This window comes from Sutterella massiliensis, assembly GCF_016899755.1.
GTDB classification, from domain to species: Bacteria; Pseudomonadota; Gammaproteobacteria; order Burkholderiales; family Burkholderiaceae_F; genus Sutterella; species Sutterella massiliensis.
Map to the genome: position 1 here is coordinate 1 of NZ_JACJJC010000003.1, position 115,343 is coordinate 115,343.

The window sequence follows — 115,343 nt, forward strand, 5'->3', positions numbered from 1 at the left end:
GTCAACAAGAAGTCGGCGCTCGACTGGGTGGTGGAACGCGCTTGCGTCAGCATCGACAAAGCTTCCGGCATCGTGAATGACTTCAACGACTATGCGACCGAGATGGGCAGCGAACGCTACCCGTTGGACCTCTTCCTGAAGGTCATCACAGTCAGCCTGGAAACGATGAAGATCGTAAAGACTCTGCCCAAGCTCGAAATCCATCCATTGGATAGATGAACTTAAAGTTCAACCCGAGGCCGCAGGACTCGACCGCCAACGGCGGTGGTTGTGGCGAACTTGGGCGGACGTGTATACGTTTCGCCCCAAGTTCGCGATCCTGCCCTAGTCACCACAACCACCCTCATCCCTCTGAGGACCGTCGAAAAGTTTCCCGGGGAAACTTTTCGGGGCGCTCACGTGTCGCTCACGAAGGTCAACTCCGACGGCGTCTCGTCCGTCACGCATTCTGCGAGCGCTTCGCGCGCCCGGTACACGTACCGCTGCATGCCCCCAAGTAGTTCAAGGAGATTGGCCGCCACGACGCTGCCCTCTTCGAAGGCCTGGTCAGAAATGGCGCGGTGCAGCATGTCGATCGCCGCGTCGTTGAAGGCGATGATATGTCGATCAAGGGTGTCGATTCGCTCTGAAAGCACTTCGAGCTCGTCATTGGTGAGTTCATGGCCGTGCTGCTCGATGAAGGCGTACTCGTCGAACATCGGAAGATTGGTGATTTCAGCTCTCATCATTCAGCACCTCCCTGGCGAATACGATCCCACCGCGCCCTGGCTGCATTGCGCGCTTTAAGGCTGCGGCGGCGTTGCTTTTCCAACTCATCAGCGTCACAAGATTTCTCAAGCGCCTGCTGAAACGCGTTGAGTGCCGCCTGCAGTTGCGGCCCCGACGCAGGCACCTTTTGAATCGTCCCGACGACCTGCAGCACCGTGCCGATGGTCACGAGCTTGTCGCCCACATTCTCCGCGTCAATCTGGCCGGAAAGGCCTCGCAGCACACTTTCCGCAAGCGAATCGGTAGCAAGCACTATTCGCTCAGGTTGCGTTTGAGGAAAAGCCTTGTTCTCGAGAAGGGCTTGCTGTCGATTGAATTCGTCGATGTAGGCCCACTTGAATCTCGCGGCTTTCTCGCCGGTGTAACCCATGACAAGAAACGTGAAACCATCGCGGGTCAGCCGATAAGCCTTGCTCTTTACGGTTCCGCGTCCAAGGTTGCTGGGGCGCTCAATCTGTGTTTCGATGAAATTGTCCTTGCGATTCTCGGGCAGAGCGCGCAGGATCTCTTCGATGTCACGGATGACGTTGTCGTTTCGTTTTTCGAAAACAGCTGCAACGTTCGTTGAAAGTACGGTCGGAATACCGTCGACGATCTCAACGATCGGCGCAACGGTTCCTTTCATGACAGCTTGCATAGCAGTCTCCACTGGGAAAAAACTTCCTCGAGCCACTTTCCTAGGGTGGCGGGCGAGGCATTGCGGGGTAGGAAAACCGTCCAGTGGCACGGCCCAGCACAAGGCTGACCCGCAAGCCTCTCCCATAATGGAGATCTGCACCTTGAAGTGCTTGTGCGCCAACTCCTCAAAAATGAGGAACTAGCAGGCATGAAAAAAGCCGCGGAGAACAACTCCAAAATGCGGCTCACGCCACTGGTTCGGGTTTCCTAGGCCCGGCCTCCGTCGCTTTCACGGAGGACTTGCTTGAAGTATGCCTATCGGCTGCTTGCATTGTCAAGGCCGTTGGCTTGAATTGATGCTCCACAATCATTCAACTCATGCTCCGAGCATCCGCTGCATGCTTGCGAGCATTCTGCGCGTGCTTCGTCCGCGTTCAAGCAATTGTCGGTAGCAGGGAGAAACGTACGCGCACCGTGCTCTTCATCCCCGCCGCAAGCGCGGAAGATGCTTGCGTCCGCTCCCACTGCGTAGGCTCCCGGAACCTCCGTCCCGGGGCGATTCAGCATCCGTTTCCACCCGGTGACCATCCCCTTGTAGATCGTCACGAATCCATGTCCAGCAAGCTTCGGATTGGATTCTCGAAAGCCGGCGGCAAGCGCAAGCAATGCTTCTCTTTTCATGATTGGTTCTCCCTTGTAACTTCGACGAGCTTGCACCGAGCACGGCTTGCTTTGATGAGGCCGCCCACCTTACCGACAACATGCTCCATGCGGTTCGTTAGTGCCGTCGAAAGCTTGAGAAACTGCGCGGCTTCCGTTCCACGCAGACGGCCTGCCTTGGCTTCCTCGTTCAAGCGGCGGGCAATCTGATTGATGTTCACGCCGATCTTGCGCAGCTCCCAGGTCGCCGCATAGAGCGCCTGCGTTTCGTCTTTGGTGAACTGCGCCTCCGACGCAGCTGCCATTCGAATGAAGCCGATCACCAGCTGTTGGCGGCTCACGCCTTGAGCCTCCGCAATGCGCGTGAGAGCGGCGTTCTCGCTTTCTTTGAGCAGCAGCTTGAGCGCGTATGGCTTCGTCAGTTCCTCCTCGTCCACCGCCCGAAAGATCGTTCTCGCCGGGGCGGGAATCGCCAACGCCTTCATGATGAGCTCCCGCGCAAATCGAGAGCGCGTCTTTCCCGCGTACTGCGCGCGCTCGGTCAGTTCCGCCAAGGCAGCACCCTGAAGCCGGAGTGAAAGCACGGCGCTGTCATTCGTCTTGTCCATCTTCCACCCTCAGCAGCCGTACGCGTTCAACCTCCACCTCGACGGTCTCGGCATCGTCCTCATCAAGAAACTGCACCGTCACGAAACCATCGGGTGCGTGCTTGAGAATCAAAGCCGCTTCACGTCCGTCGACCACAACGACAACGCAGGGAAGACGCTTATTCGCGGAACGTGCGTCGACCGTTTCAACAGTCGCTTCGTCAAAGGACACCTCCGCTACACCGTCCTCTTCTTCAGAATCGGTTGGGGGCTCGAAGGACGCCGACTCTTCGTCTTCATCGGCACCAACGTCCCATTGCGCGGCCGTTTCCTCGGTTTCGACGACTCGCGGCTCTTCCGGAGTCTCTCCCTCTTCCTGGTTTTGCACCGCCTCAATAGGCTCTGCAGCCCCGGTGTCGAAGTCCTCGACCTCCGGTGCGTTGCCGATTCTCTTGACCGCCGCCATCGTCCACTCGAAGTCATCCGCCGCCTCCGAAATAGCGACGTCTACAGCCTCCGGCGTTTCTTTCCATTTGCGATAAAGCTCATAGGCGATCTTGATGGAGGGTACCTTCTGCGAACGAACGAGTTCGCGAATACTCTCTGGCATGTCGCCCCAAGCGGCGTAGCGCGTCATCTGCGGCTTGGAAATGCCCAGCTTCTTACCGATCGAAACGGCGGTTTCCCTCGCGCCGATACGGCCGGCAATGAAGTCGGCGATTTCGGCCGTCGTGAGCGCATCACGCTTGATGTTTTCAATCACCTGCAGGTAGCCGAGCTCAGCGTCATCGTGATCGGTCTCCAAGAGCACCGCCTTGATCGTGTGTACCCTGAGCAACTGCGAAGCCCGGTACCGGCGTTCGCCCGCTACGATGATGTAGCGGTCCAGAGCGTTCGGCTTTTTGCGAACGACGATGGGCTGCAGCAGTCCATAGGCTTCAATGGACTCAGCAAGGTCGCGCAACGTGTCCTCGTCAAAGTTCTTTCGCGGCTGCGACTCGTCTCGTTCGATTTTGTCGAGCGCAATCTCCAACACGCTGTTGCCGGGGTGGTGTCCGAGCGAGGAATAACCTTCCGTCATTGCCTTGAGTCTTGAAACGTCCAGTGCCATCACGCTTTCTCCTGCGGTTGTTGTTCGGCTCGGTTTTCAAGCCCCATTTGGTCGGCCATGGCTTCCCACACCTGTCGACAAATGCCCGACACGCGTTCCACTTTCGTGCGCGGGCCTTCCCATAGCGGTCGGCCGTCCCCTTGTGCCTCGGCAATGGCTGCTGCATTGGGAATCGCCGCAGGCTTGCCGCTCGGCAGCATGAAAAGGAATTTCCCGGCTCCGGTGAGAAGTGCATTGAGCCCGGCAATCTGGTAGGGCTTCTTTTCGACCAAGTTCGGCAGCAGTCCCAAAAGCTGCAGCTCCGGGTTCAAGCTCTCCTGCACACCGCGCACTTTGTTGAGGAGCTCAAAAACGCCGTCGAGCGACTCTTGTTTCAGTTCCAACGGGGCAAGAACGTGCGTGGCGTTTGCCATCGCAGCCGTAGCCCGTACGTCGGGCGACGGATTGGTGTCGATGACGCAGAGATCGAACTGGTCGTCGAGCGTCTCCAAGGCGTTGTTGAGGTTCAAAATGAACGTCTGGTGATTTGTTACGCCCGTGCGTTCGAGCTGCACCAAGTAGTTGTCCGCAGGCATCAGCACGAAGGGCGCATCAAGCTCTTCAGCACTCGGTACTTCCGCGTTCACAAGGAGCTTTCCGGTCGAAACCGTGGCGACGCAGCATTTGCCCGAATGCGTGAGCGTGTTGGTCGTGTTCCCCTGTTGGTCGAAGTCGAGCACCAGGACGCGCAGCCCGCGCTTGAGTGCGGCATAAAAGGCAAACTGGCAGGCCACCATGGATTTCCCGACACCGCCTTTCTCATTCATTATCGCGAGTCTCTTCATCTCAACCTCCGATCGCCATCACGGCGGACTTCAAGGCCTGCGTAGCCGCGTCTTCCACGGGCTGCACCGCAGCGGCCAACTTGGCGTTGGCGTCGCTCGCGATAGCGGCCTTACAGCGGGCGAGATTTGCGCTGTGTAGTCGCTGTACGAGTTCCGCCTGTTCCGGGGTCAGAAACGCAATGGTGTACTTGAGCCCGTAGGCCGTGTACTTTCTGCGCCACGATTGCTTGTAGCCGCGGGAGCGTTCGGCGTAGCCGCTCCCCCGCACCATGAATACGAGGCTGCCGTCTTCGGGCGCAGCCTGAATCTGCAGCTCCGCCAAATGGCCCTTTTGGTGGAGCTTGTTCACGGCGATCAGCAGTTCGCTTTCGGAGACCTGGTCATTCGGCATGCTGTGCTGCACGCTGTCGAGCAGCTGCCGCGCGGAAATCGGCGCGAGTTCGTGCTCCAAGTTCGGATGCAGCAATTCGATGGCGACCAAGGTTGCCTTTTCAATGCGGGTCGTGAGGCGTGTGGGTTTTCTGAGGCTATTCGTCATCGTTCACCTTCCTGAAAAAGTCCGTTTTCGTTCTGCTGATGGCGCTCTTGCCAAGGCGTCCAATCAAAGACGACCGTCCGGCTTCTCTCCTCCAATCGACGGCTGAGACGGTCGCTGTAGAGGCTGCAGAGCTCCGTTAAGCTCAGGTTTGAAATCCCGATCGTCGGCAGCAGGTTGCTGTAGCGCGTGTTGATCACCTTGAAAAGCAGTTCGCCGTCCTGGGGCTTGGCAATCGTTCCAATTTCGTCGAACACCAAAAGCGGGGCTCGGTAAACAGCGTTCAAAAGCTGCGCCTCGGTAAAGGGAGCGCTTTCCCCACTCGCACTTCGCCACGTTTGACGCACGCGGTCCCCCAGGTCACTCAGCGTGACGTAACAGCCGACAACGTCCGGAAATAGCGACTTGAGCACTCCGCAGGCGAGCTTGGTCTTTCCGGTACCGGCCGTTCCCGTGAAGAACAAACCCCGTCCTTCGCTTCGATAGCGATGGAAATTGCGCACGTATTCCTCGGCGATGCAGTAGGCGTCCCCCATGGCTGCATCGACCACCTCGAAGCTTTCAAGCGGCAAGTCGAAGGCTTTTGGGAGCCATTCTCCGAAAAGCACCCGATAGCTCCAAGCACGTCCTCGTGCTTCTTCGAGCTTGTCAAGCTCCGCCTGGCGCTTACGTTCCTCCTCCTCACACTTCGCGCAACCGAACCAAATCTCGTGCCCGAAGAGTTTTCGTCCGGCTTCGACGTACTCGCCGTGTTTTTTGCAGTAGCCCGATCGGCTCAGACGATCAGTTGCGGTGGCGTTTTGCAATTCGTGCTTTTGCATCTTCCACTCCGTAGTACTTGATTTGTTTGGCTGCCCTCAGGTCGCGCACAGGCTTCCCGGACGGACTGATGCCTTCCACGGCCTTGCCGGCCAGGAGCCACTCGTCACGAGCGTGTTCGAGCACCCGCTGCACCGCAGACCATTTCTGGTCTGGAAGGCAAAAGGGATTCGCGCCTTGCTGCAGAAACCGCTGTAACGCAGCGACTTCCTCTTCCTCCGTTTTCTTGGGAGCAGCCACCGGCGCAGCTTTGACGAGGCCGACGGGGGCTTTCGCCATGGCGGGAGGACCCGCCTTAGCCGCGGCCAATTCGTTCGTGCAGGCTGCGAGCAGGTAGCGAACGGCATAGGCAAAATCACCGGGCTTGTTGGCGATCACGCGATCGGCCACAACCTGAAGCTGCTCCAAGGACAGTCCTCCCCGGATCAAAGCCTCAAATTCGCCCCGGGCTTTCCGCAGCTGTCCTTCGGCAAAACCTCGCGCGCGCAATGCTTCGATCCACTGATTACTGATCTGATCTGATCCGATCGGATCAGAATCGGATATCGGATAAATCAGATCCGACGCGCGTACGTGCGCGCGCGTGAGTGCTTGTGAAGAAGCTTGGGAGGATGGGCCGGATTCTTGGAAAAGGTGCTCCGAGCTTTTCGCCTTCTCGGAGGAATGCTCGGAAGCTTCGTTGGCTTCAAGCTTTCCTTGTGCATCCTCGTTGTTTTCCTTGGGAGCAATCCTCGGGAGCACGCTTTCATGCGCCGAGCTTGAGCTTGGCGTGCTCGTCGATTCCGGGTGAGCGGGCACGTTTTCCGTCGAAGTTTGTGCTTGCGCATGCTCGGAATGCTCGCGCCATGCTTGCGGCTCCTCCGAATGCTCGGGAGCATGTGCGCTTTGCTCGACAGAAGCTTGGAGGATTGCGTCGTTTTCTTCTTGCGCATCCTTGCGCTGCTCGTGAGAATCAAGCTGTTGCTTGCGGGCTTCCTCGATAAGCCCGTGGGATTGCTCGGAGGAGGGGCGACCATGCTCCGCTGCTTGTTCTATCTGCTGCTGACGTCGCCGTTCTCGCTCGCGCTTCCACCGAGCTTTTGAAGCTTTGGAGGCCTTTTGGCTGCGGCGAATCCGCTTTTCTTCTTCCTCTTGATTGTCCGCTTCGGTTGTCGCGTGCGTTGCATCGCTCGCACCGCTTGAAGCGGTGCCGTTCACCATCTCGTCATGCAGCAACTGCGCTTCGGCTGAAAACAAATGCCCTTCAGGCGACTCCTCAAAGAAGACGGAGAGCACGGCCTCCAAATCACGCGCCGGCATGTCTGCGTACAGCATCGCAACCTGGTCTTTTCGCAATTTCTGGCCCACTGCCAGGCGCAGCGTCAGCGAGTCCAAGATTCCGAGCTGAATCGTTGTGAGTCCCAGCCTGCGGCAAATGAAGGGCAGCAAATCCCGGAGCATAGAGGCGTTCCTGATCTGTGTTTGTAAGTATTCCGCAGTCCAATTTATCACAAAATCAAGAATTTTGTACTTTGACTTACGCAGTTTTCGCTTACAAAATAGAATTCTCGCCCCATCAAAATCCGTTACAAAGTCGATCAGAAGACATGCAAAACCTAGCTTTGCGTACAAAAATGCCGCCCGAAGGCGGCAGAGTGTCAGAGGTCAGAAAAAGCGCGATGACGGTCGATCAGAGCCGGAACCCTTTCCATCCATAGATCGCCTGTCCGACGATGGCGACGCCATCGAGCGAAGGCTTTTCTTCGTGGAGCGAGTCGTCAGCGGAGATCAAGAACTGCCCGTCAATCCCCTGGCGAATTTTCACCAAGAGGTCGTTGCCGTTCACGCGAATGAGGTAGAACCCCGGCTTGGTGAACTGACGGACATTGGTGTCTACGATCAGGATCGTGTCACGAGGAATCTCGGCAAACGCATCGCTGTCGGCCTCATGAAAGCGAAGCCCGGAAGGGTCATGAGTCGCGCCGCCGGGCGCACCGATGATTTTGTCAAAGAAACGATTTCCCATTTCAATAAAGTCCTTTTTAGGGTTAAGCGGTGAAGAACCGCCTGTCCCAACCGGCTTCTCGATCGGGGAAATTTTGATCGTACCGTCATCGTCGTCCTGACCAAAAGGAACGTTGATCACCGCAACGGAGTTGCCGTCCGAGTGTTCAACATCAAACCAGCCTTCCCCCAAACGCAATTGCTTTTCCAGGGATCGCGCAAGGTTCTTTCCCATCCGACGGACGTTGTGGTTCACCGTGTTGACCGTCTGATTGCGAATCTGACTGAGCGAAGAGTCCGTACGCGGACGCCCCGTTAGCTGATTGATTCTTGCGATCGATCCATAGACATCAATCAAGATGTTCAGGTTTTCACGTCGAATGTCATAGATGCTCTTTTCAGTCACAGCCGGCCTCGTGTTTGTCAAGGAATCGGAATTTTCGTAATTCCTTTATATAACAAATTTTGAGAAAACGGCCAAGTTTGTACGTTTCTTGCAGTGTGCAGTGTTAGTAAGACTTACTAATGTGTTGTATGATACGGGAAATTTCTCCCGATACGTAACTTCAAGACACCTTGGTCGTTCTCATTGACGCGTTCGAAAGCGACTTCGATAAGGAGCTCGTGAAGTTACGTTCTTCACCCCGCGTCCGGTAACGGGTCGATCGACCGGTTACCGGAAAGAACCCCTTGAGGCACGTATGGCTGAAACCTCTCTGAGTTCCATCTCCTTTCTGACCGCCAAGCAAGTTGCGCAAATTTTTGGCGTGACGCCCAAGACGATTTATGCCTGGGTTCGTGCCGACCGCGGCTTTCCGAAACCCGTGCGGCAGCGCAAGCGCTACACGCGCTGGGACTCGCGAGACATCCTCGCGGAGCTCAATCGCCGACCGCTTGAACCCCGCACTTCGGAGGGCTGATATGGTCAAAGGCCTTCTAGCGGCGACGCTCCTTTCGTCTCTATTGACCGGCTCCGCTTTCGCAGCTGCAACTGGCCCGGTTTCCACCAACAGCGACGCGCTCTACCCTGCCGATCAACTCATGACGGGCGACGACCGCTGGGGTTGTGAGCTGCTTTTGTGCCTCGCGAACCCCAACGGTTGGAAGTCCGTGAGCGAATGCCATCCCCCCGTAGAGAAATACATCGACTGCTCAACCAAACGCCACAACCCATGCTCGATGCCTGGTTGTCCGCAATCGGGCGAAGGGAACTATGCCCAACGCAACGACGGCCGCTACGACCCGTGCATGTTGCTGGGCGACGGCTACGAGGAAGCGCCGCGCGGATACCTCCTGCAGGGCGTCTTGTCAAGCAGCGAGTTCTCGCGCTCCGGCAACCGGTACTACGCCAAGAAGCCTTCGAAATACAACTACGACGGCGAATACGAAAGCTGCGATAGCGACGGCCATTGCACCACGGTGAGCTCTAAAGCCTGCGTGAGGCCCGCCGACTATCAGGGCATCGCGTATGAGCGCTACAGCTGCAAGGACTCCGACGGCTACTCACGGACGTGCTACCGACAAGTTCTCGTCTATTCAGCCATCTCCTGGCAGAACGCGCAGCCGCCACGGGCCATCGACGTCTACATCGAAGGGAAGCTCTACAACCGCGTGCACTACTAAGCCGAGCTCCCGAAGGAATTCCGGGGAATTGCCACAGGGACGCTTTGGTTGCGTTTCGCAAATCAAAGCGTCCCGCCCGGATCTCCGTTTTCACTTTTCCGGCTGCATCAGCAGCCTCCAACCCTTAGCCGTGAGGACTTCACTATGAAACTCAACCGCTTTCAAAAAATTCTTCCCCTGGCCCTTCTGACTGCCATTGCAACCGAGCCCGCGCTCGCTGCGGCCGGCACGCAGTCGGTCACCAACTTCTTCAACACGATCGAAGGGACGCTGCAGACCGTCTCGCTCGTCGTGGTGACGATTTCGGTCATGTGGGCCGGTTTTCGCGTGCTTTTCATGGGGAACGCCTTCCAGGAAGTCGCAAAGCCCCTCTTGGGCGGCATCATGATCGGCTCGGCCGGTTGGATCGCCTCCCTTTTCGTGGGTTGATTTCAAGATGCGAACCTCACCGATCTTCAAAGGCGCAACACGGCCGGCGTGCGTCATGGGCATTCCTATCAAACCGTTTGTGGCGGTTTGCGGCCTGGGACTCTTGCTGGGCTTTTGGGTGTGGATGCCGCTCATTCTGTTGGTCCCCGTGGCGCTGCGCATCATGTCGCAGATCACCGCCAAGGACGACCAAGCCTTCCGGCAGCTATGGATCAGTTGGCAAACCCGTCATGTCGGGCAGCTCAACAAGCGCCTTTGGGGATCGGTCGCAAGCCTTGCCCCGACCGACTACAAACGTAAGGAGCGCTGATGTTCACCGATAAAGCCGCTCAGATGCGTCGAGAACGAGCCATCGACAAATTCATCACGCTCTCGAGCGTCGTCGATGACGGCATCGTTATGTCCCGAAACGGCTCGCTCATCGCCACGATTCGCGTTGAAGGGATTCCTTTTGAGACAGCCGACGATGAGTTTCTCAACCGGCGCGCCGACCAGCTGAACGTCTTGCTGCGCATGATTGCAACCGACGACACGGCCATTCAGATTCACCGCATTCGGCGCTTCGTTCGGGATCGACTCTCTGAACCTTCCGCACCGGGCTTCGCACGCGACTTTACGCTCGCCTACAACAATCTGGTGGACCAAAAGCCGCTCATAGCGACGGAGCTCTACGTCACGCTTATCGAGCGCGACCTTGCGCCCCGCAGCAAGGCACGTAGCGTCGAGATTGTGGAAGAAGCGCTCATGGAGCGCCTCAAGAACTTTCGCAATCGCGTCGAAACGCTTCTGCAGTCGCTGGGCAAATACGGCCCGCGGCACCTCAAAGAAACGGAGGTGGCGGGCGTTCGATTCTCGGAGCAGCTCTCCTTCTACAACTTTCTGTTGACGGGCTGCTGGCAGCTGGTCCGCATCCCGTCTTCGCCGCTCTATCAGGCGCTCGGAAACGTTCAGGTCTTCGTCGGCAGCGACGTGCTCGAACTGCAGTCGCTGGAAGGCCGCAAGTTCGCGCAAAGCGTCGAAATCAAGGACTACGCCCTCGAAACCTTCTCGGGCATTCTGGACGATCTGCTCTACCAGAAGTCCGCCACGCGATCGCAGTCCGCGCACTACCCCTTCATTGAAACGCAGACCTTCGCCTTTCTCTCCAAGACCAAGGGACTCAAGGCTTTGCAGCTGCAGCAAAAGCAGCTTCTTTCGTCGAAGGACGCAGGGCGCACGCAAATTCTGCAGATGTCGGCCGCCATGGACGGCGTCGCCAACGGCCTCTTTGTCATGGGCGAATACTCGTATTCGCTTCTCGTCATCGGGGACACGGAAGCCGAAGCGCGAAGCTACGCGCAACGTGCCGTCAATTCGCTCGCCGACAGCGGCCTGCTGCCGTTTATCTCCACGCACGCACTCGTTGGGAGTTACTTGAGTCAACAGCCCGACGCCTGGCCGGAACGTCCGCGTCTGGCTACGCTTACGAGCGTCAATTTTGCGCACCTCGCGCCGTTGCACAACTTTCCGCAAGGGAAACGCAACGGCAACCCTTGGGGCGAAGCGTTGGCGCTCCTGCGCACGCCAAGCGGTCAGCCCTTTTACTTCAACTTTCATACCTCAAAGCCCGGCGAAAACGCCTTTGACAAAAAGACGCTTGCCAACACGACGATCATCGGCACGTCGGGCTCGGGCAAAACGGCGACGCTCAATGCGCTCCTTGCCCTGGCGCAAAAGTATCGCGATGTGGACCATCCGCTCACGACCATCTACTTCGACAAGGATCGCGGTGCGGAAATCGCGGTCCGAGCGTTGGACGGCGGCTATCTCACGATCCGCAATGGGGAACCGACGGGGTTCAATCCTTTTCAGTTGGAGCCGACGCCCGCCAACGTGCAGTTTTTGAATAAGTTCATCCGTCTCATCCTCTCGATGGATGGACTGCCCATCACGCCGGAAGACGAAGAGAAGATCGCGGGAGCGGTCGCCGCCGTTATGTCCATGCGAAAGGAACACCGCCTGTTCCGAGTGCTCCTTGAAAACATGACCGAAGGAGCTACGCGAGAGGAAATTGCTCGCTCGGTACCCAAGCGCCTCAAGAAGTGGGTCGCGGGCGGGGAGCTCGCCTGGGTCTTTGACAACGAAACGGACACGCTCGACTTCAACACGCATCCCAACTTCGGCATCGACGGCACGGAATTTCTCGACAACCGCAGCATCCGCTCGCCGATTGCTTTCTACCTGCTGCATCGCTTGGAAGAAGTGATTGACGGCCGCAGGATGTTTTTCATCATGGATGAGTTTTGGAAGTGGCTACTCGACGAAGCCTTCTCCGACTTTGCCTTCAACAAGTTGAAAACCATCCGAAAACAAAACGGCTTCGGAGTCTTTGCCACGCAAAGCCCTTCCGACGTACTCTCGAGCCCCATTGCCAAAGCGGTGATCGAGCAGTCGGCCACGCAGATTTTCCTTCCCAACCCCAAAGCAAGCCGTGAGGACTATGTCGACGGCTTCAAGGTGAGCGACGTCGAATTCGAAATCATCCGCGCCCTGCCGGAAGACTCGCGAACGATGCTCATCAAGCAGGGGACGACTTCCGTTCTCTGTCTGATGGACCTCGGCCCCATCGGATGGTCACTCAAGGTGCTCTCGGGTTCCACAGACGCCATTCACTTCGCGGAAGACCTTCGCCGTGCGGTGGGCGAGTCGCCCTCCGCGTGGCTGCCGTACTTCCTCGGACAAAAACAATTTTCTGCATCGGATTCGCTATGACGCACGCCTTTCGCACCTTCACGTTGACCGCCGGCTGCCTTCTCTTGGCAGCTGGGTCGATCACCACAGCCGCCACGCTGCCGCACAAGTACGACCGTGCGCAGGTGGAAGCGTTCGTCGACGGTCTCGCCGTGGACGAACTCGGTTGCTCCATGAACGCCTCGGCCGACTTTTCCGCGCTCACGGAAGACTGGCTGATGGAGGACTACTTCGAGAAAGACGCGCAAGCCATTTGGGAGAAGTGGGCCGCCTTCCAAGGTCGTTGCAAAGCCAAGTTCGGCAAATCAAACACCGGCTGGAACAAGGCCTATCGCTACCGCTTTCACAAGGAAAGCCGCTGGAATGAGCTGCGCGGCCAATAACCCCCTCAAGGAGGTCGTATGAAAAAGCGCCTTTGCACTCTGGCTACCCTCTTCGTGATCAGCAACGCCATGGCTACCGGCATTCCCGTCTTTGACGGAGCGGCCGCGACGAACTTCATAACGCAGTGGACGCAGATGCTCAAGGACTACCAAATGCTCACGCAGCAGTACAACCAGGCGGTCCAAATCTACGACCAGGCCGTCTCGACGTACGACTCTATGACCGGCAGCCGCGGTTTCGGCATGCTGCACCATTCGCAAAACTGGATTCGCCTGATGCCCGAATCGCTGCAGGAGAACTTCAACCGTACGTTTTCGGACGGCTTCAGTGCTCTCTCCTCGCGAGGCCGCTCGGTCTACGAAAGCATGAATCTAGAAGCCCGGTGCGCAGAGTGGGACGGCGCCGCACTCGAAGGCTGCCGCAACGAACAGGCCGTAGCGGCCGAGTACATGGCGAGTCTTCAAGAAATCGACAACGTGACTTCGCAGATTCTCACGGAAGTGCAGGGGCTCATGGGAGAGATCAACCGCACGTCGGACATGAAGGGCGCAAGCGAACTGCAGGCGCAGATTCAAGCGAAGATGGCGTCGCTTTCCGCAGCCCGCGCACAAGCATCCGTTCAGCTCGCGCAAATGCAGTCGATGCAACGCGAAGCAGCACGCCGCGAAACCGAACGACTTCACCGGTCGTCCTTCAGCGAGGTCAGTGAAGACGAAATCGAAGCGCTCTGCCGCTAAAGGGGGCTCATGTACTTCGCATCCTTTGGTGAAGAGGTCCTAAACGCCATCAGCAGCTTTGCTTCGCAGGCGTCGTCCGCCCTCATTGATGAAATCCGCATTCCGCTGCTGACTTGCCTCACGATCTACTTCCTGATCAAGGGCTACCTGATTACCTACGGACGGATCGATTCTCCACTTTCCGACTTCGTCCTGACGGCGGGCAAAATTCTGCTCGTCACGTACTTCGGCCTTAACGCGCTCAACTACGTCAACGACGTGATTCCGGCGATCCGCGGCCTGGAAAACATGCTTGTGGGCATCCTTCGTTTGCCAGGTGCGGGAAATGTCGACACACAAGGGGCCTGGACGGCCATTGACGACATGTGGAAGCAGCTCATGCTCGTCACCAACGTCGCCCTTTCCACCGCGGGAAAAGTTTCGGTCGTATCTGCTTTCGGCACGTGGTTATCGCTTTTCTTCCTCGGTCTTTTGATGGCCGCCATTTCGGTGGCGCTCACCTTTGCGGCCACGGGTGTCCTCATCATCAATGAGATTTCGCTCACCCTGGCTTTGGCCTTCGGGCCGCTCTTCATCTGCTGCCTGATGTTTCCGGCCGTTCGCAGTTGGTTCGATGGTTGGATCAAAGCGGTTGTGACCTACGTGTTCTGCTCGGTACTGGTCGCGGCCGTCATCTTGCTCGTGACAAACATCTTTCACTCGTTTGCCACGGACCTTTTGAATTCGTTGCGCGCTTATGAAAGCGGCCGGCCACTCATCAGCGTCTGGCTGCCGGTGCTGAAGTTCTCCGTACTCGGCCTCGCATTGACGTCGCTCGTCAAGCTTGTTCCGAGCATCGCTGCCGCCATCGTGGGCGGTGTTGCCCTACAGGCTGCCGGATTGGGGCAAATGATGAATGACACCTGGCGTGGTGCTCGTGACATCACCGGCGGCTTTGTCAACGGCATGGGAAAAGGATCGGGCAGCACGGATCTTCAGAACTACTCGAGAAGTCACCTGATGAGCCGTGACGGCTTCGGCGAACACGGCACGGTCGGCGCTGCAGCTTTCGGAGCTGCTCTGGGCGGCTCGTACCGATTGGGCCGAACACTTCTGAGCGTCATGCAAAACGAAACGGCCGTGCAATCCATGGCCTCGAATTCTCAAAACACAACGACGACGGCCGCTCCTCGCACCACCGCCACGAACCAACAGGCCGCTCAAGCGAGAACAGCCCCGGTGTCCACCAGCGTAACGGCTTCGGCGGGTTTGGCTGCATCTTCGAGCCCGTCCGCACCGAGCTTCACCCGACAGGAAACGCCGGAAGAAACCCTCGCCCGCATGAACGCAGCTGCTGCAGCACGACAAAGCGAGCGGGTTGCGCAGTTCGCTGCACAGGACGCAGCTTTCCGCGCTGAACAGTACGCGTCAGTCTCGGCAACGACCACGGCCCCGCAAACCACCACACCCGCAGCGGGCTTCACGACGCAGTCGCAGGAGGCGGCAGCAACGCCGACCGGACACTCCGCTTCCACCTCCATGGCCGAGCGAGTGGCAGCCGGCACGTCTGCAGCGACGACCTCGCCGACTTCTGAAACCGCATCGTCTCAAGAGCCTCCGGTTGAACGCCACCAGGCTCCCAATGAAGACGTCGCCCGAACCAATGCCGACATTCTTCGAGACCGACTTTCCAAGAGTTGACTATGAAATCCCTTCAGACAATCTGTTGCGCCTTGGCGCTGACTTCGCTCTTTCTCACCGGCTGCGGAGCTCCCAAGCCGCCGCTCCCCTCAGGAGAGCGCATTCCGGTCAACAGCACTCACGCATCACAAACCGCGACTCGGTCACGCCTCGCGGATGAGCCGCCCTCCTTAGATCCCTTTGAAAAGCCCGCAGTTGCTCCCGTGGTTGTGCCGCTCAGCGATTCGATTTTGCCCAATGCCGTCTCGGAAAGTTCTCCGGTGGTGCTTCAGGCAGCCCCTGTGGAAGAAGGCCTTTCCCCGGTCGAGGATGATCAGAACGCCAAGGAGTAACGCATGTTCGGACGAAAGAAGAAAAATCAGACGACGGCCACTGAGGCACCCGAGAAAGACGCCAAGTACGCCGATGCGATCGGCTGGGAGTCGTCGCGCCTTTCCTTGGCTGAAAAGTCGGAAGCCCGGGCCTGGCTCACGGCGAAAATTCTGGGCGCAACCAACATTGCCCTGGTGGCGGCCATCGTCATCATGATGCCGCTCAAAGAGACGCTCCCCTACGTCATCGAAGTCGACAAGTCAACCGGAATGTCGACCATCCTCTCGGTTGCCAACGCCGAAGAAATACCGGTCTCGGAAGTCATGGACAAGTACTGGCTTTCCGAGTACGTCCAAGCGCGCGAAGCCTACGACTACCGCACGCTGGAAAACGACTACATCAAGACGCGCGAACTCTCGATGCCCAACGTTTTTGAACCGTACTCGCGTCAGTTCGGAACGGACAAAAACTCCATGGAGCAAACGATCGGCGACACCAAGCGCATCCTCGTTGAGCTCTTGAGCGTCGTCCCGAACGGCAACGGAATTGCAACCGTGCGTTTTCGCAAAAAGCTCGTGGATACGCAAACCGGGCAACCCGAAGGGGCGGACGTCTGGACCGCGCGCATTGGATACGAATACGTGCCGACTTTCAAGGTGGAAGAAGCCAAGCGGCTTATCAATCCATTCGGCTTCAAGGTCACGACCTACCGCGTCGATCAGGAACTGAAGTGAGCGTCTTTATGAATCAGACGAACGAAATTACCACGCGCTTGCCTAATGCCTTGGCGTATCGCGTCAGAGTGCGGCCAGAAGGGAGTCTGCCTCGCATCAAATTACTTTCAAGTCAAGCCACTGCTGACTGCGTCGTTCCCATGCGGGCAGCAACGTCAGCCTGCGTAAGCCCAGCCGATGCACGAGCCGCGATGATTTTGTCGAGCTCGGCAAGTTCGGCGTTGGCTTCTTCCCATTCCTTGCGGAAGTTCGGATCAGACAAAGACTTGCTCAACATATCGCGCCACGTTTTCGTTGCCTTCATGATGCGGACCTCCTATGTACTCAACCGCACTTCGGGTTATAGCAAAAAAGCGATAATCCCCGTAGTTCTTATGGCGCTCTTCGCTTGCAAAAGCGCTCTTGCTCTGGATACGCCCACCGTCAGCAAGCTCGATCGGCGACTCTACACAACAGCCTACGAAGAGAATCAGGTTTATCCGATTTACGCGGTGAACGGCCTTGTGACTTCCATCGTTTTTGCGGAGGACGAAAAAGTCGACGTTCACACCTCGGGCTTTTCAACGGCCTGGGAGTTCGCCGCCCGCGGCAATCACTTCTTTTTGAAGCCCCGCGCCAAAGAAGGCAGCACCAACCTCGTCGTGGTCACGAACAAACGTACCTACCACTTCGACCTTCGCCTGGGGTGGAACCGCAAGACCGCCACCTACGAGTTGGCCTTCACCTATCCGGAAGAAGAAGCGGCTAAGCGAGTGGCTGCCACCGAAAAAGAACGCGTGGAAGCCCAACTGAAAACCTCGGCCACCAAGCCCGCTGCTGCCGCCGAAGCGCCGGCTTCCAACCGCGACTACACCATGAATTTCGGTGAAGCTAAAACCTCGCGCAGCATTGCACCCGTGGAAGCGTTCGACGACGGACGCTTCACCTATCTTCGTTTTGGTAAAAGCAGCGATTTCCCCTCGGTCTATCGCGTCGTGGACGAGACGGAAACGTTGCTCAACGCGCATGTAGAAGGCGATTGGCTCGTGGTGCACGGCATCTATGAAGCCCTTCGCCTGCGAGCCGGGCAAGCCGTCGTCGGGCTCTACAACGAAAACTACACAGGTGGAGGAGCCGACACGGAAGCCGGCGTCTCAGTACCCGGCCTGCGTCGTGTTTCGGTGGGAGGTCAATGATGTTCGATAAGAAAAAGGAAGAGACAGCTGCGCCCGAGCCGTCGGATCTCGCCGCCGGTATTCCCTCCGTCGCCGGAAAGCGCAGCACCGGCAGCAAACAATCAGCGTTCTTACTCTTTGCCGCCTGTGTCGTCGTAGGTTTCATCGGCATTGCCGCCTGGCAATTCAAGGGAACACTGCTGGGCTCGGATGAGGCGGAAGTCGTTCCGGAAAACGACCTCAACGTCTACACGAGTTCGAAATCTTTGACCGTGCCGCCGGTACCGCCCAAGAGAGCGGAACCTAAGCCCGAGCCGGATCCGGTCGTCAAAGAAGAACCGGAGGAAAAGCCGCCGCTGCCTACCACCCCGCCGCCGTTGCCGGTGCAACCTGTTGCCGTGGCACAGCCGGTGCAACCGCAAAAGCAGGAACCAACACTCGAAGAGCGTCGATTCGCCGCCCCACTTATGAGTGCGAACAGTGACGGTCCTTCTGCAGCACCTGTGCAAGGGGCACCGGACGACATGGACAGCGCCCCACGGGGAGATGGCGGACGTCTTGGCAGCATGCTTTCCGCCGTCGACACGCCCGGCGTACGGGCCCGCAGAATGCCAAATCGCACTTTCCTCCTTCCCAAAGGTACTTTCATTGACTGCATCCTGGAAACCAAAGTGGACACAACGGTTCCAGGCATGACGAGCTGCGTCATCCCTAGACCGCTTTATTCCGCCGACGGCAAAGTACTGCTCATTGAACGCGGCTCCAAGGTGATCGGTGAATACAAGGGGGCAGTCGAAAATGGGCTCAACCGCATCTTCGTTTTGTGGACGCAGCTACAGACACCGACCGGCGTGCGCATCAACCTCGACTCGCCCGGCACCGACGAAATGGGCGGAAGCGGCCTCTCCGGACATGTCGACTACCACTGGTGGAAGCGCTTTGGAAACGCCTTGCTCTTCAGCCTGATCCAAGACGGCTTCGAATTTGCCGGCAATCAGGCTTCCGACAACAACGGCGGCGTCAACTACTACCAGAACTCGCAGGACGGCATGGAAGAAATCGTCCGGGAAGCCATGCGTCAGTCAGGGAACATCCCGCCGACCCTCACTCGGAACCAAGGTTCGCGAATCGGCATCTTCGTGGGCCGCGATTTGGACTTTTCTTCTGTCTACGGGCTTGCGCTTCGTTGATGCCAAGGAGAGCCTGATGAGCACCCCACGATACATCCGTGAATACCTGACTGCGCACCCCGACGCTCACCGCGACGAAGTCATTGACCGCTTGGGCTACGACTTCGAGCATGAAACCGTGCGTGGTCCGGTTTATGACTCCTGGGGCGAAAGCGTGATGGATGAACACAACTGCTTGGAGCTTCGCGAAGAACTCCAAGAACTGCTCGCAAGCTTCAAAACCGAGGACTCGAAAGCGGCCTACGAAATCGCCCGTCTTGGCTTGAATCCCCAGCAGCTTACCGAGTACCGCACAAGCATTTCGTCGTTCGTCACGTCCTGCCTGGATGCCTATGAACCCAAGCTCACAGACTTCATCGTGGAAGCGGTCGATCCTGAAGAGGAAGTCCGCCCTGCTGGTAGCCTGCGGGTGCAATTTCAGGACGGCTACGGCGACCGCTTGGTTGGCACCTACGTCCGTCTTGCCCCGGCCGCTGCCAACTCTTCACCGGACCAGCCGCTGCGCATGGAGCTTTCCCGAGAGATGGTGATTGAGAACAGCGAAGGCTACGAGTCGCCCGACATGCTCCCTTCGGTCCGTCACGCCGTGCAGCGGCACTTGCTGACGCACTACGACGAAATCAGAGAGGAAGCAATCGCTGTGACAGAGGAGCGTTCCTCGGAACTCGAGGCGGAGAACGAGCCGGCAACAGCAGAGATGCCGCCGCTTCATTACGCCGTCCGTGACGCTGCCGGAGAGCTCGCCGCACGAACGCCGGACTTGGCGGCTCTTTACCGCGAAAGCTTTCCGGACTCTCAACTCGACGGCAACGCATCGCTCGAAGACGTTCGCAACACGGTACAGCAGCGCCAGGTTACCGATGAGCTGCGCTTCACCGAACGGCTCGTGCACGGTCACGGTTTTTCCTGGGACGCCGCCGAACGCGAGGAAACGCCAAATCCCTCCGAACACCTTTTCCTTTGCAACGCACAAGGGGATGTTGTCATGAAAGTCAATCCTGAAACCACGCAGGCCGAAGTCGATCGCGAGCAGGCCTGGGCCAAGGAGCGCGAGCCGGTCGTCGCGGTGCTCGCCGAATCCTATCGAAAGGCGGGGAGGCCGGAAAAGTTCGTCTCCGAATTTGCAAAACGCCTCGATGAAGCGCTCAAGAGTGCTCAGTTGGAAGGCAAAACATTCTCGCTCAACGTCTACGACCGTAACGCCCCCTCCAAGAATGCTGTCACGATCGAGCTCAAGCAAAGCTCGAAGGAGCGCACGCGATGAGCGGGCGAGACACGTCGGTCAATCACTTCTTGGAGCCGCTGCGTCCGTTTCTGAGCGACAACGCGACTACCGAAATCGTCGTCAACCGCCCGGGACAGGTGTACTTTGAAACGCGTGCCGGTTGGAAAGCTCAGGACGTTCCGGAGCTCACCTATGACCACCTCATCAAACTCGGCGTTGCCGTCGCGAAATTCGCCGGGGAAAACGTCCTCTTTCAAAGCACGGTTCCCATTCTCTCGGCTGTGCTGCCGGGCGGTGAACGCGCGCAGTTCGTCATGCCGCCCGCTTGCCGTGCAGACACTGTGAGCCTCACGATCCGAAAGCCTTCCTTCGACGTTCGCACGCTCGACACGTACATCGAGGACGGCTTCTTCGATCGCATTCAGGCTGCCAACCGCCTTAACACGGCGGACGGAGAACTGCTTGAGCGCTACAAGCACATTCACGACATGCCGCAGGCCAATGAACGGAGAGCAGAGTTTCTTCAACGCTGCGTTGAGCTCGGCAAAAACGTAGTCATTGCCGGCGAAACGGGCAGCGGCAAGACGACCTTCATGAAGGCGCTGATGCAGTGCATCCCCACGAGCGAACGCATCATCACGATCGAAGACGTCCCCGAACTCGTGTACGGACTTCCCCATCACGACAACCAGGTCAATCTCTTCTACCCGTCGGAAGGCGGTGCAGATGCAACCGTCACGGCTTCAAGCCTCCTGCGCTCGTGCCTGCGCATGAAACCCGACCGCATTCTCTTGGCGGAATTGCGAGGCGGAGAAACGTTCGACTTTCTGAATGTTTGTCTCTCAGGCCACGGCGGCTCCATCACTTCCTGCCACGCGGGTAGCTGCGCCGGCGTTTTCGAGTACCTCGCGCTCAAAGTGCTGCAATCCGATACCGGCAAAACGCTCCCCTACGACGTGATCCGCAAGCTTCTTTACCTGACCGTCGACGTTGTCGTGCACATTCACAACGACCGAACAATCGGCCGCCACATCACCGAAATCTGGTTCGATCCCTCCGTCAAGCGCTTCTGATGTCTCCAAAATCCACGAAACTCGCCCGCATCGTCTTCATCCTCTTAGGCCTCGCCATCGTCATCATCGGCATTCCCTGGGCAAGCGGCGCAGCGTTTCTTCACGTCAACGGTGCGGATCCAACGCAGTCCGGGCCGTTCTCAATCATTGAGTATTGGAAGCTCTATGCGCATTCGCCCGAGAAGTTCGTTCGGGTGTCCGTACAGCTATGTGCCATCGGCCCCTGGGCCCTTCTCGCAGGCTTCATCGGGTGGGCCGTCATCGCCAAGCAAAACCGTCCGCTGCACGGCGCAGCGCGCTTTGCCAATACGGCCGAAATCCGAAAGGCCGGGCTGCTTGATCCCAAGGGCGGACTCGAGAAGACAATCCTGGTCGGGAAGAAAAACGGTCGTTATCTGACTTACGGCGGCTATCAGTTCGTCATCCTGGCTGCACCGACGCGTTCCGGCAAAGGCGTCGGCATCGTTGTTCCCAACTGCCTCAACTACTCGGACTCCTTGGTAGTGCTCGACATCAAGGGCGAGAACTTCGACATCACCTCCGGCTTTCGCGCCAAGCACGGACAGAAGGTCTACCTCTTCGCGCCGTTTGACGAAGCCGGCGTCACGCACCGCTACAACCCGCTCGAATACATCTCAGATGACCCCGCGCAGCGCCTGGGCGACATTGATGCGATCGGCACCGCGCTCTACTCGGGCGGCAATCAGAACGACAAGTTTTGGAGCGAGAACGCCAAGGACCTCTTTCGCGGACTCTGCCTCTTCGTGCTCGAACGCAAGGACCTCCCGAAAACCTTCGGCGAGATTCTTCGTCAGGCTTCCGGCAAGGGGAAGCCCCTGAAGGAATACATCTTTGAGGAGCTCAAAAAAGCGCAGGATGCAGGTCACCCTTTCTCGAACGCCTGCATCGACTGCTTGAACCGCGTGCTCTCCAACTCCGAAAACACCCTGGCGGGTATCGTCGCGACGTTCGGCACGCCGCTCTTGATTTTTCAGAATCCTCGCGTCGACCTTGCAACGTCCGCCAACGACTTCGATCTGCGCGAAGTTCGTCGCGAGCGCATGAGCATCTACTTCAAGATGCCGCCCAATAAGCTCAAAGAGGGTTCGGTGCTCGTCAATCTCTTTTTCGATCAGCTCCTCAACCTCAACACCCGCGTACTGCCGTCGCAGGACAAGACCCTGAAGCATCAGTGCCTCGTGCTTCTCGATGAAATGACGTCCATCGGCAAGGTCGCCATGATTGCGCAGGCCGTGAGCTACATGGCGGGTTACAACATGCGGTTGCTCACGATCATTCAGAACAAGTCACAACTCGAAGACGTCTACGGAAAGGCCGGAGCGCTGACGCTCCTCTCGAACCACGCCCTGATGGTCATGTACGCACCGAGCCCAACGGTTCAATCTGACGCGCAGGAATACAGCGAAATGCTCGGCTACGAGACCGTGAAAAGCCGGTCGCGCACGTCCAGCATGCAGTCGTCCTCTACGTCGACAAGCGATCAACGCCGTGCTTTGATGCTACCGCAGGAGATCCGCGAACTGGGTCAAACGCGGGAAATCGTGAGCTTGGAGAATTGCAAGCCGATCCTCTGCGACAAGATTCGCTACTACGAGGATCCGGACTTCACCTGCCGAGCAAACCTTCCTCCTCCGAGCATCCCGAAGCAGGACATCGACACCTTCATCGCCAAGATCGAGAACCGCACGCGTCCCATCACAGCCGGCGAAATGGCAGCACCTTCTGAAGCCGCCGACAAGGTCGTGCTCGAAGGTCTTCAGGAGTTGCCGCAAAGTGCTGCTACCTGGGGGCAGGATGAAGTGGAAAGCTTCGTCGACTTCGATGTTCAGGCAGCGCTCAGTTCGCTCACTTTCGCTCCCCGTTCAGACGTCTCTACAGAACTCTCCTCTGACGGCATTGCCGATCAGGAAATCAAAGATGCCCTGATTGCCGACATCTTTGACGTTACGGACACCGACTCGAATGAATCTAGCGAGAGCCCTCAGGGAAGCGAGCCCGCTACGGTAGCTGACGCAATCACCGATCTAGCGAATCATCTGACTGCTTCGGAGAATGAAGTAGCTAAAAGCAGCGACGAAGTGGCCGCTGACACGGCTGCGGGAAACTCGGCCGACGCCGACACCACTGACCTGCAGAGGACTCTTGAAAGCATTGATGCGTTGATGAGCCCGACGGACACCACCAAGGCCGAATTGCCGATTGAGAAGTTCTACTCAAAAACGGCCGTCCGTGACACGCGTCGTATCGATTCTTAACCGTCGCCAACAGCAACGATGGCCTTGTGGACACGCAAGAAATTTCGAGTAGCTGTTACCTACCAGGTAAATGGCAAGTAGATGGCAGGTAACTGCGTATTTAAGAGTAAAATAACAGGTAACCAGCCAACTACCAAACATTTGGCTGGTAGATTGCGAGGTTTCTATGCCAGAACTCAATGAAGAAACAGTCATCAAAGCCATTCATCGCATGCGCAGTCTCGGTACCGACACACAGCGATGGGAAGTCAAAGAATCTGTGCAGGAACTTCCCAAAAAACTGCTGGAAACGATTTCAGCCTTTTCCAACATGCACGGCGGCACCATCATCTTGGGCTTGTCGGAAAAAAACGGTTTCAAGCCGGCTGACGGCTTCAATGTAGACAAGATATACGCCCAAATGCAGACAATCGGCGATGCAATGACGCCGATTGTACGTATGGAAGTGGAGAAGATGCGCTTTGAGGGGCAGATGCTGGTAGTCGCACAAGTTCCCGAGATGCCGAAGCGCATGAAGCCATGCTACATCTCTAAACGAGGGAAGTACGACGGCGCCTTCATTCGTTCTGGCGATGGCGACCGCCATTTGACCCCATACGAAGTTGATCGTCTTTCTGAATCCCAGTACCAACCGCAATTTGATATCGAACCGGTCGAAGCTGCATCAATCGATGATCTTGATGCCAACACAGTCGAAGCGATAGCCAAACGAGCGAGAGAGTTGTTTCCACGCGTCTTTGGCAAACTTTCTAAAGAAACAATTTTGATTCAGCTCGGTGTTTTAACCAGAATCAACGATCGTCTTTGTCCAACGATAGCTGGGCTACTCGCTGCCGGAACATTCCCTCAAAAGTACTTTCCCCGCCTTGAAATTGTCTTTTCTGTATATCCTGGCGTCGATAAAGTCGAAGCAGCAACAGGGCAGCTTCGGTATCTGAATTCAAAAGAAATCATCGGATCAATCCCGGAGATGCTCCTTGAAACACTTGCCCTTGTCCAGCAACGCATGAATACCGGTGCTGTCATTGAAGGCGGTTTGCGAAAAGACATTCCAGACTATCCGCTTGAAGCTGTAAGAGAAGCTGTTGCTAATGCTCTTCAGCATAGAGACTATTCTCCTGAGGGTCGAGGCTCTCAAGTTCAGATCAACATGTATGCGGATCGCCTGGAAATTATCAATCCTGGCGGTCTGTATGGCTCTACAACTGTAGAAAGTCTCGGGAAGGACGGAATTTCATCGACAAGAAATGAATATCTCTCACGCTTGCTGACTTATACACCGTTCGAATCAGGATTCGTTGTAGAGAACAAAGGAACCGGCTTTATGGTGATAGAAGCTGCGCTGGCAAAATCATTGATGCCACCGCCGATTGTCAAAGACACCATTACCTATTTTATTTTGACGTTTAACAAGCGTAGACGTACAAGTGATGAAGTGATCGGCAAAACATGGGAGAACATTGATAAAGCAATCCTCAATGCTTTGAGCGAACACTCGAGTTTATCCGTTAAAGACATAATGGAAATGTCAGGCCTCTCTCGCTCGACAATTGGAAATCACGTCAGAAAGTTAGTGGCAGACAAAAAATTGGAGCCGATTGAACCGAAAGGAAGCCCAAAGCAACGCTATCGCTTATGTGTCTAAACTTTATAAACCTGCTGCGGTATGATCTGTCACGAAGCAGGGGAACCGTTTGGCATTTTGGCACCTTGCTAAGACTTGGCCCACCGATACAGCGGTGGGCTTTGTCGTTTTATCGAGACCTCATCAAACTACTCGGTGTCTCTGGTATGAGAAACTGTACTGATGCCGACGTTGAGATCTAACCTTGATATTCAATCTCGAAGTCACTTTCGTCGACATATAGATACGAAAATGCCGGTAACGCAAGCATTACCGGCGAAGCGTCCCTCTTTGTATGCATGTCCGACGAGTCGAACAGAGGCCTTCGGGAACTGTTGGCACGATTGTAGTCACATTCTCTTTGTCCTAAAAGCGCGAAAAGCTTGTTTTCAGGTATCCTTCTGATTGGCAATTCCCCGGTAACAGGCCTCAGGCTCCGCCTGAGTTTCCGATATTTCTGTTACTGAGGCTCACAATGTCTGACTTCCGAGACATTTCCACCAGCGTCGTCGTGCACAGCGCTCCCAAGGTCGAAAAATTCACCCCGATGTCCGGCCAGAACGCCGGCAAAGAACAAACCGTGCTGAATTTCCGCGCCTATCACCCGAATTTCCAGCGCCAGGAGGACGGGAGCTTCAAGATGCTCGACTCCGACTGGTATGACGTCAAGTACAACGGGAAGGCGATCGAGCAGGTGCAAGGTCTGCTCAAAGACGGCATGACGCTCGAGGTGCGCGGCAGCATGCGCGAGCGCGTCTGGAAAGACCGTGAAGGGAACGACCGCACTACGCACGAAATCTTCGCCAAAAGCCTGGGGCTCTCCCTGACACAGCCGGGACTCATCGGCGTTGAGTTTCAAAAGCCTGACCGCAGCCGCCAAGCGCAGACGGAACCCGCCAAAGAGCGCTAACCGCTTCCTTTCGACCTCTCACCCGCATGTCCCCGCGACATGCGGCCCTTTGTCGTACCCGGAGTATCGAAATGGAAGAGACTCTCACGCCCCAAGAGCGATATGCGCTCATCGAAAGCATCAAGGACGCCGCCGTCGAGTGCAGTGTGTTGCACCACTACAGCCTTTCCGAAAAGGAAGCCGAAACGTTCGGTGCTTTTGAGGAAACTTCGCTCACCACGGAAGAAACCGACGACCTCATCAAGGAATTCTTCAAGGAGGCCTGCAAAGATCCGGCCATCTTTCGCTCGCCGGGAGATCGGCCATGAGTAAATCGCAAGACCGGCTGAATGCACTGGCCGAAGAAGTCACCTCCCGCCTCATTGAACAGCTCGAGAAAGGCACTGCGCCTTGGCAAAAACCGTGGAATGGCGTCATCAGTCGTCCTCACAATCCGCTCACCGCGACGCAGTACTCAGGGGCAAACTGGCTTTTTCTGCAAATGGCTGCAGAAGTGCAAGGGTTTTCTGATCCGCGTTGGATGACCTTTAAGCAGATCACGGACGCAGGCGGCCACGTGAAGAAAGGTTCGCGCGGTGTGCCGTGCTTATATTGGGCCGACAAGTGGCTTGATGCTGAGGGCAAACCGCTTTCTTCCAAAGAGGTCCGAGAGCTTCCTCCTGAGTCACGACAACGCATTTTGATTCCTTGTCGCTTTGTCGTCTTCAATGCCGAGCAGACCGAAGGCTTGAGCCTTCCGGAATGGAAAGCTCCCGAAGTCACCTGGGATCCGAACGAACGCGCCGAGAAGATTCTCGAAGCCTCCAACGCCGTCATCCACCACAAGCTCGGCAACGCAGCGTTCTACAGCCCGTCAACAGACTCGATCACGCTCCCAGAGCGAGGACAGTTCGCCAAGGCCTCCGACTACTACGACACGGCGCTGCATGAGCTCGGTCACTGGACAGGCCATGAATCTCGTCTCAATCGCGACCTTAGCGGTCGTTTTGGCACGCCCGATTACGCCAAGGAAGAACTGCGCGCGGAAATCGCCTCGATGATGCTCGCCTCCGAGATTGGTCTTCCGCACAACACGCAGCAGCACGCTGCCTACGTCTCCTCTTGGATCAAGGTACTCAAGGAAGATCCCGTCGAAATCATTCGCGCCTCCGCTGACGCACAGAAGATCACCGACTTCGTGAAAAACCTTGAACAGGAACGCTACTACGTCGTCGACTACGAGAAAAACGCCGTTTTGCGACTCACTCACCCCGAATGGGTTGCCGGCGTTCGTAAGGTGCTGAACGACAAGCCGAAAGCCTTGGCGAAATTTGAATCGTTTCTCGTCCCCGTTCAGGGAAACACGCTCTCTCCGGAGCACTTGGAGAGAAACGCCTGCAATGCCCTGCTCAACCCTACGGACCCACGGTCGCAAATTCTTCTGTCTATCACTCTGCACAGAGGTGCCGTTGCTACAAGTGATCCGCATCACTTCATTGGCCTTGCCAAGCTGCAGCCGGGGTTGGAAGACAAAGCCTTTCGATTCCTGCAGCGTATCGATGGCAATGACGTTGCTGAAAAAGCCCGAGCGGATTGGGCGCAAGAAGAAGCACGGAACTCGACGACCGCTCTCGCTTTCGGCCTCAACTCTCACAACTATTGGAAGGCTTTGGAGAAAATCACCGCCAAGGAGAAGACGCCTCTCGAAACGGCCGCGGAGAAGTTCACTGCCGCGGCTCCTGAAGAGCAAAAACTCGTCGCCCGCGAAGCGCTGGCGGCCGTCAAGGCCGAGAAGCGTTTCTACCTGATCGACTTTGAGGCCAATGATGCGTCCGTTGTCACGCACCGCGAGTTGATGGCGAAAGCCAAGAACATCCTGCAAGACAACCCGGGCGCGAAACAAGAGTTTGAAGAGGCCTTTGTCACGGAGACCAAGGCTGGCAAAATCGTTCGAGACAGTGACCCGGATCGAAAAGAAAGACAGGTGCTGCGCCGTTTGCTCGACCCCACCTTGCCGTGGTCGAATTTGGAGAAGTGTCCGGTAAATCACGCAGGACTCTTTTACACCGACAATCCGTTGCAGGCCGTTGCAGCCGCGTCCTTCTATTCCCCAGACCTCGCCCAAAAAGCGACGGCCCTCGTAGCTCGCGTCGATAGCGGCATCACCGTTGACGACATTCACCGGCAGCTGCAGGATCCCAAATTTGTGGAGTCCTTGAAGCCGCAGTGTCTGTGCGCGGAGCGCTATTGGAAAACGCTGGACACCGAACGCAGCAAAGCGGCCTTTCCGAAATCGATTGAAGCGCTTGAACCGTCCTCTTCCGGCAAAAAGTTTTATGTCCTCGACTTCGAGCGAAACGGTGTGCAGCGACTCACGCACGCGGAGTTCATGCAGAAAGCCCGCGACATTCTGGAAAAGAATCCGCGCGCAAAAGCTGAATTCGAGTCCGCCTGGGGTATTGCTCTTCAACGAGGCAAGATGACGCAGGAACGGGAACGCAATCTGGTGGGGATGGTGCTCGACCCCGCCAATGCCTGGTCGTTCCTACACGGCGTCTACGCTGATCACCAAGGACTCTTCATCACCGATCGCCCAGCGCTGGCCGTTCAGGTCGCCAAGCTGAAATCTGACGACTTTGCCAATCATGTTTTCAAACACGCGGCAAAAGCGAGCCGCGGATTCTCATTGAAGACCCTACAGGAAGAAGCCATTCAGCCGCCGTTCCTTGATGAAATGGCAATCATTCGTCTGAACAGCGAAAAACATTGGGGTGTACTTGGAGAAAAACGACTCCTTCGTGGGGCGCTGGAAGCGAACTACTTACAGGAGCCGTTGCGCGAGAAGCTCAAGAAACTGCCGGAAAGCGACCGCGACGAGTACAAGCAACGGGCCGTTGCAGCAGTGTGTCAGGAAGACAAGGAGCGCTACGAACGGAACAACACGTACTACGCCGTCGACTTCAAAACACGAATGGTTCACCGCTGGTCGCACGAACAAGTCATGCGGCAAGGCCTTCATATCCTCCGTAACAATCCGCAAGCATTGGCTCGCTTTGAGATGGAGAAAAAGGAGGCTGTTCTCAAGGATGGCGCTTCCCCGGAAAAGGCCGAAGCAAGCGCCCTTCGTGAACGAGTGAGCCCCACTTCGAAAGACTGGATGATCGGCATCGACCGAGGGCATCCCGGGTTCTTTTTCAGCAAGGACCCGGCGGAGAGCATGGCAGCCGCCTCGAAAGTGTCGCCCGACATCGCCCGCCGAGTCGAAATGCGCGTACGTCTTGCAGAAGGCGAAGCCGCAGCGAGCCTCGCAAAAGTTCGTGCCACCGCAATCGAGAAGTCACCAGCCTTCCAGGCGAATTGGGTGATTCAACCATCGCCTGAAAAAGCAACGGAGGTTGGCCTTAAAACCACTGCGGCCGAACCTCGAAAGACGCAAACGCTTGAACGTTGATCAGGGAGGCCACAATGCGACTGTTCATTGCAGAAAAACCGTCCGTCGCGAAGGCCATCGTGGCCGAGCTTGGCTCCGCCTCGCGCGGCGACGGGTTCATTACGTGCAAAGAGGGCTCGGTCGTCACCTGGTGCTTCGGACATTTGCTTGAGCAAGCGGAACCGGACGCGTATTTGCCGGACGACGTCCCGCGCACAAAAAAGGGTTCAAAGGTCTGGCGTTTCGAAGATCTTCCGATCTTTCCCAAGACCTGGAAACTCTTGCCCAAGAACGACAAGGGCGTCAAAAAACAGCTTGCAACGATCGGGAAGCTGCTCAAAAAGGCCTCCCTTGTCGTGCATGCAGGGGACCCTGACCGCGAGGGGCAACTCCTCGTCGATGAGGTCTTGGAGCACTTCCGGTACACCGGCCGCGCGCTGCGCTTCTGGGTTTCTGCACAGGACAGCGTGTCGATACGCAAAGGCCTCGCCAACCTTCAAGACAACGGAAAGTTCGTCGGCATGAAGTGGGCCGCGCTTGGGCGTTCTCGCGCCGACTGGCTGCTCGGCATGAACTTGTCGCGCGCCTACACACTGACAGAAGGCAAGAAGGAGCTCATTGCCGTCGGTCGAGTGCAGACGCCAACGCTAGCCCTGGTCGCGAAACGTGATGCAGCAATCCGTCACTTCAAGCCGGTGCCTTATTTCATCATCAAAGCCCGCCTTGGCAGCGATAAACCCTTTACGGCCGTCTGGGAACCGGGGGACTCGCAAACTGGAGTCGACGAGCAAAAGCGTTTGGTCGATCGCGGCATCGCGGTCGCGTTGCAGCAACGGCTGAACACCGTCAACCAAGCAACCGTCGTCAGCTACTCGCGCACGCCCAAGAAGATCGCGCAACCAAAGGCCTTCTCACTTGCCGACATTCAACTGGCCGCCTCGAACCACTTCGGTTTTTCCGCTGAAAAGACGCTCAGCGTTTGCCAATCCCTTTACGAAACGCACAAAGCGACGAGTTACCCGCGCACGGACTGTTCGTTCCTTCCCGAGTCCCAACACGCCGACGCAAGGAACGTGCTCGCCGCGATTGCCAAGACCATACCATCCCTGGCGGGCATCGTCGCGAAGTGCGACTGCTCGATCAAGTCACCGACGTGGAACGATAAAAAGATCACGGCGCACCACGGCATCATCCCGACGCAGCAAGCTACGGACGGATCAAAGTTCAATGACGCGGAACGGAAAATCTATCTCTTGATCTCCGAACGGTACCTGGCGAACTTTCTCCCTGCACACGAGTACCTGGCGTGCAGCATTGAATTGCGCATCGCCACGGAACGCTTCTCAGCCAAAGGTCGTCTGGTTACGAAGCTCGGCTGGAAAGCTGTCACAGGCGCAGCCGACGAAGACAAAACGGATGATGAAGGTCAGGCGCTACCGGAACTGAAGGCCGGTCTGCAGGTTCCCGTATCCGGAATCGAGTGCAAAGAGGAACGCACAAAACCGCCGGCAGCCTTCACCGAAGGCACCCTGATTCGCGCCATGGAAAACATCCACCAAGCGGTTGACGACCCACAGAGCAAAAAGTTCCTCAAGGAGGGGGACGGCATCGGCACGCCCGCCACGCGGGCGGCCATCATCGCCGAGCTCAAGCGGAAGAAGTACCTCGAAGCCAAGGGCAAGAAGATCGTTGCCACCGAGCTTGGCGTTCACCTGCTTCAGGTGGTTCCGGATGTCATGAAAAATCCGGTCCTCACCGCGCTCTTTGAAAGGATTCTCCGCGAAGTGGAGGCAGGAAAAGTTCCGCTGGGCGTCTTCATCGAGAAGCAAAAACAGCTCGTCATCAACGAACTCAATCGACTCCGGAAATGACTCAAAGCACAGCTCTCGATCGGCTCTTTCCTGAGTCCATGCGGTATCACAAGGGGCATGTCGCCGATCCCAAACGCCAGAGTGGAGCCGGCGGCGACCGCTCTCGGCTCACGCGACTGACGCCCCGACAAAAGCTCACGGGCATCGTCAGAAGGGCACCGGAAGTCATGCTGAAGATCGGTCGGGCCAATATTCGCTGCCTCAGACACATGAAGGCCGCAGCCGACTACATCAGCCGAAACGGCAAGATTGAGATTGAAGACCAGGACGGCTTTGCCCATGGCTCCAAAGAACAAGTGGAAGCCGTCGTCCGTCAATGGGGCCTTCAATCGCAGATTCCTCAGGAGGAATCCTCCGAAGATCGTCGCGCACACGGCCGCCGGATCATCCTCTCCATGCCGGCCGGTACGCCGACGGAGGGCTTCAAAGTCGCATGCCGTAAGTGGGCACACGACACTTTGACCGGACACGACTACCTGATTGCGTTTCACACGCCGGAAAATGACCAAAGGACGACGCAACCGCACTGCCACATTTTGATTCGCACAATCGGCCATGATGGCCGTCGCTTTCACGTCGACAATGCTCGCCGCGAGGAAATGCGTGAACATTTCGCTGTATGTCTACGCGAACAAGGGATCGAAGCCAACGCCACGCAGCGCTGGCAGCGCGGCGTGACTCGCCGATCACTGGGACAGCCTGAATTTCACAACGCGCGAAAGGTACAGTCCGACAAGGAACGCGCCCGTATGCACGCCATTGCACGAAAAAAGAAGACCCTATTGCTCAAGACCATGCAAAACCGGCTGCAGGACGTCGAACGCTCCGTTCGGAGTGGAAAGCCTATTCCCGATCCTCCGGGCATCGTCAAGGCAAGGGCGAAACGTCAGGAGTTGACCGATCTGCTGAACGACGTGATTGACGAGCTAAACGCTGGTTCGAGTCAGGACAAGATGCTCGCCCTTGCTACGAAGGAACACCTTCAGAAACTTCCGCCCGTCAAATCTGCTGTACAAGAAGCTGTCAGTTCATTGACTGACAAAGTCAGACATGCGAAGCGAGCAGAGGTTAAGCGAGCTACAACAAAGAACCGCTGAAGACGCCCATGCACCACATTTGCATCTATAATCATAGATGGATAGGCGCATATCATCCTTTTAGCTCTAGGAATACTCATGACCCAATCTACCGCTCGCATTGCTAATGTTAAGTGGAACATTTCGGTTCCACCTGATTTTGATGAGGCAACTCGTATTTACCTTGCGTCTCAAGGAGGTAAAAAAGGTTCTCTTTCATCTCTGGTCCAAAAAGCGGTATCCCGCTACATTTTGTCCTCTCTTACAGGCGAAGCCAAGGAAAAGGTGCGTGCGTCCGGACTCTCGCCGAGTGAACTTGACAAGATCATCGCGGATGGTCTTGCCTGGGCTAAGGATCAGTCGAGATGAGGGTCGTTCTTGATACAAATGTGCTGATTTCAGCGCTTATTTCTCCGCACAATCCGCCTGATCTTATCCTTCAATCATGGCTCGCCGGAGACTTTGAGCTCCTCACCTCAGAGGATCAGCTCGAAGAAATTCGGCGAGTCTCGCGTTATGAGCATTTGCAGCCCTTTCTGCAACCGCACCGGGTAGGACTGATCATCAATCGAATGCGTAGCTTGGCAACGATAGTCAAACCCGGGACACTGATTTCTGAAGAAGCGCTTGACCCTGACGACAATTTCTTGATCGCGATTTGTGAGGCAGGTTCAGCAAATAATCTTGTTACTGGAGACCAACGCGCCGGCTTGCTCGAACGTAGGCATATAGGCGCAACAGAGGTACTTACCGCCGCGCAATTCGCAGAGCGCTACTTGGGTTGGCGTGTTCAACGAACGTAGACTTTTCAGAAGAGCAACGCCATCAATAGCGGATAGGACTGAGTTCTGTTTATTTTCGATAAGTATCACTGATCGATTACAAATTCTCGATAGGTAATTCTTTAAGGATTTTATGGTGACCTTTTTGGTGACCCTGTGCAATTTTTACTAAAATACGGAACGCTAAGTCTTTGATTTTATTGACGTCAGAGAAAAAGTCCGAATCCCCCCTTCTCCGCCATGAATTCGAAAGCCGGAAGTACTTTGTATTTCCGGCTTTTTTCCGTTCTAACTTCACTACCCCCAAGGGAAAGCAGTGACAAACGACACGCGGGAGCTTCCGAGACTTCGACCCCCCCGCAATTGCCCCCCGTTCTCACGGGGAAAGCGCCGCCGGCTTCTACCCGCCAACGCCGGGGTCGAAACACACCCGCTTACGCGGGAACAATTGAGTTTCAGCAACGTGCAGCTTGCCGATACTCACTTACCTGCGCTCTAAAGCTTCCGCACCTTAAGAAGTTCATTGAGCCAGAAAATGGCGGTGATTGTCTTCACATCCGTAATTCGGCCATCTCTAGCCATCGCGACGGCAGACTCAAGCGGTACGCGGTAGACCTCGAGGAACTCGCCTGGGTCAAGGTGCTGCTCACCTTCCTCAAGCTCTTCGGCCAGATAGATCGCAATGTGCTCGCTTGAGTAGCCGATCGCGTTGCGAATGACGCCCAAGCGCGTCCAGCACTTTGCGGACACCCCGCACTCTTCAGCCAACTCGCGCTTCGCACAGTCAAGCTCGCTCTCATTGGGATCGAGCTTCCCGGCAGGAATCTCCCAGAAACTCTGGCGAACGGGATGACGCCACTGACGCTCAAGCAAAATCGTACCGTCCTCGTAGAACGCGATCATCGCGGCAGCACCCGGATGCGTGAGGTAGACGCGAAAGCTCTCTCGCCCGTCGGGAAGGGTAACTTCGTCGCGGCACACCTGAATGAACTTGCCGTCAAGGAGCACACTTGTCGACCGAGTGTGCTCTTCAAGCGGGTCAGCCTCGCGCTCGGCGTATGGAATTGGTTCTTGAAGCGTTTTAAAGCGGCTCTCGATCATCGGGATACTCCAGAAGAAATCTATCGATTGATTCACTTTACATGCTTTGCCGAGAAGCGGCGTCATCCAATACAAGCGCTCAGCTGAACTCGCAGACAAAGGCTCATTTCCGTAGAATGAGCGCTTTCCGTCTCTCTCACCATGCATTTTCTCGTCGTCGGCGCCGGTCTCTCCGGCCTCCTTGCATCACTCGAGCTCATCGACCGCGGCCACCGCGTTACCCTTGTCGAAGCCGAGTCCGCGCCCTGCCGGGGCGCGAGCTTCAGCATGGCTTCGACGACCGGCGAGCTGCGACCGTTTCTTCCGATTGAACCGCTCACGCTCGGCGAGCGCCTGAAGCGTCGCATTAGCTGCGCGAACGGCGCGCTGCGCTACGGCACCAAAGAAGCGCTTCGCTATCAGGGCTTTGTTAAGACTGCAGCAGACCTTTCGACGCCCGAGCGCGTTGAAGCCGCGAGAAGTTTTGCCTCGCTCCTTTCGCTTCGCGCGCAAACGCTTCTGAGCGAGCTCACGATGCGCTACGCACTCGCAAGCGAACGCAGCATCGGACTCATGCATATTTACGACGAGATGGAGCCGCCCGCTCCCATGGGAAGCGAAAGCGAACTCTCGCCCGCTTATGCGCGCGCGGCGCAGCCGATGCTTCCCGAGTCGCTCGCGCTCGAGCACGTCGTCTTCAATCCCGACGGCGCCACCTTCTCCGCGAGCCTGCTTGCACGAGAAGCAAAAGAAATATTGCAAAAGCATCCCCTCTGCGAAGTTTTATGCGGCACGCGTGCGCTCGGAATTCTTGAGCGAGACGGCGTTGCGCGCGGCATTCTCACGGAGAACGGACCGCTGGAAGCCGACGGCACCCTCGTCGCGGCCGGCAGCAAATCGCTCGACGTTTTGCACGGGAGCGCCTTGTCGGAGGAAACCTGCGAGCGGCTCGCACCCGCGACGCGTCTCATGCTTTCTGCCGAGCGCTGCGAAGCCGCGCAGCACACGCCCGTCGGGCTCGCCTTCAATGACGATGCAATCGCGGCGCCCGTCGGCGAGTCGATCCGCATATGCGGCCCCTGGCACTTGGGCGAAGCCGACGAAATCGAAAAGGAAGCGGGCTACAAAGCGCTCTGGGCCACCGCAATGCATTTTCTGCCCGAGAGCGCACACTGGAACAAAGGCCGCTATCTCGCACAGACCGTTCTTGTTTCGCCGGACGGCCTGGGACTCATCGGCGCGAGCGCACTTTCGGGACTTTCGCTCTCGATCGGCGGGGGCTTTCACAGCGCCGACTTCTGCGCGCTGTACGCCAAGGTGGCCGCGAGCTCGCTTACAGGTGAAGCACTCGAAGAAGAAGACCGCGACTTTGCCGAGACGCTTTCGCCGAACCGCTTTGAACGCTGTTAAGCGCCGCTTCGCGACTCTTCCCGCTCGGACAAAAACCGAACCGTTACAATGGCGCGCATCGACACATTGCGCGCCGCGCCATCCTCACTTCAGCGCCCGCGCCTCCCATTCCCGCGAGGAATCACACATGTCTCAGACCATCCTCAATTTAGAAGAAGCTCAAGACCTGGAAGCCCGCGCTTCGCACCGCATCGGCGAAGATGCACTCATGCGCCGCGCCGGCGCTTTTGCCGCCGAAGAAATTGCCCGCCGCGCCCCTGGCCGCGCCATCACCGTGCTCGCGGGTCCGGGCAACAACGGCGGCGACGCACTCTGCTGCGCACGCCTGCTCAAGGAAAAGGGCTTTGCCGTGACGGTTGTCTCGCCCGCGCCGCAGACCTCCGAACTTGCGCGTACCATGCGCGACGAATGGCTTGCTGCGGGCGGCGAAGTGATTGAAGACCCGTACCAGAGCCCGAAGGCTGACCTCGTCGTCGACGGGCTTTTCGGCACCGGACTCGACCGTCCGATCAAGGATCCTTTCCTCGATGCCGTTCTCTGGTTCTCCGAGCGCCAGGCTTATAAGGTCGCGCTCGACATTCCGACGGGCCTCAACGCAGAAACGGGTCACTGGGCGGGCAACATGCCCGGATGCCGCGCGGACCTCACGATCACGTTCCTGAGCCACAAGGCCGGCCTCTACATGAACGAAGGCGTCGAAGCCGCAGGCGAAGTCGTTCTCTCCGAACTCGATATCTCCGTTCCGCTCACGCGCCTCGGCCTCATTGACGAAAGCGACTACGAACACGTTCTGAAGCCCCGAACCAAGTATTCGCACAAGGGCACGTTCGGTCACCTCGCCGTCGTGGGCGGCGATGCCGGCCGCATCGGCGCGGCGCTCCTGGCTGCGCGCGCGGGCCTACGCATCGGTGCAGGCACCGTAACGGTCGAACTTCTTGCCGAAAACGCGCTCTCGGTCGATCCCCTGCAGCCCGAACTCATGTTCGCGCAGACGCCGCTTGACTTCGAGCAGTTCACCGCCGTTGTGATCGGGCCGGGGCTCGGCACGAGCGAGAAGGCCAAAGCGCGCCTTGAAGCGGCGCTCGCCTCGACAAAGTCCCTCGTGATCGACGCCGACGCGCTCAACATCATCGCCGCCGACAAGCGCTTCCTCGAACTTCTGCTGCACCGAACTGCGGCGACCGTCATCACGCCGCACGAAGTTGAAGGCGCGCGCCTGCTGCGCGTCGAACCCGCGACCATCAACGCCAACCGCGTCGACGCCGTTCGCGACATTGCGCTCCAAACGGGGGCGACGACGGTTTTGAAGGGTCCGGGCACGCTTGTTGCCATGCGCAGCTCCCGCACGTGGCTCTCGCCCGCGGCGGATGCGTCGCTCGCGACGGCTGGCAGCGGCGACGTGCTCGCCGGCATGATCGGCGCACTTCTTGCGCAGCGCTACGACACGATCGAAGCCGTGCTCGCTGCGGTAAGCCTGCACGGCGCCGCCCCGCAGGGCCGCCTCGCCGGCGTCGTCGCGAGCGACATCGCCGCTGCCGCTGCCGCTCTGCTTGACGAAGCCCGCCGCAAGGCAAGCTAAGCAACGCAGAAGAAACGAGATCGACAGCACAAGCAGACAAAAAACCGCCGCGAACGACCTTCATCGCGGCGGCTTTTCTTTTGAACCTTTCTGAGCGTCGGACAAGAAAGTTGTAAATTCAAAATGCAATAAAAATTTAGTTTTTTCAACGACTTGAAAAACTCCAAGCGACTCGTTTGTATCTTCTTGCCGCCGGTAGCCAAACCTCGCAACATCCTCGGCAACTTTTGAAATACCTTTCGAGGCCGGCTTCGATACCATTCATCTCGCAGCGGAACCGAAGAGAGAGACGGAACCGCTGGGTTTCTCCTGACTTAGGTTGAGAAAATTGAGGGTTGGCCTCGCAGGCGACGGGAAACGCCTGCGAGGTTTTTTTCGTCCGTATTTCGCCGAAACACCGGACGACGCAACGGTGACAACGTGTGCCGCGCCTGCGGTTCGCCCGCCGCTTTCCGGTTCTTGAAGCTGATTCTTTTTCTGCTTCAAATACGGCCGGCACCGACGAAATTTGTAACGTCAATTCTTAGTGAAATTTTATGTTTTTCAATGACTTATATTAAATTAAGTCAACGCTTTGTTTCTGCTCGAGACGGACAGCCAAACCTCGCAACAACCTCGGCAAGTTTTGAAATACCTTTTGCAGTGCACTTCGATACCATTCATCTCACGGCGGAACCGAAGAGAGAGACGGAACCGCCGGGTTTCTCCTGACTTAGGTTGAGAAAATTGAGGGTTGACCTCGCAGGCGACGGGAAACGCCTGCGAGGTTTTTTTCATCCTTTGGCGTGCTTGGTCGCACTTCTTCGCGCCTCTTCTCGGTTTGTCGACCTCTTGGTCCTCTCAGTCCGCGATCCCCATTCAGTACAAAGAGCTGCATCTTTGCGACGCCTGACATCGCCGGCTTGACCGCCACCTCGAATCAAGTCCAATAGAAATTTGTAAAAGCCGCTTCGTGCTGCCTGCCTGGCGCACAGTCCTCAACGAGCAGCGCACGCCAAATATGTTTCAGCGCGCTCGGTATACCTACAGATGGTTACATCCCTGCGAAGAATCGCAATACTTTTCAGGGTTTTCTTCTATATAGTTCATCTCACAGCGGAACCGAAGAGAGAGACGGAACCGCTGGGTTTCTCCTGACTAAGGTTGAGAAAATTGAGGGTTGGCCTCGCAGGCGACGGGAAACGCCTGCGAGGTTTTTTTCGTTTTGCGCTTCTTGAAATGTTGCGCCCGGCCTTCGTTGCCGATCTGCCTGCTGGCTGCCTGCCTGCCAATGCGAAGATGCCGGCGCTTGCGGCCGGCATCCCTCCCGTCGAATCGCGCGCTCTGCGCGTCGATCCTGTCAGGCGGCTTTACGCCGCCCTTCCTTACCGATCACCCGCGTCGCAGCCGCAGGGGCTTGCCGGGCTCGGGCGGGAAGTGCTTCTCGGGATCGTAGCGAAAGTCCTGCTTGGGCTTTCCCGCACGCAGCGCACGGCGCATCCAGTCCGGAATCATCCCGCGGCCGTCCCACACTTCTCCCCACGGACCGACATAGAGCTCGCAGTCGCCTTTCGGATAGAGCTCCGAAGGATTGAGGCCGAAGCGTTCGACGAGTTCGTTGACGCTGCCGATGCCCGCACGGCGCTCGCGCGTTTCCTGCGCGTGCTCTACTTCCTCAGCCATGGCAAGGAGCTCCTGCTGCAGAGCTTCGAGTCGCTTTTGCTCGTCCTGTATGGCCTGATAGCGCCGCAGAATTTCCGACGAATCCATTAATTGTTTCCTATTATTTTTGTTTGATAACCGGCGATTATAGCGTTGCCGGCACGACGCTCCGAGGGCGCCCCTCGAGCTCCCGCCCGAGGGGCGTGCACAAGCGCCTCTGTTCGGACCTTGCGGCAAAGCTGCTTCGGCAGCAAAATGGAAAAGCTTTTCATTTTTGGAGGCTCACATGCGTTCCACGATTCCCTGGCCTTATGCGCGCGTGGCCGCCCACCGCGGCTGCGGCACGACGGCCCCTGAAAACACGCTAGAAGGCTTTCGCAACGGCTTGCGCTTCGGCTATCGCGCGATTGAAACCGACGCGATGCTTGCCAAGGACAAGGTGCCCGTCATCATTCACGACGAGAAGCTCGCCCGCACGGTTTTGGGCGACGAGCGCACCGTCCCCGAGCTCACGTCGCTCGAATTCCGTTCGCTCGACGCCGGGAGCTGGTTCGGTCCCGCCTATTGCGGCGTCACACCCCCGAGTCTCGAGCAGGTCATTCGCTGGTGCCGCGCCAACGATGTCTGGATGAATATCGAAATCAAGCCCGCCATGGGCGCGGCGCTCGAAACGGGCCGCGTCGTGGGCGAACTCACCGCCAAGCTTTACGCTGACACGATCGTCAAAGACGGCTTCAAGCAGGAAAACATTTCGCCCGCTTGTCCGCTTTTTAGCTCGTTCGAGCGCGATGCGCTTCGCGGCGCCATGGAGACTGCGCCCGATATCCCGAGAGGCTTCCTCATTGACGAAATCCCGGACGACTGGCGCGATGTGCTCGAAGAAATGCAGTGCGTGTCGCTTCACACCAACTGGAAGCGCATGACGCCCGAATTCGTTCGCGAAGTGAAGGACTTGGGCTACTGGGTGTTCTGCTGGACGCCCAACGACCCGGTGAAGATTCTCGAACTCTTCCGCTGGGGCGTCGATGCCGTCTGCACGGATAGACTCGACCTGGTGCCGCCTTCGCTTTGAGATAACTCTCAGCGATCAAGCGGGCATTGGGAGGTTACTCTATCAGAGATATGCGCTCGGTGGCGCCGGCTGCGCACAGTGCGTTCAGTTGGCGTCTTGAGTTTCGCCAGGGGCGGCGCCTTGCGCCGCCTCGTTCTTTTCCACGCCGCCAATTGCGGCTTCGCCGCGGCGCGCCCAGTCGCGAATGATGCCGCGCAGCCATTGGTGTGCGGGATCGCGCTGCAGCGACTCGCGCCAAACGAGCACGATTTGCTTGGCAGCGGGCTGCGGCAATTCTGCCGGGAGCGGCAGCCACGCAAGCTTGTAGCGCGAGCGCATGCTTAAAGCGCCGCGCTTAGGCACCAGCATCAGAAAGTCGCTCTCTTCGAGCGCAACGGCGAGATCGATCGCATTCGTGCTCGAGCAGACGACCTGATCGCGTCTTTCGGGCACCTCACCCAAAAGCTGCCTGTCCCACGACGCGTTATGGAGATTGGCGCTCACCGTCATCGCGAGGCGCTTGTAGCGCAGCAACGCCGACAAGGTCGGCGCGCCCCCGCCGAATTCGCGAACAAGCGGATGATCCTCTCGCAGGAGTATGCCGATTTCAATCGGAAAGAGCGGCAGCGTTCTGAGCGCAGGCGGCACCGCGCGGTCGGGTACGAGCGCGAGGTCGAGTTCGCCCGCCTCGATCTGATCCCAAATGCGCGACGTGCGGTGATGCATCTCGAGGTGTACGCTCGGAGCTTCGCGTGCAACGCGGCTGATGGCGTAGGCAAGAAGCTCGGGCACGACAAGACCGCGCGCGGCGATCGAAAACGTGCGCCGCAGCGTCGCCGGATCGAACGACGGCTGTGAGAAGAGCCGATCGGTCTGCTCGATCGTTCGACGCAGCTCGGGCTCAAGCCGCAGCATGGCGTCGGTAGGCGTCAGGCCTCTCGCATGCGGCGTAAAGAGCGGATCGCCGAAGGCTTCGCGCAGGCGATCGAGCATGCGGGACGCCGCGCTCAGCGACAGCCCGAGGTGCTCGGCCGTGCGCGAGAGCTTGCCCGACTGCGCGAGGTCGCTCAGGAACTTGAGCTGCGCGCGCGTGATCGAATCGGCTGCATTGATATTGGGGCGATTGCTTCGAGACATCGGCTATTCCGCAAAGAAGTTCGCGCCCGCTTCCTTTTCCTCTGCGGACGCAGGGATGCGCGTTCGCGCACCCCGACAACAAAAACGGGAAGCGCTCCAAATCGTCGATTTGAAGCACCTCCCATATCAAGCTATCTGCAGCTCAAAAGCGTTTTGTTCGGCTGAGCGCCTCACGCTTTACTTCGCTACACCGGCCGGATCAAATGCCAGTTTGACATCAAAAGGCCAAGCCTGATAGCCCATCGTGTCCTGGAAGCGGATGAGCACGCTCGGATCGGTCGAGCCAAACTTGTACTCGGCAAGGTACGGATGCGGCTTGATCGGACCCTTCATGCCGCCCGACGGGCCGCTCAGACCGGACGTCGAGTAGTAGACGACGAAGGAATCCTTGTCGGCCATGTACTTCGCCAGCCCCGTCACGGGCGAGTAGAAGGGATTGCCTTCCTTCTTGCCCACTTCGTAGACCTGTTCGACCGTCATCTTCTTCTGATCGATCTTATACATCACGCCGCGGGTGTACTTGTCGCCCGCAAGCGCGGGCTGTTCCATGCCGCGCGCGTCGCCGTTGTCGAAGGCCGAGACGTAGATCACGTCCTTCGTGGACTTCGAGTCGACGCGCCAGGCGGTGTGCTGCGTCCAAGTCCAGTCGAAGTCGCCTTCGCACTTGCTGTCTTCGCACTTGATGGGCTTGCCGTTCTTGTCGACGGGCGTCAGAACCTTCTTCGCAAGATCGCCCTTCCAGCCTTCGGGCGAAGCAAGAATCCACTTCACCTGCTTGTCGCGGCCGATTTTGATGATGGCGGACTGGTGACGCGAGCTGATAATGATCGAGTCGTCGGTCGGATCGTAGTCGACGGAATTGACGTGCGCCCAGTTGCGGCCCGCGCCCACGCCCGCGATATCGCCGAACTTGTCGTCCTTGTCCATTTCGGCGAGCTCTTCGGCCGACAAGGTCTTCCCGGCCTGCGAGGCGTCGATGTTGAGGCACACGGCCCCCTGGTCGAGTGCCTTGATGACGTTGTCGCGATACGGATCGAGAATGTCGAAGAGGCGGAATTCGTCGACCACCTTGCCGTCGGCATCCACTTCGGCGATTACGTCGCGCACCGTGTGCACACGCTTGCCGTCGAGGCGGCGAAGGTCCGAAGAGGAAACGCGCAGAAAGATGTGGCCGTTTTCGGCGGCATCGAGCCCGTGCGAGTAGTCGGCGTAGTTGATCGGAAGACGGCGGTTGAAGATTTCGCGGCCGATCATGTCGTACTTCGCATAGCGCTGACCGTAGCCGAAGACGAGACCGCCGTCGACCGTCTGCTGGAAGCCCATGAGAATGCCGGACTTATAGGGCTGATCCGGATCGTACATCTCGAGGTCGGGCATCAGGTACCAGCGAACCGCACCGGTCGTATCGATGATGGCGTTCTCGGGACCGAAAGCCCATTCAAGCGCACCGCCCATCGGGTTGTTCCACACGACGCGCGAAGCGTCGGGCGGCGACGGGATGAGATTGTTGATGAAGTAGAGTCGGTCGCTGAAGGCCTTGTCCATCTTTTCGACCTTGAGGTCGAACGTCGTGTGGGACTGGCCGGGCGTGCCGTTCGAGCGCAGGAACACCGGTGCCGTGTAGAACTGATAGCGATCCTTGAAGTGCTCGGTCTTGCCGTTAAAGTGACGGTCGTACTCGACTTCAACCGTGTTGAGGTAGTCGGCGTAGAGGCCGAAAACGGGAACGCCCCCGTGCGTACGGAGGTTTTCGTCAGAGACCTTGTAGCTGATCGTCTGGCCGCCCTCTTTGGGCAGCACCGTGACAGTCGCGTTCGTGATCACGTAGCCGCCGTTGCGGATGACAGCGGTGAGCGGCGCGATGCGATAGGGATTCACCATCACTTCGCCGATGTTGCCCTGCGCCATATAGGCAACTTTCGGGCCGCTCGCGCCGCCCGCGGCATAGGCGCCGCCCGCAAGCGCGGCAATGCTCGCGGCAAATACAGCAGCCGCAGCCGCTCGCTTGATCTTCATATTTTTCTCCTTTCTTTCAGACTGTTCGCTGCGGCCTGAGGTCCCGCAACGACAAGTGCGATCGTAGTGAGCTGACGGGCTTGCGCCAACGGGCGGACGCGGGAAGCAGCTTTCCGTTTTTCGGAAAGCTCGAGCATCACCGCCGATTTCCTTGTTTTCCGCGCGTTTTGCGGGAAGCTCGAGTGCACACAAGGCGCATCCTTCAAAATTAAGCAATCGCTTACTTTCGTTTCTTTCCTTCTGCAGCAGCAATATCAGAATGAAAAGGCAGCAAAATCGAGACTGAATTTCAAAATCTGAAATTGCTTTTTTACATTCTTTCGCATCCATCGGGGATATTCCCCCAAAACGGGGTTTTTGCCTCAATTTCGGCTATCCGCGGCAAAAATCCGAACGTATACTCCTTTCGTCACAGCGGAAAGCTCCGTCGTCGAGCACCGCTTTTCGATTTATAGAGGTGCTTCCAGGCCGCAGGCTCGAAAGCGCCGTTCACTCACGAAAAAGGAAGAAACGAAATGCTCCGTCGCACTCTGATCAAGACTGCTGCCGTCCTCGCCTGCGCTGCCGCCATCCCCTCGGCCTTTGCTTTTGCCGAAGGCACCGACTTCATCAAGCTTGAAAAGCCCCTGCCCGGCGGCGAAGGCAAGCTCGTGAAGATCTGGTCGTACGACTGCCCGTTCTGCTTCAAGTACGACGCGGGCGTCGACCCGAAGATGGTTCCGCTCATGGAAAAGGCCACGGGTCTGAAGTTCGACATGTTCCATCTCGAAACGAAGGGCAAGTACGGCCGTGCGGGTTCCGAACTTTTCGCCTACTGCCTCGTGAAGGACAAGGCCGCGGGCATCACGAATCTTGAAGACGCCAACTCCGCCTTCAAGAAGGCCAAGGACGCGATCTACAAGGCCTACCACAAGAAGGGCGAACGCTGGGCTGCCGGCGAAGACGCCTTCCTCAAGACCGGTCTTGACGCCGCCGGCATCAGCGCCGACGAATTCGCCAAGAACCGCAAGAACGCTGACGTTCAGGCGCTTGCCGACGCTTGGAAGCCCTCGTACGACGTCGCCAAGATCCAGGGCATCCCGGCCTACGTCGTCAACGGCAAGTACCTCATCATGACGAAGTCGATCCGCTCGATCGACGGCATGGTGAGCCTCATCGGCGAACTCGCCAAGAAGTAATAGGACGCTCGGGGGAGAAACCAACCAATGTCTCAGAATCAGCTCTCTCTGCTCGATCGCATCGGCAACTGGGAACAGCAGCGCTGGCCGTGGCTTGTGATCGCGTTTCTGTCGGCCGCTCTCGTGGTCATTGCGCACAACGTCTTCCAGGTCTGGCTCTACATGAAGCCCTGCGAGCAGTGCGTCTACATCCGCTTCGCCTTCCTCTGCATGACCTTCGGGTGCCTTTTCCCGATCGTGTGCCCGAAGTCGCTCGTCTGCCGAATCATCTCCTATGTCTGCGGCGTGTACGGGTGCATCTACGGGATCATGTGCTCGGTGAAGCTGCAGTCGATCCACGCGGCGATTCACTCCGACGATCTCGACGCCATGTTCGGCATGCAGGGCTGCTCGCTGCAGCCGCACTACCCGTTCGGCCTGCCCCTTGAAAAGTGGGCGCCCGACTGGTTCCTGCCGACGGGCGACTGTGGGTACGACAACTCCGATGTGCCGCTCGGCACGGTGCTTTCGCCCCTGCAGGAGTCGATCATCAACATGTACAACGACGCGGGCGGCTGGTACCTGATCCCGTCGATGAAGTTCATGTCGATGGCCCAGTGCTGCCTGCTCGGCTTCTCCGTGGCCCTTCTGATCTATATCGTGCTCTTCTCGGGCATGCTCAAGAAGCGCCTCGCCGCCAAGTAAGCAGATAAAGAAATGCCGTTTGCCCGAACTTTCGAGCGAACGGCATTCGGTCGTTCGGACCGCGGTGTTCGTTACCTCACCAAACGGCAAAGCGGCTCGACTGAACTCCCCCGAGATCCAAAAAAAAGCCCGAACGGTTTTCGCGTTCGGGCTTTTTCATATCTTCGAGCTGCCGGGCTCAATTGAGCGCTTCGTCCGATCGTCCCGATCGGCCGGCATGTCTTTCACGCTTCTCAGCTTTCCTTGAGGGAAGCCTCTACTACGGAGAGCGGCACACCCGAAACGATCGAGCGCAACCCCTCAGGGTTAAAGATGCGCACGTGCTTCTGGTTGACTTCAATGAGGCCGTCGTGCGAGAAGCGCGACAGAACGCGGCTCACGGTTTCGAGCTTGAGCCCCAAGTACGAGCCAATCTCCGCGCGTGTCATGCGAAGCACGAATTCAGAGCGCGAGTAGCCGCGCTTTTCAAAGCGCTGCGAGAGCGAAAGGAGGAAAGCCGCGAGACGCTCTTCGGCATGCATGGAACCGAGAAGCAGCATCACGCCGTGCTGGCGGACGATTTCGCGCGAAAGCATCTTGAAGACGTGCGAGCCCATGCTGCGCATCGAGGTGGCTGCATCTTCGAGACGGTCGTACGGAATCACGCAGACTTCGGTGTCTTCGAGCGCGATAACGTCGCACGAGTGCACGCCGCTCGAAATGCCGTCAAAGCCGATCATTTCGCCTGCCATGTAGAAGTTCGTGACCTGCTCGCGGCCGTCGCTGCTCATGACGGTGCTCTTCAAAAAGCCGAGTCGAACCGGATAGAGATTTTCAAAGCGGTCGCCCGCACGGAAAAGCGCCTCGCCGCGCTTGATGCGGCGCCGCGTTGCGACGAGATCCTCGAGCCGTTCGATCTCCTTGAGCGTGCGGCCGGTCGGCATGCAAGCCTCCCGGAGATTGCAGTTCGAGCACGCTACGCGAAGCGCTGAAAGGTTGATCACCCTTTTTCTCCTTCTGACGTCTTTGGCCTTCGTGCGTATGTGCGCGTCGGCAAAAGAAGCTCGCTTCGCCGCGCGAAATGTTCAAATGCGCATGCGAAGCGGCTGGACGTTCCGCCAGCAGCCGCCCTTGCACCCGCCTCAAGCGCTTCGAAAACGCCCGCCAGACGGCGCAAAAGCGCCTGCTAATCTAAAAATAATTTCCGACGCCTAGAATTTCCGGTCAGTGAAATCTTGAACGTCGTAGCGAAAAAAGGCGGGAAAAACCGCCGAGAAGTCCGCCTCGCGCGTTGACTACAGTCAACAAAGGCGAACACGCTTCACGAATAATATCAGGATCCTTAACTTAAGTCATAGAGGCCCCAAACATGACATCTCCCGAAACGAGCGGCGTCGAGCTGCCGGAAATGGATCTGCTCCGCAAATTCGACGTGCCTGCGCCCCGCTACACGTCCTATCCGACGGCCGACCGCTTTCATGCGGGCTTCGGCGTTGCCGACTACGAAAAGGCGCTCGCCGGCCGCGCTGACGAAAAGGAGCCCTCGAAGCTCTCGCTCTACGTGCACGTGCCGTTCTGCAACGATGTCTGCTACTACTGCGGCTGCAACAAGATCGTGACGCGCGACCACGGCAAGAGCGCCGAATACATCGAAGCACTCGGGCGCGAAGCAGACCTCGTGAAGGCGCACCTCACGGGCACGAAGACGCTCGAGCAGCTGCACTTTGGCGGCGGCACGCCGACCTTCCTCACGAATGACGAGCTCGAGCATCTCATGAAGACTCTCACGGACCGCTTCCCGCTGGAGGCCGACGGCGAATTTTCGATCGAAGTCGACCCGCGCACGTGCGGTCCGGACAAGGTGAAGAAGCTCCGCGAAATCGGCCTCAACCGCATGAGCTGCGGCGTTCAGGACTTCAACCCCGACGTCCAGAAGGCGATCAACCGCATCCAGCCTTTCGAAATGACGAAGGCGACGATCGATGCGGCTCGCGAAAACGGCTTCCATTCGGTCAACATGGACCTCATCTACGGGCTGCCCAAGCAGACGCGCGCCTCCTTTGCCGAAACGATTGACAAGGTGCTCGAGCTTTCGCCCGACCGCATCGCGCTCTACCACTACGCGCACCTGCCCAACCACTTCAAAGCTCAGCGCCGCATTCTTCCCGCCGATCTCCCGGGCACGGTCGAGAAGGTCAACATCATGTTCGACGCGATCACGCGCTTGACCGCGAACGGCTACCGCTACATCGGCATGGACCACTTCGCCAAGCACGACGACGAACTCTCGCGCGCGCAGGTCGAAGGGTCGCTGCAGCGCAACTTCCAGGGCTACTCGACCAAGGCCGACTGCGACATGGTTGCGCTCGGCGTCTCGGGCATCTCGAAGATCGGCGCCGCGTACGCGTGCAATCCGCGGGAACTCGACGACTGGTACGCCGCGATCAACGCCGGCAAGCTCGCAACGAACCGCGGCTACCTCCTCAATGACGACGATCTCATGCGCCGCTTCGTCATCATGCAGATCATGTGCAACTTCGAGCTGCGCAAGCGCGACGTCGAAGAGCGCTTCGGCATCAACTTCGACGAAACGTTTGCCTATGAACTCTCGAAGATGAAGCCCTACGTCAAGCACGAACTCGTCGAACTCTACCCGGACCGCCTCGTCGTCTCGCCGAAGGGCAAGATCTTCGTGCGCGCCGTCGCGATGCAGTTCGACCGTTATCTGCGAGAATCCGACCGCGCTGGCGGCTACTCGCGCATTGCATAACGCTTGGGGACGCTTCACCTCAACCGGCCCGCTTTCCCAGTCGGGAAGCGGGCTTTTTCGTTCCTCGCGCGATGCGCCGAAGGCGCCTTTGGCGCCAAAGCGCGCCAAATTCGGTTTTCCGCCCGTCGCCTCGCGCGAAGACTAAAATAAGAGGTTTCGAGCGCGCCTGCACCGGCCTTCGTCCAAGCCGAATCGCGACATTTCGCCAGAACGCACGACGCCTGCGCCGCGCACGCCCAAATTTCGAATTCAATACTCAACCGTAAGCCAACAATGAAAGTCGCTGACATTCGACGAACCTTCCTGGACTTTTACGCCAGCAAAGGTCACACGATCATTCATTCGAGCCCGGTCGTCCCGGGCAACGACCCGACGCTCCTCTTCACGAACGCCGGCATGAACCAGTTCAAGGACGTGTTCCTCGGGTTCGACAAGCGCGCCTATTCGCGCGCGACGACCTCGCAGAAGTGCATCCGCGCCGGCGGCAAGCACAACGACCTTGACAACGTCGGCTACACGGCGCGCCACCACACGTTCTTCGAGATGCTCGGGAACTTCTCGTTCGGCGACTACTTCAAGCACGACGCGATCAAGTATGCGTGGGAGCTCCTCACGCAGCACTTCCATCTGCCCGCCGAAAAGCTTTGGGTCACGGTCTATGCCGAAGACGACGAAGCCTACGACATCTGGAATAAGGAAGTGGGCGTTCCTGCCGAGCGCATCGTGCGCATCGGCGACAACAAGGGCGCGCGCTACATGTCCGACAACTTCTGGATGATGGGCGACACGGGCCCGTGCGGTCCCTGCTCGGAAATCTTCTACGACCACGGTCCCTCCGTGCAGGGCGGCCCTCCGGGGAGCCCCGACGAGGACGGCGACCGCTACATCGAAATCTGGAACCTCGTCTTCATGCAGTTCTCGCGCGACGAGAAGGGCAATATGAATAAGCTGCCGCACCCCTCGATCGACACGGGCATGGGGCTCGAGCGCATTGCCGCCGTTCTGCAGGGCGTTCACAGCAACTACGAAATCGACCTCTTCAAGAACCTTCTTGCCGCCGCGAAGGCCGCCGTCGAGTCCGTTTCGGAAACGCCCGTTGACGAAACGTCGCCCTCGCTCAAGGTGATTGCCGACCACATCCGCGCGTGCGCCTTCTGCGTGGCCGACGGCGTCGTCCCGGGCAACGAAGGCCGAGCCTACGTGCTGCGCCGCATCTGCCGCCGTGCGATCCGTCACGGCTACAAGCTCGGCGCCCGCGGCCCGTTCTTCTATAAGCTCGTCGCCGCCGTTGAAAAGGAAATGGGCGAAGCCTATCCGGAACTTCGCAATCCGGAAATCGCCAAGGTGATCGAAGCCGAAGAACGCCGCTTCCTCACGACGCTCAGCAAGGGCATGGAAATCCTCGAAGACGCGATCGCCAAGACGACCGACGGCGTCCTCGACGGCAGCGTCGTCTTTAAGCTCCACGACACGTACGGTTTCCCGGCGGACCTCACGGCCGACGTCTGCCGCGAACGCGGCCTCACGGTTGACACCGACGCCTTCGACCGCCACATGGAAGAGCAGCGTGCCGCCGCGCGCGCCAATGCCAAGTTCAAGATGGCTGCGGGCCTCGAGTACACGGGCGCTGAAACCGTCTTCACGGGCTACGAATCGCTCGAAGAAAAGGGCGCCGAAGTGATCGCGCTCTACGTCGACGGCGAACAGACCGAACATGCCGACGCCGGCGCCGAATGCGTCGTCGTCTTCGACCGCACGCCCTTCTACGCCGAATCGGGCGGTCAGGTGGGCGACACCGGCCGCGCCGCGAACGACACGACGATTCTCAACGTCATGGACACCTTCCGCATCAAGGCGGCCGTGACGGGACACCAGTGCCGCGTCGCCGAAGGCGGCGTCAGCGTGGGCGACAAGTTCGACCTGCGCGTTGACGAAGAACGCCGCGCCGCCACGCAGCGCAACCACTCCGTGACGCACCTCATGCACAAGGCCCTCCGCACGGTCTTGGGCGACCAGGTTCAGCAGAAGGGCTCGCTCGTGACGCCCGAAGCCACGCGCTTTGACTTCTCTTACAGCAAGCCCGTCACCGAAGCAGAAATCGCCGAGGTCGAACGCCTCGTGAACGCCCAGATCCTTCGCAACGTCGACGTCGTCACGCAGGTGCTGCCGATCGAAGAAGCCAAGAAGACGGGCGCCGTCATGCTCTTTGGCGAACGCTACGGTGAAACGGTGCGCGTTCTCACGATCGGCAACGCCGTCGAATTCTGCGGCGGCACGCACGTGGCTCGCACGGGCGACATCGGCTTTTTCAAGATCGTCTCCGAAGGCGGCATCGCCGCCGGCATCCGCCGCATCGAAGCCGTCACCGGCATGAACGCCCTCAACTGGGTCCAGACCCAGGCGGGCTACCTCAACGAAACGGCTCGCTACTTCAAGGTGCCGGGCAGCGAAGTGCCGAAGAAGGTGGGCGACCTTATCTCGACGGTCAAGACCCTTGAAAAGGGCATCGATCAACTGAAGAGCCAGATGGCCTCCAAGGTCGGCGATCAGCTCGTCGAACAGGCGCGCGACGTCGCCGGCGTCAAGCTCCTCGTTGCCCGCATGGACGGCGCGGATGCCAAGGCCCTTCGCGAAACGATGGACAAGGTCAAGGACAAGCTCGGCAGCGCCGTTGCGCTTCTCGCCGCCGTCGGCGCCGAAGGCCGCGTGCAGCTCGCCGCCGGCGTTACGAAGGACCTCATCGGCCGCATCAAGGCGGGCGAACTCGTCAACTTTGCCGCGCAGCAGATGGGCGGCAAGGGCGGCGGCAAGCCCGACATGGCGATGGCGGGCGCTCACGACGCCTCCAATATCGATGCCGTGCTCGCGAGCGTCGAAGCCTGGGTTGCCGAAAAGCTGGCATAAACCGACAACGGAGAATGGACGCGTTATGACGACCGAAAACCTCGAACCGATCGAAGTGCTTGCGCTCCCCGATGCCGTCTGCCCGATGCCCGTGCTGCGCGCCAAAAAGGCGCTCGCCAAGCTCGCCGCGGGCGATGTGCTCCGGGTTGAATCGACTGATCCGCACAGCGAAGCGGATCTCGCGGAATTCTGTCGTCAAACGGGCCACGAACTTCTAGGCCAAAACGCCTTCGAGCGTGACGGCCGAACATGGTTCGCCGCGACCATTCGCCGCAAGCGGGACTGACCGACTGCGTGAACCGCCCTGCGCGCTCGGGCAGTCTCGGGCGCGTGCGGTTTGCGCCCAAATGCCTCATCCCATCCGGACGAACGACCTTCGTCCGGATTTTTTTCTTCGGTGCGCTATGAAGACATCCGAACACTTTCTGAAAGGCGTTCTCCTCGTTGCTGCCGCCGGCATCCTTTGGGGCGGCATGGGCACAAGCGTGCAGCACCTCTATGCGCTCGATATCGGCTTCACGCCGCTCGGGCTCGTGACCTTCCGACAGCTCACGGCCGGAGGGCTCTTCGTCGCCGTCTCCGCGCTCATTTCACCGGCCCAAACGTTCGGGATATTCAAGCAGCCGCGAATTGCGCTCGATATTTTCCTGAGCGGCGCCTTCGTCTTTCTCGCGCACTACACGTTCTTCGGTTCGATCTACTACTCGAATGCGGGTACGGGCGCGATTCTGCTCACAACCGTGCCGCTCTTTGCGGCGCTCTGGTACGCCTTTGCGAAGAAGGAACCGGTGGGACGTCTGGAGGCGGCCTGCTTTCTCCTGGCCGCTTCGGGCGTCCTCTTGATCGTGACGGACGGCGACTTTTCCGCGCTCAAATTTTCGCCCCTGGCACTCCTCTGGGGCCTCGTTTCCGCGATCTTTGCCGCGGCCTACAGCATTCAGCCCATACGCGCCATCAAGGCCGTGAGCGTGACGCCCGTCGTTGCCTGGGGAATCCTCTCGGGCGGCATTTTTGCGAGCGTCTTTTCACCTCCTTGGACCATCGAAGTCGCCTGGTCGCTCGATGCCGCCTTCTCCTTCGGCTTCATCGTCGTTTTCGGCACCGTCATCGCCTTCTGGTGCTTCATGAGCGGACTTAAGTACATTTCGCCTGTAGCTGCAGGTCTGCTCAACTGCCTTGAGCCACTCTCGGCCTTCCTCTTTTCGGTCGTGCTTCTCGGCGACCGGCTCGGTGCCGTGCAGCTCCTCGGCATTGCGCTCGTCGTCGCCAATGTCGTGCTGCTTTCGCTCGGGCAGGACGCTCGTCGCAAGGAAAAGCACCGCTCGGACGGCAATAACGCTGCCACGAACGACTCGCTTGAATGAGGCGTCATGTCCGATCGGCTGCGCGCCTCTCTCCGGCAAAAAAGCGGAGCAGAAGATTTTTTTTCGAGGGGTCTTGCTTTTTTAGAAAAGTTCGCGTAATATTCTGCTTCTGCGATTTTGATAGCGCGCCAGTAGCTCAGTTGGATAGAGTACCTGGCTACGAACCAGGGGGTCGTGGGTTCGAATCCTGCCTGGCGCGCCAATCGATTTTCGCAAGCGCATCAAAAAAGTGCGCCAGTAGCTCAGTTGGATAGAGTACCTGGCTACGAACCAGGGGGTCGTGGGTTCGAATCCTGCCTGGCGCACCAAAGTTTTCCCGAACGCTCCGTCGGCGTCCGGGATTTCTTTTTTTGTGCTCTCCTTTTTTTCACGCGCGTCGACCATGGTTCTCTTCGTCCAAGGCGCTTCTCACGCAGGGAAGTCGTGCTTAGCAGCTGCCCTCGCCCGCCGATGCGGTGCCGCCGTCTTCTCGCTCGACCTCCTCAAAATGGGACTTCTTCGATCGAAGTCCCCGCTCTTTTCGGACCTCACGCCTGAAGACGATGCGTGCATCGAAGCGCGCCTCTGGCCGATCGTTCGAGAAGTTGCCCGCACGGCGCTTGAAAACGACCAGACCGTTGTCTTCGAAGGCGTGCACATGCCTTTTGAAGGCCCTGCCGAACTCGACGCCGCCTTCCCAGGCAAAGTTGCTCGCATCGCCATCGTCTTCACGGATGCGTATATTCGCGAAAACATCGACAGAATCGCCTGCCTGGAAAACGCTGTAGAAAAGCGCCTTGTTGCCGCAGAGACCGGGGTCGTCGACGACTGCTTGGCCGAACACCGAACTGTTCGCCAAAAAGCCGAGCGTTGCGGCTGGTCCCTGCTCGAAATCGAAAGCCCCGAGGCTTGGACGCGAAAGGTTCTCCGCCTTGAAGGTTTCTCGCCTCTTCTTCTCGACGGACTCTCCGCACGACTCTTTCGACCGAGCGCAGACGAAGTCGTCCCGTCCGTGTGCTGAAGGTTCCGATAGAGCATCTTGCTTCTTCAAAGTGAAAAATTGAAGCTGCGCCAGGGAATTGACAGGCCAAAAAACACTTCTCAAATCGCGCCGAGAAGAGGATCAATTTTTTCGGAAATTCGAGAAGAATCCCCTAGGGATACCACCCTACCCCATGAAGAGTATGTTTTGCTTAAAATTTAAGCAATAGCCTAAGTGATTGATTCATTTAGGAACCGTCATATTCTCCACATATTTCCACCAAGTTATTCACAGTTTCTGTGGAAAACTCGTGTGCGAACCCCATACCAACACCCCGGCAGCCAGTACCGCTTTTCCAACCGAACAAGTTACTCGCTCTAGTCAATTCGCTTTTCGGGAAACGGGTTTTGCCCGCACTTCGCCCCCTTTGAGAACCGTGTTTCAAATTGGGGATAACTTTTCGAAACCCCTTGAATTTCGAGCAAAAAACGTCGCCGGCAGCGAAATTTCAATTGTTCGTATTTTATTAATAGTTGTTCGGAAATTTTAAACTTCTTGCTTTTTCTCAACGCCGATTCTGTCAAAGAAAAACGCCCGATTTCCCGAAAATGATCCTCATCTTTTCGAAAAAACGAGCGTTTTTGCACCCCGATCGGAGGCATATTGACGCGTTGTACTACGGCGTTTTCAGCGTCGATCGTAACGGAGAAAATCCACGCGGTAGGGACGCTTTTCGGTGGGTTCGAGCGTGCGGAAGCGCATCTTGCGGAAACGCGCCGCAGGAATCGTTGGGAAGCGCGCGTCGCCCTCGAACGACTTGTCGAGCAGCGTGATCCAAATGCGGTCTGCAAGGGGGAGCGCCTGACGATAGATCTGCTCGCCCCCGATCACGCAGATGCGTGCCGCGCCCGAGGCTTGAGCCGCCTCCAGCGCCTCGTTCAAGCTTCCGACGCGAAGCGCACCCTTGGCTTCGTAGGTTCGGCTGCGCGTGATGACAATGTTGAGGCGCCCCGGGAGCGCTCTGCCGATCGACTCCCAGGTCTTGCGGCCCATGATGACGGGCGTGCCCATCGTCGTCGCCTTGAAAAAAGCGAAGTCTTCTGGAATACGCCAGAGAAGCTTGTTGTTCGCACCGATCACGCCGTTCTTGGCGCACGCGGCAATGAGTTCGATCATGCTTGAGGCTCCCGTCAGACCGCCACGGGCGCCTTGATCGCGGGCCACGGTTCGTAGCCCTCGAAGGAAAAGTCTTCGTACTTGTAGTCGAAGATCGAATCGGGCTTACGCGCAATGCGAAGCGTCGGATAGGGACGCGGCTCACGCGAGAGCTGCAGCTCGACCTGCTCGACATGGTTGTCGTAGATGTGCACGTCGCCGCCCGTCCAGACGAATTCGCCGGGTTCAAGCCCGCACTGCTGCGCAAGCATATGCGTGAGCAGCGAATAGCTCGCAATATTGAAGGGCACCCCGAGGAAGAGGTCGCAGCTGCGCTGATAGAGCTGGCAGGAGAGCTTCCCGTCGGCCACGTACGTCTGCCAAAGACAATGGCAGGGCGGCAGCGCCATCTGACCGATCTCGCCCGGATTCCAAGCACAGACGATCATGCGGCGGCTGTCGGGCGAGCGCTTGATCGTTTCGACAAGCTCGGCGATCTGGTCGACTTCGGTGCCGTCGGGACGGCGCCAGTGACGCCACTGGTGACCGTAGACGGGCCCGAGGTCGCCGTTTTCGTCGGCCCACTCGTCCCAGATCGTCACGCCGTTGTCGTGGAGGTACCCGATGTTGGTCGACCCCGAGAGGAACCAAAGCAGTTCGTGAATGATCGAGCGCGTGTGAAGCTTCTTCGTCGTGACGAGGGGGAAGCCTTCCGACAAATCGAAGCGGATCTGTCTGCCGAAAACCGAGCGCGTACCGGTGCCAGTACGGTCGGACTTATGCACGCCGTGCTCGAAGACGTCCCGAAGGAGCGTCTCGTACTGGTTGTACTGCGCCATAGCCTTTACCTGTGAGCTGAAAAAGCTGAACTGAGAAAATTAAAAATCCGAGCCTCGGGCTCGGATGACGACCGTGATGATAAGGCCTGCGGCGTCCCCCGCGCTTTGGGGAAGCGTGATTTCTTTTCGATCGCATTGCCCGGAACGCAGACGGCCACTCTAATGGAAGAAAAAACCGCTTGGCCGCGGAACGTGCCCGCGGCGAAAGCGGTTCTTGCATTTCATCGCAGAATGACGCCCGCGCGTGAAGCGGTCGAGCCGAACGCCCGGCCGCTTCTTGCGGGCTGCACGCAAAGGTCGATTATTCCTCGACGAGCGCCTTCACTTCCACGCCGTGCGAATCGCGCACCGTGCCTTCGATGCCGAGGAGCGCAATCCAGCGGCGCAGCGTGCCGGCGATCACGAAGAGCATCAGCACCATGACGACGACAGAGAGCGTCGCGAGGAGGTACTGCTTCGCGGGCAGGTACTGATTCATGATGAGCCAGATGCCGGCCCAGAACGTGATGCACGTCATGAAGAGGCCGGGAACACCCGTCATCCACGCGTACTTGGCGTGATTGAGACGAATGATCACGGTCGTGCCGATCAGAAGCGTCACGGACGCGAGCAGCTGATTGCAGATGCCGAAGAGCGGCCAGATCGAGCCGATGTCGCCCGAATAAACGAGGTAGCCCCACGAACCGGTGAAGATGATCGACGTGATGACGATGCCGGGCCACCATTCCTTGTCGTTGAACTTCGGAATGACCTTGCCGACCATTTCCTGCAGGAAGAAGCGGCCGACTCGGGTGCCGGCGTCAACGGCCGTCAGAATGAAGACGGCTTCGAACATGATGGCGAAGTGATACCAGTACGCCATCAGATTTTCCATGAACGGAATCTGCGAGAAGATGTGCGCCATGCCGACGGCGAGCGACACGGAGCCGCCCGGACGAGCCATCAGGCTTTCCTGGACTTCCGCTTCAAGGTGCGGCAGCTCCTGCACGGCCATGCCGAGCGCAGCAAACTTTTCCGCGGGCGCATTGATCGCGAAGTAGTCGGCCGGAACGAGCACGCAGGCAGCAACGAGCGCCATCACGGCAACGAAGCCTTCCATCAGCATCGCGCCGTAGCCTACGAAGAGCACATCGCGTTCGTTGCTGATCATCTTCGGGGTCGTGCCCGTGCCGATGAGCGCATGGAAGCCCGAGAGCGCACCGCAGGCGATCGTGATGAAGATGAACGGAATCACCGGACCGCCCACGATCGGGCCGCCGCCCGAGATGAAGTCCGTGAAGGCGGGCATCTGGAAGTTGGGCATCACGAACGCAATGCCGATCGCCAGACCCGCAATCGTACCGATCTTAAGGAAGGTCGAGAGGTAGTCGCGCGGCAGCAGCAGGAGCCACACCGGCAGGACCGAGGCGAAGAAGCCGTAGATCGGGATCAGAAGGCTCATCGTCGGACGATCGATATCGAGCCAGCCGAAGTATTCCGGATGCGCGGCAACCCACGGGCCCGACAGGATGCAGAGGAAGAGCAGCACGACGCCGATCAGCGTTGCGCCCTTCACGTCGCCCTTGCGCCAGACCTGCATGTAAAGCCCCATGATGATCGCGATGGGAATCGTCGCCGCAACCGTGTAGGTCGACCAGAGCGAGTTGTGCATCGCGTTCACGACGGCGATCGAAAGACCGGCGAGCGTGAGAATCAGAATCGCGAGCACGGCCCAGCTGGCAACGAAGCCCGTCGTGCGGTCGATCTCGGTCGAGGCGATGTAGGCGAGCGAGCGGCCGCGGTGGCGAACCGAGCAGAAGAGCACCACCATGTCGTGCACGCCGCCGGCGAGCACGCAGCCGATCAGGATCCAGAGGAGCCCCGGCATATAGCCGAACTGCGCAGCGAGAACGGGCCCGAGAAGCGGACCTGCGGCCGCGATGGCGGCGAAGTGGTGCCCGAAGAGCACGTACTTGTTGGTCGGCACGAAGTCCTTGCCGTCATCGTATTTGACGGCGGGCGTTTCGCGCGCGGCGTTGATATTGAGGACTTTCTGAGCGATGAAAAGCCCGTAGAAGCGATAGGCGATGGCGAATACGCAGAGAGCCGCAAAGACGATCGTAAGCGCATTCACGCCGGAAGCTGGTTCCATAGAGATACCCGACGGGAGAGCACGCGCACGGCGCGAAAGGGGTTGTGCGCGCGGGGAACGATTCGGTCGGGGTGGGGCGCCCGCCGCTTCGTTCGCCTCGTTGTTGAATGCCTTCGCTGTTCGTTCTCTACCCGCGGGAGTGACCGCATGCAAAAAAACCGGCGAAGACCGCTGGAGCCCGCCGCGCGCCGAAGACGCGCCCACGGCGCCCCCACCCGCTCGAGTGAGGTGCGTCCCGGCACGTCTTCTCCACGTTTCGAACTCATCCGACAAAGAGAAAAAAGCGGCCCCGAAGGCCGCCTTTCTGAGGGTATTCGGACATTCGAAAGTTTAGGCGCAAGGTAGTAGTTCCGAAACACCCAAAAGAGGTAATCCGCGCATTTATCGACGGTTAAGGCAAAAAGGCGTCATCTAAGGACAATTTATCCTTGAGACCGCATAAGAGCCCCGACCATTCGGCCATAAGATCGATGTAGTGCTTCGGACCGAATTCGCGCCCCGCGGCCGCCTCTTCGGCCTGCTTGGCCGAGAGCTTGTCGAGCGACTTCATGTACGCAGCGAGCGCACAGGCAATCGTCTCTTCGTCACCGGCCTCTGCGGCAGGCTTTTCGGCAAATTTGGCAATGAGTTCGGGGATCGAGGCGCGCAGATGCGCGGCGAGCTTCGCGCCGGCCCAGTCGTTGGGTTTGACGCGCTCGGCGCCGACATGCCCGCCGAGGATGGCGCAGCAGTCGAGGAAGAATTCACGCGCTTGACCGGCCACCTGCTCTGCGTCTTCATGGTCGGGCGAGTGCGTCGAGAGCCACGCGTGCTGCATGTGCGCGATGCCGAGCTCTTCGAGCACAAGAAAGACCGTGTTCTGGTCGGTGACGTCAATCGGATCGTGCGGCTTGAATTCGGCGCTGCGGGTTTCGTCCTGCGCCGGCGTTGCGTTCTGAGAAGTCATTTGTCTTTTCCGATGATGATGGGCGACGCGGCCGAACCGAGAAAAATTTTGTCCCGGACACGTCCTGCGCGAGCAGTGCCTAAATGAGAAAGTCTAGCTTAAGGCGCTCTTTTCGACGCACCGCGTGCTTTAGTTATCTGTGTTCGCGAAGTCGGGCAGCGGCATGACTTCGTGTCCTTCTTCGATAAGCGCCTGCGCCTCCTCGGGCGAACAGATGCCCTTCACAAGCCGGTCGGGAGCGCTCCCCGCCCGCATGGCGCGAACTTCGTCGGGAAAGCGCTTTCCGACATCTTCGGCCTTTGCGGCAATCGAGCGCATCGCTCGGATCGCTTCGCCCTGCGCTGCCTGCAGCGCCTTTTCGCGCTCGAGCTTTCGCCGGTCTGAGAGATCTTTATTCGTATCGGTTCGTACGGTGCCGCGCACAGCCGAAAAATTCGGCGCATTGGGTCGACGTTCGAGTACGCTCGATCCACACACCGGACACGCAAGCCTGCCAGCCTGCGCTTCCGTCTGCCAATCCGCATCGGTGCGCAACCAGCCTTCGAAAAAATGCCCCGCTTCGCAGCAGAATGAGTACACCTTCAATGCCATGACGATTTTTTTGATTTTTTATCAGTAGGGTGATGACATTTTCGATTTTTTCTGATATAGTTCGCTTCTCTCAGCTCGGGGCAATCGAATCCCGACGCGCTGTGAGCCTTCACCCGGGACGCAGCGTTTGGTTGAGAACATCCACGGAAGGATGGCAGAGTGGTTGATTGTACCGCCCTGGAAAGGCGGCATACGGAAATTCCGTATCGAGGGTTCGAATCCCTCTCCTTCCGCCAGATTTTAGGAACCCCGTCAAACTGTTCGTTTGGCGGGGTTTTGTTTTCGAAATTCTGACATTGCGCTCGATTTTGAGCCATTTGACCCCGAGTTCTCCGGCAAGCTAGGGCGGTTTTTGCTCCCAGACGCAGCCCACCGAAGGCCGTGTTCCCTTTGCGACAACAACCGTCGCATAGCTCGATAAATTGATTGTTAGAAAAACCTTATCAATCAAGGATATCGAGACATGCAGATCACCGGCAATCTCCTTAAAAAGCCCATCCCGCTCGCCGAACTTCGCTACGGCATCATTGCTGTCGCCATCGGCCCAGAAGCACTCGATACGCTTCTCCTAAACGAATTTCCGCTCGAAGACTCGACTTGGAAAGCTTGCAACGTCGGCGCGGTGAGCCGCGACAGCACTTCTCGCACAGAAATGGCAGGCACAGCATTTTGGGAAGCGCTTGCACGAAATGCTTCGTACCGAGTGCGCGCACTGGCAGCAGAACGACCGCTTTCGACAGCAACGCGCCTGAAGCTTCTCCGCGACCGCTCGACCATGGTGCGCGAAACGATTCTCGAGAACGCCGAAGCAACCGCCGCAATCGCACGAACACCCGAAGGCAGAGAAGCCCTGACGTCAGCGCGAAGCAAATGCGCAGCTTCGGCAGAGGAAGGTCAAGCGGCCGAGCCCTTCCGGCTCCGAATCAACCACGCAGAAGCGCCCGTCGAAATTGAGCTTCGGTCGCCGCGCTCGATCACAAGCGCCGTCAAGTTTCTGATCAGCGCATACAAACGAGCCGACGACTGTCTTTTGTCGAGCGCTCCTGCCATCGGCATCGACAGTGCTGCACGGCTTGACGAAATTTGCTCTCTCCTATCGCGCGACCCGAGTCCGATCGTTCGAATGACGGCCGCGCGTGCCGTCGACGACCCAGAATCCGAAGCCGCATTACTTTTCGCGCGCGATGCTCTCGCTGCCGTCCGCGAAAGTCTCATCGTTCTCCCGAAGCACCTTTCGCTGCCAGAACTCGAGCGCTTTCTCAATGACGACCCCGACCGCCTTCTCATGTTCCTTGACAAACTGCTCAAAGGCCCTTTTGCTCTTGTGTGGCTCGGTCGTCTCCTCTCGGACACGGATCCGCAGGTGCGTAACGAGACGCTGTCGATCTGCCCGGAAAGCCTCCTTCATGAGTGGCTCCTCGGCCGTCTGAAGCACGCCGGCCAAGAAAGCAGTGAAAAAGCAGTCGACGAAGGCGTAGCGGATTGGATCGACCTCGATGATGAGGATGAGACCGATGAAGAGGCTTTCGACATCGACGACGAACCGGACGACGACAATCTGCAAACGCGACGAAGCCGGATCGCCATGCGAAACGCCCGAATCGACCGATGCTAAAGGAGAAAGCGCATGGAAAACCGTTCCGCACTTGAGATGCCCGCGCTTGCGCAAGCGCTCTCGCTTGCCGCCGTTTATCTGCCGCAGGATGGCTGTGCTTACGACCGCATCACGCTCGACATTGTGCTCGCAACCGCCGCGAATCTTCTGCGGCACAACCGGCCGGAAAACGAAGTGCGCCTCGCGATCCTCTGGCAGCTGCCTGCTTCGGCTGCCGAGCAGCTCGTGCCCGAGCACTTGCGCCCAGACCTTAAGGCACTCGCCGTGTTTTTTGATCGGACACTTGACTTTCTCGCTGCCGACGAGCCTCTCGAACCCGACGACATCGAACGCCAGGCGGACGAAATACTTACGCCGATACCCGACGCTGCTCGAATCGTCGCCGCAGTCCACCTCAAAGCGATTGTCGATCGCTCACCCAAACGCGTCTTCTACGCAGCCGATCGACCCGAGCCTGATCGAGCTCTTTTCTTTACTCGACTGCTCGCGCTCGCCAAAACGTTTGCCGCAGGCACGTCGGACTTGTCGGGCGAGCGGCTGCTCCTCTCGGTGAAGGCGGCCATACGTTCGGCCCGGCTCAAGCAGACGCTCCTGCCCGACGAAATGGACGATCGCATCTGGCTGTTCCAAATTCGCCAGGAAGTCCCGACCGAAAAACGCGAAGCCATTTTGAAGCGGCTCGACAAGTTCCTCAGCGCGCTCTGGCTCAAGGTCGGCTGCGTACCGGGAAAAAACGGCGAAGGAACTGACCCCTGGCGGAACGATGCACTCTACGTGCTTCTCGAAGAAGCCCGTGCGGAAAATACACCGGCGCTCGAACGCTGCATGGCGAGCCTCGCCGTCCGATTCCAAAACCTTTTCAGCGTTCGAAGGCTCGCCCGAGACGACGTGCGCAGCGACATTTGCTGGCGGCTGCTCTCCATGGATCATTGGCACATGGGTCTGCGCTATGCCGGTCGGCACAAGTGGCTTTGCCAATCAACATCGGCAGACCCGCTCGCGGCCATCATTCAGAGTCAGCCCGAGAGCGACCTCGAGCGGGCGATCAGCGCATTCGAAAACGCCACTTAAAGGCGTACGCCTCGAAAATGACCTTCACGCAGCGAGTCGTTGCGCCGGCAAGCGGGCAGCAAAAAGCCGAAGTCACCGACAGGCGGCCTCGGCTTTCAAGTGAAATCTCACGCAGAGGAAGTGTTCACTTACTTTACTTCATCGCTTCGGGCAGAACGAGCGAACGAACATCAACGGCCTTTTCCATCATGCCGTTATCGATCAGGAACTTCTGATCGAGTTCGAGCCCCTTGATGTCGGCTTCGGTGAGCGTGTCGTAGAAGTTCGACCAATCGTAGAGCTTCTTGGCGTCGTCAATACTCACGCCCTGCGCTTTGGCGCCGATCTGAAGCGCTTCATCCTGATGCGTTCGGATCCATTCAAGCGCCGCGCGGTTGACTTCGACCACCTTGCGGAAAGCTTCCGGATAGTCTTGAGCAAACGACTTGCGAACGGTCATGACGAGGTTGGGCTCAACATAGCCTTCGCACGTAGCGATGGTCTTCGCGCCCGCTTCATGCGCCTTGATGACGAGGTTCGCTGCCAGCAGCCCCGCGTCGACCTTGCCCGAGAGAACCGCCGTCATCGCGGCGCCCGGATCCATGTTGATGAATTCGACGTCGTTGATCGACATCCCTTCCTTCAGAAGCGAGGCAACGAGGAGCTGATGAAGCACCGTACCCTTGGGACCGGCAACGCGCTTACCCTTCAAATCTTTCACCGAGAGCGACTCGCCCGGACGCCCCACGATCGCGAAGATTTCCTTCGGATGCGCCACACCCGTCGCAACTGCGATGGGATTGCCCGCACCCGCAGCCATCAGAAGGCTCGCGGTATTCATCACGGCCGAAAAGTCGAGATCGCCCGAAGCCATCGCCTGCCCCTGAACGGCACCCGAATTGATCACGCGCCACTTGATTTCGACGCCTTCCTGCTTGAAGGCCTCTTCGAGCATGCCGCGCTCCTTCATCACGATGTTCTGCAGATTGAAGGGTGCTTTGACATACGTGATCGAAATGGCCTTGGGCATGTCGGCCGCCTGCGCGAAAGCCGCAGCCGCGCAGCAGAAAGCCGCCAGCGCGGCCTTGATTTTCATATTCATTTTCTTTTCCCTCTTGTGCGACGGGTCCGCCCGAGAGCGTTCGGCTGCGCGGACGCCGGCGGCGCCAGCGGTGCCACTAGAAAAAAACGCAGGAAAGACCTCGGCAAGCGCTCGTGAAAGCGGACCATCGGCTCATTTTACGGTCGCGATTTCTCCCGATCGAGCGCCGAGAGCAGGAGTCGCGCGGTCTACGTCTTTTGAAGTGCTCTTGCCGCTCACTGCGGTGGTAGGCAACCGGCCTATCGACCTGAGAGACGCCGCTCAGCGGGAGAGGAGCTCGGCGAGGATACGCTCTTCAAGCGCGGCGACCTTCGGATCCGTCAGGCGGCGCGGCTGCGGCATCTCGAGATCAAACGATGCGGCGATTGTGCCCTCGGCCATCACCGCGATGCGGTCGGCCATGGCGACAGCTTCGCGCACGTCGTGCGTGATCATGAGTACCGTCATGCGGGTCGAAGCAAAGATGCGGATGCTTTCGCGCTGCAATTCGGAACGCGTGATGGCGTCGAGCGCGCCGAAGGGCTCGTCCATGAGGAGCAGCTTGGGCGAACGAGCCAAAGCACGCGCAAAGCCCACGCGCTGCTGCTGCCCGCCCGACAAATTCTGCGGATAATCCTCCGCGCGAGCAAGAAGCCCCACAAGTGCGAGCACTTCGTCAACACGTGCGTCGGCTTGCGAGACGGGCTCGCCCAGGAGCGCCAAGCGCACGTTTTCGCGTACGGTCTTCCAGGGCAGCAGCGTCGGCGCTTGGAAGACCATGCCGAGGAGCGGTCGCTTCCCGCTCGAGAAGGTCACGCGTCCGCCCGAAGCGGGAAGAAGTCCCGCAATGACCTTCAAAAGCGTCGTCTTGCCGCACCCCGAGCGCCCCAAGAGCGCCGTGATCGTGCCCGGGCGCAGCGCGAGCGAAAGACCGTCGATCGTCGGCCGCTCGACAATGCCCTGCGCATCGGGGTAGCCCGCGCGCAGGCGGGCAATATCGATGCCGGGCAGCTGCGCATCATCGGCCGTCGCGCGTCGAAGATCCGCCGCAGACGTTGACGCTGCCTTCGAAGTAACCGGCTTGCCCGCTTTCCTGCTTCGCCCCGGCAGGAACCGCTCGAGTACACGGCGAAAGAGTGCGTCGCAGGCGACCCCAAGCACAGCAATCGAAAGGATCCCGACCATCACGATATCGGTCTTCGCCAGCATCGAAGCGTCTTCAATGAGGTAGCCCAAGCCCGAAGCGGCCGCGATGAGTTCGGCGCCGACGAGCGCGCGCCACGCGTAGCCGAAGCCGAGCCGCAGCCCCGTCAAAATGCCGGGTGCGGCCCCGGGAAGCAGTACATGCCGAATCCGCTCGGCGCTCGAGAGACCGAGAATCCGCGCGAGCGACGCATACGAGCGGTCGGTCGAACGAAGTGCATCAAAGCTCGAGAGGTAAATCGGGAAAAAGCTCGCGAGGATCACAATGGCGAGCTTGGGCGCTTCGTCGATGCCGAGCCACAGAATGAGAAGCGGCACGAGCGACAACGGCGGCACGACGCGCAGCGCCTCAAAAACGAGCGACGCGGCCCGCTCGGCGCGCGGCAGCGCATGAAACAGAAAAGCGCAAGCCAGCGCAAGCGTGGACGAAATCAAAAATCCCGCGAAGACGCGCGCCAAGGACGTCGCCGCATGCTCGAAGAGTTCGCCCGAAGCGAGAAGCTGCCAGGCACGCGAAAAGACCGCCTGCGGACTCGGGAGCAGAATCGGGGGAAAAAGGCCGAGTTCGCTCACAATCCACCAGAGCGCGAGCAACGCCGCCGGCGCGAACCACGGCAGCGCCCAAGCGAACGCACCCTCGCGCCTGCCGCTCGCAGACGGTTCGAGCGGCTCGGCGTTCGGTGCCGGCGCGGCGCGCTTTGAAGACTTCGGTGAGCTCGGGGACATGGCAGGCAAGTCGCGTGAAGAAAAAAGAACGGTCTTCGTGCCGAACGCGCTCTACTTCAAGCACAGCGCGGCGCGAAAACCGTTCGGCGTCAGCCTGCGGCCGCAGCCGCAGGCTTCTCGTTGAGGCTGATCTCTGCCCGACCGCTTTAGGTCAAGAAGATCATGTCCATCAGGAAGAACGTCGGGAAGAGGATGCCGACCGACCAGAGCATATAGCCGAAGAAGGTCGGCATCTTGATGCCGCGTTCGTGGCAGATCGACACCGTCATGAAGTTGGGCGCATTGCCGATATAGGTAACGGCGCCCATGAAGACGGCCCCCATCGAGATCGCCATGAGGGTCTGCGCGTCTTCGGTCATGAGGAGGGTCGGATCGCCGCCGGCCAAATTGAAGAACGCGAGATAGGTCGGCGCATTGTCGAGGAACGCCGAGAGCGAGCCCGTAAGCCAGAAGAAGAACGTGTTGTTGAACGTCCCGTCGGCATTCGTCACGAGAGCGACGAGCGGCGCGAAGTGACCGTCGAGGCCGGCGCGCAGCATTTCGAGCACCGGCACGATGCAAACGAAAATGCCGAAGAAGAGCTTGCCGACTTCAAGAATCGGATCCCACGTGAAGTGGTTGGCTTCGCGCGTGGCCTTCGCCGTAAAGGAAAGCGAGAGAATCGCCGTTACGATGAAGATCGCGTCGCGCGCGAGCGACTCGAGCGTGAAGTGCACGCCGAGGGCGGTGATTTCGGTGCCCGACTTCCAGAAGCCCGACATCAGCACAGCGCCGATGATGAAGGCGAGGAAGAGGATGTTGATGCCGCCGTCGATACCGAACTTTTCCTTCGTCTTGGGCGGCTCAAAGCCGTCGCGAACGTCGCGCTTGTAGCAGACGGAGTCGATCGCGAAAAAGACCGCGAGCAGAATCGCCACCGTAACGAGCCACGGCAGCAGAAGATGCTCGGTCGTCCAGAAGAAGCCCACGCCCTTCAGGAACCCAAGGAAAAGAGGCGGGTCGCCCAAAGGCGTAAGCGCGCCGCCCACGTTGGCCACAAGGAAGATGAAGAAGATGAAGGTCTGCATCTTTCGCTTGCGGTTTTCGTTGGCGTGAATAAGCGGACGAATGAGAAGCATCGCCGCGCCCGTCGTGCCCATAAAATTCGCAAGCACCGCACCAACGGCAAGGAACGCCGTGTTGACGATCGGGTGCCCGACGAAGGTGCCGCGCACGTGAATGCCGCCCGCAACAATGAAGAGCGCCCCGACGAAGATGATGAAGGGCACGTAGTCGGCAAGCAGCACGTGAATGATGGCATCAAGGCCGACATCAAAGCCGATCAGCGCGCAAAGCGGCACGCCGCAGCAGAGCGCCCAGAAAACGGACACCTTGCCAAAATGGTTGTGCCAGAAGTGCGGCACAAAAAGCGGGCAGAGCGCAATCGAAAGCAGAATCCCGGCAAACGGAATAGCCCAGCCGAGCGAAAGACTCGCGCCGTCGAGGCCCGCCGCATTGGCAGCTGCAGGAAAGAGCGCGCCGAGCACAGCAAGGGGCGCCAGGCGCTGGATGACGGAAAAAGACACTGTCGGTCTCCTAGTTTTTATGTGCGACCGCCCCTCGCCGAGCACGCGAGAAACGCGCTGGCGACCGGGCGGGCGCTTTTTGCTTGAGGGTGTGCGTCGGAAAGGGGATGCGGCTCCGAAGGAGCTGCGTTCTTCCGAAGTCGCCGCCACCGAGTCGAAACCCCGATCGCTGCCGACCTCGCGGCCTTTCCGATGCGCGCCGGCGAGTAAAAACGATGCCAAACTTTAATTTTCCTCCGATGTCGAGCGAAAAGATATGCGTAAATCGCCCGAATCGTCTTCGAGACGATCAAGTTCGCCCAAACACAGGGCAAAGCGGCATCGAAAACAGAAAATACACTGAAAAACCGCAAAGCGGGCGGGAAATCCCCAATTTTTGCGCTTATCTGCTCTAAAACGGCACGGCAGCACCGCGCGATTCCGCCTAGAGAAATCTGCACGGCCGCCCGATTCATCGATACGCCGAGGCGCCGACAAAGCGGCGCCTCGCTCAAGCGTTCGACGGATAGCGCCGCACGCGGCTGCGTATTGAGCCGCAATGCGGGCATCGAAACGGCATCAGGATTCGCGAATGCCGAACACCTGACGCAGGTAATGGAGATAGCCTTCGTCCTCGCACATGCCCTTTTCGGGCGTGTCGGAAATCTTCGCCACAGGTTGCCCGCCGCACTTGACCATCTTGATCACGACGTTCAGGGGGCGCGGACCGCGGTCGTTCATGAGATTCGTTCCAATGCCGAACCCCAGACCCACGCGGCCGCGGAAGCGCCGGTAGAGCTCGATCACACGCGGAATCGTAAGCGCGTCCGAGAAGATGAGCGACTTACTGTGCGGATCGCACTTGTTGAGCCGCCAGTGCTCGATCATGCGCTCGCCCCAAAGGAAGGGATCGCCCGAGTCGTGGCGCGCCCCGTCAAAGAGCTTGCAGAAGTACATGTCGAAGTCCTTCAGGAAGGGCTCCATCCCGTAAACATCCGAAAGCGCAATGCCGAGGTCGCCGCGGTACTCTTTGGCCCACTGCTCGAAGCCGAACACTTGGCTGTCGCGAAGGCGCGGCCCCAAGGCCTGGCAGGCCTGCAGGTATTCGTGCGCCATGGTCCCCAAGGGGATGAGACCGAACTCCTTCGCAAATAGTACGTTCGAGGTGCCCGAGAGCATCGGCCCCAAGCGGTCCTTGAGGATCGAAATCACCTTTCGCTGCCACTCTCGCGAGAAGCGCCGGCGCGTGCCGTAGTCGGAGATGCGAAGCTCGTCGTTATCGGGTTCGCTCAAGAGCAGCCCGATCTTTTCGTCAAGCCGGCGCAGCCCTTCGTCCTCTGAGAGATCGGGGTAATTTCTGCGGAAATACACCTCGTTGATGATGGCGAGCACGGGAATCTCAAAGAGAATCGTGTGCAGCCACGGCCCCTTGATATGCACGTCGATGCCGCAGGGATAGTCATCCGAGAGACGCACCTCGACATACTTGCGCTTGAGGTGAAAGAGGCTCAGAAACTCAACGTAGTCGGACTTGATGAAGCGCAGCTTCCCCAAGTAGTCAAGCTCTTCCTCGGTGAAGTAGAGCTCGCAGAGCGCATCGAGCGCCTCATTGATTTCGCCGATGCACGGACGCAGATCCACGTCGGGCGTGCGGCACTTGAAGCGATACTCGACCTCTGCAGCCGGGAACTGATGCAGCACGCACTGCTGCATCGTGAACTTGTAGAGGTCCGTGTCGAGAAGCGATTGAATGATCATGTTTCTTCTAATATCGATCGACGCGCCTGAAAATAAAGCGCGCCCGCATCTCGAAGTCTATCGATTCTGCGGGCGCGTGGTTTGCGCCTCAACGCTTGCGGCCGATTTTTGCGCTTGAGCGCTTAACCGCTCGACTAATCGAGCGCCTCAAACGCCGACTCAAAACCCGCTTCGCAAAGCGTGCGGCGAGCCGCGCGATAGGCTTCGCTTCGACGCAGCGCCTCAAGGGACGGTGCTGCGTCGCCCACGGGGATGAGCCGCGCGAGCCGCGCGTTGAATTCGCTCGAGCGCACCCAGGCGAGGCCGCCGAGCACCTCGTCGAGTTCATCGGGGTGGTTGCAGTATAGAAGTGCGTCGCAGCCCGCCGCGAGCGCACGTTCGGCGCGCTCGACGGGCGCAAGCCTGCCCGCGCCCTTCATCGACAGATCGTCCGAGAAGACGAGGCCCGAGAAGCCGAAGCGCTCGCGCAGCACCCCCTTGAGAAGCCGCGGCTCGTAGGTTGCTACGTTTTCGTCGAAAGCCGCATAGGCGACATGCGCCGTCATGACGCTGTCGAGTTCGAGCGAAAGCGCGCGATAGACCTCGGCATCGGCTTCGAGTGCCTCGAGCTCTCGCTCGTCCTCAGGGAGCGCCACGTGGCTGTCGACAACGGGCCACCCGTGACCGGGGAAGTGCTTGCCGCAGCAGGCCATGCCGGCCAAGCGCAACCCGCCGATCAAGGCGCGCGCGTTGGCGGCGACCGCCTCCGGTGTTGTACCGAGCGAGCGGCTGCCGATCACGCTGCTGCGGCCGTAGTCGACGTCGAGCACCGGCGCATAGGTAAAGTCAACACCGACGGCACGCAGTTCCGACGCGAGTACGTAGCCCGCAGCGGCCATGAGGCGCGGCGCGTCGGCGTGAAGCGCAAGCGCGCGCATTTCGGGCACCTGCGCGAAGCCCTCGCGAAAGCGCTGCACGCGCCCGCCCTCGTGGTCGACCGTAATGACGATACCGGGCCGAATGCGGTGTATCTCGTCGGTGAGCGCGGCGAGCGCTTCGATCGATTCGAAATTGCGCGTGAAGAGAATGACGGCACCTGCGAGCGGATGCACGATGCGTGCACGGTCCTTCTCGCAGAGCGTCGTGCCTTCGATATCGACGACGACCGGCCCGAGCGTGGCAGCCGTCTGCAATCGAGTTGTCGGCATGAGTGAGTCCCCAAAAAGAAATCGGCCTGCGCCGCTTCTTAAGAGGACGCAGGATCAGAGGCGGTTAAGCTCGCCGAGCACGCGACGCGTGCGCAGCGTCTTTTCGCCCAAGTGGTACTGAATGACTTCACGGAGAATATCACGCGCGGCGCGAAGCTCGGCGGGGGTCTCGAGCCGGCCGGCGAGAAGTGCTTCGACGGCTTCTGCGGGATAGATGCGCGGCGCGGGTGCGCGTCCTCCGTCTGCCGCGGTCGGCATTTCGTTCACCCGCAGCGGGAAGAGGAGGCCATCTCGAACAAAGTAAGCGCTTACCTCCTTTTTATCAACCGCTTCATCCGTACCGAACGACGTCGCAGCCAAAGGCCAGCCCGAAAGTTCAAGGAGCGCAGCTTCAAATGCGCGAAGCGCGCGCTGCCGCAGGGCAGCGCGATCGTCCGCGAGCGCGCAGAGCACCTCGACATACGCCGAAAAGAGCTGCGGCGCCGGATCTTCGCGCTCGGTCATGCGAAGAACGAGTTCGTTGACGTAAAACCCCGACATCAGGGCTTCGCCTTCGAGCGGCAGGAGACTGCCCTGCCACTCGGCTCGAACGAGAATCTTCGCTTCGTTTTTACCCGTCCACGTGAAGCGAAGCGGCGAAAACGGAACGAGAAGGCCTCTGAGCTGCGAGGCCGGGCGCTTGGCGCCTTTGGCGACGAGAAAAACGCGACCGAAACGAAGCGTGAGCACGTCTAGGAGCAAACTCGACTCGCTCCAGGGACGCACGTGAAGAATGAAGCCCGGTTCGGCTGCAACGCGCCTAGGCATGGCGCGAGGGCGCGCTTCGGGCTTTTCGTCCAAAAGCGCCTCAGCCTCTGCCAGAATGCGCGCAGCAGCATCGGTGCGCTTGATCGTGAGGTCGAAGGCCGCCGCTGCGGCAAAGCGGGGATGCGTGCGGTCGATCGAAGCGAGGCCGGGGCGACGTTGAAGCACCTCGGCGGCTGAACGAGCGCCTTTGGCACGCCTTGTCTGCGCCGGGCGATCGAGCGCTGCCGCCACCGGCCCTTCGACGGGCCGCCCCTCGGGCTTATCGAGTTTCTCGGACGCCTTTCCAAAGAGCCGCTCCAGCGCAGGGGACGCTGCTGCCGAAGGCATAGGCGCGTTAGAGCCCTCCTCGCCGCCCGCTTTGCTGGTGTCGAGAGAAGCTCGAGCTTGATCCGCTCGGGCGACTGTGTCGCCCGAGGGTTTCTCGGAAAAAGACACGCTTTGACGCTCGACTTAAAGAATGAATCAGTCGTAACCCAGGGTCTTCAGCGCCTTCACGTCATCGGACCAGCCGCGGCGCACGCGCACCCAGACTTCTAGGTAGACACGCTTGCCGAGCATCTCGGCGATGTCGGCGCGGGCAAGGCGCGAGATTTCGCGCAGCTTTGCGCCGCCCTCGCCGATCACGATGGGCTTGTGGCTTTCGCGTTCGACGATGAGGGTCGCGATGATCGTCGCCTCTTCGTCCGTCTCGGCCCACTTGTCGATCGTCACCGCAATCCCGTAAGGGAGCTCGTCGCCCAAAAGTCGGAAAGCCTTTTCGCGAATCGTTTCAGCGGCGAGAAAGCGCGGCGACTTATCGGTAAAGAGGTCCGGATCGAAGTACGGAACGCTCTCGGGGAGAAGCTTCTCGATTTCGGCGAGAAGGTCGTCGAGCTGACGGTTCTTTTCGGCCGACACCGGCACGATTGCCGTAAAGGGATAGCGGCTCATCGATTCGGCCATGAGCGGCAGCAGGGCGTCGCGGTTCTTCGAGAGGTCGGTCTTGTTGACCGCGAGAATCACATTCTTCGCGTCCCTCGGCAGGAGCGAAAGCACTTCAAGGTCGCCCGGGCGCCAGCCGAGCGCCTCAATCACGAAGACGACGGCGTCGACCTCTGCCAAGGTCGAGCGAACTGAACGGTTCATGCGGCGCGTGAGCTGCGTCTTCACCTTTGTCTGAAACCCGGGCGTGTCGACAAAGACGAACTGCGCCATGGGCTTCGTGACGACCCCGAGAACGCGGTTGCGCGTCGTCTGGGGCTTTTTGGACGTAATCGAAACCTTTTCGCCAATGATGTGGTTGATGAGGGTCGACTTGCCGACATTCGGACGCCCGACGACCGCAACGTACCCGCAGCGGAACCCTTCGGCCACGGCGGGGCGCAGCGACCCCGAAGCAGCCAGCATCGCTTCGAGCGCTGCGTCGCGCGCTGCCTGGTCTTCTTCGGTTTCTTCTGCCGCTTCGGCTTCGCCGGTTTCTTCCCCGAACGCCTGCGCTGCCTCAATGGCTTGCGCCTCGTGGGTTTCGGCCTGCGCCTGCAGCGCCTCAATCTTCTTTTCTTCAGTCATTTCCGATCGCCCTCTCACTTATGCACAATCTTCGCCTGCACCGCTTCAAGCGCGAGAAGCGCCGCATTCTGTTCGGCCGCGCGGCGGTTCGTAGCGCGCCCGCTCGTCGCAATGCCGAGCGGCTCGATGCGGCACTCGCACTCGAACGAACGTTCGTGCGCGGCGCCCATGGTGTGAAGGATCGTGTATTCAGGGCGCGGCAGGTGCGCGCCCTGCAGGAGTTCCTGCAGACGGGTCTTCGGATCCTTACTGAAGGTTTCGGGCGTGAGATTCGAGAGAATCGGCTCGTAGACGCGCAGAATCACGGCTTGCGCAGCCTCGAAGCCCGCCTCGCGGAAAACGGCGCCGAAAATCGCCTCCATGGCGTCGGCGAGAATCGACGCGCGTTCGGCGCCGCCCGTCTTCAATTCGCCTTCACCCATGTAGAGGAAGGACGAGATGTCGATGCGCTTGGCAACTTCGTGCAGCGTCTTCTCGCAGACGAGGTTTGCGCGCACGCGCGAGAGGTCGCCTTCGGAGAAGTGCGTGTCGCGCAAAAAGAGCGCATAGCCGATCACGCAATTGAGCACAGAGTCGCCCAAAAATTCAAGACGTTCGTTGTGTTCGGCCGCGTAGCTGCGGTGCGTGACGGCGCGCCGCAAGAGCTTCTCATCCTGGAAGCGGTAGCCGATTCGCTCCTGAAGAACGCTCAAAGAAAGCATGTCTGAAATCCTTTGTTGTCGCAGTACTTCTTCCGGAATCAGCGGAAGCTGCCGATGCGGCTCATGTCGCCGAAGTTCGCCCAGATGAGGACGGCCTTGCCGACCAGATTCTCGTCAGGCACGAACCCCCAGTAGCGGCTGTCCTCGCTGTTGTCGCGGTTGTCGCCCATCACGAAGTAGTGGCCCTCGGGCACCGTGCAGGCAAAGCCGCGCTCGTCATACGAGCACTCGGGCGCCTTGCGGATGATGCCCTGCACGGGCACCCAGCTCGGACGACGGTGGTCGACGGCCATGAGGTGCGTGACGTCGCCGAGCGCTTCGTCGCGCTCTTCGAGCGTCACCATCGTGTTTTCGTCGATGAAGTCGCGCGGCGAACTCTGCTTCTGCGCAACGCCGTTGATGTAGAGAATCTTGTCGCGGTAGACAACGCGGTCGCCCGGCACGCCGATCACGCGCTTGATGAAATCGATGCTCGGGTCGACGGGATAGCGGAAGACGACGACGTCGCCGCGCTCGGGCGAGCCCAAGGGAATGATCTTCGTATTCGCCACGGGCAGACGAATGCCGTAGTCGAACTTGTTGACGAGAATGAAGTCCCCGACGTGCAAAGTCGGCAGCATAGAACCCGAGGGAATGCGGAAAGGCTCAAAAAGGAAGCTGCGCAGCAGGAACACGATGAGAATGACCGGGAAGAGCCCGGCCGTGTACTCGAGCCACCAGGGCTGTGCGATCGCGGCCTCGTAGATGCGGTTGCGCTCGTCGATCACGGCCTTTTCGCCGCGGTCGATCGCTTCGCGGTTCTCGCGCTCGAACTGCGCGGCCGCGCGCTCGGCCGCGGCGCGTCGCGCGGGAAGGAACTTCATGCGCTCGGCCACCCAGAAGACGGCCGTCACGAGCGTGAGCAGAAAAAGAATCAGAGCGAAATTCATGTCGATTCCTTGACGAGTGAACGCTTATTTCTCTTCGGTCTGCAAAATGGCGAGGAAGGCTTCCTGCGGAATTTCAACGCTGCCGACCTGCTTCATGCGCTTCTTGCCCGCCTTCTGCTTTTCGAGGAGCTTGCGCTTACGCGTAATGTCGCCGCCGTAGCACTTGGCGAGCACGTTCTTGCGAAGCGCCTTGACGTTTTCGCGCGCAATGACGTTCGCGCCGATCGCCGCCTGAATGGCAACTTCGTACATCTGGCGCGGGATAAGGGAGCGCAGGCGCTGCACGAGCTCGCGCCCCTTGGGCACGGCGTTCGAGCGGTGCATGATCGCCGAAAGAGGATCGACCTTTTCGCCGTTGATAAGAATGTCGACGCGAACAACGTCGGAGGCACGATATTCCTTGAATTCGTAGTCCATCGAGGCGTAGCCGCGCGTGAGCGACTTCATGCGGTCGAAGAAGTCGAGCACGATTTCGGCGAGCGGCAGATCGTAGGTGAGATGCACCTGACGGCCGTGGTAGGCGAGATTCGTCTGCACGCCGCGCTTTTCCTGGCAGAGCTTCATCACCGCCCCCACGTACTCGTTCGGAACGAAGATCGTCACTGTATCGATCGGTTCGCGGATCTCGTCAATCTTGTCCGTCGGCGGCAGCTTCGAGGGATTCTCGACCTGAACCAGTTCGCCGTTGGTCATGAGGACCTCGTAGACGACAGAGGGCGCCGTCGTGATGAGATCCATGTTGTATTCGCGCTCGAGACGCTCCTGGACGATGTCCATGTGGAGGAGCCCGAGGAACCCGGCGCGGAAGCCGAAGCCGAGCGCCTGCGACACTTCGGGCTCAAAGCGAAGCGCCGCGTCGTTGAGCTGCAGCTTCGTGAGCGCGTCGCGAAGCGCATCGTACTGGTTCGATTCGACCGGGTAGAGGCCGGCGAACACCTGGGGCTTGACGGCCTTAAAGCCCGGCAGCGCCGCTTCGGCCGGCTTTTGCGTAAGGGTGACCGTGTCGCCCACGCGCGCGTCCTTCAGTTCCTTGATGCCCGCGATTACAAAGCCCACTTCGCCCGCGGAGAGTTCCGTGCGCGTTTTGCTCTTGGGGGTAAAAACGCCCACCTGTTCGACGAGATGGTTGGCGTTCGTCGCCATGAGCGTGATCTTGTCCTTCGGACGAATGCGGCCGTTGACGACGCGAACGAGCATCACGACGCCCACGTAGTTGTCGAACCACGAGTCGATGATGAGCGCCTGCAGCGGCTTTTCGGGGTCGCCCTCAGGCGGAGGAACGTCGCGTACGACACGCTCGAGAATGTCGTCGATCCCGAGCCCCGTTTTGGCCGAGCAAGGAATGGCATCGGTCGCATCGATCCCGATTACGTCTTCAATTTCCTCGCTCGCGGCGACGGGGTCGGCGCTGCCCAAGTCCATCTTGTTGAGGACCGGAATCACTTCGACGCCCAAGTCGATCGCCGTGTAGCAGTTGGCAACGGTCTGCGCCTCAACACCCTGCGTCGCGTCGACGACAAGAAGCGCGCCCTCGCACGCCGAGAGCGAACGGCTTACTTCGTAGGAGAAGTCGACATGCCCCGGAGTGTCGATGAGGTTCAATTCATAAATCTGACCGTCCTTGGCCTTGTACTTGAGCGCAGCTGTCTGCGCCTTGATGGTAATGCCGCGCTCGCGCTCGAGATCCATGCTGTCGAGGACCTGCTCGCTCATTTCGCGCTCGGAGAGCCCCCCGCAGCGCTGAATGAGTCGGTCTGCGAGCGTCGACTTGCCATGGTCGATGTGGGCGATGATCGAAAAGTTTCGAATGTTCTGCATCGTCAGGAAAAATCTATGCGGCGCGGCCCTGCCGGACCGAACGCCTCAAAAGCGTGTGCGCTCTGGCGGCGCGGCTCCTCGAGCGGCTTCGCGCGCCGCCCTTTCGGGGGGCCGGGAGAGAACCGCTCGACAAAAACGCTGGATCTGGCGCCGCCGGAGCGTACGGAAAGTACGGTTGGTACGCTGAGTACGCGATAAAAGGGCATGAAAGCACGCCCGAAAAACGAAGATTGCGCCGCACGCGAATACGGCGAAAGCGGCCGCAGGCGAAGTCGCCCGGGCCGTCGGGAGCGGACATTTTAGCAAAGCGGCCGAACGCGCTTGGCTGCGTTCGGCCGACTTTGCGCGGGAGGGAAGCCTGCGCGCCGGGTGCGGATTGTTTCGAAGTGCTTCACGCCGCCCGAGCATAAAGGGCCTGCACGCGCTCTTGTCGCATCGGGCGGCGCAAAGCTGCTTGGGATAACCATGTCCGTGAAAGTGCGTTCTCAGCTTTGCGAGGCCGTTTCGCGCTCGCCCGCATTCGAGTCGGTCGGCGCCGAGCGCCTCATAAAGCGTCACGAGGCTCACGGCCTGCGAGAGTGCGCTCCGGATGCGCGACTGTTCAGCAGCCGCAGTCTTGAAGAAATCCGCGCACAGCTCATGAACCTCTCGCAGACCCGTTCGATCGAGCTCATTAAAGAGAAGCGCCGACAGCTAGCGCAGGAGCGGCGACAGATGCTTCTGCACATGCTGGCGCTCGACGACATGATTGCTGCCTCACGATCGCGCAGCCGCAGCTCGAAGAGAGGCTCGACTTCTATCGACTCGAGTGTTCCCAAGGGCCGACGCTCGAAAACGCTTCCGCCTACTGCCAGTGGTGTGCGGTTTAGATTTCGCGGCCACGCGCGCCCTTCGGTGTTCTGCTCTCAAAGGATGCGGCCCGAGAGAACCGCTGCGTGGAAATCGGCTATTTCAGTCGAATGCTTCGAACGACGCCCGAAGAACGGCGCTTCGTTAAGCCCAAGGAGCTTTACCTCTCAACGATCAAGCGCGGCACGATTGCCGACCACGACGTCTATGCGGGCGAGCGCACACAGGCGCGGCATTAAGCTTCTTGACGACATCTTCGTCGTCGACCTGATGGCCTACTCGAGAAGCGGCAGCCGAAGCGGCTTTTTGCTCCAGTACGCCGTGCGTGTTGACGAATCTGCGGGCAGTTGACGCGCCGTAAAGACGACGGCCGCCCGATTCGCATCGGCCGGCCGTCCGTATAGAGCCTCTGATGGGGCTCGTGCCCAGGATGCCCCGCTTCGGGACGCCCGTGTTGGGCTTTAGTCTTCGTAGCGCTTGTAGATCACCGTCGAGTTGGTGCCGCCGAAGCCGAAGGAATTCTTCATGGCCGCGCGGATCTTCATCGGACGCGCTTCATTGGCGCAAACGTCGATGTCGCACTCCGGATCCTGATTGAAGACATTGATCGTCGGGGGCGAGATCTGCTCTTCGATCGCCTTCACCGTGAAGACGGATTCGACGCCGCCCGCGCCGCCCAAAAGGTGGCCCGTCATCGACTTCGTCGAATTGACGACGAGCGAACGGATGTGATCGCCGAAGACTTCCTTGATCGCCTTCACTTCGTTGACGTCGCCCACCGGGGTCGACGTGCCGTGCGCGTTGAGGTAATCGATGTCTTCGGGCTTGAGGCCTGCGTTGCGAAGCGCCATGCGCATGCAGCGGCTCGGGCCGTCCGTCGACGGCGTGGTGATGTGGTAGGCGTCGCCCGAGAGACCGTAGCCTACGACTTCGGCGTAGATCTTCGCGCCGCGCGCCTTGGCGTGTTCAAGCTCTTCAAGGACGAGAACACCGGCACCTTCGCCCATCACGAAGCCGTCGCGATCCTTGTCGAAGGGGCGCGAAGCGGTCTTCGGATCGTCGTTGCGGCGCGAGAGCGCGTGCATGGCGTCAAAGGCGCCCATGGCGAGCGGATGAATCGTCGACTCGGCGCCGCCGGCGACCATGACCGTCGCGTCGCCGCGGCGAATGATGTGCATCGCTTCGCCGATCGCATGCAGACCGGTCGAGCAGGCCGTCACGTGCGCGATGTTCGGCCCCTTCAGATTCTTCATGATGGCGAGCTGCCCGCTCACCATGTTGATGATGCAGCCCGGAATCATGAAGGGCGAGATGCGGCGGGGGCCGCGATCACGCAGCGCGTCGTGATTGGCGCAGATGACGGGAATGCCGCCGATGCCCGCGCCGATCGCCACGCCGATTTCAGGCGAAAGCTCTTCGGTGATTTCGAGCTTGGCGTCTTCAAGCGCCATGAGGCCGGCGGCTACGCCGAAGTGCACGAAGCGGTCGAAGCGGCGGACTTCCTTGACGCCGAGATACTTGGCGGCATCGAAATCCTTGACGGTACCGGCGATCTGGCTGCCGAGAATCGAGGCGTCGAAGCTCGTGACGAGTTCAACGCCGCTTTCGCCGCGTAGCGCGGCCTTCCAGCTCGTTTCGAGGTCGTTGCCCAGGGGAGAAACCATCCCGAGGCCGGTGACTACAACACGACGAGTCATGTTTGAACCTTCCTGATGAAAATTGGTTGCGGCCGCTGCCGGCCGGTGACGCCCCGAGCTTAGCGCCCGAAAAGGCCGACAGAGAACGATCGGCCTACGGATTAGCGAAATGCCGTGATGTTTCGAACATACATACGACAATGGGACCCTTTCGGAGTCCCATTGCATGTCCGGACTCATTCGAGTCCGGCTCTTCACGGCGTGCAGCGCCTGAGGGCGCGGCGCGTCAACTTGCAATTACTTGTTGACGGCAGCCTTGACGAAGTCGATGGCCTGCTGAACCGTACGGAGGTTTTCCTGTTCGGTGTCGGGAATTTCAATGCCGAAAGCATCTTCGAGAGCGAGCGACATTTCGACGGTCGTCAGGCTGTCGGCGCCGAGGTCTTCGATGAAGGAAGATTCGTTCTTGATGTCTTCTTCCTTGATGCCCAGCTGTTCGGCGATGATCTTCTTGACCTTCAGTTCGATTTCGTCCATTTTAAAAAACTCCGCAATGGGTTGAGTTCATATCCAACCCCAGCCGATGGAGCATCTTGGGGTCGTTGGCGGCCGCATTTTGACGTGCAATGCCTCAGCAGCCTGATTTGAGTTAGCTTGGTATTTTAACAGAGCCTTTTTGACGGTGCGTCGGGGGACTACCCCATGAACATTCCGCCATTTACATGAAGCGTGGTACCCGTGACGTAGGCGCCGGCATCCGAAGCGAGGAAAAGGCACGCATTGGCGATGTCTTCGGTCTGGCCGAGACGCGCAAGCGGAATGCCCTTCAGAAGCGCTTCCTTCTGCTCGTCGGAGAGCACGCGAGTCATGTCCGTGTCAATGAAGCCCGGCGCTACGCAGTTGACGGTGATGCCGCGCGAGCCGATTTCACGCGCGAGCGCCTTCGTCATGCCCATGAGGCCCGCCTTGGCAGCGGCGTAGTTCACCTGACCGGCGTTGCCCATGGCACCCACGACGGAAGCCATCGAGATGATGCGGCCGCTGCGGGCGCGCATCATCGGACGCACACAGGCGCGTGCGAGGCGGAAGGCGGCAGAGAGGTCCGTGTCGAGCACGTCGTCCCACTGCTCGTCCTTCATGCGCATCACGAGCGTGTCGCGGGTGATGCCGGCATTGTTGACAAGAATGTCGATGCGGCCTTCGGTCTTGACTATGTCGGCGATGAGTGCGTCGCCTGCAGCGGCGTCGCAAACGTTGAGCATCGCACCGCGCCCCTTGCCGTCGAGCTCGGCAATGCGAGCCGTGATCTTCGCGGCTCCCTCTTCGGACGTGGCCGTGCCGATCACGGTCGCGCCGCAGCGCACGAACGATTCCAGAATCGCGGCGCCGATGCCGCGGCTCGCGCCCGTAATGAGCGCAACCTTGCCTTCAAGCGCGTCGGCGCTGAAAACCATCTTTTCCATTTGAAGTCTCTCCGTTATTCGTAATCTGTCGTTCGCATCAGAGCGCTTCGGCTTCTTTGATTTTGCCGAGCGTCGCCTCGAGCTGCGCCGCATCGGCGATCGAGTAGCAGCGAATTTCGGGCGCGATGCGGCGAATGAGGCCGCAGAGGACCTTGCCGGGACCGCACTCGACGATGTCGGTGACGCCTTCAGTCTTCATGCGCTCGATCGTACGCACCCACTGCACGGCGGCAGCGGCCTGACGGGCAAGCGCTTCACGAATGCCGTCGGGCGTCGCATGTTCCTGCACGTCGACGTTGGCAATCACGGGAATCTGCGGCGCGTGAATCGTCGTTTCGGCGAGGCGCTTGGCGAGCTGCTCCTGCGCGGGCTTAAGCATCGAGGAGTGGAAGGGTGCGGAAACCGGAAGCTCAATCGCGCGGCGGCACCCCTTGCCCTTGGCAAGTTCGATGGCCTTGGCGAGCGCAGCCTTTTCGCCGGCAATGACGACCTGCCCGGGCGAATTGAAGTTCACGGCTTCAACGATCCCGGCTTCGCTCGCTTCGCGGCAAACGGCAACAACGTCTTCGTCCGAGAGACCGATGACGGCAGCCATGCCGCCGACGCCCACGGGAACGGCGGACTGCATCGCCTCGGCACGGAAGCGCACGAGCTTGACGGCATCTTCAAGCGAGAAAACGCCCGCGGCGGTAAGCGCGGAATATTCGCCGAGCGAATGGCCGGCCATCACGACGGGCTTCGGGCCGCCCGCGGCAACCCACGCGTTGTAGAAGGCAACCGAAGTCGCAAGAATTGCAGGCTGCGTATTCACCGTGAGGCCGAGTTCTTCGGCCGGACCTTCGGCGATCAGCTTGGAAATGGAAAAGCCGAGGGACTCGTCCGCGCGGCGGATGCATTCTTCAACAACGGCATTGCCTTCGTAGCCGTTGAGCATGCCGACCGACTGACTTCCCTGACCCGGGAAAACAAAAGCGAGGCGCATAGCGTATCTCTGGGAGGATGAATAAACAGAAGAAAATAGCAGGCGTCGCCGACTTTATCGCTTCTTGACGGCGCCAAAATAGAACGGGAATAAGGGCTTACCAGCGAACGAGAGCCGAGCCCCAGGCCATGCCGGCGCCGACAGCCTGCAGGAGCACCAATTCCCCAGGCTTCACCATGCCCGACGTGACGGCTCGATCGAGCGCGAGCGGCACGCTCGCCGCGGACGTATTGCCATGTTCGCTCACGGTCTTCACCATGCGCTCTTCGGGAATGCCGAGCTTCTTGGCCACCATGCTCATGATGCGAAGGTTCGCCTGATGCGGCACAAAGAGCGCAACGTCTTCGGTACGAACGCAGGCAAGATCGGCGACTTCGTTGGCGGAATTGACGAGTCCCTCCACCGCGAGCTTAAAGACCTGACGGCCGTCCATGTTGATGTAGGGGCAGCCGACGACAGCACCGTTGTCGATACGGGCCGTAAGGCCAAGGACCTTTTCGTCGTAGCGGCCGTCAGCGTACATACGCGCAGCGAGCACGCCCGGGTCCGAGGAGCTCTGAAGCACCACGGCGCCGGCACCGTCACCGAAAAGCACGCAGGTCGAGCGATCCTTGAAGTCGAGAACTCGCGACATGACTTCGGCACCGATCACGATGGCCGAGCGGTAGGGACCGGCGCGCAGCATGGCGTCGGCAGCATTGAGCGCATAGATAAAGCCTGCGCAAACGGCCTGCACATCAAAAGCAGCGCAACCCGTCGCGCCGATCGCGCTTTGCACATGCGCAGCCGTCGACGGAAACACCATGTCCGGCGTCGTGGTCGCCACGATGATGAGATCGATCTCTTCGGCGCGAAGCCCCGAGCGCTCGAGCGCGTTCCTAGCGGCAGCAACGGCGAGCGACGTGGTCGTCTCACCCTTCTGTGCGTCGGCGAAGCGTCGCTCGAGAATCCCAGTGCGGGTGCGGATCCATTCGTCGCTCGTTTCGATGCCGTCAACGCGCAGGCGTGCCGCCAAATCGTCGTTGGTGACGCGCATCTTGGGCAGCGCGGAGCCCGTCGCAATGACTCGGGAGTACATCTCGATCCTTGAAAATATTAAAAGTCGCCATCATCTTACAACGGCTCGAAGTGCTTTCCCGACAGGATTTTTGCGACTTTGAGATGATCGAGCATCGCCACATTTGGGGATATTCGGCAGGTCGAAACGAGCTGAAGCCGGCCCGACGCGTGAGCGCTTAAGTACATCCGCAGACAGCTTCGGCGGAACGTGCCTCTGCAACCGGATAAAGAAAAAGGGACCCGATTTCGGATCCCTTTTCCCTCCTCTGCTTTTTTCGGCTGCTTCGTCCTGAAAACCTTCACGCGAGCGCTTCTGTCACTCACCGTGGGGTTCGCGCGTGCATCTGCGCGCGAAGACTTCGTCGGATCGCTAGCCGCCTAGAAAAGCGAGGTAATCGTTCAAAAACCGACGATTATTCGTCAGCCTTCGTCGCGATGACCTTCTTGCCGCGGTAGAAACCGGTCGGGCTGATGTGGTGACGACGATGAACTTCACCGGTCGTCGCTTCGATCGCGGTCGGCGGATTGGTCAGAAAGTCATGAGCACGGCGATTGCCGCGACGGGCGACGGATTTCTTGTTCTGCTGAACAGCCATGGCAAACCCCACGTAGTAACGAGTGACGTGAATCAAGTTCTGCGTCGAGCACTCGAAAAAACTCAAGACACAGATTTAACGAGGTGCTCTCAGAGCACGCTCCTCGAGCAATGAACGGCGGATTTTAGCAAATCCGTCGATCTTCATCATCACATCGTCCGATTTTTTTTCGCCCGATTGTGATGGCCCGAGCGGCAAAGAAAAGGGGAGGATCAAATCCTCCCCTTCGGAATCTGGAGCGGGAAACGAGTCTCGAACTCGCGACCTCAACCTTGGCAAGGTTGCGCTCTACCAACTGAGCTATTCCCGCATTATCGCGACAGCATCGAAAAATCAGATGGAGCGGGAGACGAGTCTCGAACTCGCGACCTCAACCTTGGCAAGGTTGCGCTCTACCAACTGAGCTACTCCCGCATCTGTCTAGCGAAGAATTGAAATTATACGGATTTTAAAAACTCTGTCAAGGGCAGAATTAAAAATTTCCTAATTTCGATTCTGGCATTTGTATCTGCAAACCGATTGGTCCCCGGAACGGGACTCGAACCCGTACGCCAAAGGCTGCGGATTTTAAGTCCGCTACGGCTACCAATTTCGTCATCCGGGGACGTCGGTGTCCTGCAGATGCGAAAAGAGGGAACCTCTCAGCTCCCTCTTCTCAAAATTCTGGAGCGGGAAACGAGTCTCGAACTCGCGACCTCAACCTTGGCAAGGTTGCGCTCTACCAACTGAGCTATTCCCGCATGGAGGCGCGAGGCGGAATCGAACCGCCGTAAACGGATTTGCAATCCGGTGCATAGCCACTTTGCTATCGCGCCTCATACGTCAGTGGAGCGGGAGACGAGTCTCGAACTCGCGACCTCAACCTTGGCAAGGTTGCGCTCTACCAACTGAGCTACTCCCGCACTGAGAAGTTGAATTCTACTGATCGGCAGATTTTTGTCAAGAGCTTTCTCAAAAAAATGTGACTTAACGTACGTCCGATGCCGCATCGGTTGGTTTTGCGTGCATTCGATCGCGATGAATTCGCGAAAACCCATGTACGAAAAATGCTTTCAGCAGTTTGTCCAGCAACTCATTACAAGCACCGTCAAGCAGCAACCACGCACCTCAGCAAAAAGTAAATAAAAAAACAGAGCCCCTCCGAAGAAGAGGCTCTGTGAATTTTCGGCGGACCGCCCGGCAATGCCGAGCGGCCGCATGCGTTATCTGAATGTCGTGAGTCGACTATCAGAAGATGGCGCAGGCACCGAAACCGAGGACCACCGAGAAGACGATGGCGATCAGGCCGGGCAGGAAGAAGGCGTGGTTGAAGACCCACTTACCGATACGGGTCGAACCCGTGTCGTCCATCTGAACAGCGCCGAGCAGCGTCGGGTAGGTCGGGAGCACGAAGAGCGCGCTCACAGCGGCGAACGTAGCGACGAGCATGTAGGAATCGCCCGGGTTTTCAGCGGTGATGCCAAGAGCGGCAACGACAGCCGGGACGATAGCCTTAGCGGTAGCAGCCTGCGAGTACAGGAGCATAGCGGCAAAGAAGAACACGACCGCGAGCAGAGCCGGATTTTCGGCAACCGTCGAAGCAGCGAATTCCTTGATTTCGGCGGAGTGGCCGGACACGAACGTGTCGCCGAGCCAGGCAACGCCGAGCACGCAGACGATAGCGACCATACCGGACTTGAAGACCGAGCAGGAAGCAACGTCGCCCACTTCGATCTTGCAGAGCATCGTGATCAGCATGCCGACGAGCAGCATAAGCGACATGATGGCAGCGTCACGCGGAACGATAACGTTCTTGATGATGCCGACAGCAGGCGAAATGGCGGAAGCGTAGAGAACCACAGCGACAACGCCGACGAGGAAGATCAGCACGGAGCGCTTAGCAAAGGGCTTGAGCTCCATCTGAGCGGCACCCTGCGCGGGCTTGACGAGGCCCTTGGCGAGGCGTTCCTTGTAGACCGGGTCGCTGTCGAGGTCCATGTTGGAGATGATCGTCATGACGAAGGCCGTGAGCATGCAGCCGACAAACGTCGTCACGATCCAGATGAGAAGCAGAGCCGGATAGGACCAGCCGAGCGGTTCGAGGACGCCCGTCATGTAAATAACGGCGGCCGAAACCGGGGAGGCCGTAATGGCGATCTGCGAGGACACGACCGCGATCGAAAGCGGAACACACGGACGGATGTGCTGTTCCTTGGCGACTTCAACGATAACCGGAATCATCGAGAAGGCGGTGTGGCCCGTACCGGCGAAAATCGTCAGAACATAGGTGACGATCGGGGCCAGGTAGTTGATGTGCTTCGGATTCGAGCGAAGGATGCGTTCGGCGATCTGAACGAGGTAATCAAGACCACCAGCGAGCTGCATGGCGGAAATGGCCGAGATCACCGAGGCGATGATCAGGATAACGTCCCAGGGAATGTTACCCGGCTTCATGCCGAGGAGCAGACCGAGGACGAGCACGCCGGCACCGCCCGTATAGCCGATGCCGATGCCGCCAATGCGGACACCGAGAAAGATCGCGCCCAGAAGGACGATGATCTGAAGAATGAGCATTAAATCCATGATGCCTCCAGGCATTCAAGGCCCCTTTTGCGCCCTGCCCGTCCGGTTGCGTCCGAGCGGTCAAAGCACGCTGGAGCGAGGGTCCGGAACCGCAAAGCCGTTCGGTTCTTCTTAGGAACCAGGCGGCTCGGCGGCCTCCTTTGGTGGTTGGCCGCCCGGACTGATGTCCTAGGCGGCCCAGGCTGTTTGCCGGATCTTTGCCCGACTTATTTAATTACTGTTCGAACTTCGGGTTGATGAGGTTTTCGTACGTGAAGATTTCATCCCACTGTTCCTGGGTGATCATCTTCTTCTCTTCAACGAGGAGTTCATGCAGCGACTTGCCCGTCAGGAAGCCTTCGCGAGCGATGGCAGCGCAAGGCTTGTAGCCGAAGTGCGGCTTGAGCAGCGTGATGATGCCGAGCGAACCCATAACGAGGTCCTTCGTGTGGTCAGCGTTGACGACGATGCCGTCGACGCACTTTTCACGCATCGCGATGCAGGCGTTCGTGAGAACCTTCATCTGCAGGTACAGAGCGAAGGAGATCACGGGTTCCATAACGTTCAGTTCGAGCTGGCCGGCGGAAGCGGCGAGCATGACCGTCTGGTCGAGACCGATCGCGAGGAACGAAGCCTGGTTCGTGACTTCGGGGATGACCGGATTGACCTTGCCCGGCATGATCGAGGAGCCAGGCTGCAGCTGCGGAAGAACGAGTTCGGACAGACCGGTGCGCGGGCCCGAAGCAAGGAGACGGAGGTCGTTGCAGACCTTCGTGAGCTTGACAGCGAGGCTCTTGCAGGCCGACGACAGAGCAACGTAGGCGCCGCAGTCGGACGTGGCAGCGATCAGGTCTTCGCTGTTGTGGAAGTCGATGCCGGTGATTTCGGCGAGGTGCTTAACGGCGAGGGCGGGGTAGTCGGGGTGAGCGGTAACCGTCGTGCCGATAGCGGTGGCGCCGAGGTTGACGCACTTCAGGTGTTCCTGAGCTTCCTTGATAACCTTGATTTCGTCAGCGATCGTGAAGCCCCAGCCGTGGAATTCCTGGCCGAAGGACATCGGGACGGCGTCCTGCAGGTGGGTACGGCCCATCTTGAGGACGTTCTTGTTCTTTTCAGCCTGGCGGTAGAAGCTTTCGACGAGTTCTTCAACGGCCTTCAGGAGGACGTTCGAACGAAGGAGCAGAGCGAGGTGCAGAGCGGTCGGGTAGGTGTCGTTCGTCGACTGGCCGAAGTTGGCGTGGTCGTTCGGCGAGACCTTCTTGTCGCCCTTGGCGAGACCGAGGTGTTCGCAAGCGAGGTTGCTGATCACTTCGTTCACGTTCATGTTGACGGACGTGCCAGCACCACCCTGGAGCCAGTCCGTAACGAACTGGTCGTTGTACTTGCCGGCGATCAGCTGTTCGCAGGCCCAGATCAGGGCGTCAGCGACGTCGGCCGGGATCGTGCCGAGTTCCTTGTTGGCCATCGCGGCGGCCTTCTTCACATAGCCAAAGGCGATCGGGAAGAAGGGTTCCTGAGCCATCGGCATTTCCGTGATGTGGAAATTGTGCTTGCCGCGCATCGTCTGAACGCCGTAGTAGGCTTCATCCGGAATTTCGAGGGAACCAAGGAAGTCGCTTTCAATACGAGACATTTTTATGCTCCTCAAGTGTTTGGGCGGCGCACTTTCGGCGTGGCGCCTCATGGCGCCGTCCGGTTTCAGCCCGCCGCCGACACGCTTGTTGAGAGCGTTGGTCCGTCGGCCGCGAGCCAGCTGTAATGAGCGATCAGGGGAGCTCAGCTACCTACGCGGTTATACGCACAAAGTAGGAGCTCCTCCGTTCACGCCCGAATATTACTGCTTAATCGGCTTAATGGGAATAGCCTTTTTAGGTGCCTGCTTGGGCAGGACCTTGTCGTAATTACTGATGCCCTGCTCGGCCATCTTGCGGCGGATGAAGGCGATCTGCGTCTTGAGCGGCAGATCCTTCGGGCAGAAGTCGTGGCAAGCGAGCAGCGACATGCAGCCGAACACGCCCGATTCGTCACCGACAACTTCGTAGTAGTCGGCGTCGTTACGGTCGTCGCGCGGGTCAAGGCGGAAGCGGGCGATCTTGTTGATACCCACGGCGCCCACGAAGTCCGGACGAATGCGAACCGTACCGCAACCGGCGATACAGCAGCCGCATTCGACGCAGCGGTCGAGAACGTAGATGTCTTCGGCGAGCTGCGGATCCATCGGAACTTCCTTCTTGCGAAGGTCGATTTCCTCTTCCTTCATGTGGACCCACGTCTGCATGCGTTCAGACATGTTGCGCATCCACTTGCCGGTGTTGACCGAGAGGTCGCCGATCAGCTCGAAGGCCGGCAGCGGGGCGAGCGTGAACTCGGCGGGCAGGTCCTTCGTGAGCGTACGGCAGGCCAGACCCGGCTTGCCGTTGATGAGCATCGCGCACGAACCGCAGATGCCGGCGCGGCAGACGAAGTCGAACTGCAGCGTCGGGTCCTGGTTGTCACGCAGGTCGTTCAGAGCGATGAAGAGCGTCATCGAATCGGACTCTTCGAGCTCGTACGTCTGCATGTGCGGGACGCTTTCCGGATCCTGCGGGTTGTAGCGCAGGATGCTGATCTTCAGAAGACGATGCTTCTTGGCCGGTGCCGCAGGAGTCTGCGCGGCCTGGTTCTGCTGATTGGTTTGGCTCATTTTCTAGCAGCTCCTACTAATTAGTCCTTCAGGGGTTCATCGATGCGTTCGTTGCGGCCCTGTAGACGCTTGGGCAGTTCGTCCATGAACGGCATGATGGCGTTCTGGATGGCCCAGCGGTCGGCGCCTTCGGCTTCCATCTTCGCGCGGATGGCATCGACTTCGGCCTGACGCTTCGCGGATTCCGGATTCTCGATGTAGTTCTTCACACCGTAGCCGCGGAAGCCCGGCGGGAGTTCCATCTTCGAGATGTCGAGATCCTTGTAGGAGAGCGTCGGGAGCGTGTCGCCTTCCTTCCAGGTCGCGATCGTGCGGTTGAGCCACTTGGCGTCGTCGCGGCGCGGGTAGTCTTCACGGAAGTGAGCACCGCGGCTTTCCTTACGTTCGAGAGCGCCGAGAGCGATCGTGAGCGCAACGCGCAGCATCTTCTGCGTGCGGTAGGCGTAGACGAGTTCCGGATTGTTGCCGGCGACGTCCTTGACGGGCACGTTGAAGGAGCGCTTGTAGAGGTCTTCGAGTTCTTCGACGGCGGCCTTCATGTCTTCGCCGCGACGGAAGATGCCGATCTTCGTCGTCATGATGTCCTGCATGCGAGTACGCAGCTTGACAGCATCTTCGTTGCCCGTGTTGGTGGTGAAGCTGCGCAGGCGAGCTTCTTCCTTGGCGAGCGCGTCGTAGATGATCGAGGTCGGGATGTCGATGCCGTTTTCGGGCTTGTCGCAGAAGTCGGCGATGAATTCACCGACGATCATGCCGGCGACGACCGTTTCAGCAACGGAGTTGCCGCCCAGACGGTTGAAGCCGTGCATGTCCCAGCAAGCGGCTTCGCCGGCGGCGAAAAGGCCCTTCATCGTTTCGCTTTCGCCCGTGGGCTTCGTACGAACGCCACCCATCGTGTAGTGCTGGGCCGGACGGACCGGGACCCATTCCTTCGTCGGGTCAACACCGAGGAAGTAGTGGCAGATTTCGTAGACTTCGCGCAGCTTGTGCTTGATGTGGTGTTCGCCGAGCAGCGTGATGTCAAGCCAGATGTGTTCGCCGTAGCGCGACTTGACGCCCTTGCCCTGGGCAATGCGTTCTTCCATGCGGCGGGAAACCACGTCGCGGGAAGCGAGTTCCTTCTTTTCGGGTTCGACGTCCGGCATGAAGCGATAGCCGTCGACGTCGCGCAGCAGACCGCCGTCACCGCGGCAGCCTTCCGTCACCAGAATGCCGGCCGGGAAGATGCCGGTCGGGTGGAACTGGATGGCTTCCATGTTCGAGAGGGTGGCAACGCCCGTTTCGAGAGCAAGGTCGTAGCCCGTGCCTTCGCAGATCACCGCGTTCGTCGTGACGCGGTAGATGCGGCCGCCGCCGCCCGTGGCAAGAGCCGTCGCCTTGGCGACGTAGGCCATGAGTTCGCCCGTGATGAGGTCGCGAACGATGGCGCCGTAGCAGCGCTTGCCGTCGTGAATGAGCGAGAGAGCTTCAACGCGTTCGATAACCGGAACCTTTTCGGCGATGATGCGGTCGGAAACCGTGTTGAGCATCGCGTGGCCGGTACAGTCGGACACGTAGCAGGTACGCCACTTCTTCGTGCCGCCGAAGTCGCGCTGAGCGACGAGACCAGCGGCTTCCTTGCGTTCGGTAATCGTGACCTTTTCGCCGTTGATGATCACCTGACGGTCGCCCGGGGTGATACGGCTCCAGGGGCAGCCCCAAGCGGCGAGCTCGCGAACAGCCTTGGGCGAAGTGTTGACGAACATGCGAACGACGTCCTGGTCGGCACCCCAGTCGGAGCCGCGGACCGTGTCGGCGAAGTGGATGTCTTCGTTGTCGCCCATGCCCTTGATCACGTTGCCGAGCGAAGCCTGCATACCGCCCTGAGCGGCCTTAGAGTGGCTACGCTTCGGCGGAACAAGCGAGAGGACGATCGAATCGTGACCGCGGCGCTTGGCCGCAACGGCCATGCGAAGGCCCGCAAGGCCGCCGCCGATTACCAGCACGTCGGTGTAGATGATTTTCATAAACGATTTTCCCAGGAAAATCCGCTTCAATGAGCGGATGGAAGGACTTTTAGGCTCTCGCCCGCGTGCCCATCCAGTCTTACAACTCGCCCGCAAGGGGCTAAAGCGGCTCTTTCAAGCCGTCTCCCGTTGACGCCGTTTCAGCCGCCGTCTGCCCGAGCATCGATCGATTGCAATTCGCTCGAAGCTTCCGAAAGCGGATCGGGTCTTCTCCGCTTCAGGTCTTGGGCGCTCAAGCCGGCGCAGTCCCTTTTAGAAGATCGCTCTTCAAGGCGGACTGAAGACTTGCGAAGCCAGCTTGCGCGAACGCAGCCGGCTTACAGGCATTCCCAGAAGGTCATCGGCACGGGCCGCCCAACGGACGCCGCACTTGTGAATTCCTTCACATCCAATTCACCTGAGTCGCCGTTCTCCATGGCGGCGCAGACAAACTGAACGTGCAGATCGGTCGATCGAAGAGGAATCTACGACTTTCTACCTAGAAGTGTAAAAGTTCCTAACCGAAGTCGTCACAAGCGAACGGTAATTTCTCGTTCAAATACGAACTTGTGCGTATGTTTGAATCGAGGGTTCGCGTCGAGCGCAACTGCTTCTTCTCGACTAGGCCGAAATGCTGACGCGAGTTTAGCGATTTGCCCTTTTGAAACTGTATGCGGATTAACCCCAATCTTCCACTTATTTTTTGATATAGCTCGGCATTTCGGCTACAGGACGGTTTTTTGGCTCTCCCTGAAGACTTTCTCTAAAAATCAACTCTTTTTCAAAAATGTCTCTCTAAGGTCACAATCAAAATAAATCTTTGGTCTTACTACAAAAGGAATACGTTCAAACCCTATATACAGTCGAATTGAACAACTCGTCCCGACTGTATGAATTCTTTAAACAAACATACGTATTCATACCTATGTAAACAATTGGTACTCACAAAATTCTCAGATATGGATTACTGATGGATTCGATAGCTATCGAGTTCTATTTGTCGATAGAATTCCGCTTGTGAATATTCATCACGCCATCCGTGCGCGCACTGCCTATAAATAGTCACGCGCGCACGCGAGGACGTCACGAAGGAGACCGTCAGCCATGACAACCCGCATCATCAGCACGGATAAAGCACCCGCGGCGATCGGCCCGTACAGCCAGGCCGTTGCCGACGCGCATACGCTCTACTGCTCGGGCCAGATTGGCCTCAACCCGGTAACGGGCGAACTCATCGAGCCCTTTGAAGCGCAGGCACATCAGGCGTTTTCCAATTTGAAGGCCGTTATCGAAGCAGCGGGCGGCAAGCTTGAAAACGTGATGAAACTCACTATCTTCCTTGCTTCGATGGACGACTTTCCCGTCGTTAACGACATCATGTGCAAGTACTTCGCCGCCCCGTATCCGGCGCGCTCCTGCTTTGCCGTGGCGGCGTTGCCCAAGGGCGCGCGCGTTGAGGTTGAAGCGATCGTCCACCTCGCCTGAAACGCATGACGCTCGAGAAAGGAACGGGTGCGCAGCGTGCCGCTGGCGTCATTCGCACGGGCAAGCTTGCGCCGCTTCAGGAGCGGCTTAAGAAGCTCGGGCTCGTCTCGGACTGGGACTTCGTGCTGCACCTGCCGCTTCGCTATGAAGATGAAACGAGCATCCGACCGATCGCAGAGATTGCGCCGGGCGGTGCCGTTCAGATTCAGGGGCGCGTCGTCTCTTCGCAGATGACGATGACGCCGCGCGGCCCGCAGTTTGTCGCGCAGGTCTCGGACGGCACGGATACGATCCGCGTTCGCTTTATTCACTATTACCCGAGCATTCAGCTGCAGCTTTCGCCCGGGAAAACGGTGCGTCTTTTCGGCGAACCGAAAGAGGCGTTCGGCGGGATGGGCCTCGAGATGATTCATCCGCGCATTCGTGTTCCTGTGGAGAACGAAGATTCGCTTCCGAAGGCGCTCACGCCCGTCTACCCCTTGGGCGAAAACGTACAGCAGGCTTGGATTCGCAAACGCATCGCGCGAGCGCTCCTCGATTTGGGCGGCATGGAAGACCTCGTTCCGGCAGAAATCACGACTGCGCTCGGTCTTCCCGGCCTAAAGGCTTCGCTCGAATTTCTGCATCATCCGCCGGCAGACGCGAGTGCTTCCGCGCTGATGGACCGAACGGATCCGCACTGGCAGCGGCTCAAGTTCGACGAACTGCTTGCGCAGCAGATCACGCTGCGCTCGGTGCGTGCGCTCGCCACGAGTCGCAAAGCGCCCAAGCTCATCGCCGCGCAAGGCTCGCGCTTCATTGATGCGTTTCTCTCCCGACTGCCCTTTAAACCCACGGGGGCGCAGCTGCGCGTCTGGTGCGAAATCGAACGCGACCTCGCACGCGATCGCCCCATGCATCGACTCGTGCAGGGCGACGTCGGCAGCGGCAAGACCGTCGTCGCAGCACTCGCGGCACTGCGAGCTGCGGAAGCGGGAATGCAGACCGCCTTCATGGCGCCCACCGAAATTCTCGCCGTTCAGCACTTTAGAAAGATCGCCGAATGGCTCGAGCCCCTCGGCATCCGCTGTGCGTGGCTCACCGGGCGACTCAAGGCGGCCGAACGCCGAGAAAGTCTCGAAGCCATTCGCTCGGGCGCGGCGCAGATTGCGATTGGCACGCACGCGCTCATTCAGGAGAAGGTCGAGTTCAATGCACTCGGTCTTGCCATCGTCGACGAGCAGCACCGCTTCGGCGTTGCGCAGCGTCTGGCGCTGCGCTCGAATCCGCATGAGCCGAACGACCAAACGGCCTTGAAACCGCACCTGCTGATGCTTTCGGCTACACCGATCCCGAGAACGTTGGCCATGAGCTATTTGGCCGACTTGGACGTTTCGGTGATCGACGAGTTGCCGCCGGGGCGCACGCCTGTTGTGACGAAAACGGTTCGACTCGATCGCCGCGCGGACGTTTTGGGCGTCGTTCGAGCGACAGCCGAAAGCGGCCGCCAGGTCTACTGGGTCTGCCCGATGATCGAAGAGAACGAGACGATCGACCTCACCTCGGCCGTCGAGTGCAAAGCCGACCTCGTTCGTCGCCTGCCGACCCTTCGCATCGGGCTCGTGCACGGCGCGATGCCGGCAGAAGAAAAAAACGACGTGATGCAGCGCTTTGAGGCCGGTGAAATCGACGTACTTGTCTCCACGGTCGTCATCGAAGTGGGGGTCGACGTTCCGAACGCCACCCTCATGGTGATCGAGCACGCTGAGCGCTTCGGCCTTGCGCAGCTTCATCAGCTCCGCGGCCGAGTCGGACGCGGCGCCGAAAAGAGCGCCTGCATTCTGCTCTACGACCCGGCGCTCTCCGAGATTGGCCGCGAGCGGCTCAAAATCATCCGAGAGTCAACAGACGGCTTCGAAATCGCGCGGCGCGACCTCGAATTGCGCGGTCCGGGGGAATTTCTGGGCGAGCGGCAGTCGGGCATGCCGATGCTGCGTTTTGCCGACCTCGAAACCGATGCAGCGCTTCTCGCCGCTGCAAGAGATGCTGCAGCGCGCATGTGCGAGAGCGACCCCGATCGCGCCGCACGTCACGCCAAACGCTGGTTCAGCGCACAGTCGGACTTTCTCTCCGCCTGAGAATTCGACTGACCGAGCCCTACGAAACAAATAAAAGAAGGATTTTTTAAAACTTCACTCATCGAACCATGACGCTAACCGAACTTAAATACGTTATTGCCGTTGCTCGTGAACGGCACTTCGGCCGCGCGGCCGAGTCCTGCTTCGTCAGCCAGCCGTCGTTGTCCGTTGCCATCAAGAAGCTTGAAGAAGAACTCGGCGTTGCCATTTTCGAGCGCCGCTCGAGCGATATCGCCATCACGCCCGTCGGCCAGCAGATCATCGCGCAGGCGCAGAAGGTGCTCGAAGAAAGCCGTCGCATCGTCGAAATCGCGCACCAAGGCCAGGATCCGCTCTCCGGACCGCTGCGCCTCGGCGTCATCTACACGATCGGGCCGTACCTGCTGCCCTCGCTCATCAGCGAAATGACGGTCGATACGCCCAAAATGCCGCTCTACCTTGAAGAGACCTTCACGAGCGAACTTCTCGCCAAGCTCAAAAACGGCCAGCTCGACGTCGCCATCATGGCCGACACCATTGCCGACACGGGTCTTATGACCCAGGCTGTCTACGAAGAAGCCTTTGTCGTCGCCGTCCCCTCGCACCACCCGTGGGTGAACCGCAACTACGTCGGTCCTGACGAACTCAAGGACCAGACGATGCTCCTTCTCGGCGCTGGCCACTGCTTCCGCGATCAGATCCTCGGCGTCTGCCCTGACATCAACCGCTTCAACGCGCACGCGAGCACCGTACAGCGTACGGTCGAAGGCTCGAGCCTGCAGACAATCTGCCACATGGTCGCGCAGGGCCTCGGCATCACGGTGTTGCCCGCATCGGCCGTGCCTTACATCTCTGGGCTCTCGAACTCCGTCAAGATCATCCCCTTCAAGTCACCCGCGCCTTCGCGCCGCGTCATTCTTTGCTGGCGCAAGAGCTACCCGCGCATGGCGGCCGTCGAAGCGATTCTCGCCGCTTTCAAGAAGGTGATCCTGAACGGCTGCTCGCCGCTTGACGAAGCCCCCAAACTCAACTGAAGCTTCGACAGAAGCCTCCCAGCGCGGCGCACCGTGCGCCGCGCAATCCGCTCAAAGGATGCTTGTCACCTATGCCCGACGGAATTGATCGCAGCGGCCCCGATGCGCACAATGCGAAAAAATGGGGCGAATTGATGCTTCTTGCACGAGACCGACTCGGTCTCGGCCTGCGCGAGCGCGACGGGATCGACCTCATCGTGCGCGTGCTTCTGATGGCGATCGTCGCCTACGGCTGCTATCTCATCATTCAGCCTTTCCTCACGGCGATATTGCTCGCAGCCGTCATTGCGGTCGCAACTTGGCCGCTTTTCGACAAACTGCGCGCCTGGAGCGGTCATCGGCCGACGCCCGCCGCCTTTCTCATGGTTGGCGCGATCGTCGTGATCTTTCTGATCCCGATGTCGTTCTTCCTCATTGCCGCCGCACAGAAGCTCCCGGGCTTTGTGAGCAAGGTCGTGCAGATGGTGAAGGACCCGCAGCCCGTACTCGAAACCGTTCGCGGCATTCCTTACGCGGGCGAATGGCTTTACGCCGAGCTTCTTCAAGCCATCGACCCGGCGTCCTTCGGACAAAGCATCCAGAAGATTCTCGAGCCGCTCTCGAGCGCACTCGTCAACATGGCGCTCAACGTGAGCAACGGGCTCATGCAGCTCGCGCTCGTCACCTTCATCGTTTTCTTTTTCTATCGCGACGGCGCTTGGTTCGCCGACCGCATTCGCGAACTGCTCGTTCGCGTGAGCGGCGGGATTGCGAGCGAAATTTGCGACATCCTCGTCAATACCACGCGATCCGTCGTCTACGGCATCATCGGTACGGCAATTTGTCAAGGGCTCGTCGCGGGCCTGGGCTTTTGGATCGCAGGCGTCCCGGGGGTTCTGATTCTTTCGGCCACCGTGTGCCTGCTCTCGGTTGTGCCGATCGGACCGCCCCTCGTCTGGATTCCCGCTGCCGTCTGGCTTTTCGCACAGGGCAGCACCGGCATGGCGGTCTTTCTCGTCGTCTGGGGCACGGCCTGCATTTCCGGGGTCGACAACCTCGTGAAGCCTCTTCTGATTTCGCGCGGCTCAACGCTTCCCCTTGCGCTGATTTTCCTCGGCGTCTTCGGCGGCGTTCTCGCCTACGGCTTCCTCGGCCTCATTCTCGGGCCGCTCCTTCTTGCAATCGGCCTTTCGCTTTTCCAAGCCTGGCTCAAGAAGCCCGTCATTGCGCTTGCACACCGCGTCGAGCACCAAAACAACACTTCTGCGAGTGCACCGGAGAAATCGAGCGACGCCCCGACGCCGCCCTCGGCACCGGCCGCCTAATTTCTACGCGAATATTTTGTTTTTATCCGAACGGGATCGTGCAGTGCATCGGTCCCGTTTCCTTTTGGATCTACCTTCACCTTCGAGTCGTAACAGCGCTTTCGGGCAGCAGATCTCCTTGAGCCGAACCTCTTTAAAGCCAGCGAAACTGTCTGCGAACGCTTTTCCGAATCGAACGCTTCATAGTTTTACGAGCGTCCTTTGCGACTGCCGTACTCGCCGCGGATTATGAAAAAACGCGGCTACGTATCCTGGTCTCAATACGCGCTACTTAGCCAACGCTTTCCTGCTGGACTCTCGTTTGCATCCGGCACCGTCAATCCGCGACCTACAAACATTCGTCGTCTGCATTCTGCAGATACAAAAAAGCCCGATTCGATGCTTTTTCAAGCAGACAAATCGGGCCAATCTTTTTGCCGCACCACCCGTCGGAGCAATGCGGCATTTTGGTTATGAGCGCGAAGCGTTAAACCATGATGAGCGCGCAGACGATCGTCGCGGCGAGCATCGGAACGGCAGTGCGCTTGACGACTTCGATCGGGGAAACCATGGCGATACCCGAAACAAGAATCGTCACACCGGCGAGCGGGGAGGCCGTACGACCGGCAGCGCCAGCGAGGAAGGCGAGGCCGCCCAGACCTTCGATCGTCATGCCGAAGTCCTTGGCGTGCGGCGTAACCGTTTCATTGAAGGCCAGCGTCGCAGCGTCGCCCGAACCCGTGATCACGCCCATGATGAACGGGCCGATCGAGCCGCCCCAGCGGGCGATTTCGTTGGATTCCTTCAGGGCCTGAACGAACGTGTCGATAAGGCCAGCGGACTTAAGACCGGCAGCAAAGACGCCGGCGGCAATGATGATGCCCATCACGTCGGCATAGCCCTTGCCGGTACCGTTGAAGAATTCCTTCGTGAAGGTCTGCGGGTTGGCGCGAGCGAGCACAAGCGCGATCACAGCACCGAGCACCATAGCCTGGGCAACGCCCATTTTGATGAACGGGCACCAGAGGTTGCCGACCACGAGGATGGTGATCGGAACGAGCGGCACGAGCGCGAGCACCGGACTCGGCTTGAAATCGTCCTGCTTCTGGAGCTTCGATTCGTCAACCTTGGCGTTGGCGTCACCCTTGTGGTCGCCGAAGAGGATGCAGAAGAGGAGCGTACCGACAACGCCGAAGGCACCGATGATGAGCGAGTACGGGGCATGGAACGCGATGAAGTCCATCACGTCGATGCCGGCCATGTTGGCAACGTACGGGTTGTGTGACGTGCCCGGTGAAAGGTACGAACCGATCGTGCCGGCGAGAACGGCGGCAGCGGCACCGGCCGGCTTAATGCCCGCGCGGAGCATGACCGGGATGAGCGTCGAACCGACGGCGGCGGCGCAGCCCGCGGCCGACGGAATGGCGATGTTCACGAAGAAGGTGATCGCCGTGCAGACCGGGACGAGCAGAACGCCAAGGCCGCGAATCGGGCTGGCGAGGTAGTGAACGAGCGAACGGTCGGCGTTGGTGTAGCGGGCGACGAAGGCAAAACCCATCGACGCGCAGATTGCCATCACGAGCGAAGAATTCGTCATCGACTTGGCAAACGCGTTAAGGCCGCCGATCAGGTCCCACGAGAGAAGGCAGAGCACGAGGCCCGAGCCGATCAGAACAAGACGGGTTTCATAACGCTTGATGAGGCCATAGATCACGACGAAGATCATGGCAACAGCAAGCCATTGCGTAATACCCATTAGAGATCTCCAGAAAGTTCCCCTGACCAGAAACAGGGTGAAAACGGCGTTTCGAGGACAGCGCCAATTGAAAAATCCGCTTCTTCGCCGATCTGTGCCGACTTCGCTGAAGCGATATGACGTCATTATGCAGACATCAAGGGCGTTCGGCCTCTATGTTAACCCGATGGCCGAACACTTTATTGCGGCAGTCGGCGTGCGGACGCCACATTTGCAAAGGACGCCCGCAAACTGCCGCCGCGATCAAATCTTGAAGACTTCTTTTCTGTAATGGCGAAGCTCTTCAATGCTCTCGCGGATGTCCGAGAGCGCCTGATGCTTCGTTGCACTCGTGCCGACCCAGACCTTTTCGGGTGCCCAGCGGCGCGCAAGCTCCTTGATGGTCGAAACATCGATCGAGCGATAGTGGAAATAGCGCTCAAGGTTCGGCAGCCACCGCGCCATGAAGCGGCGATCCTGTCCGATGGTGTTGCCGCACATGGGGCTCTTGCCTTCGGGAACGTAGCGGCGGAAGACCTCCAAGAAGATCTTTGAAGCAGCTTCCTCGTCGACCGTGCTTTCCAGGCAGCGCTTCACAAGTCCGGAACGCGTGTGCGTTTCGGTGTTCCAAGCGTCCATGCCGCCCAAAATCTCGGCCGATTGACGAACGGCCACCACTGGGCCCTCGTGAAGGATGTTGAGCTCTCGGTCCGTGATGATCGCGGCCACTTCAAGCACGCGATTGACTTCCGGCTGCAGGCCGGTCATTTCCATGTCAATCCAAATGAGGTTGTCGTCCGCATAGACGGGATCACGCTCGATGCTGCCGGTCATAAGACTGTCTCCGAGAGAGTTGTTTGAAGGCGAGAATTCTAAACCGCCCGAAGCACGGGCGACTCGCCCCATATTGCGCGATAATTCGCGGATTCGCGTTTTTGACGCGGCAGAGGCCGCTTCGCGAGCGCACCGTTTATACGCTTCCCTTCCCACGACCTCTTATCGTCCCGGCTTTCGATCGATGACCCTGACAGCGAGCAACATTCAGCACGTCTTTCTCGCGCTCATGGCGCTCAGCGTCCTCACGGAGTGCCTGCTCACTATCCTGCATACGCATGCGGCAGAGCGCGCCGCAACCTGCGTGCCGGCGCCATTCGAACGCAAGCTCTCGGCCGCAGCACACCGAAAGGCTGCGGACTACACGGGCGAACTTGCTCAAGGTCGACTTCTTCTCGTTTTTGCGGGGGCAGGCATTGCGCTGCTTCTCACATACGGGCAGGGTCTCACACTCCTCGCTTCGCTCGCGGGCGCTCTCTCTTCGAGTGCGCTCATCGGCGAGTGGACCGTCATTGCGCTCGTGCTTCTCCTTCTCATCATTGCCGACATTCCGCTCGGCTGGTTTCTGCGCTGCCGCATTCCGCGCCGCTTCGGCTACCTCACGGAAAACGAAGGCCTCTGGATCGCCAAAAACTTCAAGGACGCCTTGACGGGCTGGCTCGTTGCGCTGCCCTTTATCGCCGCTGCCGTCGCGCTTTTTGAGTCGATCGGTCAATACTGGTGGCTCCTTGCCTGGTTCTTCTGGACGCTTTACCTCGTCTGGCGCTGGCGCATTGGGCCGAACTGGTCGATTCTGCGCGGTCGACGCGTCAAGCCGCTTCGCGACGCCAAGACGCGCGCCATGGTGAAAGATTTCCTGCGTCTGCAGGGCTATGAGATGCGTGATCTCCTCGTCATGAAGCGCCCGAGCGGCTGGTCGCACTCGCACCTCGTTCTCTGCGGCTTCGGCAAGGAAAAGACCGTCGTCGTTTTCGCGCACGCGGCGGCCAAACTCACGCGAGAGGAACTCCTCGCGCTCATCGCGCACGACATCGGACACGCCAAACACTTTCACGCGGGTCTCAGAATCGCGATTTTCTCTTTGGCGGGGCTGCTGTTGGCATGGTTCACCGGCTGGGGCGCACGTAACGATGCCTTTTTTGCCGGATTCGGCTTTTCGCCCTACGTCACGCTCGCGCGCGACGGCGCACATGCGGGATTTGTGATCGCTACCGCGATCGTCGTCTTTCCGATTCTCTTTTACCCGCTGCGCCCGCTCGTCAATCTCTTTGCGCGCGCCATGCAGTACGACGCCGACGCGTATGCTGTCAAGACGGTGGGCGCCGATGCGCTCGTTCGCGCACTTGTGAAGCTGCACCGCGACTATGCGACGACGCTCACGCCTTCGCGGCTCTATTCGATCTTTCATTACGCAAGACCGCATGCGGGCATGCGCGTTGCGGCCGTTGAAGCGCTTGTCGCGAAAATGAAGTGGCCGAGCGACAAGCCCGCTCAGGCGGCTTACCCCGGCGCGCCGAATGTTTTCGACATCTCGGGCTATCTCGAACCGGGCGAAGCGCAGCCCGTCGTCATGCCGGCGCGCCGAAAGTGCCCGCCGAAGCGCGAAGCTGTAACGATCGTCGAACGGGAAACGGCTGAGATGCAAGCGGCCGATACGCTACGCGATGCCGAACCCGTACGAATCGACTCAACACCTGCAGCCGAAACGGAAGCCGCCGCGCAAGAGCTAGCGCCTGAAGCGGCCGACCGCACGACGAACGCCCCCGGATCGCTTGAGGCAGCACTCGAGAAGACAGAGACGCTTGATGTTGGCAAGGTCGATGTCGCCTCGGCCGAGAAACCGGACGACGTCGCAGAGAGTACTCTCGATACAGACCAAAATACCGACGCTTCCGGCACGACTGCCGAATCTGCGGCTTCGACAGGCGCTGCGCCGATGGCGGACACTTCGCCAAAGGCTCGGTAAGCTTCGTACCAGATCACCCAAGAATCATTCAAGGCTTACGCCGCGCCGCTCAGAGCGGCGCACGATCGACTGAGATTCAATGAGCAAGAAAGGATCCCGCCGCGCTTCGCGGCAAAGTGAAGTCTCTCAAGAAGAGCGCGCTCTCACCTCGGGGCGCGTCACGGCCGCGCACGGGCGACACTACTTCGTCACGACGCCTGCGGGTGAGCGCATTGAAGCGCACCGCCGCGGAAAAAAGGGCGACGTTGTCGTCGGCGACATCGTGCGCATTTCCGAAGCCGTTTCGGGCGTAGCCGCCATCGAGTCGATCGAACCGAGAAAGAGCCTCCTCTACCGATCCGACGAATGGCGCATCAAGTCGCTCGCCGCAAACGTCGACCAAGTAGCGATTGTTTTCTCGTCGCGCCCGACCTTCAATCCCTGGTTCATCTGGAAAGCCCTTTTGGCTGCACACGAGGCCGGCATTCCCGCCCTTGTCATCCGCAACAAATGCGATCTGGGCGAAGACGCCGAAGCGGCCGACGCCGAAGTCGAACGCCTCAAGGGGCTCGGCGTCCCGACCATGCGCATCTCGGCACTTGAGAAGCCCGAAGAAGCGCTCGCCGCCCTCTTGCCGCAATTCGAGGGCAAGACAACGCTTTTGGTCGGCCAGTCGGGCATGGGGAAGTCGACGATTTTGAATCTTCTCGTGCCGCATGCCAAAGCCGCGACTCGCGAATTCTCCGTTGCACTCAATCTCGGCAAGCAGACGACGACGGCCGCGCGCTGGTACGAAGCCGACGAATGGCAGGGTGCCGTTGTCGACACGCCGGGCTTTCAGGAGTTCGGCCTTGCGCACCTCTCGCTGAGCGACATTCTGCGTGCCATGCCCGATATCGCTTCGCATGCAACCGACTGCCGCTTTTTCAACTGCCGTCATCTTCACGAACCGGGTTGCTCTGTGAAGGCGGCGCTCGAAGCCGGCGAGATCGACCCCGAACGTTACGACTTCTACGTTGCCATGGCATCCGAAGCCGATCCGCTGCCGCGCTGACCATACAATGTGACTTTTCACCTCACCGCAAAGGCAAACCCATGAGCGCAGGCGCCCCCGACAAAGTCATTCCGATCGAAGCGACCCGGCCTTCGATACCGGTTTTGCCGATTCCGCAGAGCGGTTCGGTGCGACGCGTCGACGGACACTGGCGCGATACGCTCGATCGGCCGCTGCGGGACCTGCGCATTTCGGTGACCGACCACTGCAACTTCCGCTGCCGCTACTGCATGCCGAAGGAATCGTTCTCGAAGAAGCACCGGTTCCTCGCCATGACGGAGCTCCTCACCTTTGAAGAGATCTTCCGCATCAGCCGCCTCGCGGTCGCCAACGGCATCGAAAAGCTGCGCCTCACCGGCGGCGAACCGCTGCTCAGAAAAGGAATCGAAAAGCTTATTGCCGACCTGCGCACCCTTAAAACCCCGGACGGACGGCCGATCGACATTGCGATGACGACGAACGCCTCGCTGCTCGTGCGCAAGGCGCAGGCGCTTCGCGACGCCGGACTCGACCGCATTACCGTCTCGCTCGATGCTATCGACGAAGGTATCTTTCAGGGCTTCAACGACGTGGGTTTTCCGGCCGCCAAAGTTCTCGAAGCGATCGACTTCGCCGTTGAAATGGGCTTTCCCGTCAAGGTCAACACGGTTGTTAAACGCAGCGTCAACGAACAGGAAGTGCTTCGCATCTGCGAGCGCTTCCGCGGCACGGGTGTCATCCCGCGCTTTATCGAATACATGGACGTCGGCACGGCCAACGGCTGGCGCATGACCGACGTCGTGCCCTCGCGCGAGATCCTCAACATGATCGCTGCGCGCTGGCCCGTCGAGCCGATCAACGCCCATTACCCGGGCGAAACCGCCACACGCTGGCGCTACAAGGACGGCGCGGGCGAATTCGGCCTCATCAGCTCCGTTACGCGCGCCTTTTGCCGCGACTGCTCGCGCGCGCGCCTGTCGATGGAAGGCCGTCTCTATCTCTGTCTCTTCGCAACGGTGGGGTACGACATCCGCACGATGTTGCGCGGCGGGTGCACCGACCAAGAGCTCGAAGAAGCGTTCGGGCGTATCTGGACCGTTCGTGGCGACCGCTACTCGGAGCTGCGCTCCCTCGGCATTGCGCCTACGCGAGACAAGATCGAGATGAGCTATATCGGCGGTTGAACGCACACCAGGAAAGCTTGGCCGAGCTCCTCAAAATGCCCCAGCAGGCATCTACTCGACGCAAACCGTTTTGAAGCGAAGGCACCGCATCGAAAACACGACGCCCTCGCTCAACATATACTTGAAGAACCGCGCGGCGACGCACGGCCGCCGCTTGCCGCCCGAATAACAATGAAACGCACCGTAAACAGGTTTCGCCGTTCAGTTCGGGCGACGCCCGAAACGCTCGGCACTCTCTCGGACGCCGACGACGCGGCTGCCCCTCACAATTCAAACAAGAAGGGTTATTAATGTTTTCCAATCCCACCGCCGTAACGTTCATCGGCTATTTGATTGCGATGATCGGGATCGGCTTCTTTGCCTATTTCTACACGCGAAACTACTCCGACTACATCCTCGGCGGGCGCAGTCTCGGCGGCATCGTCACGGCGCTCTCGGTGGGCGCCTCCGACATGAGCGGCTGGCTGCTGATGGGGGTGCCGGGGTCCGTGTATCTTTTCGGCATTTCGCAGAGCTGGATTGCGATCGGCCTCACGATCGGCGCCTATCTCAACTGGCAGCTTGTTGCAGCGCGCCTTCGCGTCTATACGGAAAAAGCGCACAACTCGCTCACGCTCCCCGACTATTTCACTCACCGCTTTGAAGACAAGGGCAATCTCCTACGCATCATCGCCGCGATCGTCATTCTCATCTTCTTTACGATCTACTGCGCCTCGGGTGTCGTGGCAGGGGCACGCCTCTTTGAAAACACCTTCCACATGGATTACGAGACGGCGCTCATCATCGGCGCGGCCGCCACGATCCTCTACGTCTTCATCGGGGGCTTTCTTGCCGTCTCCTGGACCGACACCATTCAAGCGAGCATCATGTGCATCGCACTCGTCGTAACGCCGATCGCCGTTTGCATGGACGCGGGCGGTTTCTTCGAATCGATCGAGCAGATCCGCTCGATCAATCCAAAGATGCTCGACATCATGGAAGGCCAGACCGCCGTCGGGATCATCAGTCTTCTCGCTTGGGGGCTCGGCTATTTCGGCCAGCCGCACATCCTCGTGCGCTTCATGGCCGCCAAGTCGATCGCCGTTATCCCGAATGCGCGCCGCGTCGGCATCATCTGGATGATTTTCTGCCTGGCGGGCGCAATCGGCGTCGGCTTCTTTGGTGCGGCCTACTTCTCGCTGCACCCGGCCGATGCGGGTCTCGTGCAGGAAAACAATGAGCGCGTCTTTATCGTGCTCTCGTCGCTGCTCTTCAATCCCTGGATTGCAGGCCTTCTGATGTCGGCGATTCTCGCGGCTGTCATGTCGACGCTCTCGTGCCAGCTGCTCGTGTGCTCGTCGACGCTCACCGAGGACTTCTACCACACGTTCGTTCGCCCGAAGGCATCCCAGCGTGAACTCGTCTGGTTCGGCCGCAGCATGGTGCTTTTGATTTCTGTGCTGGCCATTTGGCTGGCGAGCGACCCCGAAAGTCTCGTCTTCTCGCTCGTCTCCTACGCTTGGGCTGGCTTCGGCGCCGCGTTCGGCCCGGTGATTCTGCTCTCGCTCTGGTGGTCGCGCATGACGCGTAACGGCGCGCTCGCGGGCATCGTCACGGGAGCCGCAACGGTTCTCGTCTGGAACCACTTCGCCTGGTTCGGTCTCTATGAAATTCTGCCGGGCTTTGTCTTCGCCTCGATCGCGATCGTCGTCGTCAGTCTCTTGGACAAGGCGCCCTCGAAGGCCGTTGCAGAACGTCACGAAAGCGTACTCGCCGAGTTCCGGCGCCTTGAGGCCGAGAACCCGAGCTGAGTCCGCCCTGGGCCCAGCCGCGCGCCCGATGCTTCGGGTATGCAGTACGCTCAACGGCAACGTCGCGCGAAGCGGTTTTCAGACCGCTTCGCGCATTTTGTTGAAGTACCTTCACAATCCCGCCAAATGCACCGCGTGCCGATCCGCTTTTGCGCGCGCACGTTGGTAGAATGGCCTGCTCTTTACGAACATCCCGCACGCGCGCACAGCCATTCAATCTGCGCGCCGCTTCACTTTTTTGAGCAATGAGCACGAACAACAAGGCAACGCTAGACAAACTCCGCCAGATCCTCCCGTTCATTACGCAGTATTCGAACGGGCCCGATCGTACGCGCGCCATGCAGGAATTCCGACGTCTCTACGCGGAAGATCCTGTCGGTTTCGTCTATGCCTACGAAGCGGCCATGCAGACGCTCGCGCGCACAATCCCGCAGGAAGTCGTCAATCAGATTGAAGACTGCGCCGGGTACGAACTCGACAACATGCCGGTCTCGATCGAGAACAACGGCACGACGAGCACGCTCTACGCACTCGGCCTTTTTGCCTACGGGCTCGCCAATTCGCCGCTGCGCACCGAAAAGATCACGCCGCAGCGCGCCGAAGCGCTGCGCGAGATGCTTTACAAGCACTGGTTCGACGAAAAAGCCTGCGACATCCAGATCTACGAGCAGCTCATGCCGCTCACGCACCGCGTTGTCTCCGATACGCCCGCGGCAATCCGCTTTTTGGAAGCGATGACGGCCGAAGAAGCGCCCTTCGTCAAGCAGATCACTTCGCTCGACATGCCGGGCTACGACTCGGACTACGTAGACGAGGACGCCTCCGACATTGCTTCGCGCTTTCGCCTCATTCTGATTTCCGTCACGACAAAAAAGCGCAGCAAGCGCTTCTGTCTCAAGCAGCCCTATACCACGCCCGGCTTTGCCATGCCGGTGCTCGACGGGATGCGCTACACGCCCGACTACATTCTGACGACGCCCTGGGGGCGGGAATTCAGCCAGTGGGCGCAGGATTTCGCGGGCGAACTTCGCTTTTACGTGACGGACCCCGGCCTTCTTTCGGATACCCTGAGCTGCCTCGACTATGTGGTCGGCATCAAGCGCGTCTCGCTTGCCTATGCCCGCGCCACGCTTGACGAGGGTGTCGCCGAGCGCACGCTCACCGTGAGCTTCGGGATCTTCTCCGACCCCGTGCGCGGCTATTCGGAACTGCGCGTCGCGTTTGCGCGCCCCGATACCCCCGACGAACTCGTCGGCGGCGTGGCGCTGCCGCTGCCCGCCACCTCCTCCGATACGGCAGGCGACGACCTCATTCGCCACATCCGACTCATCATCGGCCTCGAAGGCATCATCACGCCCGATCCGGCAACCTATCACTACAAGGTGCTCGTTGCCGAACCCGAATCGGTCGACCGCCTCTTCAATACGCTTACGGGCAAGCAGGTGCCGATCAAAAAACGCGAGCACTCCTTCATCTCGAGCAATTCGACACTCATCTTCAACTGAGATCGCTAGAGCGCGACCGCTCCCATAAAGAAAACCCGAGACGACTGTTCGTCCCGGGTTGCTCTTTTTTTACCTCGAAGGTCTTGAAGCACTGCGCCCGCTTCACCGACGGAGAACGCGGTTCGGCGAAAAGGCGCGCCGCAGACCGCGCTGCGGTTACTTGGCCGTCGTCGGATGGCCTTCCGGCAGCGCCGGGTGACCTTCGGGGAGCGTCTTCGCTTCGGCAGCAGCCTTATCGCCCGTGGGGTTGCCGTCCTTATCGATGCCTTCGGTCTTTTCCTCGCGGATAGGCACCTCCTTTTCACCGAAAAGGAGGTCCGGACGCGCGTCGCGAAGCACCACTTCATCAGGGGCACCCGCCGTCTGCATCGAGCAGAAGATCATCGTCATTTCGCGATACGGCGCAACGTGGAAAGCGCGTTCCGTCTGACCGAATTCCGGATATTCGTAATTGGACGGACGCGTGTAGCTCTTCCAGGTGCTGCCCGGTTCGTTCATGCGGACAACGCGATTGGCATGCGCGGACTTGTGATTCATGTCCACGGCCTCCCAGTCGAGCTTGATCGCATCGACAACGGTCTTCCAGTCTTCCTTGATCAGCAGTCCCCAGAAATGCGTGTGCATGTCGGGCATGCCGAAGTAGCGCACGATTTCGTCGTTGACGATGTAGCCCGCGACCGTAAGGTCGTCGACTTCATAGGGCTTCTCGAAGAGCACGACGTCGAGCGGCTGCTTTTCGATCTTCATGTAGGCCATGTCCCCGTCATGCACCTTGTACTTTTCGGGGAAATGCTTGTCCTGAGCGACGGCCTTGAAGAAATCGGCCGAGCAGGCCTGAAGAGCCTTGACGACGGTCGTGTCCGCCGCATGCGCAGGCACCGCAGCTGCCGCGCAGAGGGCGGCCGTAGCCGCCAAAAGCATCTTTTTCACGTTTAGTCTCCTCGAGGGAAATTTGAGTTCTTGTGGGCGAAATCTATTCTTGCGCTTCGGGCTTTCGTCGGGCTTAAGGTCGAAGAATTGCTGCCTGCGGCTTAACGCGCGAAAAAAGCCGCCGCTCGCGTCATCGAAACGACGCGAAATCTTCATCGGCGCTCAACAGCACTGTCATCCCGTACGTGAAGAATCTGCACCGCGACCCGCAACGGTTGCCGCACAAACAACTTTAGGAAGAACCAGATGCAGGACCTTCACCTCGTTACTCGCCGTCATTTCTTTCGCAGCGCCGCACTCGCCGCTGGCGCGCCTTTCGCTGCCGCGATTGCTTCGAATCCGGTGCTCGCCGCAGCAGCGAACCCCGATCGGACGCTGCGCGTCGCGGACGTGCTTTCGATGACGCCTGTCGATATGGCGCGCGAAAGCCGCGTCGTCAGCGCTGCACGCACGTGGCTCGAAGGCTGTGCGAAGCGCTTGAACGACGCGAAGCTGCGCCAAATCGTTCTTGACGTCATGGCCGATCCGGTGCCGACCGTTGCGGTCGCCCTTGACGAAGCGGCCTGTCTTGAGACACTTCGTACCGAAGGACTGATCGACAAATCCCGCAAGACGCTTCTGCCGCCGCTTCCGGGCGACAAGCGAAGCGCCCCGCAGCCCTACTGGAGTGCACCTGGCTCGGGGTATTCGAGCCACCACGCCTACCCGGGCGGACTTGTGACGCACTGCGCGCTCAATGCGGCAAGCGCCGAGAAGCTTCTTGAAAACTACGAAGCGGTTTTCGGTCTCAAGCTCGATCGGGACGCGGCCGTCGGCGCCGAACTCCTCCATGACCTCCACAAGCCTTGGGTACTGCAGTGGCTCGAAGACGGCTCGATCCGAGCCGAAGCGCAGCTCGCCAAAACGGGAGAGCACCACGTGCTCTCCATCGCCGAATCGATGAAGCGCGGCGTGGCACCCCATATCTGCGTCGCACAAGCCTGTGCGCACGAACACCCGGGTACGCCCGCCGGTGAAGCCTTCGTAGTGGGCTTCATTCGTGCGGCTGCACGCATTGCCGGCCTCGATCCGATCAAGGCGGGATTCCTTGCCGAGGACGGCAAGACGCTCGCGCTGCCGCGCCGCATGGAAGGCTTCGTCGTGCACCTCGCCGACCACGATTTTGTTGTTGCGGGACCGGCCTGCCAGTGGAGCGCCGCCGCGCTCTCGACGCTCTTTGCCGACAAGTACGGCGTCAAAGAACGCGCCGCGCAGAACAAGCTTCGCAACTACGTCTTGGCCAACCTCACGGCGATGCGTCTCTATGGGACGCTCTCGAGCAAGGGCGAAAAGGCCTTTGCCGACGAAGTAGCGCGCGTGCTCAAAGCGTGACGCTCTCAGCGCGCACGCAGGCGCCCCCAAGTTTGACGCAAGCGCGAAAGAACGCCTCAAGCGATCTTCACGCCTGCGTCACGAACCCGTCATCGGCAGTTCACGCAATCTTCAGCAGCCCGAAACGGCTTCGTCACGCAGGACGCCTAAAGTTCTTCGCGTTTAACCGTAACAGCGCCCGATCCGCTCGAAATGCTCGAAGCCCTCGACGCGCTGCCGCCCATCCACGACCGGATCAACCGCAGTAAGTCTTTGCTTCGCACCGTTTCCGGCCGAACTTGCAACAGGAACAACATCCCATGAATTCCATGAAGCTCATCGCCGCAGCCGCACTTTCCGCCGTCTGCGCGCTTTCCGCCTCGAGTGCCTTCTCAGCCGACACGTCGTCCGCCATGCCCCTCATCGATCGCGCCGCCAAGGGCGACATCACGGCGCCCGGCGGTGCACGCCGCCTCTCGGCCGACCAGACGGAAATGCTTCGCGCATCGTTGAGCAACAAAACGGTGAAGAACGTCATTCTTCTCATCGGCGACGGCATGGGCGACAGCGAAATCACGGCCGCCCGCAACTTCGCCCACGGTGCGGCGGGCGCCTTCCCCGGACTTGATGCGCTTCCCGTCACGGGTCAATACACGCACTACGCGCTCGACGCCAAGACGAAGAAGCCCGACTACGTCACCGATTCGGCCGCCTCGGCGACCGCCTGGAATACAGGCGTCAAGAGCTACAACGGCGCGATCGGCGTCGACGTCTTCGGCAAGCCCCATGCTTCGATCATGGAACTCGCCAAAAAAGCAGGCAAGGCAACGGGCAACGTGTCGACCGCCGAAATTCAAGACGCTACCCCCGCAGCTGTCTTTGCGCACGTTGCCCAGCGCAAGTGCTACGGTCCGAACGTGACGAGCGAACGCTGCCCGAAGGAAGCCGCTGAAAACGGGGGCGCGGGTTCCATCTCCGAGCAGCTCATCAAGGCGCGCGCCGACGTGACGCTCGGCGGGGGCATGGCCTCCTTCAAGGAAACCGCCAAGGGCGGCGAATTTAAGGGCAAAGTTCTCCTTGATGCCGCACGAGAGGCGGGCTACCAAATCGTGACGAATACGAAGGAAATGCAGGCTTTGAAGACGGCAAGCGCCGATCGTCCCGTTCTCGGCCTCTTCTCCGAAGGCAACATGCCCGTTCGCCTGAAGGGCCCGCAGGCCAAGCACTACGGCAACATTGAGCTGCCCGCCGTTGTCTGCGAAAAGAATCCCGCACGCACGGCCGATCATCCGACGCTCGCGCAGATGACCGAAAAAGCGATCGAACTTTTGAAGGACAAGCCCAACGGCTTCTTCCTCCAGGTCGAAGGCGCCTCGATCGACAAGCAGGACCACAAGGCCAATCCGTGCGGTCAGTTCGGCGAAACGGTCGATCTTGACGAGGCCGTACAAGTGGCGCTCGACTTCGCAAAGAAAAACGGCGACACGCTCGTCGTCGTGACCGCCGACCACGCGCATGCCTGCCAGATCGTCGCGCCCGACACGAAGGCGCCCGGCCTCACGCTCGCCGTCATGACGAAGGACGGCGTTCCGATGGCCGTTTCCTACGGCAACAGCGACGATCCTGAAGACCAGGGCCACACGGGTTCGCAGCTTCGCGTCGCGGCCTACGGCCCGCATGCGGCCAATGTCTCGGGCCTCACCGACCAGACGGACCTCTTCTACACGATCACGAACGCGCTCGGTCTCAAGCGAGACGCGAAGTAAGAAGGCTTTCTGTACGCTTTCTGAAACGCCGCTGACGCCTGTGGCGTGCGCCGCAGCTTCTTCGAAAGCGCAGGCTTGCGGCGCACTTTCTCTTCTGAAAAGGCATCGGCAGAAACGATTTCGCCGAAACGAAGCACTCACTTCGTTTCGGCGAATTGTTTTGTAAGCCGCATGACCGCTTCCGGCAGGGCGCCTTCGCGAGTCATTGCGAAGGCGCCCCTAGAGCGGTCAGATCAAGAAGCTCAGCTCGCGAGCGCTCCCTTTTCGACTGCAAAGTCGAAGCGGCCGCCCGCGCCAGCATCCACGCGGACCTTGTCTTCGGGACCGGCCTTGCCTTCGAGAAGAAGGCGGGCGATGCCGTTCTCGATGCGGTCCTGGATCGCGCGCTTGAGCGGTCGAGCACCGAACTGCGGATCGAAGCCGACCTTGGCGATTTCGTCGAGTGCGGCCTCCGATACCTCGAGCCCGATCGTCTGCGCGGCCATGCGTGCGGCGAGCTGCTTCAGCTGAATCTTTGCGATCGCACGCACGTTCTCGGCCGAGAGCGCATTGAAGACCACGATCTCGTCAATGCGGTTGACGAACTCGGGGCGGAAATGCTCACGCACGTCACGCATGACCACCTCTTTGATCTGCTCGTGCGATTCGCCGGCCATCTCCATGATTTCCTGCGCGCCCAAGTTCGACGTCATGACGATCACGGTGTTCTTGAAGTCGACCGTCCTGCCCTGACCGTCGGTCAGTCGCCCGTCATCGAGCACCTGCAGGAGCACGTTGAAGACGTCGGGATGCGCCTTTTCGACTTCGTCGAGCAGAATCACCGAGTAGGGCTTTCTGCGAACGGCTTCCGTGAGGTAGCCGCCTTCTTCGTAGCCGACGTACCCCGGGGGCGCGCCGATCAGACGCGCGACGCTGTGCTTTTCCATGAATTCGCTCATGTCGATGCGTACCATCGCCTCGTCGGAATCGAAGAGGAATTCGGCGAGCGCCTTCGTGAGTTCGGTTTTGCCGACGCCCGTGGGCCCCAAGAAGAGGAAGCTGCCGTAGGGACGGTTCGGATCCGAGAGGCCAGCGCGGCTTCTCAGAATCGTTTCCGTGACGCGCCGAACAGCTTCGTCCTGCCCCACAACACGCTTTTCAAGCGCCTCGCCCATGTGCAGAAGCTTCTGACGTTCGCCTTCCATCATCTTCGAGACGGGAATGCCCGTCGCACGGCTCACCACTTCGGCGATTTCTTCCGCGCCCACAGAGGTGCGAAGGAGCTTGGGCTTTTCGGCCGAGGCTTCGTGCTTTTCGGCCTTGCGAAGCTTCTCTTCGAGCTTCGGGAGCACCGCGTACTGCAGCTCGGCAAGCTTTTCGTACTGAGCGCTTCTGCGGTACTCGTCCATCTGGCGATGGACGCGGTCGATTTCGTCGCGCGCGCTCTTTTCGCCGAGCGCTTCGCTCTTTTCCTTCTTCCAGATCTCTTCGAGGTCGGCATATTCGCGGGAGAACTTCGCGATTTCCTCTTCAAGGGCCTCGAGGCGCTTCTTCGAAGCGTCGTCGGTTTCCTTCTTCATCGCCTCGCGTTCGATCTTGAGCTGAATAAGCTTGCGATCGAGCTTGTCGAGCTCTTCAGGCTTGGAATCGATTTCCATCTTGACGCGTGCGGCGGCTTCGTCGATGAGGTCGATTGCCTTGTCGGGAAGGAAGCGATCCGTGATGTAGCGGTTCGAGAGCTCTGCAGCGGCAACAATCGCAGGGTCGGTGATTTCGACGCCGTGATGCGCCTCGTACTTTTCCTGCAGACCGCGCAGAATCGCGATGGTGTCTTCAACGGTCGGTTCGTCAACGATCACCTTCTGGAAGCGGCGCTCGAGCGCGGCATCCTTTTCGACGTACTTGCGATACTCGTCGAGCGTCGTCGCACCGATCACGTGCAACTCCCCGCGGGCCAGGGCGGGCTTCAACATATTGCCCGCGTCCATGCTCCCTTCGGTCTTGCCGGCGCCCACCACCGTATGCAATTCGTCGATAAAGAGGATGATGTTGCCCTCGGAAGCCACCACTTCCTGCAGGAGCTTCTTCAAGCGCTCCTCGAATTCGCCGCGGTACTTCGCGCCCGCGATAAGGCCGGCCATATCGAGCGAGAGAATGCGCTTGCCGCGAAGCGTGTCGGGCACTTCGTTGTTGACGATGCGCTGCGCCAAGCCTTCGACGACGGCCGTCTTGCCGACGCCGGGTTCGCCGATAAGCACCGGATTGTTCTTCGTGCGGCGCTGCAGAATCTGCATCGTGCGGCGGATTTCATCGTCGCGGCCGATCACGGGGTCGAGCTTGCCTTCACGCGCGCGGGCCGTGAGGTCGATCGTGTACTTTTTGAGGGCTTCGCGCTGGTTCTCCGCATCCGGATTGTCTGCCTTGTCAGAACCGCGAACGGCGCGAATTGCCTCTTCCATAGGCTTGCGCGAGAGGCCGGCTTCTTTGGCAAGACGCCCGGCCTCCGAGCGATCCTCGCAGAGCGCGAGCAACAGCATTTCGGTCGAAATGTACTCGTCGCCCGCCTTCATCGCCTCTTTTTCCGTGAGGTTGAGCAGGTTCATGAGTTCGCGCGAAACCTGAACGTCGCCGCCCGTGCCGCTCACCTTGGCAAGTCGGTCGATCGCGGCATTCGTTTCACGCTCAAGGCGCCCAACGTTCACCCCCGCACGCTCGAGAAGGCTGCGCGAAGCGCCGTCCCGATCGGCAAGAACGGCCGCGAGCAGATGCAGCGGCTCCATGATCTGGTTGTCGTGCTCGAGCGCAAGCGACTGCGCGGCACCGAGCGCTTCCTGGAACTTGGTCGTCAGTTTGTCCTGGCGCATCTTTCTTTCCACTCCATATCGGTCGGGATGCCGAAGTCCCTGCAGCCGCCGCTCTGTCGACCGGCAGACTGCTTTCATCGCATCGGCAAAAAGCTCTTTTTCTTAGCCCTCAACCTGCAGTCAATTTTCCTGCAGGGAATTCAAAGGACTTCCATCCCGCTTGTTGCTCATAATGACTATATGGGGACGATGCGAGGAAAGTTCAAGAGTGCGAAAAAAAAAGAAAGCAGAAAACGACGGCCGCCAACGAAAACGGGCCGCACCGTGCAGCCCGTGATCGGAAAAATGCTCGGACTTCAGCCGGCACGCCGCAGGACTTCTTCGATCGCGTGCCAGGAGAACATGCCGAGCGCCGTGAGAAGAAAGCTGCCGCCGCCATGCAGCAATACGTGCAGCGCCGCTCTCCCATAGTGCGCACCCGAAAGAAGTGCTACCGCTTCACTCGAAAAAGTCGAAAAAGTGGTGAGTCCCCCGAGAAATCCCGTCACAACGAAAAGCCGAACGGCGGGCGGCACTGCCGGGTGCGAAGCAAAGGCCGCCGCCGCAAGCCCGATGAGATAAGCGCCGATGAGATTGGCCGAGAGCGTGCCGAGCGGCAGCGTCGCCCACTTGGGATTGAGCGCATAAGAGAGCGCCCACCGAAGAACGGCGCCGATAGCGGCGCCGCTGCCGACAGAAAGAGCGACGAGCCAGAAAGGACCGTCTTTCATAGGCCGTTTGTCCAGCGGGCTTTGGCCGCTTCGTCGCTCTCACGCGCATCGACCCAGCGCGCGCCCGAGGGCGTCGTTTCCTTCTTCCAGAAAGGCGCTTCGGTCTTGAGCCAGTCCATGATGAATTCGCACGCTTCGAAGGCTTCGCGCCGATGCTCCGCACAGACGAGACAAAGCACGATCTGATCGCCGAGCTTCAAGTCGCCCACGCGGTGAATCACCGTGACGTCCTCGAGCGGCCAGCGCGAACGTGCCTTTTCAACGATTTCCGCGAGCGCTTTTTCGGTCATCCCCGGGTAGTGCTCGAGCGACATGGCGGAAACGGCTTCGCCGTCATTGCAGTTGCGCACAACACCGACAAAGGAGGCGATGCCGCCCGCAGCGGGCGAACGGGCTGCGGCAAGGCGAATTTCTTCCCCCGCATCGAAGTCCTCGGTCGTGACACGGATTTTCGTCGTCTTCATGATGCGCCCTTCGAATCAGCCGCCCGTCACAGGCGGAAAAAAGGCCACTTCGTCGCCGTCGGCAACGGGTTCGTCATCGTCGGCCATCGTCTGATTAACGGCGCCGCGCACGCGCTTGAGGTTGGCAAAGGCACCCGCCCAAGGATCACCCTGCGCGACGAGCGCTTCGCGAACGGCGGCAAGCGTCGTGCGCTCGCCGTCGAGTTCGAGCGTATCCGATGCACGACCGACGGCGTCGCGCAGCGCGGCAAAGTAAAGAATGCGGATCTTCATGCTCAAATTCCCTCAAAAAAGCCGCCGCGCGAATCGTTTCGGACAGATAGCCCGTTGGGATCTTCACGCGGCGTTTTGTTTGTTTTTCTTCGTTTTGTTCGGTGTCGGCGTCAGGCAAAGAACTGACAGAAGGGGTAATAAGCAACGATGTCGCCCTTTTGAATCTTGGCCCCCGCCGGAATGTCGACAAGACCGTCGGCCCACGCGCAGCTCGAAAGAACCTGCGAGTTCTGCGTTCTGTAGATGTCAAGGCCGCCCGCGTCATTGCGGCGCACGCGAACGAACTCTTCGCGCTCGCCAACCTTCGTCCATTCGAAGTCCGCGCGCACGTGCTGCGCGCGCATGTCGACATCGACAAGCCCCGAACGGCGCAGGAGGTAGGGGCGCGCAAGCATGAGGAAGACGACAAAGCCTGAAACGGGATTGCCGGGGAGTCCGACAAAGGGCACGCCCTTGACTTCGCCGAAGGCAAGGGGCTTGCCGGGCTTGAGGCTCACGCGCCAGACGTCAAGGCGACCGAGCCGCTCGACGGCGGGCTTGATGTGATCTTCTTCGCCCACGGACATGCCGCCCGTCGAAATGATCACGTCGGCCGACTCGGCCGCGTGCTCGAAAGCGCGCACGGTCGCCTCAAGACTGTCGGGAACGTTTCCGAGATCGATCGCTTCAAAGCCGAGCGTCACAAGAAGGCTTCGAAGCATGAAGCGGTTCGAGTTGTAAATCCCGCCCGGCGGCAGCGGTTCGCCCGGCTGCACGAGCTCGTTGCCTGAAAAGAAGATCCCGACGCGCAGCTTTCGGTAGACCGTTACGTACGCGCGGCCGATCGAAGCGACCATGCCGATCGAAGCGGGCGTGAGACGCTCGCCTTTACGCATGACGATGCTTCCGGCAGCGACGTCGGAGCCGCGTACGCGCACCCACTTGCCTGGGGCGCTCGGCCGCTTAAAGCACACCGTGTCGCCGGCGCGCTCCGTCTCTTCCTGCGGCACGACGGAATCGGCCCCTTCGGGCATGGGGGCGCCCGTAAAAATCCGGGCAGCCGTCCCGACTGCAAGCGGCTCGCCGACGTCGCCCGCCGTAATGCGTTCGCTCACGGGGAGTGCAACGGGATGCGCTTCGCTCGCCTGCGCAAGGTCGGCCGCACGAACGGCATAGCCGTCCATTTGCGAATTGTTCCAGCAGGGCACGTCGATCGGGCTCGCGATGTCCTCGGCGAGCACTCTGCCCGTGGAGTACATAAGCGGAATCGTTTCCGTCTCGGCGATGGGCCGGGCCTGCGCAAGGATGCGCTCGAGCGCTTCTTGATAAGTGATCATGAAAGGTTGTCCCGAAGGTCCACGATGAAGTCGGCCGCTTCGGCGGGGTGCGCAAGCGAGAGCCGCGGGAGCGACGGCGCAAAGGCCGGCTCTTCGAAATCCGTGGCAACAGCAGCCAGCACACCGACGGCGTTGCCCAAAGGCGGCTCGCTCGAAGCACCCGAGCGGCGAACCTCTATTTTAGGGAAGCCGCCCTCGTACTTGAAACCTTCAACAATGACAAAATCGAACCCCTCAAACTGCTTCAGAAGCGATTCGACGGGCTCGCGCTCGGGCGTTTCACGCAACAGCGCCCAACGCCGATCGGATCGCACGAGCACGGCGCGCGCACCTGCCTCTCTGTAGCGCCAGCTGTCCTTGCCGGGCCGATCCATATCGAACCCGTGGTGGGCATCCTTCAAAACGCCCACCGAGAAGCCGCGCGAAGCGAGCTCGGCAACCACCTGTTCGGCAAACGTCGTTTTGCCGACGCCCGAGCGCCCGATGAAGCCGACGACAAAGGGCGTCGTCGGCGCTTTCCTGTGCGCTGCGGCAAAGGGCTCGGCACCGCACGCTTTTTCTTCGCTCATCGAGTCACTCTCCGTTAGCAAAACGGTCGATCGCTTCGCGCACGGCCGCTTCGTCGCAGGCAAGCGAAAGCTTCTTCGGCTGCAACGCAAACGGATCGGCAAAACCCTCGGGCAAGCCCACCTCGACGCCGCACGCCTCGCGGATCATGCGAGGCGACTTCGCGGGCTGTACCGTTTCAAAGCAGATCGTCTTCACGCCCACCGGATGCAGATAAATGCCGCAGTAGAGGCAGTCGGCCGTATGCGGATCAATGAGCGTGTCGTACTCAAACTGCAGCGTGCTCATCATCTCGAGACGGTTGACGTGCGAGGACATCCCGGAAACGAAGCCCGAGCGGCGCAGCTTGGCGAACTCATCCGCCGCAAGGGTGAATTCACCCTTTTCGTCGATCTCGGCCATGAGCGCCTTGACGCGCTCGGCATTGCGATCGAGAAGTTCAAAGAGGAAACGCTCGAAATTGGCCGCACGCGAGATGTCCATCGAGGGCGACGAGGTCGCGAGCGTCTCGTTCGAGGGTCTCGGGCAATAGGTCCCCGTGCGGAAGAAACGATCCATCGCGTCGTTTTCGTTTGTCGCCACAATGATGCGCATGATCGGCAACCCCATGCGCTTGGCGACCCAGCCCGCGAAGGCGTTGCCGAAATTGCCCGCAGGCACCGTAAAGACCACTTCTTCGCCGACGGCGTCGACCGCCTGCGCATACGCGTAGAAGTACGCGGCCACCTGCGTCACAATGCGCGCCCAAAGCACCGTGTTGATGGCGGCAAGTCGACCCTTGGCGCGGAAGGCCTCATCCTGCAGAAGGCGCGTCACGAGCGCCTGGCAGTCGTCGAACGTGCCGTCAATCTCGATATTGAGAACGTTCTTGTCGCGGTTGGCATAGAGCTGCGCAGCC

At 59.4% G+C, this 115,343-nt stretch carries 98 protein-coding genes and 9 tRNA genes (1 of these 107 running past the window's edge); 51 read left to right on the plus strand and 56 right to left on the minus strand.

The window, feature by feature from the left end; translation table 11 throughout:
• A partial coding sequence (locus tag H6A60_RS02490) for a type ISP restriction/modification enzyme (protein ID WP_205101852.1) occupies positions 1-219 on the plus strand: 219 nt, incomplete at its 5' end.
• A 176-nt stretch (positions 220-395) separates the two neighbouring features.
• Here the strand turns inward: H6A60_RS02490 and H6A60_RS02495 are convergent.
• The 9 genes from H6A60_RS02495 to H6A60_RS02535 all read right to left on the minus strand — a co-directional run bounded on the left by H6A60_RS02495 (position 396) and on the right by H6A60_RS02535 (position 8,311).
• Complete coding sequence (locus H6A60_RS02495; protein ID WP_205101853.1) at positions 396-728, minus strand: hypothetical protein; 333 nt, start codon at positions 726-728, stop codon at positions 396-398.
• Positions 725-1,405 carry a Rha family transcriptional regulator gene (locus H6A60_RS02500; protein WP_205101854.1) on the minus strand — a complete coding sequence of 227 codons (681 nt, stop codon included), beginning with the start codon at positions 1,403-1,405 and terminating at the stop codon, positions 725-727. The genes H6A60_RS02495 and H6A60_RS02500 overlap by 4 nt, the downstream gene beginning before the upstream one ends.
• Positions 1,406-2,063: 658 nt before the next feature.
• Positions 2,064-2,654, minus strand: coding sequence for a plasmid mobilization relaxosome protein MobC (mobC, locus tag H6A60_RS02505; protein ID WP_205101855.1), 591 nt, complete (start codon positions 2,652-2,654; stop codon positions 2,064-2,066).
• Positions 2,638-3,744 carry a ParB/RepB/Spo0J family partition protein gene (locus H6A60_RS02510; protein WP_205101856.1) on the minus strand — a complete coding sequence of 369 codons (1,107 nt, stop codon included), beginning with the start codon at positions 3,742-3,744 and terminating at the stop codon, positions 2,638-2,640. Before H6A60_RS02510 ends, mobC begins: the two co-directional genes overlap by 17 nt.
• Entirely contained in the window at positions 3,744-4,568 is an 825-nt protein-coding gene (locus H6A60_RS02515; protein WP_005430285.1) for a ParA family protein, read from the minus strand. Before H6A60_RS02515 ends, H6A60_RS02510 begins: the two co-directional genes overlap by 1 nt.
• Before the next feature lies 1 nt (position 4,569).
• Positions 4,570-5,106, minus strand: a complete 537-nt coding sequence (locus H6A60_RS02520; protein ID WP_205101858.1) for a hypothetical protein — start codon at positions 5,104-5,106, stop codon at positions 4,570-4,572.
• Positions 5,103-5,924 carry an ATP-binding protein gene (locus tag H6A60_RS02525; RefSeq protein WP_205101859.1) on the minus strand — a complete coding sequence of 274 codons (822 nt, stop codon included), beginning with the start codon at positions 5,922-5,924 and terminating at the stop codon, positions 5,103-5,105. Before H6A60_RS02525 ends, H6A60_RS02520 begins: the two co-directional genes overlap by 4 nt.
• Complete coding sequence (locus H6A60_RS02530) at positions 5,887-7,533, minus strand: hypothetical protein (RefSeq protein ID WP_205101860.1); 1,647 nt, start codon at positions 7,531-7,533, stop codon at positions 5,887-5,889. The genes H6A60_RS02525 and H6A60_RS02530 overlap by 38 nt, the downstream gene beginning before the upstream one ends.
• A gap of 58 nt (positions 7,534-7,591) precedes the next feature.
• Positions 7,592-8,311: a hypothetical protein gene (locus H6A60_RS02535; protein ID WP_205101861.1), complete on the minus strand. Its 720-nt coding sequence runs from the start codon at positions 8,309-8,311 to the stop codon at positions 7,592-7,594.
• Between the two features lie 295 nt (positions 8,312-8,606).
• Between H6A60_RS02535 and H6A60_RS02540 the strand changes: the two genes are divergently transcribed.
• The 10 genes from H6A60_RS02540 (at position 8,607) to H6A60_RS02585 (ending at position 16,534) form a co-directional block, all read left to right on the plus strand.
• Positions 8,607-8,825, plus strand: a complete 219-nt coding sequence (locus H6A60_RS02540) for a helix-turn-helix transcriptional regulator (RefSeq protein ID WP_005430295.1) — start codon at positions 8,607-8,609, stop codon at positions 8,823-8,825.
• A gap of 1 nt (position 8,826) precedes the next feature.
• The gene (locus H6A60_RS02545; protein ID WP_239477540.1) at positions 8,827-9,528 is read left to right on the plus strand and encodes a hypothetical protein; all 702 of its coding nucleotides are present in this window, start codon (positions 8,827-8,829) and stop codon (positions 9,526-9,528) included.
• 144 nt (positions 9,529-9,672) lie between these two features.
• On the plus strand, positions 9,673-9,957 hold the full coding sequence (locus H6A60_RS02550) for a TrbC/VirB2 family protein (protein WP_205101862.1): 285 nt from the start codon (positions 9,673-9,675) through the stop codon (positions 9,955-9,957).
• Between the two features lie 7 nt (positions 9,958-9,964).
• The gene (locus H6A60_RS02555; RefSeq protein WP_205101863.1) at positions 9,965-10,267 is read left to right on the plus strand and encodes a VirB3 family type IV secretion system protein; all 303 of its coding nucleotides are present in this window, start codon (positions 9,965-9,967) and stop codon (positions 10,265-10,267) included.
• The gene (locus tag H6A60_RS02560; protein WP_205101864.1) at positions 10,267-12,708 is read left to right on the plus strand and encodes a VirB4 family type IV secretion/conjugal transfer ATPase; all 2,442 of its coding nucleotides are present in this window, start codon (positions 10,267-10,269) and stop codon (positions 12,706-12,708) included. The genes H6A60_RS02555 and H6A60_RS02560 overlap by 1 nt, the downstream gene beginning before the upstream one ends.
• Positions 12,705-13,070 (plus strand): hypothetical protein, encoded by a 366-nt coding sequence (locus H6A60_RS02565; RefSeq protein ID WP_205101865.1) that lies wholly within the window; start codon positions 12,705-12,707, stop codon positions 13,068-13,070. The genes H6A60_RS02560 and H6A60_RS02565 overlap by 4 nt, the downstream gene beginning before the upstream one ends.
• Positions 13,071-13,088: 18 nt before the next feature.
• Positions 13,089-13,808 (plus strand): TrbJ/VirB5 family protein, encoded by a 720-nt coding sequence (locus tag H6A60_RS02570; protein WP_205101866.1) that lies wholly within the window; start codon positions 13,089-13,091, stop codon positions 13,806-13,808.
• Between the two features lie 9 nt (positions 13,809-13,817).
• Positions 13,818-15,488, plus strand: a complete 1,671-nt coding sequence (locus tag H6A60_RS02575) for a TrbL/VirB6 family protein (RefSeq protein ID WP_205101867.1) — start codon at positions 13,818-13,820, stop codon at positions 15,486-15,488.
• Positions 15,489-15,490: 2 nt separating this feature from the next.
• Positions 15,491-15,820: a hypothetical protein gene (locus H6A60_RS02580; RefSeq protein ID WP_205101868.1), complete on the plus strand. Its 330-nt coding sequence runs from the start codon at positions 15,491-15,493 to the stop codon at positions 15,818-15,820.
• Positions 15,821-15,823: 3 nt separating this feature from the next.
• Entirely contained in the window at positions 15,824-16,534 is a 711-nt protein-coding gene (locus tag H6A60_RS02585) for a VirB8 family type IV secretion system protein (protein WP_205101869.1), read from the plus strand.
• Between the two features lie 112 nt (positions 16,535-16,646).
• Here the strand turns inward: H6A60_RS02585 and H6A60_RS02590 are convergent, their stop codons facing one another.
• The gene (locus H6A60_RS02590; RefSeq protein ID WP_338054827.1) at positions 16,647-16,838 is read right to left on the minus strand and encodes a helix-turn-helix domain-containing protein; all 192 of its coding nucleotides are present in this window, start codon (positions 16,836-16,838) and stop codon (positions 16,647-16,649) included.
• A 70-nt stretch (positions 16,839-16,908) separates the two neighbouring features.
• Here H6A60_RS02590 and virB9 point away from each other — a divergent pair, with 70 nt between their 5' ends.
• The 13 genes from virB9 to H6A60_RS02655 all read left to right on the plus strand — a co-directional run bounded on the left by virB9 (position 16,909) and on the right by H6A60_RS02655 (position 33,145).
• Positions 16,909-17,709 carry a P-type conjugative transfer protein VirB9 gene (gene virB9, locus H6A60_RS02595; protein WP_239477542.1) on the plus strand — a complete coding sequence of 267 codons (801 nt, stop codon included), beginning with the start codon at positions 16,909-16,911 and terminating at the stop codon, positions 17,707-17,709.
• Complete coding sequence (gene virB10, locus H6A60_RS02600; protein WP_005430322.1) at positions 17,706-18,878, plus strand: type IV secretion system protein VirB10; 1,173 nt, start codon at positions 17,706-17,708, stop codon at positions 18,876-18,878. Before virB9 ends, virB10 begins: the two co-directional genes overlap by 4 nt.
• Positions 18,879-18,894: 16 nt before the next feature.
• Positions 18,895-20,142: a hypothetical protein gene (locus tag H6A60_RS02605; protein ID WP_205101871.1), complete on the plus strand. Its 1,248-nt coding sequence runs from the start codon at positions 18,895-18,897 to the stop codon at positions 20,140-20,142.
• Positions 20,139-21,176: a P-type DNA transfer ATPase VirB11 gene (gene virB11 / locus H6A60_RS02610; protein WP_205101872.1), complete on the plus strand. Its 1,038-nt coding sequence runs from the start codon at positions 20,139-20,141 to the stop codon at positions 21,174-21,176. Before H6A60_RS02605 ends, virB11 begins: the two co-directional genes overlap by 4 nt.
• Complete coding sequence (locus tag H6A60_RS02615) at positions 21,176-23,452, plus strand: type IV secretory system conjugative DNA transfer family protein (protein ID WP_205101873.1); 2,277 nt, start codon at positions 21,176-21,178, stop codon at positions 23,450-23,452. The genes virB11 and H6A60_RS02615 overlap by 1 nt, the downstream gene beginning before the upstream one ends.
• A gap of 166 nt (positions 23,453-23,618) precedes the next feature.
• Positions 23,619-25,097: an ATP-binding protein gene (locus tag H6A60_RS02620; RefSeq protein ID WP_205101874.1), complete on the plus strand. Its 1,479-nt coding sequence runs from the start codon at positions 23,619-23,621 to the stop codon at positions 25,095-25,097.
• 454 nt (positions 25,098-25,551) lie between these two features.
• Positions 25,552-25,986 (plus strand): single-stranded DNA-binding protein, encoded by a 435-nt coding sequence (locus tag H6A60_RS02625; RefSeq protein WP_205101875.1) that lies wholly within the window; start codon positions 25,552-25,554, stop codon positions 25,984-25,986.
• Between the two features lie 71 nt (positions 25,987-26,057).
• Positions 26,058-26,294 (plus strand): hypothetical protein, encoded by a 237-nt coding sequence (locus tag H6A60_RS02630; RefSeq protein ID WP_205101876.1) that lies wholly within the window; start codon positions 26,058-26,060, stop codon positions 26,292-26,294.
• Positions 26,291-29,416: an ArdC family protein gene (locus H6A60_RS02635; protein ID WP_205101877.1), complete on the plus strand. Its 3,126-nt coding sequence runs from the start codon at positions 26,291-26,293 to the stop codon at positions 29,414-29,416. Before H6A60_RS02630 ends, H6A60_RS02635 begins: the two co-directional genes overlap by 4 nt.
• A 14-nt stretch (positions 29,417-29,430) precedes the next feature.
• Complete coding sequence (locus tag H6A60_RS02640; RefSeq protein ID WP_205101878.1) at positions 29,431-31,266, plus strand: DNA topoisomerase 3; 1,836 nt, start codon at positions 29,431-29,433, stop codon at positions 31,264-31,266.
• Positions 31,263-32,363, plus strand: coding sequence for a relaxase/mobilization nuclease domain-containing protein (locus H6A60_RS02645; RefSeq protein ID WP_205101879.1), 1,101 nt, complete (start codon positions 31,263-31,265; stop codon positions 32,361-32,363). Before H6A60_RS02640 ends, H6A60_RS02645 begins: the two co-directional genes overlap by 4 nt.
• 78 nt (positions 32,364-32,441) lie before the next feature.
• Positions 32,442-32,711 carry a ribbon-helix-helix domain-containing protein gene (locus H6A60_RS02650; RefSeq protein WP_205101880.1) on the plus strand — a complete coding sequence of 90 codons (270 nt, stop codon included), beginning with the start codon at positions 32,442-32,444 and terminating at the stop codon, positions 32,709-32,711.
• On the plus strand, positions 32,708-33,145 hold the full coding sequence (locus tag H6A60_RS02655; RefSeq protein WP_205101881.1) for a putative toxin-antitoxin system toxin component, PIN family: 438 nt from the start codon (positions 32,708-32,710) through the stop codon (positions 33,143-33,145). The genes H6A60_RS02650 and H6A60_RS02655 overlap by 4 nt, the downstream gene beginning before the upstream one ends.
• 474 nt (positions 33,146-33,619) lie before the next feature.
• On the opposite strand, the gene H6A60_RS02660 is transcribed toward H6A60_RS02655, so the two are convergent.
• Positions 33,620-34,261, minus strand: a complete 642-nt coding sequence (locus tag H6A60_RS02660) for an NUDIX domain-containing protein (RefSeq protein WP_338054828.1) — start codon at positions 34,259-34,261, stop codon at positions 33,620-33,622.
• Between the two features lie 105 nt (positions 34,262-34,366).
• Between H6A60_RS02660 and H6A60_RS02665 the strand changes: the two genes are divergently transcribed.
• Positions 34,367-35,614 carry an NAD(P)/FAD-dependent oxidoreductase gene (locus H6A60_RS02665; RefSeq protein WP_205101882.1) on the plus strand — a complete coding sequence of 416 codons (1,248 nt, stop codon included), beginning with the start codon at positions 34,367-34,369 and terminating at the stop codon, positions 35,612-35,614.
• 127 nt (positions 35,615-35,741) lie between these two features.
• Positions 35,742-37,193 carry an NAD(P)H-hydrate dehydratase gene (locus tag H6A60_RS02670; RefSeq protein ID WP_205101883.1) on the plus strand — a complete coding sequence of 484 codons (1,452 nt, stop codon included), beginning with the start codon at positions 35,742-35,744 and terminating at the stop codon, positions 37,191-37,193.
• A gap of 1,371 nt (positions 37,194-38,564) precedes the next feature.
• Here H6A60_RS02670 and H6A60_RS02675 read toward each other — a convergent pair.
• On the minus strand, positions 38,565-38,942 hold the full coding sequence (locus tag H6A60_RS02675; protein WP_205101884.1) for an H-NS family nucleoid-associated regulatory protein: 378 nt from the start codon (positions 38,940-38,942) through the stop codon (positions 38,565-38,567).
• 178 nt (positions 38,943-39,120) lie between these two features.
• Between H6A60_RS02675 and H6A60_RS02680 the strand changes: the two genes are divergently transcribed.
• Positions 39,121-39,906, plus strand: coding sequence for a glycerophosphodiester phosphodiesterase family protein (locus tag H6A60_RS02680; RefSeq protein WP_205101885.1), 786 nt, complete (start codon positions 39,121-39,123; stop codon positions 39,904-39,906).
• An 84-nt stretch (positions 39,907-39,990) separates the two neighbouring features.
• Here the strand turns inward: H6A60_RS02680 and H6A60_RS02685 are convergent, their stop codons facing one another.
• Together H6A60_RS02685 and H6A60_RS02690 are read right to left on the minus strand one after the other, a co-directional pair.
• A complete protein-coding gene (locus H6A60_RS02685; protein WP_205101886.1) occupies positions 39,991-41,022 on the minus strand; it encodes a LysR family transcriptional regulator in 1,032 nt (343 codons plus the stop codon).
• A gap of 177 nt (positions 41,023-41,199) precedes the next feature.
• A complete protein-coding gene (locus tag H6A60_RS02690) occupies positions 41,200-43,038 on the minus strand; it encodes an aryl-sulfate sulfotransferase (protein WP_205101887.1) in 1,839 nt (612 codons plus the stop codon).
• Between the two features lie 515 nt (positions 43,039-43,553).
• Here H6A60_RS02690 and H6A60_RS02695 point away from each other — a divergent pair.
• On the plus strand, positions 43,554-44,216 hold the full coding sequence (locus H6A60_RS02695; protein ID WP_205101888.1) for a thioredoxin domain-containing protein: 663 nt from the start codon (positions 43,554-43,556) through the stop codon (positions 44,214-44,216).
• A 27-nt stretch (positions 44,217-44,243) separates the two neighbouring features.
• Entirely contained in the window at positions 44,244-44,900 is a 657-nt protein-coding gene (gene dsbI, locus H6A60_RS02700) for a protein-disulfide oxidoreductase DsbI (RefSeq protein ID WP_205101889.1), read from the plus strand.
• Positions 44,901-45,133: 233 nt separating this feature from the next.
• Here the strand turns inward: dsbI and H6A60_RS02705 are convergent, their stop codons facing one another.
• The gene (locus H6A60_RS02705) at positions 45,134-45,880 is read right to left on the minus strand and encodes a helix-turn-helix domain-containing protein (protein ID WP_205102011.1); all 747 of its coding nucleotides are present in this window, start codon (positions 45,878-45,880) and stop codon (positions 45,134-45,136) included.
• Between the two features lie 368 nt (positions 45,881-46,248).
• Here H6A60_RS02705 and hemN point away from each other — a divergent pair, with 368 nt between their 5' ends.
• The 7 genes from hemN to H6A60_RS02740 all read left to right on the plus strand — a co-directional run bounded on the left by hemN (position 46,249) and on the right by H6A60_RS02740 (position 52,917).
• Complete coding sequence (gene hemN, locus H6A60_RS02710; protein ID WP_205101890.1) at positions 46,249-47,649, plus strand: oxygen-independent coproporphyrinogen III oxidase; 1,401 nt, start codon at positions 46,249-46,251, stop codon at positions 47,647-47,649.
• A 273-nt stretch (positions 47,650-47,922) separates the two neighbouring features.
• Complete coding sequence (alaS, locus tag H6A60_RS02715; RefSeq protein WP_205101891.1) at positions 47,923-50,553, plus strand: alanine--tRNA ligase; 2,631 nt, start codon at positions 47,923-47,925, stop codon at positions 50,551-50,553.
• A 25-nt stretch (positions 50,554-50,578) separates the two neighbouring features.
• Positions 50,579-50,839, plus strand: a complete 261-nt coding sequence (locus tag H6A60_RS02720; protein WP_205101892.1) for a sulfurtransferase TusA family protein — start codon at positions 50,579-50,581, stop codon at positions 50,837-50,839.
• A gap of 118 nt (positions 50,840-50,957) precedes the next feature.
• Entirely contained in the window at positions 50,958-51,917 is a 960-nt protein-coding gene (locus H6A60_RS02725; protein WP_205101893.1) for a DMT family transporter, read from the plus strand.
• A gap of 125 nt (positions 51,918-52,042) precedes the next feature.
• Positions 52,043-52,119 (plus strand) — tRNA-Arg (locus tag H6A60_RS02730).
• Between the two features lie 29 nt (positions 52,120-52,148).
• Positions 52,149-52,225 (plus strand) — tRNA-Arg (locus H6A60_RS02735).
• Positions 52,226-52,299: 74 nt separating this feature from the next.
• Complete coding sequence (locus H6A60_RS02740) at positions 52,300-52,917, plus strand: P-loop nucleotide/nucleoside kinase family protein (protein WP_205101894.1); 618 nt, start codon at positions 52,300-52,302, stop codon at positions 52,915-52,917.
• Between the two features lie 648 nt (positions 52,918-53,565).
• Here H6A60_RS02740 and H6A60_RS02745 read toward each other — a convergent pair.
• The 5 genes from H6A60_RS02745 to H6A60_RS02765 all read right to left on the minus strand — a co-directional run bounded on the left by H6A60_RS02745 (position 53,566) and on the right by H6A60_RS02765 (position 58,540).
• A complete protein-coding gene (locus H6A60_RS02745; protein ID WP_205101895.1) occupies positions 53,566-54,054 on the minus strand; it encodes a dihydrofolate reductase in 489 nt (162 codons plus the stop codon).
• Positions 54,055-54,068: 14 nt separating this feature from the next.
• Entirely contained in the window at positions 54,069-54,872 is an 804-nt protein-coding gene (locus H6A60_RS02750; protein ID WP_205101896.1) for a thymidylate synthase, read from the minus strand.
• 301 nt (positions 54,873-55,173) lie between these two features.
• On the minus strand, positions 55,174-57,003 hold the full coding sequence (locus tag H6A60_RS02755) for a carbon starvation CstA family protein (protein ID WP_239477543.1): 1,830 nt from the start codon (positions 57,001-57,003) through the stop codon (positions 55,174-55,176).
• A 391-nt stretch (positions 57,004-57,394) separates the two neighbouring features.
• Positions 57,395-57,949 carry a hypothetical protein gene (locus H6A60_RS02760; protein WP_205101897.1) on the minus strand — a complete coding sequence of 185 codons (555 nt, stop codon included), beginning with the start codon at positions 57,947-57,949 and terminating at the stop codon, positions 57,395-57,397.
• A 129-nt stretch (positions 57,950-58,078) separates the two neighbouring features.
• Positions 58,079-58,540, minus strand: a complete 462-nt coding sequence (locus tag H6A60_RS02765) for a DUF1178 family protein (protein WP_205101898.1) — start codon at positions 58,538-58,540, stop codon at positions 58,079-58,081.
• A gap of 145 nt (positions 58,541-58,685) precedes the next feature.
• On the opposite strand from H6A60_RS02765, the gene H6A60_RS02770 reads away from it, so the two are divergent.
• From H6A60_RS02770 to H6A60_RS02780, 3 genes are all read left to right on the plus strand, one after another.
• Positions 58,686-58,776, plus strand: a tRNA-Ser gene (locus H6A60_RS02770).
• A gap of 227 nt (positions 58,777-59,003) precedes the next feature.
• On the plus strand, positions 59,004-60,155 hold the full coding sequence (locus H6A60_RS02775) for a hypothetical protein (RefSeq protein WP_205101899.1): 1,152 nt from the start codon (positions 59,004-59,006) through the stop codon (positions 60,153-60,155).
• A gap of 12 nt (positions 60,156-60,167) precedes the next feature.
• Complete coding sequence (locus H6A60_RS02780) at positions 60,168-61,226, plus strand: hypothetical protein (RefSeq protein ID WP_205101900.1); 1,059 nt, start codon at positions 60,168-60,170, stop codon at positions 61,224-61,226.
• Positions 61,227-61,359: 133 nt separating this feature from the next.
• Here H6A60_RS02780 and H6A60_RS02785 read toward each other — a convergent pair whose 3' ends face one another.
• The 10 genes from H6A60_RS02785 to lepA all read right to left on the minus strand — a co-directional run bounded on the left by H6A60_RS02785 (position 61,360) and on the right by lepA (position 74,507).
• A complete protein-coding gene (locus H6A60_RS02785) occupies positions 61,360-62,307 on the minus strand; it encodes an ABC transporter substrate-binding protein (RefSeq protein ID WP_239477544.1) in 948 nt (315 codons plus the stop codon).
• 261 nt (positions 62,308-62,568) lie between these two features.
• Positions 62,569-64,215, minus strand: coding sequence for an ATP-binding cassette domain-containing protein (locus H6A60_RS02790; protein ID WP_205101901.1), 1,647 nt, complete (start codon positions 64,213-64,215; stop codon positions 62,569-62,571).
• Between the two features lie 146 nt (positions 64,216-64,361).
• Positions 64,362-65,780, minus strand: a complete 1,419-nt coding sequence (locus H6A60_RS02795) for a sodium:proton antiporter (RefSeq protein WP_205101902.1) — start codon at positions 65,778-65,780, stop codon at positions 64,362-64,364.
• Between the two features lie 558 nt (positions 65,781-66,338).
• Positions 66,339-67,517, minus strand: coding sequence for a nicotinate phosphoribosyltransferase (gene pncB, locus H6A60_RS02800; protein ID WP_205101903.1), 1,179 nt, complete (start codon positions 67,515-67,517; stop codon positions 66,339-66,341).
• 134 nt (positions 67,518-67,651) lie between these two features.
• Positions 67,652-68,704 (minus strand): beta-N-acetylhexosaminidase, encoded by a 1,053-nt coding sequence (gene nagZ, locus H6A60_RS02805; RefSeq protein ID WP_205101904.1) that lies wholly within the window; start codon positions 68,702-68,704, stop codon positions 67,652-67,654.
• A 54-nt stretch (positions 68,705-68,758) separates the two neighbouring features.
• Positions 68,759-69,946 carry a DNA repair protein RecO gene (gene recO, locus H6A60_RS13915; protein ID WP_205101905.1) on the minus strand — a complete coding sequence of 396 codons (1,188 nt, stop codon included), beginning with the start codon at positions 69,944-69,946 and terminating at the stop codon, positions 68,759-68,761.
• A 27-nt stretch (positions 69,947-69,973) separates the two neighbouring features.
• On the minus strand, positions 69,974-70,897 hold the full coding sequence (era, locus tag H6A60_RS02815) for a GTPase Era (RefSeq protein ID WP_205102014.1): 924 nt from the start codon (positions 70,895-70,897) through the stop codon (positions 69,974-69,976).
• A gap of 176 nt (positions 70,898-71,073) precedes the next feature.
• Complete coding sequence (gene rnc / locus H6A60_RS02820; protein ID WP_205101906.1) at positions 71,074-71,760, minus strand: ribonuclease III; 687 nt, start codon at positions 71,758-71,760, stop codon at positions 71,074-71,076.
• Between the two features lie 38 nt (positions 71,761-71,798).
• Positions 71,799-72,689 carry a signal peptidase I gene (lepB, locus tag H6A60_RS02825; protein ID WP_205101907.1) on the minus strand — a complete coding sequence of 297 codons (891 nt, stop codon included), beginning with the start codon at positions 72,687-72,689 and terminating at the stop codon, positions 71,799-71,801.
• 24 nt (positions 72,690-72,713) lie between these two features.
• Entirely contained in the window at positions 72,714-74,507 is a 1,794-nt protein-coding gene (gene lepA, locus H6A60_RS02830) for a translation elongation factor 4 (protein WP_205101908.1), read from the minus strand.
• 935 nt (positions 74,508-75,442) lie between these two features.
• Here lepA and H6A60_RS02835 point away from each other — a divergent pair.
• Entirely contained in the window at positions 75,443-75,595 is a 153-nt protein-coding gene (locus tag H6A60_RS02835) for a hypothetical protein (RefSeq protein ID WP_205101909.1), read from the plus strand.
• Between the two features lie 222 nt (positions 75,596-75,817).
• Here the strand turns inward: H6A60_RS02835 and fabF are convergent, their stop codons facing one another.
• The 16 genes from fabF to H6A60_RS02915 all read right to left on the minus strand — a co-directional run bounded on the left by fabF (position 75,818) and on the right by H6A60_RS02915 (position 88,323).
• A complete protein-coding gene (gene fabF / locus H6A60_RS02840) occupies positions 75,818-77,053 on the minus strand; it encodes a beta-ketoacyl-ACP synthase II (protein WP_205101910.1) in 1,236 nt (411 codons plus the stop codon).
• Between the two features lie 237 nt (positions 77,054-77,290).
• A complete protein-coding gene (gene acpP, locus H6A60_RS02845; RefSeq protein ID WP_205101911.1) occupies positions 77,291-77,530 on the minus strand; it encodes an acyl carrier protein in 240 nt (79 codons plus the stop codon).
• 158 nt (positions 77,531-77,688) lie between these two features.
• A complete protein-coding gene (fabG, locus tag H6A60_RS02850) occupies positions 77,689-78,456 on the minus strand; it encodes a 3-oxoacyl-ACP reductase FabG (RefSeq protein ID WP_205101912.1) in 768 nt (255 codons plus the stop codon).
• Positions 78,457-78,493: 37 nt separating this feature from the next.
• Positions 78,494-79,438 (minus strand): ACP S-malonyltransferase, encoded by a 945-nt coding sequence (gene fabD, locus H6A60_RS02855; RefSeq protein ID WP_205101913.1) that lies wholly within the window; start codon positions 79,436-79,438, stop codon positions 78,494-78,496.
• Positions 79,439-79,535: 97 nt separating this feature from the next.
• Positions 79,536-80,522, minus strand: coding sequence for a beta-ketoacyl-ACP synthase 3 (locus H6A60_RS02860; protein WP_205102015.1), 987 nt, complete (start codon positions 80,520-80,522; stop codon positions 79,536-79,538).
• A gap of 388 nt (positions 80,523-80,910) precedes the next feature.
• On the minus strand, positions 80,911-81,093 hold the full coding sequence (gene rpmF / locus H6A60_RS02865; RefSeq protein WP_205102016.1) for a 50S ribosomal protein L32: 183 nt from the start codon (positions 81,091-81,093) through the stop codon (positions 80,911-80,913).
• 234 nt (positions 81,094-81,327) lie between these two features.
• A tRNA-Gly gene (locus H6A60_RS02870) sits at positions 81,328-81,403 on the minus strand.
• Positions 81,404-81,431: 28 nt separating this feature from the next.
• Positions 81,432-81,507, minus strand: a tRNA-Gly gene (locus tag H6A60_RS02875).
• Positions 81,508-81,613: 106 nt separating this feature from the next.
• Positions 81,614-81,697, minus strand: a tRNA-Leu gene (locus H6A60_RS02880).
• Positions 81,698-81,757: 60 nt separating this feature from the next.
• Positions 81,758-81,833, minus strand: a tRNA-Gly gene (locus H6A60_RS02885).
• 1 nt (position 81,834) lies between these two features.
• Positions 81,835-81,908, minus strand: a tRNA-Cys gene (locus H6A60_RS02890).
• 11 nt (positions 81,909-81,919) lie between these two features.
• Positions 81,920-81,995, minus strand: a tRNA-Gly gene (locus tag H6A60_RS02895).
• A 325-nt stretch (positions 81,996-82,320) separates the two neighbouring features.
• On the minus strand, positions 82,321-83,655 hold the full coding sequence (locus tag H6A60_RS02900) for an anaerobic C4-dicarboxylate transporter (RefSeq protein WP_275114210.1): 1,335 nt from the start codon (positions 83,653-83,655) through the stop codon (positions 82,321-82,323).
• Positions 83,656-83,869: 214 nt separating this feature from the next.
• Positions 83,870-85,267, minus strand: a complete 1,398-nt coding sequence (locus H6A60_RS02905; protein WP_205101914.1) for an aspartate ammonia-lyase — start codon at positions 85,265-85,267, stop codon at positions 83,870-83,872.
• 201 nt (positions 85,268-85,468) lie between these two features.
• Entirely contained in the window at positions 85,469-86,317 is an 849-nt protein-coding gene (locus H6A60_RS02910; RefSeq protein ID WP_205101915.1) for a fumarate reductase iron-sulfur subunit, read from the minus strand.
• Positions 86,318-86,337: 20 nt separating this feature from the next.
• The gene (locus tag H6A60_RS02915; protein WP_205101916.1) at positions 86,338-88,323 is read right to left on the minus strand and encodes a fumarate reductase flavoprotein subunit; all 1,986 of its coding nucleotides are present in this window, start codon (positions 88,321-88,323) and stop codon (positions 86,338-86,340) included.
• Positions 88,324-89,406: 1,083 nt separating this feature from the next.
• Here H6A60_RS02915 and H6A60_RS02920 point away from each other — a divergent pair.
• From H6A60_RS02920 to H6A60_RS02935, 4 genes are all read left to right on the plus strand, one after another.
• Positions 89,407-89,787, plus strand: a complete 381-nt coding sequence (locus H6A60_RS02920) for a RidA family protein (RefSeq protein WP_205101917.1) — start codon at positions 89,407-89,409, stop codon at positions 89,785-89,787.
• A gap of 5 nt (positions 89,788-89,792) precedes the next feature.
• Positions 89,793-91,904: an ATP-dependent DNA helicase RecG gene (gene recG, locus H6A60_RS02925; RefSeq protein WP_205101918.1), complete on the plus strand. Its 2,112-nt coding sequence runs from the start codon at positions 89,793-89,795 to the stop codon at positions 91,902-91,904.
• A gap of 68 nt (positions 91,905-91,972) precedes the next feature.
• A complete protein-coding gene (locus H6A60_RS02930; RefSeq protein ID WP_205101919.1) occupies positions 91,973-92,917 on the plus strand; it encodes a LysR substrate-binding domain-containing protein in 945 nt (314 codons plus the stop codon).
• A 71-nt stretch (positions 92,918-92,988) separates the two neighbouring features.
• Positions 92,989-94,221, plus strand: a complete 1,233-nt coding sequence (locus H6A60_RS02935) for an AI-2E family transporter (protein WP_239477546.1) — start codon at positions 92,989-92,991, stop codon at positions 94,219-94,221.
• Between the two features lie 466 nt (positions 94,222-94,687).
• On the opposite strand, the gene dcuC is transcribed toward H6A60_RS02935, so the two are convergent.
• Both dcuC and orn read right to left on the minus strand, forming a co-directional pair.
• Positions 94,688-95,956 (minus strand): C4-dicarboxylate transporter DcuC, encoded by a 1,269-nt coding sequence (dcuC, locus tag H6A60_RS02940; RefSeq protein WP_205101920.1) that lies wholly within the window; start codon positions 95,954-95,956, stop codon positions 94,688-94,690.
• Positions 95,957-96,199: 243 nt separating this feature from the next.
• The gene (gene orn, locus H6A60_RS02945; protein WP_205101921.1) at positions 96,200-96,769 is read right to left on the minus strand and encodes an oligoribonuclease; all 570 of its coding nucleotides are present in this window, start codon (positions 96,767-96,769) and stop codon (positions 96,200-96,202) included.
• Positions 96,770-96,953: 184 nt separating this feature from the next.
• Between orn and H6A60_RS02950 the strand changes: the two genes are divergently transcribed.
• From H6A60_RS02950 to H6A60_RS02970, 5 genes are all read left to right on the plus strand, one after another.
• The gene (locus H6A60_RS02950) at positions 96,954-98,735 is read left to right on the plus strand and encodes a M48 family metalloprotease (RefSeq protein ID WP_205101922.1); all 1,782 of its coding nucleotides are present in this window, start codon (positions 96,954-96,956) and stop codon (positions 98,733-98,735) included.
• Positions 98,736-98,814: 79 nt separating this feature from the next.
• Positions 98,815-99,768: a ribosome small subunit-dependent GTPase A gene (gene rsgA / locus H6A60_RS02955; protein ID WP_205101923.1), complete on the plus strand. Its 954-nt coding sequence runs from the start codon at positions 98,815-98,817 to the stop codon at positions 99,766-99,768.
• Between the two features lie 41 nt (positions 99,769-99,809).
• On the plus strand, positions 99,810-100,931 hold the full coding sequence (gene moaA / locus H6A60_RS02960; RefSeq protein ID WP_205101924.1) for a GTP 3',8-cyclase MoaA: 1,122 nt from the start codon (positions 99,810-99,812) through the stop codon (positions 100,929-100,931).
• Positions 100,932-101,221: 290 nt separating this feature from the next.
• The gene (gene putP / locus H6A60_RS02965; protein ID WP_205101925.1) at positions 101,222-102,721 is read left to right on the plus strand and encodes a sodium/proline symporter PutP; all 1,500 of its coding nucleotides are present in this window, start codon (positions 101,222-101,224) and stop codon (positions 102,719-102,721) included.
• A 245-nt stretch (positions 102,722-102,966) separates the two neighbouring features.
• Entirely contained in the window at positions 102,967-104,226 is a 1,260-nt protein-coding gene (locus tag H6A60_RS02970; RefSeq protein WP_205101926.1) for a hypothetical protein, read from the plus strand.
• A 156-nt stretch (positions 104,227-104,382) separates the two neighbouring features.
• On the opposite strand, the gene H6A60_RS02975 is transcribed toward H6A60_RS02970, so the two are convergent.
• Positions 104,383-105,147, minus strand: a complete 765-nt coding sequence (locus tag H6A60_RS02975) for a hypothetical protein (RefSeq protein ID WP_239477554.1) — start codon at positions 105,145-105,147, stop codon at positions 104,383-104,385.
• Between the two features lie 255 nt (positions 105,148-105,402).
• Here H6A60_RS02975 and H6A60_RS02980 point away from each other — a divergent pair, with 255 nt between their 5' ends.
• On the plus strand, positions 105,403-106,527 hold the full coding sequence (locus tag H6A60_RS02980; RefSeq protein WP_205101928.1) for a metal-dependent phosphohydrolase: 1,125 nt from the start codon (positions 105,403-105,405) through the stop codon (positions 106,525-106,527).
• A gap of 299 nt (positions 106,528-106,826) precedes the next feature.
• Entirely contained in the window at positions 106,827-108,272 is a 1,446-nt protein-coding gene (gene phoA, locus H6A60_RS02985; protein WP_205101929.1) for an alkaline phosphatase, read from the plus strand.
• A 242-nt stretch (positions 108,273-108,514) separates the two neighbouring features.
• On the opposite strand, the gene clpB is transcribed toward phoA, so the two are convergent.
• The 7 genes from clpB to thrC all read right to left on the minus strand — a co-directional run.
• Positions 108,515-111,115 (minus strand): ATP-dependent chaperone ClpB, encoded by a 2,601-nt coding sequence (clpB, locus tag H6A60_RS02990; RefSeq protein ID WP_205101930.1) that lies wholly within the window; start codon positions 111,113-111,115, stop codon positions 108,515-108,517.
• Positions 111,116-111,411: 296 nt separating this feature from the next.
• The gene (crcB, locus tag H6A60_RS02995) at positions 111,412-111,825 is read right to left on the minus strand and encodes a fluoride efflux transporter CrcB (protein ID WP_205101931.1); all 414 of its coding nucleotides are present in this window, start codon (positions 111,823-111,825) and stop codon (positions 111,412-111,414) included.
• Entirely contained in the window at positions 111,822-112,289 is a 468-nt protein-coding gene (gene moaE, locus H6A60_RS03000) for a molybdopterin synthase catalytic subunit MoaE (RefSeq protein ID WP_205101932.1), read from the minus strand. Before moaE ends, crcB begins: the two co-directional genes overlap by 4 nt.
• A 15-nt stretch (positions 112,290-112,304) precedes the next feature.
• On the minus strand, positions 112,305-112,562 hold the full coding sequence (gene moaD / locus H6A60_RS03005) for a molybdopterin converting factor subunit 1 (protein WP_205101933.1): 258 nt from the start codon (positions 112,560-112,562) through the stop codon (positions 112,305-112,307).
• Positions 112,563-112,672: 110 nt separating this feature from the next.
• Positions 112,673-113,878, minus strand: a complete 1,206-nt coding sequence (locus H6A60_RS03010; protein ID WP_205101934.1) for a molybdopterin molybdotransferase MoeA — start codon at positions 113,876-113,878, stop codon at positions 112,673-112,675.
• Complete coding sequence (mobB, locus tag H6A60_RS03015) at positions 113,875-114,447, minus strand: molybdopterin-guanine dinucleotide biosynthesis protein B (protein WP_205101935.1); 573 nt, start codon at positions 114,445-114,447, stop codon at positions 113,875-113,877. The genes H6A60_RS03010 and mobB overlap by 4 nt, the downstream gene beginning before the upstream one ends.
• 4 nt (positions 114,448-114,451) lie before the next feature.
• Positions 114,452-115,343, minus strand: the 3' portion of a protein-coding gene (thrC, locus tag H6A60_RS03020) for a threonine synthase (RefSeq protein WP_205101936.1). 542 nt of this gene lie beyond the right edge of the window; the window shows 892 of its 1,434 coding nt (coding positions 543-1,434); the start codon falls outside the window, past its right edge — the gene reads right to left on this strand; its stop codon occupies positions 114,452-114,454.

Bases quoted from the DNA above. Each gene is read 5' to 3' on its own strand.
- H6A60_RS02495 (WP_205101853.1), bottom strand. From the start codon at position 728: ATGATGAGAGCTGAAATCACCAATCTTCCGATGTTCGACGAGTACGCC.
- H6A60_RS02500 (WP_205101854.1), bottom strand. From the start codon at position 1,405: ATGCAAGCTGTCATGAAAGGAACCGTTGCGCCGATCGTTGAGATCGTC.
- mobC (WP_205101855.1), bottom strand. From the start codon at position 2,654: ATGGACAAGACGAATGACAGCGCCGTGCTTTCACTCCGGCTTCAGGGT.
- H6A60_RS02510 (WP_205101856.1), bottom strand. From the start codon at position 3,744: ATGGCACTGGACGTTTCAAGACTCAAGGCAATGACGGAAGGTTATTCC.
- H6A60_RS02515 (WP_005430285.1), bottom strand. From the start codon at position 4,568: ATGAAGAGACTCGCGATAATGAATGAGAAAGGCGGTGTCGGGAAATCC.
- H6A60_RS02520 (WP_205101858.1), bottom strand. From the start codon at position 5,106: ATGACGAATAGCCTCAGAAAACCCACACGCCTCACGACCCGCATTGAA.
- H6A60_RS02525 (WP_205101859.1), bottom strand. From the start codon at position 5,924: ATGCAAAAGCACGAATTGCAAAACGCCACCGCAACTGATCGTCTGAGC.
- H6A60_RS02540 (WP_005430295.1), top strand. From the start codon at position 8,607: ATGGCTGAAACCTCTCTGAGTTCCATCTCCTTTCTGACCGCCAAGCAA.
- H6A60_RS02545 (WP_239477540.1), top strand. From the start codon at position 8,827: ATGGTCAAAGGCCTTCTAGCGGCGACGCTCCTTTCGTCTCTATTGACC.
- H6A60_RS02550 (WP_205101862.1), top strand. From the start codon at position 9,673: ATGAAACTCAACCGCTTTCAAAAAATTCTTCCCCTGGCCCTTCTGACT.
- H6A60_RS02555 (WP_205101863.1), top strand. From the start codon at position 9,965: ATGCGAACCTCACCGATCTTCAAAGGCGCAACACGGCCGGCGTGCGTC.
- H6A60_RS02560 (WP_205101864.1), top strand. From the start codon at position 10,267: ATGTTCACCGATAAAGCCGCTCAGATGCGTCGAGAACGAGCCATCGAC.
- H6A60_RS02565 (WP_205101865.1), top strand. From the start codon at position 12,705: ATGACGCACGCCTTTCGCACCTTCACGTTGACCGCCGGCTGCCTTCTC.
- H6A60_RS02570 (WP_205101866.1), top strand. From the start codon at position 13,089: ATGAAAAAGCGCCTTTGCACTCTGGCTACCCTCTTCGTGATCAGCAAC.
- H6A60_RS02575 (WP_205101867.1), top strand. From the start codon at position 13,818: ATGTACTTCGCATCCTTTGGTGAAGAGGTCCTAAACGCCATCAGCAGC.
- H6A60_RS02580 (WP_205101868.1), top strand. From the start codon at position 15,491: ATGAAATCCCTTCAGACAATCTGTTGCGCCTTGGCGCTGACTTCGCTC.
- H6A60_RS02585 (WP_205101869.1), top strand. From the start codon at position 15,824: ATGTTCGGACGAAAGAAGAAAAATCAGACGACGGCCACTGAGGCACCC.
- H6A60_RS02590 (WP_338054827.1), bottom strand. From the start codon at position 16,838: ATGAAGGCAACGAAAACGTGGCGCGATATGTTGAGCAAGTCTTTGTCT.
- virB9 (WP_239477542.1), top strand. From the start codon at position 16,909: ATGGCGCTCTTCGCTTGCAAAAGCGCTCTTGCTCTGGATACGCCCACC.
- virB10 (WP_005430322.1), top strand. From the start codon at position 17,706: ATGATGTTCGATAAGAAAAAGGAAGAGACAGCTGCGCCCGAGCCGTCG.
- H6A60_RS02605 (WP_205101871.1), top strand. From the start codon at position 18,895: ATGAGCACCCCACGATACATCCGTGAATACCTGACTGCGCACCCCGAC.
- virB11 (WP_205101872.1), top strand. From the start codon at position 20,139: ATGAGCGGGCGAGACACGTCGGTCAATCACTTCTTGGAGCCGCTGCGT.
- H6A60_RS02615 (WP_205101873.1), top strand. From the start codon at position 21,176: ATGTCTCCAAAATCCACGAAACTCGCCCGCATCGTCTTCATCCTCTTA.
- H6A60_RS02620 (WP_205101874.1), top strand. From the start codon at position 23,619: ATGCCAGAACTCAATGAAGAAACAGTCATCAAAGCCATTCATCGCATG.
- H6A60_RS02625 (WP_205101875.1), top strand. From the start codon at position 25,552: ATGTCTGACTTCCGAGACATTTCCACCAGCGTCGTCGTGCACAGCGCT.
- H6A60_RS02630 (WP_205101876.1), top strand. From the start codon at position 26,058: ATGGAAGAGACTCTCACGCCCCAAGAGCGATATGCGCTCATCGAAAGC.
- H6A60_RS02635 (WP_205101877.1), top strand. From the start codon at position 26,291: ATGAGTAAATCGCAAGACCGGCTGAATGCACTGGCCGAAGAAGTCACC.
- H6A60_RS02640 (WP_205101878.1), top strand. From the start codon at position 29,431: ATGCGACTGTTCATTGCAGAAAAACCGTCCGTCGCGAAGGCCATCGTG.
- H6A60_RS02645 (WP_205101879.1), top strand. From the start codon at position 31,263: ATGACTCAAAGCACAGCTCTCGATCGGCTCTTTCCTGAGTCCATGCGG.
- H6A60_RS02650 (WP_205101880.1), top strand. From the start codon at position 32,442: ATGACCCAATCTACCGCTCGCATTGCTAATGTTAAGTGGAACATTTCG.
- H6A60_RS02655 (WP_205101881.1), top strand. From the start codon at position 32,708: ATGAGGGTCGTTCTTGATACAAATGTGCTGATTTCAGCGCTTATTTCT.
- H6A60_RS02665 (WP_205101882.1), top strand. From the start codon at position 34,367: ATGCATTTTCTCGTCGTCGGCGCCGGTCTCTCCGGCCTCCTTGCATCA.
- H6A60_RS02670 (WP_205101883.1), top strand. From the start codon at position 35,742: ATGTCTCAGACCATCCTCAATTTAGAAGAAGCTCAAGACCTGGAAGCC.
- H6A60_RS02675 (WP_205101884.1), bottom strand. From the start codon at position 38,942: ATGGATTCGTCGGAAATTCTGCGGCGCTATCAGGCCATACAGGACGAG.
- H6A60_RS02680 (WP_205101885.1), top strand. From the start codon at position 39,121: ATGCGTTCCACGATTCCCTGGCCTTATGCGCGCGTGGCCGCCCACCGC.
- H6A60_RS02685 (WP_205101886.1), bottom strand. From the start codon at position 41,022: ATGTCTCGAAGCAATCGCCCCAATATCAATGCAGCCGATTCGATCACG.
- H6A60_RS02690 (WP_205101887.1), bottom strand. From the start codon at position 43,038: ATGAAGATCAAGCGAGCGGCTGCGGCTGCTGTATTTGCCGCGAGCATT.
- H6A60_RS02695 (WP_205101888.1), top strand. From the start codon at position 43,554: ATGCTCCGTCGCACTCTGATCAAGACTGCTGCCGTCCTCGCCTGCGCT.
- dsbI (WP_205101889.1), top strand. From the start codon at position 44,244: ATGTCTCAGAATCAGCTCTCTCTGCTCGATCGCATCGGCAACTGGGAA.
- hemN (WP_205101890.1), top strand. From the start codon at position 46,249: ATGACATCTCCCGAAACGAGCGGCGTCGAGCTGCCGGAAATGGATCTG.
- alaS (WP_205101891.1), top strand. From the start codon at position 47,923: ATGAAAGTCGCTGACATTCGACGAACCTTCCTGGACTTTTACGCCAGC.
- H6A60_RS02720 (WP_205101892.1), top strand. From the start codon at position 50,579: ATGACGACCGAAAACCTCGAACCGATCGAAGTGCTTGCGCTCCCCGAT.
- H6A60_RS02725 (WP_205101893.1), top strand. From the start codon at position 50,958: ATGAAGACATCCGAACACTTTCTGAAAGGCGTTCTCCTCGTTGCTGCC.
- H6A60_RS02740 (WP_205101894.1), top strand. From the start codon at position 52,300: ATGGTTCTCTTCGTCCAAGGCGCTTCTCACGCAGGGAAGTCGTGCTTA.
- H6A60_RS02745 (WP_205101895.1), bottom strand. From the start codon at position 54,054: ATGATCGAACTCATTGCCGCGTGCGCCAAGAACGGCGTGATCGGTGCG.
- H6A60_RS02750 (WP_205101896.1), bottom strand. From the start codon at position 54,872: ATGGCGCAGTACAACCAGTACGAGACGCTCCTTCGGGACGTCTTCGAG.
- H6A60_RS02755 (WP_239477543.1), bottom strand. From the start codon at position 57,003: ATGGAACCAGCTTCCGGCGTGAATGCGCTTACGATCGTCTTTGCGGCT.
- H6A60_RS02760 (WP_205101897.1), bottom strand. From the start codon at position 57,949: ATGACTTCTCAGAACGCAACGCCGGCGCAGGACGAAACCCGCAGCGCC.
- H6A60_RS02765 (WP_205101898.1), bottom strand. From the start codon at position 58,540: ATGGCATTGAAGGTGTACTCATTCTGCTGCGAAGCGGGGCATTTTTTC.
- H6A60_RS02775 (WP_205101899.1), top strand. From the start codon at position 59,004: ATGCAGATCACCGGCAATCTCCTTAAAAAGCCCATCCCGCTCGCCGAA.
- H6A60_RS02780 (WP_205101900.1), top strand. From the start codon at position 60,168: ATGGAAAACCGTTCCGCACTTGAGATGCCCGCGCTTGCGCAAGCGCTC.
- H6A60_RS02785 (WP_239477544.1), bottom strand. From the start codon at position 62,307: ATGAATATGAAAATCAAGGCCGCGCTGGCGGCTTTCTGCTGCGCGGCT.
- H6A60_RS02790 (WP_205101901.1), bottom strand. From the start codon at position 64,215: ATGTCCCCGAGCTCACCGAAGTCTTCAAAGCGCGCCGCGCCGGCACCG.
- pncB (WP_205101903.1), bottom strand. From the start codon at position 67,517: ATGATCATTCAATCGCTTCTCGACACGGACCTCTACAAGTTCACGATG.
- nagZ (WP_205101904.1), bottom strand. From the start codon at position 68,704: ATGCCGACAACTCGATTGCAGACGGCTGCCACGCTCGGGCCGGTCGTC.
- era (WP_205102014.1), bottom strand. From the start codon at position 70,897: ATGCTGGCTGCTTCGGGGTCGCTGCGCCCCGCCGTGGCCGAAGGGTTC.
- rnc (WP_205101906.1), bottom strand. From the start codon at position 71,760: ATGCTTTCTTTGAGCGTTCTTCAGGAGCGAATCGGCTACCGCTTCCAG.
- lepB (WP_205101907.1), bottom strand. From the start codon at position 72,689: ATGAATTTCGCTCTGATTCTTTTTCTGCTCACGCTCGTGACGGCCGTC.
- lepA (WP_205101908.1), bottom strand. From the start codon at position 74,507: ATGCAGAACATTCGAAACTTTTCGATCATCGCCCACATCGACCATGGC.
- fabF (WP_205101910.1), bottom strand. From the start codon at position 77,053: ATGACTCGTCGTGTTGTAGTCACCGGCCTCGGGATGGTTTCTCCCCTG.
- acpP (WP_205101911.1), bottom strand. From the start codon at position 77,530: ATGGACGAAATCGAACTGAAGGTCAAGAAGATCATCGCCGAACAGCTG.
- fabG (WP_205101912.1), bottom strand. From the start codon at position 78,456: ATGGAAAAGATGGTTTTCAGCGCCGACGCGCTTGAAGGCAAGGTTGCG.
- fabD (WP_205101913.1), bottom strand. From the start codon at position 79,438: ATGCGCCTCGCTTTTGTTTTCCCGGGTCAGGGAAGTCAGTCGGTCGGC.
- rpmF (WP_205102016.1), bottom strand. From the start codon at position 81,093: ATGGCTGTTCAGCAGAACAAGAAATCCGTCGCCCGTCGCGGCAATCGC.
- H6A60_RS02900 (WP_275114210.1), bottom strand. From the start codon at position 83,655: ATGGATTTAATGCTCATTCTTCAGATCATCGTCCTTCTGGGCGCGATC.
- H6A60_RS02905 (WP_205101914.1), bottom strand. From the start codon at position 85,267: ATGTCTCGTATTGAAAGCGACTTCCTTGGTTCCCTCGAAATTCCGGAT.
- H6A60_RS02910 (WP_205101915.1), bottom strand. From the start codon at position 86,317: ATGAGCCAAACCAATCAGCAGAACCAGGCCGCGCAGACTCCTGCGGCA.
- H6A60_RS02915 (WP_205101916.1), bottom strand. From the start codon at position 88,323: ATGAAAATCATCTACACCGACGTGCTGGTAATCGGCGGCGGCCTTGCG.
- H6A60_RS02920 (WP_205101917.1), top strand. From the start codon at position 89,407: ATGACAACCCGCATCATCAGCACGGATAAAGCACCCGCGGCGATCGGC.
- recG (WP_205101918.1), top strand. From the start codon at position 89,793: ATGACGCTCGAGAAAGGAACGGGTGCGCAGCGTGCCGCTGGCGTCATT.
- H6A60_RS02930 (WP_205101919.1), top strand. From the start codon at position 91,973: ATGACGCTAACCGAACTTAAATACGTTATTGCCGTTGCTCGTGAACGG.
- H6A60_RS02935 (WP_239477546.1), top strand. From the start codon at position 92,989: ATGCCCGACGGAATTGATCGCAGCGGCCCCGATGCGCACAATGCGAAA.
- dcuC (WP_205101920.1), bottom strand. From the start codon at position 95,956: ATGGGTATTACGCAATGGCTTGCTGTTGCCATGATCTTCGTCGTGATC.
- orn (WP_205101921.1), bottom strand. From the start codon at position 96,769: ATGACCGGCAGCATCGAGCGTGATCCCGTCTATGCGGACGACAACCTC.
- H6A60_RS02950 (WP_205101922.1), top strand. From the start codon at position 96,954: ATGACCCTGACAGCGAGCAACATTCAGCACGTCTTTCTCGCGCTCATG.
- rsgA (WP_205101923.1), top strand. From the start codon at position 98,815: ATGAGCAAGAAAGGATCCCGCCGCGCTTCGCGGCAAAGTGAAGTCTCT.
- moaA (WP_205101924.1), top strand. From the start codon at position 99,810: ATGAGCGCAGGCGCCCCCGACAAAGTCATTCCGATCGAAGCGACCCGG.
- putP (WP_205101925.1), top strand. From the start codon at position 101,222: ATGTTTTCCAATCCCACCGCCGTAACGTTCATCGGCTATTTGATTGCG.
- H6A60_RS02970 (WP_205101926.1), top strand. From the start codon at position 102,967: ATGAGCACGAACAACAAGGCAACGCTAGACAAACTCCGCCAGATCCTC.
- H6A60_RS02975 (WP_239477554.1), bottom strand. From the start codon at position 105,147: ATGCTTTTGGCGGCTACGGCCGCCCTCTGCGCGGCAGCTGCGGTGCCT.
- H6A60_RS02980 (WP_205101928.1), top strand. From the start codon at position 105,403: ATGCAGGACCTTCACCTCGTTACTCGCCGTCATTTCTTTCGCAGCGCC.
- phoA (WP_205101929.1), top strand. From the start codon at position 106,827: ATGAATTCCATGAAGCTCATCGCCGCAGCCGCACTTTCCGCCGTCTGC.
- clpB (WP_205101930.1), bottom strand. From the start codon at position 111,115: ATGCGCCAGGACAAACTGACGACCAAGTTCCAGGAAGCGCTCGGTGCC.
- crcB (WP_205101931.1), bottom strand. From the start codon at position 111,825: ATGAAAGACGGTCCTTTCTGGCTCGTCGCTCTTTCTGTCGGCAGCGGC.
- moaE (WP_205101932.1), bottom strand. From the start codon at position 112,289: ATGAAGACGACGAAAATCCGTGTCACGACCGAGGACTTCGATGCGGGG.
- moaD (WP_205101933.1), bottom strand. From the start codon at position 112,562: ATGAAGATCCGCATTCTTTACTTTGCCGCGCTGCGCGACGCCGTCGGT.
- H6A60_RS03010 (WP_205101934.1), bottom strand. From the start codon at position 113,878: ATGATCACTTATCAAGAAGCGCTCGAGCGCATCCTTGCGCAGGCCCGG.
- mobB (WP_205101935.1), bottom strand. From the start codon at position 114,447: ATGAGCGAAGAAAAAGCGTGCGGTGCCGAGCCCTTTGCCGCAGCGCAC.